Genomic DNA, 115,343 nt, shown 5'->3' on the forward strand with positions numbered 1-115,343 from the left:
CTTCATGTCGATGATATTTCTCGTTTGCTCGTTGTGTTGCAGCGCTTAGTTGAAAATGGCGACACGGTCCTTGTGATTGAGCATAACCTTGACGTGATTAAGGCAGCTGATTATCTTGTTGACCTTGGGCCGGAAGGCGGAGACAAAGGGGGGACAATCGTCGCAACTGGAACACCAGAAAAAGTGGCGGAAGTCCCTGAATCATACACCGGTAAATACTTAAAGCCTATCCTTGATCGTGACCGTCAGCGAATGAAAAAGGAAATTGAAGATAAGAGTGCTATAAAAGCATAAGAAGTGTAGGAGAGCTGAAATTCATGTGAATTTCGGCTCTTTTTTATGGGGATTTTACAATCCAACAGGGGTTGTTAGAGCCAGTTTGGCGGAATTCTTGGGTGAAACGGCGGAATACACTCAGCATTTGGCGGAATAAATTCAAAGTTTGGCGGAATTCCGTTTCCTATAGGCGGAATTCAAGCTCAAACGGGCGGAATCCAGTTCAAAAGTAAATTCCGCCTCCAATGCTTAGAATTCCAGCCAACCTTTCCGGATATAATTTATAAAAAATACGAAACTTTCCAGATTCCTTTTTCGTAAATAAGGGTATAAAGGAGTTGAGCGCAAAAATGGAAACGAGAAAAGTTCTTTCAAGTTTGTGCTATTTTAGTATTTTTTTCGCGGGCTTCCTATTTCCACTGATTGTTTATTTTGCAACGGGGGATGAAGTTACAAAAAGACATGCCAAAAAGTCATTACTGTCGCATTTAATTCCACTAATTCCAACAGCATTAATGGTTTTTACAATTTTAAATGATATTTTTACGATGCATGATAGAATCTCCGCTATAACGATTATTAGTATGATCGTTTTATTACTCACATGGGGCTTTGTTGTCATCTGGAACATAATCAAAGGCGTAAAGATATTAATTTCTGAATAAGCATGAAGTGAGACAAATTTATGACTCTGGGGTGGATAACGATGAAAGAAGAAAAAAAGCGGATTTTAAAAATGGTTGAAGAAGGTAAGTTGACCGTAGACGAGGCTGTGACATTACTCGATGAACTGGAACAGGCAAAACAAACGATGGAGCAGAAGCAGGAAGAGATTGTTCATGAACTCTCAACGGCAGTAAACTTTGAAGAGGCCAAGAAGGGAGATCCCTTCCAAGCGAAGTTTCAATCAACAAAAGAAAAGATTTTCGATTTTGTCGATTCTGCATTGAAAAAAATCAAAGATTTTGATTTTGATTTGAATTTTGGTCAATCGGTTGAAATCTCCCATATCTTCCACCATGGTGATGCGGACCTGAAAGAGGTCGATATTGATGTGGCAAATGGTTCCGTTAAAATTGCGGTATGGGAACAACCGGATGTGAGGATTGAGTGTCAGGCGAAGGTATTTCGGGTGGAAAACTCAGACCAAGCAAGGCAGAACTTTTTAAGAGACACGGTATTTTCAGTTGATAATCAAAAATTGCGATTTATGACCCAACAAAAATGGATGAAGGTTGATTCCATCATTTATGTGCCAAAAGCTCAATATGACCGTATGCGCATCCGAATTTTTAATGGAGCTGTTACTGGAGAAGACATGAATGTGAATGATCTAAGAGTGAAAACGGCTAATGGAAAAATAAACCTTGATCGTGTCCAGGGTAAAAAAGCTGAGATTGAAACGGCTAACGGAAAAATTAACATAATCAGCAGTTTGATTGATGATCTTGAAGCGGAGACTATTAACGGGACAATTAAACTCGATGGCGATTTCAAAAGGGTCGAAACACAGTCTTTTAATGGTAATATCAGCTATCATCTCAGCGGAAATCGCGCGGAGTTGGTCCATGTCAAAGCGACAACTGGTGGAATCGACCTCTACATCCCAGATGGGCTGCCAGTAAATGGGGAACTTAAGACGAATCTGGGCGGATTTAATGTGGAACTTGTTGGTGTTCAAGTGCTTGAGGAGAAAAGTGAAATGATTCAAAAATCGCTTCGCTTTAAATCCATTAATCACCCCGATAAAATGATGAAAATCTATGCAGATACAAAGACGGGTTCAATCGCGATTCATAAATCACAAGAAATTTAACTAGGAGATGCCGAAAATGAGATGGCTGATTGGGTGTTTGATTAATGCGGTGTTGTTTATGGCACTAGCGGGTTATTTTCACGAAAGTTTTCAACTTACAGGATTTATGGCGGCACTTCAGGCAAGCATTTTATTGTCCATCTTAAATCTTTTGGTACGCCCGCTTTTGATTCTGTTCACATTGCCAGTAACAGTTTTAACGCTGGGGCTGTTCCTATTAGTCATTAATGCGATTACGCTAGAATTGACGGATTATTTGATGGGGGAAGCTTTTGAAATTTCCGGTTTTGGGATGGCTCTTTTCTTTGCCATAATTATGTCGCTTGTAAACTTGATTATTCAAAAGACGCTGCTCCAGCCATCCGGAAGATCCAAGGATTAAGAGAGGAAGGGTGTACATTTAAAAAAGTGTACACCCTATTTTTTGTGAGTCTGGAAGAAATACCCATGAGTACTATTCTAATTTTTTCGACATGAAAGTATGGTTATTCATTAAAAAATGCTAAAATAAGTGGAAATGGAATTTTTAGAATAAACTAATCCGATTGAGGGGGATTTCCTTGCCAAAAGTACGTACTAAAGATATAGTCGAGAAATTTAATCTTGAATTAATTAGCGGCGAAGAGGGAATTAACCGTCCCATCACCATGAGTGATATTTCACGTCCAGGTATTGAAATGGCCGGATATTTTGAATTTTATCCAGCTGAGCGTATTCAGTTGCTTGGTAAAACAGAACTTTCTTTTTTTGAAATGCTGTCCGAAAGTGAACGAGAATCAAGAATGGACCGTTTATGCACAGATATTACCCCGGCTATTATTGTTACTCGGGATATCGAAGTACCAATTGAGCTAATTGAAGCGTCTGAACGTGAATCAGTTCCAGTTTTACGAGTGGGTATGAAGACAACACGTTTTTCTAGTCGCCTTACGAATTACTTAGAGAGTATGCTAGCACCAACCACTGCTGTTCATGGGGTATTGGTTGACGTGTACGGGATTGGGGTATTAATTACCGGAAAAAGCGGAGTAGGTAAAAGTGAAACCGCCTTAGAACTGGTCAAGCGCGGCCACAGACTAGTGGCGGACGATTGCGTTGAAATCCGCCAAGAAGACCAGGATACATTAGTCGGAACATCCCCTGATTTAATCGAACATTTACTCGAAATCCGCGGTTTAGGGATTATCAATGTGATGACTCTGTTCGGAGCAGGAGCCGTCCGCAGTAATAAACGGATTACCCTTGTTATGAATCTAGAAATTTGGGATGCAAAAAAGCAATATGACCGCCTTGGTTTAGATGAAGAAAAAATGAGAATTATTGACACAGATGTTCCAAAGCTGACGATTCCAGTTCGTCCAGGACGAAATCTCGCAGTTATTATTGAAGTGGCAGCTATGAATTTCCGTTTGAAAAAAATGGGTGTGAATGCGGCGCAGCAATTTACAGAGCGCCTGTCTGATGTCATTGAAGACGGGGATCATGACGAGATATAAGGGGAAGAGGAGATAGAGTAATGAACGAAACTATTCAACCGCTGAATCCGATTGCCTTTACACTCGGACCAGTCTCGGTGCATTGGTATGGGATTATTATTGGCTCAGGTCTAGCCCTTGCTTTGTACCTTGCCATAAGAGAAGGAAATCGAAGAGGACTGGAGAAAGACACGTTTGCTGACTTAATGTTATGGGCCATTCCAATTGCGATTATTTCTGCTCGAATTTATTATGTAATTTTTGAATGGAAGTATTATGTTAATCATCCGGCCGATATTCCACTAATCTGGAATGGCGGCATTGCAATCCATGGTGCCCTGATTGGCTCCGTCCTGACCACCTATGTGTTTGCCAAAAAGCGCGGAATCTCTTTCTGGAAAATTGTTGATATAGCAGCTCCAAGTATTATTCTTGGGCAAGCGATTGGCCGTTGGGGAAATTTCATGAACCAGGAAGCACATGGTGGGGAAGTAACAAGATCTTTCCTTGAAAACTTGCATTTGCCTGAATTTATTATTAATCAAATGTATATTAATGGAGCGTATTATCATCCAACATTTCTTTATGAATCGCTCTGGGATTTTGCTGGCTTTTTCTTATTACTATTCCTTCGCCGGGTTAATTTCCGTCGCGGGGAATTGTTCCTAACTTATGTGATTTGGTATTCAATCGGACGCTTTTTCATCGAGGGCTTACGAACGGATAGTTTAATGCTTGGCAGCCTTCGGATGGCGCAAACCATTTCGATTGCATTAGTGGTGGTTGCAATGGGCATTCTTATCTATCGCCGCACTAAACAAATGACAGACAGGCGTTATTTAGATCAAGAAAATAGTTAATTGTCATGTTTAAAAGGAAAGTCTCCGGGCAAATGCTGTTTTGCTCATATAAAAATAGTGCTTTGATGGAACCTTTTGAACATGCTTAAGACTCATAGAAAGGAAGCAACCTATGACTAACAAAATAACGACCATCCTTTTTGATTTAGATGGGACTTTAATTGATACAAATGAATTAATTATTACAACCTATTTGCATACGCTTGAAAAGTATTTTCCAAGCAAGTACAAGCGTGAAGATGTCCTGCCGTTTCTCGGACCGACGCTGCACGAAGCGTTTGGCAGCATCGACCCTGATCTTGTTGAGGAATTGATTTTAGAATATCGAACCTTTAACATTGCCAACCATGATAAATTGGTGCGTGAATTTGTTGGGGTCTTTGAAACCGTACAGACCTTAAAAGAAAAGGGCTATAAGCTTGGTGTCGTCACTACTAAACGTCATGATGTGACTCTGAAGGGTCTCCGTCTCATGAACCTTGAAGCCCTTTTTGAAGTAGTTGTGACCTATGATCATGTCAGCAAGACAAAGCCGGATCCTGAGCCAATTTTTAAAGCGTTGGAACAACTGGATTCTACTCCTGAAGAGACAATGATGGTCGGTGATAATTACCATGATATTTTAGCAGGAAAGAATGCCGGGACGGTAACAGCCGGCTGTGCCTGGTCGATTAAAGGCAGAGAGTATATTGCAAAATATGAACCAGAATATATTCTTGAGAACATGGCTGATTTATTAGCTATACTCGGAGAGTGAAAAGATGAGGAATACGACCCGCTACCCTGTTGAAGGGGCGAACTCTTTATGGCACGTCTATAAGACCGTGCCTTTTTGGAAAGTTGTCAAAAATTTCATTGTGATTCAGCTGGCACGCTACACGCCATTTTTGGGGATGAAAAATTGGTTGTATCGAGTGTTTCTGGGGCTTAAGGTTGGCGAGCACACCTCCTTCGCCTTAATGGTCATGCTGGATGTGATGTTTCCAGAAAAAATCAGTGTCGGCCGCAATACAGTCATTGGATACAACACGACCATCCTTGCCCATGAATATTTAATCAAAGAATACCGACTCGGTCCGGTTACAATTGGCAGTGAAGTGATGATTGGTGCGAACTCCACCATCCTACCAGGGATTACGATTGGGGATGGGGCTATCGTCTCAGCTGGGACCCTTGTTCATAAGGATGTTCCTCCAGGTGCGTTCGTTGGTGGCAACCCGATGCGGGTCATTTATACAAAGGAAGAATTGGCCGAACGCTGGGCCGATGATCCGATATATAGAAAAAATAACTAGTCTGGTCCATTTCGACCAGACTTTTTTTATTCCATCAAAAAATAAGCACAAAAATAGTAAATAAGGCACATTTTCGTTCTTCATTCAGAACGATATAATAATAAGCAAATATACTATAAGATTCAAACAAATCCAAGTATTGTTATAGGCAGGTTTTTAATAGGTAAGGTTTCTATTAAAAATTTGCCTTTTTTTGTCTGAATCTATTTTAAAGGGGAGGATTACTTTTACATAATCTCATGGCCTGGGTTCTTAGTTTAAAGAATATAAACCAAAGGGATAGGTGAAAGTTTTATGAAGAAAAGAAAGAATACTAGTAAATTAAGCAAAATGGCTGCCGCAGCTTTGATACTAAGCACGGTTGTATCTCCGTCAATACCTTATAATGTAAAGGCTGCTTCACAAAATACAGCTACTCTTCGAATCTTGGAAACTACAGACCTGCATTCAAATGTGTTACCGTATGATTATTTCAAAGATGCACCAGTTACGAATTATGGTTTAGCAAAGACTGCTACATTAATCAAACAAGCTAGATCTGAAGTTGACAACTCCATGCTATTTGATGCTGGTGATACGATTCAAGGAAATCCACTTGCAAGTTATGTAGCGAAAGTAAATAAACTTGGACCAAATGACACCCATCCTATTTACAAGGCGATGAATTATTTAAAATATGATGCAGGTATTGTTGGTAACCATGAATTTAATTATGGTTTAGACTACTTAAAAGATGTTCAGCAAGAAGTAGATTTTCCAATCGTGAACGCTAATATTTATACAGACGATCATGATTCTAACGCTGATAATGATGTAAATTATTTTACACCTTACCGAATTATTAATAAAACAATTAAAGATTCAGCAGGTAATGAATCTACCATTAAGGTAGGGGTAATCGGTTTTGCGCCACCGCAAATTATGCAGTGGGATAAAGATAACCTAACTGGTAAAGTCATTACCAAAGATATTGTTGCCCAAGCAAATAAGTTTATTCCAAAAATGAAGGCTGATGGAGCAGATGTCATTGTAGCAGTTGCACACTCTGGCTGTGATATCGCTGAAGAAGGTCAAGAAGCAGCAGAGAATGCCGTTTACGATTTAACGAAAGTACCTGGCATTGATGCCATGCTTTTCGGACATGCTCACTTAAACTTCCCTGGTGACACGTCATTTAATGGCAAGACTGGAATCGATAATACTAATGGTAAAATCAATGGTGTTCAAGCGGTTGAAGCAGGCTTCTGGGGAAATAACCTTGGTGTGCTTGATTTAGCACTTGTTCAGGATGCCAATGGAAAGTGGTCTGTTGATAAGGCCAATTCAAAATCTGTAAACCGAGCAGTGAGTGCATCTACAGCCTCAGACGAGACAATCGTTAGTGATGCGCAAGCTATTCATGATCAAACACTTGCCTATGTACGTGGGAAAATCGGTACAACAGAGATTCCAATGCACAGTTTCTTCACACGTGTCATGGATGACGCTTCCACACAAATTGTAAACAATGCGCAAATGGATTACGTGAAAAAAGCAATCGCTAATACCGAATATAAGGATTATCCAGTCCTTTCGGCTGCTGCGCCGTTTAAGGGCGGCCGCGGCGGTGTAGCTGACTACACGAATATTGCTAAAGGCGATGTAACAATCAAGAGTGCTGCTGATTTATACTTGTTTGATAACACATTAAAAGCGGTTGAAGTAACAGGTGATCAAGTTAAGAGATGGATCGAAGAATCCGCGAAACAATTTAATACGATTGATCCCAATAAAGTTGAAAATCAAGATTTACTTGATTATGATTTCCGTCCATATAATTATGATGTCCTTGATGGTGTTAAATACGAAATTGATGTTACGAAGCCAAAAGGTGAGCGCGTTGTTAACTTAAGGATGATGGATGGAACTCCTGTAAAAATGGACCAGAAATTCATCGTAGCAACAAATAACTACCGTGCTGGCGGAAGTGGCGGCCTTGCTGAATTAAAATCTGCAAAAGTTGTTGTAGATTCTCCATTCGAAAACCGTCAAATCCTAATGGATTACATCAGTGCAAAAGGTACAATCAATCCTGTAGCAGATAACAACTGGAAAATCGCTCCTATTAAAGGCGCTGCAAAGATTGTCTTCCACTCTGCTCCAGAAGCATTACCATACCTTAGTCAGCAACCAGAAGTAAAAGACCTTGGTGCATCAACAACTAAGGCAGGCTATGAACTATATGAATTAGACCAAAACGTACATGTTCAATTATTAGGAATCAATGACTTCCACGGTCAATTAGATTATACAACAAAGGTTTCTAACCGTGAGGTCGGTGGTATTGAATACTTAGCTGCTTATTTAAAACAAAGAGAAGCAACTAACCCAGCTAATACCTTAATGGTACAAGCGGGAGACTTAGTAGGTGCAAGCCGTCCGGTTTCTGCGCTTTTACAAGATGAGCCAACCATCCGTTTCATGAACGAAATTGGTATGGACGTTGGTACGATCGGTAACCATGAATTTGATGAAGGCGTAGCAGAAATGAAACGTTTAATCAATGGTGGTGCACATCCAAAAACAGTTGAAAAGTATGGTGAATTTGAAGGTGCCGATTTCCAATATGTTGTTGCTAACGTTGAGGATGAAAAAACGGGCGAATTAATTTTACCTCCATATGCAATAAAAGAAGTTGATGGTGTTAAGATTGGTTTTATTGGTGTTGTTACAACGGAAACACCAAGTATTGTTACGGCAAGTGGAGTGGCAGGCGTTAAATTTACTGATGAGGTTGAAGCAGTCAACAAGTATGCTGCTGAATTAAAAGGAAAAGGTGTAGAAGCAATCGTGGTTCTTGCCCATGATCCTGGTACTTCAGCATCAAATGGAGACAATCCAACAGGTAAAGTTGTCGACATGGCTAAAGCAATTGACGATGAAGTTGACGTTATCTATGGTGCACATGATCACAAGTATTTGAACTCGACAGTTGATGGTAAATTGTTAGTTCAATCTTATTCCTACGGTACTGCTTTTTCTGATGTTGATTTGACCATTGACCCAGTCACACAGGATATCGTGACAAAAAAAGCGGAGGTTACATCCACCTTTAAAGATGCCATTACTCCTGATGCAAAAATCAAAGCAGAACTAAAACAATATCAGGCAAGTATTGCCCCAATCACAGATGAAGTAGTTGGAGAAGCAGTGGCTCCTATTTCTCGCACAGCAAATGAAGATGGAGAAACTGCACTTGGCAACCTGATTGCTGATGGTATGAAAGCAGCAACCAAAACCGACTTTGCTTTTATGAACGTTGGCGGTATCCGTGATGAAATTAAAGATGCTGGCCCAATCACTTGGGGCGAACTATTTGCAATCCAGCCTTTCGGAAATGATATTGTTACAATGAAGCTTACTGGTGAGCAAGTAAGAATCCTTTTAAACCAGCAGTTTGCAGCTGATAGGAACCGTATCATGCAAATTTCAGGCTTAAAATATACCTGGACCAATAATTTACCAATTGGACAAAAGGTGCTTGATATTTACCTTCCAAATGGTTTGAAAATTGATCCTAAAGGAGTTTATTCTGTTGCGGTCAATAACTTCATGGCGGATGGCGGTGATGGGTTCGTTGTTCTAAAACAGGGAGCAGAGCGCACTACAAGGATGACTGATTTAGATGCGTTTATCGATTACGTAAAATCCTTTAAAGAACCAATTTCAGCACAAATTGAAGGTAGAATTTTAATTGACAAAGTCGCACCTAATGCTCCAACTGTTAACCAAGTTACAGATCAATCTAAAGAAATAACTGGAAAAACAGAAGAAGGCGCAAAAGTTGAGGCAAAAGCAAATGGTCAAGCTATCGGAACTGCTACGGCAAAAGCTGACGGATCCTATGCAATCACCATTTCTTCTTTAAAGGCAGGAACTGAAGTTGTGGTTACAGCAACAGATGCTGCTGGTAACAAAAGTGCGGAAACTAAAGTGGTTGTGGAAGATGTAACGGCTCCAAATGCTCCAGAGGTTGGAAGAATTATTGCCCCTGCTAAGAGCGTTACAGGAAAAGCAGAAGCTGGCTCAACCGTAAAAGTTTTTGAAGGAAAAACACTCCTTGGAAGTGTTGTTGTTGATAAAGACGGAGTATTCACTATTCCATTTAAATCAGCACAAACACATGGAACAGTATTAACCTTCACATCTACGGATGCAGTTGGCAATACAAGCCAAGCAACATCAGTTACGCTTGTTAAAAGCAATTCAAAGTTATGGTAAAAAACTAGCTAGTTTCCTGAAGGATCCTTGAAGCTTTTTCAAGGGTCCTTCTAGATATTTCCTAATTTATCGTCTGGAAAATAAAATATGTAACATATTTTAAGTCTGGTTTTCGCAACCAGGCTTTTTTTGTAGTAAACTTACAGTAAAAATTGTCGTTTCGCGGGAAAATTCAGAAATTTGGCGGAATCCCTTATTTGGTTGGCGGAATTACACTAAGGGTTGGCGAAAATTGTATCGGGTTTAGCGGAATCCAAGGTATATTCAAGTGATTTAACAAAAATTTTCTGAGTTTTGGCGGAATTCAATCAAGGATTGGCGGACTCCCATCCCGAAAGTTTTATATTTTTTCGTTGACGAATAATACCTCTAGGGGTAAACTAAAACTACTTTAATTCATTATCACATTAGCAGACTAAAGGATTTAGAAAATAATCATTATAATAATAAAGTAAACTAACAATAAAGGATGAGCATGATGAGTCGCTTGTTTATGTTTGAAAAGCCTTTGGGCATGAGAGACACGCTCCCAGAGTTATATGAAAAAAAACACCGTGTTCGGTCCTTAATGGAGGACACCATTAAACGTTGGGGCTGCCAATTTATTGAAACCCCCACACTTGAATATTATGAAACAGTTGGATCGGCATCGGCCATTCAAGATGCCCAGTTGTTTCGATTACTCGACAAACAAGGGCATACGTTGGTATTAAGACCTGACATGACAGCACCGATCGCCCGTGTCGCAGCATCAAAACTTTTGCAGGACGATATGCCGCTTCGGTTAGCATACTCCGCCAACGTTTTTCGTGCACAGCAGCGTGAAGGAGGCAGGCCAGCTGAATTTGAACAAATCGGCGTGGAATGCTTGAATGATGAAACCGTATCGTGCGATGGCGAGGTCATTTCCTTGCTCATTTCTTCCTTGAAAAAAGCGGGATTATCGGAGTTCCAAGTATCGATTGGCCATATTGGCTTTGCCCAGGAATTATTCTTACAAATCCTCGGGACAGATGAACGGGCTAATTCGTTAAGAAGATTTTTATATGAGAAAAATTATGTTGGCTACCGCGAGCATGTGAACTCATTATCCCTATCATCAATTGATAAACAAAGACTCCTTCAATTCCTCGATTTAAGGGGAGGAGTCGAGGTAATCGGTAAGGCATTCGATTTGATTGAAAATGAACAAGGCAAGTTAGCTCTTCTGCAGCTAAAGGAATTATGGGATTGTCTAAATGACTATGGGGTAGAGGATCAAGTGAAATTTGATTTTACGATCGTCAGCCATATGAGCTACTATTCAGGGATTTTATTTGAAGTATATGCAGGGAATGTCGGCTTTCCGATCGGAAATGGCGGTCGGTACAGCTTAATTGAGAAGTTTGGAAAAAATGCAAGTGCCACCGGGTTTGGGGTGCATCTCGATCGACTTCTAGAGGCCCTCGGCAACTACGAACTCGAAAATGAGGTTACCTGTATCTTTTTCAGCCAAGAGCGCCGGAAGGAAGCCTTTCAATTAGCTGAAAAGATGCATGAACAAGGGAAGCGGACCGTGCTTCAGGATATTAATGGTGTCAAAAATCTCGATGCCTATACAAAGAAATTTGCGGATACTACCTACTTACTCGGAGGGCGTGCCGATGAATAATATACTAACGATTGCTATGCCAAAGGGGCGGATTTTTGAAGAAGCGGTTGAATTGCTCAGAAAAGCCGGTTATCAGCTTCCGCCGGAATTTGATGATTCTCGGAAATTAATTATTGAGGTTGAAAATGAGGGTCTCCGCTTTATTTTAGCAAAGCCGACAGACGTTCCGACCTATGTTGAGCATGGGGTTGCCGACATCGGGATTGCAGGAAAAGATGTCATGCTCGAGGAGGAGCGTGATGTTTATGAACTCCTCGATTTACGAATTAGCGCTTGTTATCTAGCGGTAGCTGGACTTCCTGGAACAAAAATGAATGATGTGGCACCTCGAGTGGCAACGAAATATCCAAATGTGGCGGAAGCCTATTTTCGGGAACAGGGAGAACAAGTTGAAATTATCAAATTAAACGGTTCGATTGAACTGGCCCCAATCATCGGTCTATCGGACCGAATTGTCGATATTGTCTCGACCGGTCGGACGATGAGGGAAAATGGCCTCGTCGAGTACGAAAGAATTGTGGATGTCACTTCCCGTCTCATTGTGAATCCTGTTAGTTACCGAATCAAGGACAATAAGATTGATGAACTGGTCACGCGGCTGAGTAAAGTCGTCTCTCTGGAGGTTAATTAAGATGAAGATAGTAAAAGTAAATGACCTGGTTTCGATAAAGCGATCAATTGAGTCAGGTACCTCTGAGCAGGTAGAGGTGGTCAAAGAAATTATTGGAGCGATCCGCACACGTGGCGACGGGGCATTACGTGAATATACGGAGAAATTCGACCGCGTTCACTTAGCTTCATTTTCCGTCACCGAAAATGAAATAGAGGCTGCCTACGAGCAGGTAGATGAGCGTTTTATATCCATTGTTCGGGAAGCAGCGGAAAATATTCGCTCGTTCCATGAAAAGCAGCTGCGGCCGTCATGGATGACGACCGACGAGAATGGAACGGTTTTAGGTCAAAAGATTACACCGCTCGATTCAGTCGGGGTATATGTGCCGGGTGGAACAGCCGCCTACCCATCCTCTGTTCTGATGAACGTCCTTCCAGCCAAAGTAGCCGGGGTGAAGCGGATTGTAATGGTGTCTCCACCGGACGACCAAGGCCAGTTACCGGCTACTGTCCTTGTCGCTGCGAAAGAAGCAGGCGTTAAAGAAATTTATAAGGTCGGCGGGGCCCAAGCGATCGCGGCACTTGCTTATGGAACCGAATCAATTAACTCCGTTGATAAAATTACTGGTCCCGGAAATATTTTTGTGGCGTTGGCAAAACGAGAGGTTTTCGGGGATGTCGACATTGATATGATTGCTGGTCCAAGCGAGATTGCGATTTTAGCAGATGAAACGGCAAGAGCAGATGAGGTAGCAGCAGACCTATTATCACAGGCTGAGCACGATCCGCGCGCCTGCAGTGTCCTAGTCACACCATCGAGTGTCTTGGCGGAAGCAGTTGCTGATGAAGTCGCAAAGCAGCTAGAACTGCTGCCACGAAAAGACATCGCCTCCCGCTCGATTGTGGATTATGGTGCCATTTACATAACGGAAACCATCGAAGAGGCCATCGAAACCGTTAACCAATTAGCTCCAGAGCATTTAGAAATAATCACCGAAAATGCGATTGAACTCCTTGGGAAAATTCGACACGCAGGAGCCATTTTTGTCGGCCGTTATAGCTCAGAGCCGGTTGGTGACTATTTTGCTGGTCCTAACCACGTTCTTCCGACCAACGGGACGGCCCGTTTTTCAAGCCCGCTGAATGTGGACGATTTTCAGAAAAAATCAAGTGTGATTATTTACAGCCAAAAGGCGATGGAGGAAAATGGAGCGAAGATTGCTGAGTTTGCCCGGAAGGAAGGACTAGAGGCCCATGCACGGGCAGTTGAATGCCGATTAAAGAACGACGGGAAATTATCGTACTGACAATATATAGGGGGACCCTTTCATGGAAAGAATCGCAAGTATTGAACGGAACACAAATGAAACACAAATTCAATTAACCTTAGATGTAGATGGAGACGGTCAGTCTAAGCTAGAAACGGGTGTACCGTTTATGACCCATATGCTTGATTTATTTACAAAACATGGACAATTCAATCTGACAGTGAATGCGAACGGGGATACAGAGGTCGACGATCACCATACAACGGAAGATATCGGTATTTGTCTTGGACAGGCGTTGCGTGAAGCATTGGGTGACAAACGGGGGATTAAGCGCTATGGGAATGCTTTTGTACCGATGGATGAAGCGTTGGCACAGGTTGTGGTTGACCTTAGTAATCGTCCGCATCTGGAAATGCGTGCTGAGTTCCCAGGACAAAAGGTGGGCACATTTGATACCGAGCTGGTGCATGAATTTTTATGGAAACTTGCGCTAGAGGCACGGATGAATCTCCATGTCATCGTCCATTATGGAAAAAATACACACCATATGATCGAAGCCGTCTTTAAAGCACTCGGACGTGCCTTAGATGAAGCCACAACCATCGACCCGCGCATCAAAGGCGTTCCATCAACAAAAGGAATGCTATAGAAGGAGTAATGGTGTCAGGCACCATGTGAAAAACATAACGAATGGGTGTCAGGCACCATAAAAGGCACCGTGAAAGGATGTTAGAAATGATTGGCATTGTTGACTATGGAATGGGAAATCTGTTTAGTGTTAGCAAGGCGTTGGAACGGCTGGGCGCAGAGTATTTTATTTCCGCGGACAAAGGGCAGCTGCTAGCTGCGGATGCATTGCTTCTTCCTGGTGTCGGCTCCTTTCGTGATGCGATGGAACGGTTGCCAGTGGAGACGATCAAGGAATTTGTGGCATCAGGCAAACCGCTTCTTGGCATCTGCCTTGGCATGCAGCTGTTGTTTGAAAATAGTGAGGAAAATGGACCGACCAAAGGTTTAGGATTGTTACCAGGCAGTGTTCGCCGTTTTCCAGGAAAAACACCTGAAGGGCAGACTTACAAAGTTCCACACATGGGCTGGAATCGGCTTGAATTTGTTCAAGCATCGCCGTTGTTGAATAATTTGGAAGAGGATTATGTCTATTTCGTGCATTCCTATTATGTGAATGCGGAGAACTCAGACGTGTTATTGGCCAAGGCTAATTATAACGAACAAGTATCTGCTGTTGTGGGCAGAAATAATATTTTTGGGATGCAGTTTCATCCGGAAAAAAGCAGCAAGCTGGGCATGGCCCTTTTAGCGAATTTTTTACAAATGGTGGAGGAAAGGAAGGCAATCCGATGAGTTTAACGATTTATCCGGCAATTGATATGCGCGGCGGCAAGTGCGTCCGACTTCTCCAAGGGGATTACGACCAAGAAACCATTTACGGGAACTCGCCGTTTGATATGGCTAAGAGTTTTGCTGAAGATGGTGCCGAATGGATCCACATGGTGGACCTTGACGGGGCGAAGGATGGCATGCGGGTGAACAATCGCTTTGTGATCGAGGCAGCGCAAAAGTTACAGGTGAAAATTCAGATTGGCGGCGGCATTCGATCAGAGGAGGATATCCTCCATTATCTTGAGAATGGTGTTAACCGCGTGATTATTGGCAGTATTGCTGTTTCCAACCCTGAATTTGCCATCGAGATGATCAAAAAATACGGCGGTAAAATTGCGGTGGGCATTGATGCCAAAAACGGCTATGTCGCGACACACGGATGGTTGGATACTTCAGAACTAAAGGCGGTCGATCTAGGCAAGCGCTTTGCAGAAGCTGGAGCAGAGACATTTATTTTCACTGATATTGCTACAGATGGGACGCTGGCTGGTCCGAATATTGACGCTGTTTGTGAAATGGCCGAAGTGACTGGGAAAAATGTAATTGCCTCCGGAGGAGTAAGCAGTTTAGCAGACTTAAAAGCAATTGCGTCTAAAGGGATCCAAGGAGCTATTGTTGGAAAAGCCCTTTATGAAAACAGGTTCACGTTAAAAGAAGCCCTGAAAGAGGGTGGGACCCAATGACATTAACAAAACGAATCATCCCATGCCTTGATGTGAAGGACGGACGGGTCGTCAAAGGGATCCAATTTGTGCAACTTCGCGATGCCGGCGATCCCGTCGAATTAGCCCGTTTTTATGATGAGCAGGGAGCCGACGAGCTTGTATTTCTAGATATCTCTGCCTCGGTGGAAGGTAGAAAAACAATGGTTGAAGTTGTAAAGGCAGTCGCTTCGGAGTTGGCGATTCCGTTTACTGTAGGTGGAGGCATTAATGCTTTGGAAGATATGAAAAGAATCCTCCGCGCCGGGGCAGATAAAGTGTCATTGAACACGGCGGCTGTCCTTCATCCGGAACTAATCAAGGAAGGTACCGATTACTTTGGATCGCAATGCATCGTTGTCGCGATTGATGCGAAATTTGATGAGGAAGTAGGAACATGGCGAGTATTTACGCACGGCGGCAGGACACCTACAGACAAACTGGTGATTGAATGGGCAGTAGAAGCAGCCCGGTTAGGTGCCGGTGAAATTTTACTGACTAGTATGGATAGTGACGGTGAGAAAAATGGCTTCGACCTCAAGCTGACGAAGGCAGTAAGTGAAGCGGTAACCATTCCAGTGATTGCCTCGGGTGGGGCCGGTAATTCGGAACATTTTGAGGAGGCATTTGTAGCCGGAAAAGCAGATGCTGCTTTGGCTGCGTCTATCTTCCACTATAAAGAGACTTCGGTTCATTTGGTAAAAAGTTATTTACGGGAAAAAGGAGTGACGGTTCGATGAATGTTCGGTTTGATGAAAAAGGGTTAGTGCCGGCAATTATCCAAGACGCTGGGACGAAAGAAGTATTAACGCTCGCTTATATGAACGAGGAGTCACTCTCCAAAACGATTGAAACGGGGGAAACATGGTTTTACAGCCGTTCTCGTCAGGAACTATGGCATAAAGGAGCAACGAGCGGTAATACCCAGACCGTTGTCAGCATCAATTATGATTGTGATCAGGATGCATTACTGGTCCTTGTTTATCCGAAAGGTCCTGCCTGCCATACCGGTGCGGTGAGCTGTTTTTCAGAACGGGGCCATTCCGGAACACCAAGTTTGGCTGATTATCAGATTTTACAATCGCTTGAAAAAGTAATCGTCGATCGTGAACGAGAGCGTCCAGAAGGGGCATACACAACCTATCTTTTTGAAAAAGGCGTCGATAAGATTTTGAAAAAGGTCGGTGAAGAAGCGGCTGAAGTGATTATTGCGGCAAAAAACCGTGACCCGGTGGAATTAAGGTGGGAGGCAGCTGATTTGCTTTATCACTTGCAGGTATTGCTTGTTGAACAAGGGCTTCCATTTATAGAAGTGTTGAAAACATTAGAAGAAAGACACAAGGACCGGTCATAAAAAAACCGGTTTTTTTAGGCTTTTTTTCAGGTACCTTCTCGAATAACTCCTAGGTGTGGTATACTACCTTAGTTATGTTAAAAAATGTGGAGGACTTCATGGGTAAAGACGCGAAAGCAAGAATGCATATGGGAAAATTATTTACATTTGTTCCTACGGGGGAATATTATTTCACGAAGGGTTTAAAGGCATTCCATCGACGTGATTTTATAAAAGCAAAAAAATATCTTGGGCGAGCGATGCAGCTTGAGCCGGGTGAACCGATGATTATATGCCAGTTGGCGATTGTGTCAACAGAACTTGGCGAGTTTGAAAATTCCAACCGACTCTTGCACCTCATCCTTGAAGAACTAGATCAAGAAATGGTGGAATGCCATTACTTTTTGGCCAATAACTATGCCCATTTGGGATTTTTTAAAGATGCTTATCACCATGCAAAACTATATTTACAGCTGGATCCAGATGGTGACTTTAGCGACGATACAGAGGAATTACTAGATGTACTTACCTTTGAGGCAGAAGATCTTGAGGACGAGTTGTATCAGCAGGATGACTTAATTGTCAAACAAGAAAAAGCTCGTGACCTGCTCGAGTCAGGATATTTTCCAAAGGCAATTGAACTATTAAAAGATGTCGTCAAGGATTATCCCGAGTACTGGTCTGCTTACAATAACTTGGCGCTTGCTTATTTTTATCTAGGAAAGACCGAAAAGGCGGAATCCATTATAGCCGATGTTTTAGAGCGGAATCCAGGGAATCTCCATGCTTTATGTAATAGGCTTGTCTTTGCATATTATCAAGGGCAAGCGAAAAATGTTGCTGGGATGATTGACACCTTAAAGAAGATTCAACCGCTTCTTAGTGAACAGCAATTTAAACTGGGTGCCTCGTTTGCTTTGGTAGGAGAATATGGCCTAGCTTATTTATGGCTGAAAAAATTATATAAGCATGGCTTTGATGGAGATGGTCCGTTTTACTACTGGCTTTCTCATTCTGCCTATTTCACAGGCAATGAAAATTTTGCGAAAAGCATCTGGAAAAAAGTGCTGGAACTTAATCCTGATAAAGAAGGCTCCGAACCATGGAATAAAGAAAATGCGTCAGCTAACGGTTTTGAAGACCTTTCAGGGTCCATTTTTCAAAAACTGGACAGCGACTATGTGGAGGAGCGCTTATTCGCTCTTTTCCTAACGACCGTTTCGAGTAAAAAAGAAGAAATCATCACCTCCAAGCGGCTGTTTCAAAATCAAAAATTTACCGCGTTGGAAAAGGAATATATCTCGTTGATTCGCTCAGGTAAACCTTCGAAGACAGCCGATGCACAGGAAGTTGCCGAGCTTTTTTATGAAACCCATCAACCGATTGGAACAATCGAGGCCGGTTTATATCTTATGTGGTTTTCTGTGTTTGTCGAGGTTTCTAAAGACAGAAATCATTTGAAAAATAAACGTGCCTGGGCGGGAGCCGTCGAGTATATGTGGCACAAACTACGCAGTGAAAAAGTATCCCAGCAAGAAGTAGCCACTCGCTATGGGATTTCCCCAGCAACCATTGGTAAATATGTAAAAATAGTGAATAACTATTTGAACTAAGCAAATTGGTGGACGATAAATCATTTGTTATATACGATTAAGTAAGGGAACAATAATCTTACTTAATCGTATTTTTTTTATATAGGGAGTGTTTTATATCATGTCTGAAGAAAAAATTTATGACGTTATTATTGCCGGTGCTGGCCCTGCGGGGATGACAGCGGCTGTTTATACATCACGAGCGAACCTTTCCACTCTTATGATTGAGCGCGGGATGCCGGGCGGACAAATGGCCAATACGGAAGACGTTGAAAACTATCCAGGCTTTGAAAGTATCTTAGGTCCGGATTTATCAACGAAGATGTTCGAGCATGCCAAAAAATTTGGTGCAGAATACGCGTATGGCGATATCAAAGAAATCATTGATCAGGGCGACCATAAAATCGTTGTTGCAGGGTCAAAACAATATAAAGCATATGCTGTCATCATCACAACAGGTGCAGAGTATAAGAAAATTGGCGTCCCAGGGGAAAAAGAACTTGGCGGCCGAGGCGTTTCCTATTGTGCGGTTTGTGATGGGGCATTCTTTAAAGAAAAAGAATTATTTGTTATTGGTGGAGGGGACTCAGCTGTGGAAGAGGGTGTCTACTTAACCCGTTTTGCTTCCAAAGTAACCATCGTCCATCGCAGAAATGAACTTCGTGCCCAAAAGATTCTTCAAGATCGTGCTTTTGCCAATGAAAAAGTTGATTTTATTTGGAATCACACGATCAAGGCAATCAATGATAAAGATGGCAAAGTGGGAAGTGTAACGCTCGTTTCTACCGAAAATGGTGAAGAGCAAGTATTACCGGCTGACGGCGTCTTTATCTATATCGGAATGGTCCCTCTTTCTAAACCATTTATGAATCTTGGAATTACCAATGAAAATGGGTATATCGAAACCAATGACCGGATGGAGACAAAGGTTCGGGGAATTTATGCAGCTGGTGATATTCGTGAAAAAACATTGCGCCAGATTGTCACTGCCACTGGAGATGGCAGTATTGCTGCCCAAAGTGCCCAGCATTATATTGAAGAACTTAAAGAAGGCTTAAAACAAAAAAGATAAAGATTGCCGTTGGAAACTGTTTTTTGAAAACGTAACTCTGTTTTAATTCTTCTGTAACAATCGTGCAATATAGTTGCGGTATGATATAAATAGTAATTGACCCCCTTTAAAAATATATTTGTTTTATGCACAGGCCCGTAGCCTGTGCTATTTTTTTGGTTCAGCCTGATCGTTCCTGATTTTGTTAAAAAGTATGTTAGCTATAGTAACAAGGTGAAATAATTAACACAAATATCAAATTTGTATTCATTGTGACTGTATCCCAAAAATAGTATAATGATAAGAATGAATGTAAAGGTATTGTAGGATATATAGCCATGCCTCAAAAAGACCTTGTTCTAAAAACCGCAAGATCCTAAGGCGAGCTGTTACATTACATATGCTTGATAAGAGGGTGAATGTTGTGCAACGAGTCACCAATTGTGTATTGATAAGAGACGAAAAAATATTGTTACTGCAAAAGCCACGCCGTGGCTGGTGGGTTGCTCCTGGTGGGAAAATGGAGCCGGGCGAATCGGTTCGAGACTCTTGCATCAGAGAGTACCGTGAGGAAACGGGCATTTATTTGAAAAATCCACAATTAAAAGGGATTTTTACAATGATTATGAAAGAAAATGACCAGCTCCTTTCGGAATGGATGATGTTTACTTTTGTAGCAAACGATTCAGACGGTATTGATTTAGACGAATCTGAAGAAGGTAAGCTGGAGTGGCAAAAGATTGACCAATTAAAAAAATTGCCAATGGCTGCTGGAGATTATCATATTCTTGATTATATGATTCACGGAAAAGGAATCATTTACGGTACTTTTACTTATACAAAAGACTTTCAACTAATCAGTTACCGATTAGATCCAAGCTAACTATAGGGGGAATTAAAAATGAGTACCGGTGCGGTAAATGACGTACAAATGGTAATTATTACAGGAATGTCTGGTGCGGGTAAAACTGTAGCCATTCAAAGTTTTGAAGATTTAGGGTTCTTCTGTGTCGATAATTTGCCTCCAACCTTACTTCCAAAATTCCTTGAACTAATGAAGGAATCGGGGAATAAGATGAATAAAGTCGCCCTCGTGATGGACCTGCGCGGCAGAGAATTCTTTGATCATCTCTTTAAAGCATTAGATGAACTGGCAGAAACATCTTGGGTGACACCGCAAATCTTATTTTTAGATGCGGATGATTCCACATTAGTACGTAGATATAAAGAAACAAGGCGGTCGCATCCGCTTGCACAAACAGGTCTGCCGTTAGAAGGAATAACGCTAGAGCGTGAGCTTCTTGAAGAACTAAAAGGCAGGGCTCAACTGATATACAATACTTCCCAGATGAAACCACGGGAGCTTCGTGAGAAAATATTAACGGAATTTACGGCGAATAAACAATCAATCTTCACTGTCAATGTCATGTCATTCGGCTTTAAATATGGAATTCCTATTGATGCAGATTTAGTGTTTGATGTACGCTTCTTGCCAAATCCTCATTATATCGATCATATGAGACCTAAAACAGGACTTGATGAAGATGTTTCTAGCTATGTATTAAAATGGAATGAAACGCATAAGTTCTTGGAAAAGGTAACCGACCTGCTATCCTTCATGCTTCCGCATTATAAACGAGAAGGTAAAGCGCAGCTGGTTATTGCGATTGGCTGTACAGGTGGACAGCATCGTTCGGTAACACTAGCTGAGTATCTTGGTGAATTTTTTCAAAAGGACTACAAGACATGTATTTCTCATCGTGACATTGAGAGGAGAAAGGAAAAAACAACATGAGCATTTACGGACAGCCACGAATTGTCGTCATTGGCGGGGGAACAGGATTGCCAGTTTTATTGCGTGGATTAAAGCAGTTTCCTGTGGATATTACCGCCATTGTGACAGTCGCGGATGACGGCGGCAGCTCAGGACGTTTGCGTGAGGATTTGCATATTCCTCCTCCTGGTGACATCCGCAATGTGTTAGCATCATTATCGGATGTAGAACCGCTCGTTGAGGAAATGTTTCAGCATCGATTTAAAACATCGAATGAACTTTCCGGACATTCGCTTGGAAATTTAATTTTGGCAGCTATGACCTCGATCACGGGGAATTTTGTTCACGCCATTCAGGAAATGAGTAAGATTTTAAATGTTCACGGCAAAGTCCTTCCAGCAGCAAATCAAAGTGTTGTTCTCCATGCTGAAATGGAAGACGGGACGATTGTCTCAGGGGAATCAAAAATTCCTTACTCCGGTAAAAGAATTAAAAAGGTGTTTATGACACCGGAAAAAATTCGTCCATTACCAGAGACCCTTCAAGCCATCCGTCAGGCTGATTTAATCATCATCGGGCCAGGAAGCTTATATACAAGCATTTTGCCTAATCTGCTGGTTCCAAAAATCGGGGATGAACTGTGCCGATCACATGCCAAAAAGGTCTATATCTGTAATTTAATGACTCAGGCTGGAGAAACACATGGTTTTTCAGCAAGCGATCATGTAAAAGCGCTCTATGATCATATGAGCTGTGCTTTTATCAATACAATCCTTGTTAACAATGAAGAAATCCCACAGGACATCCAGCTTCGCTATAATGAAGAGTTGGCAGACCCTGTTGTCTACGATTTGCAGCGGCTGTTTGAATTAGGGCTTGAAGTGGTTCATGCGGATATTGCTTATCAAGAAAATGGGGCATTAAGGCATGACCCGAAAAAAGTCGCAAAAATTTTATATAATTTGCTTTTAGATGAAACCAAAAAGCGTTATGAAACGTAAATATAGTACTTATTAAAAAAACACATTGTTTTTTTAGGGGGTGAAGGGATGTCTTTCGCTTCGGAAACGAAAAAGGAATTAACTAACTTAGAAGTGAAAACGTGCTGCATTCAAGCAGAGCTGTCGGCTCTCATTCGGATGAATGGTTCCCTTTCATTCTCAAATCGTAAGTTAGTTGTTGATATTCAAACCGAAAATGCTGCGATTGCCAGAAGAATTTATACATTAATAAAAAAGAGTTACGACGTCCAAGTAGAGTTGCTTGTGCGGAAAAAGATGCGTTTGAAAAAAAACAACGTCTATATTGTCCGCTTATCCCAGCAGGCTAAGGAAATTCTCGAGGATACAAAAATTATCGGTGAGGGTTTTACCATCATTCATGATATTTCGCAGGAACTTGTGAAAAAGAAATGTTGTAAGCGTTCTTATCTGCGCGGTGCATTTCTAGCGGGTGGATCCGTCAATAATCCTGAAACATCTTCTTATCATTTAGAAATTTTTTCGCTCTATAAAGAACACAATGATTCTTTATGCGAATTAATGAATACATTTGGACTGAATAGTAAAACACTTGAACGCAAAAAAGGCTATATTACCTATTTAAAAGAAGCGGAGAAAATCACCGAGTTCTTAAATATCGTCGGTGCTCATAACGCCTTGCTCCGCTTCGAAGATGTTCGAATTGTTCGTGATATGCGCAATTCAGTTAATCGGCTTGTAAACTGTGAAACCGCCAATCTTAATAAAACGATTGGTGCTTCGATTAGGCAGGTCGAGAATATTCGCTACATCAATCAAACGGTTGGTCTGCAAATTTTACCTGAAAAATTAAGAGAAATTGCAGAACTCCGCTTAAATTATACAGATGTGACCCTTAAAGAATTGGGCGAAATGGTTTCTGGTGGTGCCATCAGTAAATCTGGAATTAATCATCGTTTAAGAAAAATTGATGCAATCGCAGAAAAGCTTCGTGCAGGGGATATAGTTATAAAAGAATAAAACAATTCTCAAGCAGCTAAACATGTGAAAGCCATAACATGTGCTCGCAACCAAATATTGTGAACAAAAACTAATAAAAATAGAGAATAAACATGAGGAGGAATTGTGTAATGTTAGTGAAACAAGTAGAAGTAAAATTAAAAACTGGCCTTCAAGCACGGCCTGCCGCTCTTTTTGTCCAAGAAGCCAACCGGTTTACAGCGGATATTTTCCTTGAAAAGGACGGAAAGAAAGTGAATGCGAAAAGCATTATGGGCTTAATGAGTCTTGCAGTTGGCTCGGGTGTCATGATTGATATCGTTGCAGATGGCGAGGATGAAGCTTCTGCCATTGAAGCATTAGCTGATTTTATCCAGAAAGAACATTAATTATTTACGACCGGCTCCAATTTGGAACCGGTCGTTTCGATTTTAAATGGCTCTTTTCTAAAAGATTGTTGCTTCAGATTATGTTCAAATTGTAATTGCCAGTATTACGGACATTTCGTGATGTGACTTAGCGAGTTTTGTCCGTAAGAACCGGTATTACGGACATTTCGTGATGTGGCATAGCGAGTTTTGTCCGTAAGAACTGAAGCAGCACAAAACGTTCACTCAGAATTAAGTTTGATTACGAAAACAGCCATTAAAAAAAGCAACCGGTCAATGCCGATTGCTTTTACTGTTATTTACTTATTTATTTTTCTTCTCATCATCAATTAGATTACGTGTGATGATATGGTCGATTAGACCATATTCTTTTGCACGGTCAGCCGTCATGAAATTATCGCGGTCAGTATCTTTAGCGATTACTTCAAGGGACTGTCCAGTACGTTCTGCAAGAATACCATTTAATTTTTCGCGAAGGAAGAGAATGCGTTTGGCAGCAATCTCGATTTCAGTTGCTTGTCCTTGGGCACCGCCTAGTGGTTGGTGAATCATAACCTCAGCATTTGGAAGGGCATAACGCTTGCCTTTTTCCCCAGCTGCAAGTAAGAATGCACCCATGGATGCAGCCATACCAATACAAATCGTTTGAACCTTTGGTTTGATGAATTGCATCGTATCATAAATCGCCATACCAGCTGTGATGCTGCCGCCTGGGCTGTTGATATATAAAGAAATATCTTTTTCTGGGTTATCCGCTTCAAGGAATAATAATTGTGCTACAATGCTGTTAGCCACATGATCATCGATGGCACTTCCCAACATAATAATCCGGTCTTTTAACAGACGGGAGTAAATGTCATACGCACGCTCGCCCCGGTTTGTTTGTTCAATTACTGTAGGGATTAAATTCATTTTTCTTCCTCCTTTGATTGTAAAGGTAATAGTAATATGTATTGTTATCATACACTGATGGTCAATAAAGGTCAAACCATTTGGCTTTAAAAATGTTCGACAACTTTCCCTAATCCATCATATCCAATCTTGACGATTTTAAACCAAATCACATGCTTGCAAAGTTAAAGAAACTGGCATATAATATGTAAGTCGCTAATATTTGCGCTCGTGGTGCAACGGATAGCACGCAAGCCTCCGAAGCTTGAAATGCAGGTTCGATTCCTGCCGAGCGCATCTTCAAAGCCTCCTGTTTATTGTAACAGGAGGCTTTTTATTTGATAAAACAGCCTCCTATGGTGTCACATAACTCACAGTTTATCATTTTCCATTCCCGAATTTCCTTCCATCGTGTAAAATAGACTACAGGGGGGATACGAATGAACTTAAAGGCCGGTTTATGGCAACAACAGACATTAAAATTGGCGATGACTCAGGAGTTATCGCAGGCCATTGCATTATTGCAGTACTCTGCTCATGAGTTAACTGCTTTTTTAGAAGATAAGGCACTTGAAAATCCCCTATTGCAGATTGAAAATAGCAATATTAAACCAATGAATCCATTGATTGACCGCAATCGTCGGAAACATCAAAAGGCGGAAAAGGACTGGATTGAGCAAATTGCTGATAAACCTTTTTCACTTGAAGATTATCTACTTTCTCAATTAAAAATTACAAATTTATCGGTGGAGCAGTTGAATGTCATTCGCCACCTTATCCAAAATTTAGATGAAAACGGTTACTTTGGTGGAGACCTTAATGAAATTGCTGATAAGCTAAGAGTAACAGAAGAGCTAGTTGAAGAATGCTTAGCGATTATCCAAACACTGGAGCCAGCGGGGATTGGTGCAAGAAATCTGCAAGAGTGCCTATTGATGCAAATCTATTATCTAGATCCAAATAATGAATTAGCACAAAAGATTGTCTCTGAATATTTCATTCCCTTCGCCGAAAAGAAGTGGAAGCCAATTGCAAAAGAACTGAAAATAACTCTTAAGGATATCCAAGATATTTTCGACCAAATTCAATCCTTAAACCCCAAGCCAGGAACTTTATTAGGGAAAGAAGCAACGACGTATATCATTCCGGATGCCATCGTCGAGCAATCAAGCGAGGGACTAACCGTCAGGATGTCTGATGAATCGCTGCCAAGGATTAGCCTTAATGAGCAGTATTATAATAAATTTAAAGATCAAGACCAACAGGTAAGCCGCTTCCTGCAGGATAAACTCCAGGATTACCAGTGGATTCAAAAAAGTATTGAACAACGTAAAGAAACTTTAACTAAGGTGATTGCAAAAATTATTGAAAAGCAGGCTGCATTTTTTCAAAAAGGGTCACAATATTTAGTACCGATGACCATGAAGGAAATTGCCGGAGAACTTGAAATCCATGAATCCACAGTCAGCCGGGCGGTTCGAGAAAAATATGTGCAAACACCAATTGGGACGTTTTCGTTAAAGTCTTTTTTTACAAGTACGATTCAAACCACTTCAGAGGATGAAAATACCTCATCCACACAAGTAAAGAAGAAAATTGCGACTTTAATAGAAAAAGAGAATAAACAAAAACCGCTTTCTGATCAAGAAATTGTCGAACATTTAAAAATAGAGGAAGGTATGGTGGTTTCAAGAAGGACGATTGCTAAGTACCGGGATCAATTGGGAATTCCCTCCTCTTCGAAAAGAAAAAGGTTTGAATGAAAGGAACAAAAACGATGGATCAAACAACAATCACATTATATACAAGGAAAAGCTGCCCGCTATGTGACAAGGCAAAGTCTACACTTCTGGAGCTAAACAAAGACTGGGAGTTTACCTTAGAAGAAATTGATATTGAATCCAGTGATGAATTAACCGAACAATATGGTTTGATGATCCCAGTTGTTTATATTGACGGAGTAGAAGCAGGATTCGGTGTAATTAACAAATTTGACATAAGTAACCGTTTGCATGAAAAAAAAGCCAATTTTAATAGTTGAAATAGATTTTCACTCCTGTTACAATGAAAAACGTAGCAGGGATGATTTTTTTTGAATGTAGCGGGACATAATATGTCTATGGTGGACATTTTTAGACCAACTACATATAATAAAGGAGCATGAGATTCATGCAGTCATTAATCGATATCCAAAAAAGATTATTACCCGACCTCCTGCAGGTCCTACAGAAGAGATATTCTATCCTAAGGTACATTGGTTTTATGCAGCCGGTAGGAAGACGGAGTTTAGCAGTCAGTCTCGGGTATACCGAAAGAGTCCTTCGCGGTGAAGTTGATTTCCTAAGGGAGCAAGATTTAATTTACACGAATAATGTGGGAATGAGTTTAACGCCTGAAGGGAAAAATTTGCTTGAAGACTTGGAAGGCTTTATGCGTGAGTTAAAGGGTATTGATGTGATGGAGTTGGAATTGAAGCACAAGCTGGGCATTAAAAAGGCCATCATTGTACCTGGCAATAGTGATGAATCGCCCATGGTAAAAGGTGAACTTGGCAAGGCAAGTGCTATTTGCATGAAAAAGCTTCTCAGCGGAAAAAATATCATTGCTGTAACTGGCGGTTCAACGATGGCTGCTGTCGCCGAAAGACTATCACCAGAGATTACCCAAAAGGAATTACTGTTTGTACCAGCAAGAGGCGGAGTAGGTGAGGATGTTCAAAATCAGGCAAATACGATTTGTTCGATTATGTCCAGAAACACCCAATCCAAACATCGAGTGTTCTATGTTCCTGATCAGGTCAGTACAGATATCTACGAATCGCTTATCAGAGAACCTGACATTCATGAAGTATTAAAACTAATTAAATCAGCTAGCATGGTTCTTCATGGAATTGGAGATGCTATCACAATGGCTGAACGGCGAAAAACCAACCCTGAGATTCTAAGTATGCTTGAAAGCAGCAAAGCTGTGGGTGAAGCTTTTGGCTATTATTTTAATGAACAAGGTGAAATTGTTCACAAGGTATTAACGATTGGCCTGCAGTTAGAAGATCTGGTTGGCATTCCTAATGTCATCGCGGTTGCAGGCGGGACTTCCAAGGCTAAGGCTATCAAGGCATACTTAAAACAAGCACCAGCATCGACGATTTTAATCACAGATGAAGGTGCAGCGAGAAAGTTATTAAAAGGGTAAATCCTTTTTAAAAATAAAAAACATCCTTACCCAATTAAAGGAGGAAATTTATCATGTCAGTAAAAGTTGGTATTAATGGATTTGGACGTATCGGTCGTAACGTTTTTCGTGCGGCTTTAGGAAATAGCACTGTGGAAATCGTTGCAATTAATGACTTAACTGATGCAAATATGCTTGCACATCTTCTAAAATATGATACTGTTCACGGGACTCTACAAGAAGATGTTACTGTTGATGGCGAATACCTAGTAGTTGGCGGACACAAAGTGAAAGTTCTTGCAGAACGCGATCCTGCACAATTAGGCTGGGGCGATCTTGGCGTGGACGTAGTTGTTGAATCTACAGGCCGTTTCACCAAACGTGAAGATGCTGCGAAACATCTTGAAGCAGGCGCTAAAAAAGTAATTATCTCTGCACCAGCATCTAACGAAGATATCACAATCGTAATGGGTGTTAACGAAGACAAATATGATGCAAATAACCACCATGTTATTTCAAACGCTTCTTGTACTACAAACTGTCTAGCTCCGTTTGCAAAAGTATTAAATGATACTTTTGGAATCAAACGCGGTATGATGACAACTATTCACTCATACACAAATGACCAACAAATTCTTGACTTGCCGCACAAAGACTACCGTCGTGCACGTGCAGCAGCTGAAAACATGATTCCAACTTCAACTGGTGCTGCAAAAGCAGTTGCGCTTGTTTTACCAGAACTTAAGGGTAAATTAAACGGTATGGCTATTCGCGTTCCAACACCGAACGTTTCTGTTGTTGACTTAGTAGCAGAATTAGACAGAGAAGTAACAGCTGATGAAGTTAACTCTGCATTAAAAGCAGCTGCAGAAGGCCCATTAAAAGGTATTCTAGCATACAGTGAACTTCCATTAGTTTCTACTGATTACAACGGAGCTAAAGTTTCTTCGACAATCGATGCATTATCAACAATGGTTCTTGAAGGCAACATGGTAAAAGTATTATCTTGGTACGATAACGAAGTTGGTTACTCTAACCGCGTTGTTGACCTTGTTGACTACCTTGCACAAAAAGGACTTTAATATATCGGAACGGACGATGATTGGTTTTCAATCATAAGAAGTTGAACATTACAAAGGTTTTCCAAAGGGGAGCGGGGAGTATATGCCCCCCTCCCCTTTTTTTACTGATTTTAGATAATTCATTTTCTTCATACCAAACTTTCGGAGGTCCTTTATGAATAAGAAAACTCTCAAAGATGTCGATGTAAAAGGTAAACGCGTATTTTGCCGAGTGGATTTTAACGTTCCTATGCAGGATGGTGAAATTACGGACGACACGCGGATTCGTGCGGCATTGCCAACGATTCAATACTTAGTGGAACAAGGTGCGAAGGTGATTTTAGCCAGCCACTTCGGCCGTCCAAAAGGAAAAGTAGTCGAAGAAATGCGCTTAACTCCAGCCGGTGTCAGACTATCTGAACTGCTTGGTAAAGACGTAAAGAAGGCAGATGAAGCCTATGGTGATTCTGTAAACGCGTTGATTGAAACAATGACGGAAGGCGATGTCCTGTTGCTTGAAAATGTCCGTTTCTATCCGGGCGAGGAAAAGAATGATCCTGAGTTGGCGAAATCATTTGCCGAGTTAGCTGATGTTTATGTAAATGATGCATTTGGTGCAGCACACCGTGCTCATGCTTCAACTGAAGGTATTGCTCATATTCTGCCAGCTGTTTCAGGTCTTTTAATGGAAAAAGAACTTGATGTACTTGGTAAAGCACTTTCTAATCCGGAACGCCCATTTACAGCGATCATCGGTGGAGCCAAAGTAAAGGACAAGATTGGTGTTATTGAAAATCTTTTAGAATTAGTCGATAACTTAATTATTGGCGGCGGTCTTGCTTATACATTTGTCAAAGCACAGGGCCATGAAGTGGGAAAATCACTTCTTGAAGCAGACAAAATTGATCTTGCAAAATCGTTTATTGAAAAAGCTAAGGCAAAGGGTGTTAATTTCTATATGCCTGTTGATGCCATCGTTGCAGATGATTTCTCTGCAGACGCTAATTCCAAAGTAGTTGCGATTGAGGAAATTCCTGCTGATTGGGAAGCACTTGATATTGGGCCGAAAACAGCTGAGATCTATCGTGACGTCATTCAAAAATCAAAACTAGTGATTTGGAATGGACCAATGGGTGTATTTGAAATTGATAAGTTTGCTAACGGCACTAAAGCGGTGGCCGAAGCACTTGCTGAAGCAGAAGGTACATATTCAGTTATTGGCGGTGGAGACTCAGCAGCAGCTGTTGAAAAATTCAATTTAGCAGACAAAATGAGCCACATCTCCACAGGAGGCGGCGCTTCCCTTGAATTTATGGAAGGTAAAGCCCTGCCAGGCGTAGTGGCCTTGAACGATAAATAATTTTTTAAATAATAGCCTGTATTAATGGTTATTCTTGATTTTACCACACTGTTGATTGGAGCGGAAGGCGCGAAGACTCCAGCGGGAGTACGGGGCAGGGGAGACCCCGCAGGCGCTAAAAGCGCCGAGGAGGCTCCCCGGCACGCCCGCGGAAAGCGAAGCGCCTGGAGCGGAAAGCAACAGGCAAGTTTAATAGAGCATGAACTATGAAAGGATGTGCCAGTATGCGTAAACCAATCATTGCAGGAAACTGGAAAATGAACAAAACACTTGCGGAAGCAAAAAGCTTTGCTGAAGAAGTGAAAGGGCTTGTACCTGCACCAGAAAAAATGGACTCTGTAATCTGTGCACCGGCATTATTTTTACAAAGTCTTGTAGAAGTGACAGAAGGAAGTAATGTGAAAATTGGTGCTCAAAATATGCACTTTGAAGAAAGCGGAGCATTCACAGGCGAAATCAGCCCGAAAGCACTTGCTGACCTTGCCGTACAATATGTAATCATCGGACACTCGGAACGCCGTGAAATGTTCAATGAAACAGATGAAGCGGTGAACAAGAAGGCTCTTGCTGCCTTTAAATACAACTTAACTCCGATTGTATGCTGCGGTGAAACATTAGAGCAACGTGAAAATGGTGAAACCAATCAATTAGTTGGTGATCAAGTGGCGAAAGCTCTTCAAGGTTTATCGGATGACCAAGTAAAACAAACAGTGATCGCGTACGAACCAATTTGGGCGATTGGAACTGGTAAATCTTCTACTTCAGCTGATGCGAATGAAGTTTGTGCCCATATCCGTCAGGTAGTTGCCCAACAATTCTCGCAAGACGTGGCCGATGCCGTAAGAATTCAGTATGGCGGCAGTGTGAAACCAGAAAATATTAAAGAATATATGGCACAACCAGATATTGATGGTGCATTAGTAGGCGGAGCAAGCCTTGAAGCACAATCCTTTTTACAACTACTGGAGGCAGGCAGCTATGAGTAAATCTCCCGTTGCTCTGATCATCCTTGACGGCTTTGGATGCAGGGGCGAAACAAAAGGGAATGCGGTTGCTCATTCAAAAAAACCTAACTTTGACCGTTTTTGGAGCGAGTATCCACATTCTCACTTAACTGCGTCTGGAGAGGCAGTTGGACTTCCTGAAGGACAAATGGGTAACTCAGAGGTTGGCCACTTAAACATTGGTGCAGGACGTATTGTGTACCAAAGCTTAACCCGCGTGAACATTGCGATTCGTGAAGGTGAATTTGAAAAAAATGAAACCTTTACAGGTGCGATGAAGCACGTGAAGAAAACTGGCACAGCCCTTCATTTATTCGGATTATTGTCAGATGGCGGAGTCCACAGCCATATTCAACATATGTTTGCCCTATTAAAGCTGGCAAAAGAAGAAGGCGTAGAAAAGGTATATGTGCACGCGTTCCTTGACGGCCGTGATGTCGGTCAGAAAACAGCGGCTAAATATATCCAAGAGACATTGGATAAAATGAAGGAATACGGCGTAGGTGAATTCGCAACAATTTCAGGGAGATACTACTCTATGGACCGTGATAAGCGCTGGGAGCGCGTCGAAAAATCGTACCGTTCTATGGTCTATGGCGAGGGTCCTGCCTACACGAATCCTTTAGAAGTGGTCGAAGATTCTTATTCTCATGGGATCTTTGACGAATTCGTTATTCCATCTGTCATAACAAAAGAAGATGGGCAGCCTGTTGCGACGATTCAGGATAATGATGCGGTTATTTTCTACAACTTCAGACCTGACCGTGCGATTCAGATTTCTAATACATTTACGAATGATGATTTTCGTTCCTTTGACCGCGGGCCAAAGCATCCGAAGGATCTTTTCTTCGTGTGCTTAACTCACTTCAGTGAATCGGTTGATGGATATGTTGCCTTTAAACCAACAAATTTAGATAACACCATTGGTGAAGTATTATCACAAAACAATATGAAGCAATTAAGAATTGCTGAAACAGAAAAATATCCACATGTTACGTTCTTTATGAGCGGCGGCCGTGAAGAAAAGTTCCCTGGTGAAGAGAGGATCTTAATCAACTCTCCGAAGGTGGCAACTTACGATCTTCAGCCTGAAATGAGTGCATACGAAGTTACTGACGCGCTTATCAAAGAAATTCAAGCAGATAAATTTGATGCGATTTTACTGAATTTCGCAAACCCCGACATGGTTGGGCATTCAGGTATGCTTGAGCCAACGATTAAAGCCATTGAGACAGTCGATGAATGTTTAGGGAAAATCGTCGATCTAATTCTCGAAAAAGGCGGTTCCGTCATTATTACCGCAGACCATGGGAATGCTGATGAAGTGATCACACTTGAAGGCGAACCAATGACAGCCCACACCACTAATCCGGTGCCGGTAATTGTGACAAAACAAGGAATTCAATTGCGTGACGGTGGAATCCTTGGGGATTTGGCACCAACTATGTTAGACTTATTGGGTCTTCAAAAACCAGCCGAAATGACTGGAACATCATTAATTAAGTAAACTAAGAAATCATTTAATTTAAGGAGAGATTTTATCATGCCATTTATTGCAGACGTATACGCTCGTGAAGTATTAGATTCCCGTGGTAACCCTACTATTGAAGTTGAAGTTTTTACTGAATCAGGTGCATTTGGCCGCGCTATGGTACCAAGTGGTGCTTCCACTGGTGAATATGAAGCTGTTGAACTACGTGACGGTGACAAAGAACGTTACCTTGGTAAAGGTGTTATAAAAGCAGTTGACAACGTAAACGAAATTATCGCGCCACATCTTATTGGCGAAGAATTCAGCGTATTAGACCAAGTTTCTGTTGACCAAGCTTTAATCGAGCTTGATGGAACAGAAAACAAAGGTAAATTAGGTGCAAACGCAATCCTAGGTGTGTCAATGGCCGTTGCTCATGCTGCAGCTAACTATCTAGATATTCCTTTATATCAATACCTTGGCGGTTTCAATTCAAAGCAACTTCCTGTCCCAATGATGAACATTGTTAACGGCGGGGAACATGCAGATAACAACGTTGATATTCAAGAATTCATGATTATGCCTGTTGGTGCTCCAAACTTTAAAGAAGCTCTTCGTATGGGTGCAGAAATTTTCCATACATTAAAATCTGTTCTTAAAGGCAAAGGCCTTAACACAGCAGTTGGCGATGAAGGCGGTTTTGCTCCAAACTTAGGATCAAACGAAGAAGCTCTTCAAACGATTGTTGAAGCAATCGAAAAAGCTGGTTACAAGCCAGGTGAAGAAGTAATGCTTGCTATGGATGCTGCATCTTCTGAATTCTACAATAAAGAAGATGGCAAATACCATCTTGCTGGCGAAGGTGTTGTGAAGACTTCTGCTGAAATGGTTGACTGGTACGAAGAACTTTCTTCTAAATACCCAATCATCTCAATCGAAGACGGTTTAGATGAAAATGACTGGGAAGGTCACAAACTTTTAACTGAACGCCTTGGCAAAAAAGTTCAATTAGTTGGTGATGATTTATTTGTTACCAATACACGTAAACTTGCTGAAGGTATTGAAAAAGGAATTGGTAACTCAATCCTTATTAAAGTGAACCAAATCGGTACGCTTACTGAAACATTTGATGCGATTGAAATGGCTAAGCGCGCTGGTTACACAGCCGTAATTTCTCACCGCTCTGGTGAAACAGAAGACAATACTATTGCTGACATTGCTGTTGCAACAAATGCAGGCCAAATCAAAACTGGTGCACCTTCTCGTACAGATCGTGTGGCAAAATACAACCAATTGCTTCGCATTGAAGATCAATTAGGTGAAACAGCTCAATATCTTGGGAAGAAAACATTCTATAACCTAAGCAAATAATTTTGTCATAATCAAAAGCACACATTTTCTGATGTGTGCTTTTTTGATTCAACGGGACTCGTGTTGTCACAATAACTACTATTGTCATGAGGGACAAAGTGTGATAAATTTAATATACTGTGAATTGTACGACTAACAGGAGGTGGCCTTTATGCATACATTTTTAGTAATTTTATTAGTAATCGTAAGTATCGGACTTATTGGTGTTGTTATCCTTCAATCAGGTAAAAGTGCCGGATTATCTGGTGCCATTTCTGGTGGTGCAGAATCTCTATTTGGTAAGCAAAAAGCTCGTGGACTGGACTTGATTCTACAACGTATTACGATTGTATTAGCAATATTGTTTATCCTGCTTGCTATTGCAGTGACTTACTTTAAAATCTAATCCTTCACACACAAACCTGGCCAGAGCGGTCAGGTTTTTTGTTTAACTTGTAAAATTATTCCCTGATGTGTAAGCCATTTTTCTGGAATGTTCACCAACGCTTTGCTAAAACTAAATTAAGTGAATTGAAATTAAGGAGTTTTTATCATGAAAGTTACTATACCTAAGCCATTTACTTTCAAAGGAGGAAAAAGGGCCGTTCTTCTCTTACACGGATTTACTGGAAACTCAGCAGATGTCAGGATGCTGGGGCGTTTTTTAGAAAAAAAAGGCTATACTTGTCATGCCCCACACTATAAAGGCCATGGAGTACCTCCTGAAGAGCTAGTTCATACAGGGCCTGAAGATTGGTGGCAGGATGTTATTAATGGCTATGAATTTTTAAAAAATAAAGGCCACTCAGAAATCGCCGTGGCAGGATTATCCCTTGGTGGCGTATTTTCTTTGAAATTGGGATACACTGTACCTATAAAAGCTATTATACCAATGTGCGCACCGATGCATATAAAAAGTGAAGAGGTCATGTACGAAGGAATTCTTGAATACGCTCGTGAATTTAAAAAACGTGAAGGAAAATCAAACGAGCAAATCGAAATGGAAATGAACGAGTTTAAGAAAACACCAATGAAAACGTTAAAGGCCTTACAGGCATTGATTGCAGATGTGCGTGAAAATGTGGATATGATTTATGCGCCCACATTTGTCGTTCAGGCGCGTCATGACAAAATGATTAACACCGAAAGTGCGAACATTATTTATAACGATATCGAATCAGTCGTTAAGGAATTAAAATGGTATGAAGAATCCAGTCACGTAATCACACTCGACAAAGAACGAGAGCAATTACATGAGGATGTTTATGCCTTTTTAGAAAAGTTAGACTGGCGCGATTAGCAAAGCAACTACAAAGGAGGATTAGTTTGGAAGATAATATACAAAAGCATATTGATAAGGTTTTACAATATATGAAGGATGAGGCTTATAAGCCATTAACTGTTCAAGAACTTGAAACAGCCTTCGGCATCCAAGACTCTAGTGACTTTAAGGAATTTGTCAAAGCACTGGTGCAAATGGAAGAAAAGGGCCTAGTGGTTAGAACGCGCAGTAACCGCTACGGACTTCCAGAGAAAATGAACTTAATTCGCGGAAAGCTGATCGGTCATGCCAAGGGGTTTGCCTTTGTCGCACCGGATGAACCTGGAATGGATGATATTTTTATCCCGCCAAATGAAACAAACACGGCGATGCATGGGGATATTGTCTTAGCACGTGTTTCCACGGAAAGCACTGGACAGCGCCGGGAAGGAAGTATTATCCGCATTATCGAACGCGGAGTCCAGCAAATTGTTGGAACGTATGTGGAAAGCAAAAGCTTTGGCTTTGTTATTCCTGATGATAAGAAGTTTGCTAGTGATATTTTTATTCCAAAGGTCGCTTCCAAAGGGGCAGTCGAGGGTCATAAGGTTGTAGTTAAACTGATCACCTATCCAGAAGGGCGTAAAAGTGCTGAGGGTGAAGTTATTACCATTCTTGGTCACAAAAACGACCCAGGCGTGGACATCCTCTCAGTTATACATAAGCATGGCCTGCCCATGTCCTTTCCGGATGAGGTGTTAAAACAGGCTAACGAGGTGCCTGACACCATAGCTGAGAGTGAATTGGCTAATCGCCGTGACTTAAGAAACGAAACGATTGTTACGATTGACGGTGCTGATGCCAAGGACCTTGATGATGCAGTTACCGTGTCAAAGCTTGCCAACGGCAATTATAAGCTTGGTGTCCATATCGCTGATGTTAGCTATTATGTAAAAGAAGGCACTCCGATTGACCTTGAAGCTGAAGAAAGGGCTACCAGTGTTTATTTAGTCGACCGGGTAATCCCGATGATTCCACATCGCTTATCAAATGGAATCTGTTCCCTAAACCCAAAGGTGGACCGTCTCGTTTTATCCTGTGAAATGGAAATTACCTCTGAAGGCGCCGTTGTTTCGCATGAAATTTTTCAAGCTGTGATTAAAACAACCGAGCGGATGACCTATTATGATGTGAATCTGATTCTTGCTGAAAATGATGAAGAAACTCGAGCACGATACGAACCGCTCGTACCAATGTTTGAAATGATGGAAGAGTTGGCGGCTATCTTACGGAACAAACGGATGAAGCGGGGCGCGATCGACTTTGATTTTAAGGAATCAAAGGTCTTAGTCGATGAAGATGGAAAGCCGACAGATGTGGTCCTTCGTGAGCGCTCGGTGGCAGAAAGGTTAATTGAAGAATTTATGCTTGCTGCCAATGAAACGGTGGCAGAGCATTTTCATTGGATGGAAGTTCCGTTTATTTACCGAATTCACGAGGATCCAAAGGAAGATAAGCTACGGAGATTTTTCGAGTTTATTACCAATTTCGGTTACATTGTAAAAGGGACAGCTAATGACGTCCATCCAAAGGCCCTTCAGGAAATTATTGAAGAGGTTCAAGGAAAACCAGAGGAAATGGTTGTCTCGAAGGTCATGCTGCGTTCGATGCAGCAGGCAAAATATGATCCAGAAAGCCTCGGACACTTTGGTTTATCTACAGAGTTCTATACCCATTTCACCTCGCCGATTCGCCGTTATCCGGATACAATTGTTCATCGGTTAATCCGGACCTACTTAGTCGAAGGAAAGCTGGATTCAGCCACACAGGAAAAATGGAATGCGCGCTTACCTGAAATTGCGGATCATTCTTCAAAAATGGAGCGCCGCTCGGTGGATGCCGAGCGAGAAACGGACGATTTGAAGAAAGCAGAGTACATGGAGGATAAGATTGGCGAGGAGTATGACGGCATTATCAGCTCTGTCACAAATTTTGGAATGTTTGTAGAGCTGCCAAATACGATTGAAGGCCTCGTCCATGTCAGCTATATGACCGATGATTATTATCGCTATGATGAGCGCCATCTCGCGATGATTGGTGAGCGGACCGGAAATGTCTTCCGGATCGGTGATGAAATTACCATTCGGGTAGTAAAAGTCAATAAAGAAGAGCGTGCGATTGATTTTGAAATTGTCGGCATGAAAGGTACACCTCGTCGCGAACGGTCGGAAACGCCAAAGGTTTTCAGTACGGGCAGCGATACCAAGAAGCCGCGGAGGAATAAACAGCAAGGCGGTGGCGGTCGTAGTCAAGGCGGCAATTCCAATGCCAAGTCTGAAGGCGGTAGCGGTCAAGGTAATAAAGCGAAGAAGAAACGAAAATTTTATGATAATGTGCCTAAAAACAAAAGTACAAAGCGGAAAAATAAATAATAGTTTAAAGGGAGCCTTCAATTTGGGGCTCTCTTTCAATTGTAGTGGCTTCTCTATTCTGCTAAAATAAATTTTAAGATGAGGTGAAGAAGATGCCAAAAGGTGAAGGAAAAGTTGTTGCGCAAAACAAAAAGGCTTACCATGACTATTTTATCGAAGAAACGTACGAAGCAGGAATTGTCTTGCAGGGAACAGAAATCAAATCAATACGTGCCGGAAAAGTAAACTTGAAGGATTCCTACGCAAGGATTCAAAATGGGCAAGCGATCCTGTTCGGGATGCATGTCAGCCCCTATGAGCAAGGAAATCGCTATAATCATGATCCATTAAGGACACGGGCGCTGCTTTTACATAAACGTGAAATTAATAAGTTAATTGGTGAAACGAAAGAAGCGGGTTATGCCTTAGTACCATTAAAGCTTTATTTGAAAAATGGTTTTTGCAAAGTGTTAATCGGACTTGCCAAAGGTAAGAAAAATTATGATAAGCGTGAATCCTTAAAGCAAAAAGAAGCGAAGCGTGAGATCGAACGTGCCTTCCGAGATCGTCAAAAGATGTAATCAGGTTCATTGAATGATGAACTGGAAATTATTTTACAAATAATTACAATTGAAAAATGCATCAAGTATGTTATAATAAGTTTGTCGCTAAGTTAGCGATGAGATACTTTGCTCAAGAACATTTGTTGAGCATCCTAACGTCTATAGCTTAAATCTTTCATTAGATTGCAGCTCCTTTTATTATGGGGACGCTACGGATTCGACAGGGGTAGTTTGAGCTTAGGTCGCGAGTCGAGGGGATCGGCCTCGTTAAAACGTCAAAGCCATAACTGGCAAAACTAACAACAACCTCGCTTTCGCAGCTTAATACTGCATAGCGGTTCCTCCCTCCATTGCCCATGTGGTAGGGTAAGGGACTCACTCTAAGTGGGCTACGCCGGATTCCACCGCCTGAGGATGAAGGAAGAGAACAACCAGGCTAGCTGACCGGACGCCGGTCGATAGGCAAAAGGCTCAGCGAAACACCAATATATCGACTACACTCGTAGAAGCTTAAGTGGCGATATCTTTGGACGTGGGTTCGATTAGTATTAGTCGCCTTGTGTGGTAACACACGAGTGAAAATCTGGCTTTATCGGTGAAACCTAAGTCACTTCATAGTGATAGGGCAATGCCGAGCGGTATGTGGAGTAATCCAACAGCCGTGTATCGACTTATAGGCTGCCATCGAAATGGGTAGTACTAGGATGCGAAATCCTGCCTTGAAGAGGCAAATTTATGATTCGCATAAGACGCCAGAGGACCTGTTTGAGACAGGTTCAAGATATAGTCAGTGCCATGACGAAAGCATGGAAGAGCACGTCCCACCGTCTCCACTACATAGTGGAAAAGAAAGGCCAGCAGAGATGCTGGTCTTTTTTTATATCTGAAAAAAAGCCTTTTCGAAGGCAATTTTCTTTTCTAATAATGCTTTGGTATATTTCCCATTTCTTGGTGTAACCATTTCATATTTTTCAAGTATCAATATGGCTCGATTCCTTTTTTTATCAACTCTTAAATAGGGTGTAACATGGTTTAATAAAAACAAAACAGTTTCTTTATTTTTAATACTGAGTGTAAATGAATCTTTATGTCGTTCAAGATTATAGTTTTTTTTATTAGTGATGGTTCCTTCTGTTAATGTCTGAAGATAAATTAATAATTCTTTATCAGTTGATGCAACGGTTATACATGGACGTCGATGTTCCTTTTCGTGCATTCTTGTTAATGTGATTGTACCTTCTCCATCAATAATACCTGCAATATAGGATGCTTCCCAGGATTCCATTTAAACGCCTTCTATGATTCTTTCTACATTTTTTGGAACGTATGTTCTTTTATAATCATATCATCTAAATAAGTGCTTTTCCAATTTTAAATAAAAAAACGAGCTATCCTATAAAAATTGGATAGCTCGTTATAACTTTTCTAGAAAATTTTTAATGACTCATATTAGTGTTCATATTCATATTCATATTCATATTGTTCGTTTGCGGCATTCCTTGGGCAGGAGCAAAGGCATTAAGCAGTTGAGTCATATCCTGCTGGGCAAGCTGCGGTACTTGATAGTAATGATGTTTATTTTGATAAATCGAGATTTCATAGGCCATTTCAATACAATTTGGAACAGAGTCAGCTAAGACACGACGGACAACTGGGTTGGTTACTTCTAACGCTGCCATTGTCTTCATCGATGCTCCCGATTTTACACATCCAAGCATCATGCTGGAAATGCACTCATCAGTAAGTTCAGAAACGGATTGGAGCGGCTTTTTCGGCTGACCTGCTTTCAATCCATAAACAAAGTCATTTCCTTGGTTCATTTTGTAGCTTTGTGTTCGTTTTGAAGGATCTTGTCCTGTTTTAAAACATTCTAAAGTAATGTTATATTCATCCTGCATAAATTGATATTGACGATCCAGAATATCAAGCAATTCTGGGTCTTTTACATGTTGGCGTAACATCATATATTGGTCTAATGTGCCGATTGCTCCGGATAGCACCTCATGGACATCGAATACTTCATGGCCTCCGTGATTTAATTGTTGAGGTATATTCCCTGTATGCATATTTTGGTGCATTTGTCCTTGTGGATTTTGCATCATTTTGTATCTCCTCCTAAAGGTATTGGCATAACCATATTTATTATGTTTCAAGCAAGAAGAGTTATGCTCTTAAATACTGTCAGTGAGCGCTTATTTGATTGTTAAAATACGGAAACTAATTACAACTAAATAGGTATTAAAAGCATATACTAGCGTCAATAATGACAGTAGTTGAGGAACTAGGGGTGCTTATGATGAAAGAGGAATTGACGATTTTTTATGAAATTTTTACGACAACCAAAGATGCCATTGAAAAATTTATGAATATGCTGGATCCGGTCATTCAAAATGCTACCGATGAACATGAACGGCTTTATTACCATCATATTTTTGAAGAAGAAGAGCAGCGGCTTTCCCGTTTAGTAGAGCTCATTCCGCTTATTAGTAGGTTTGAAAATGAAAAGGACGAGAAAGATTTTGCACCAACCAATAACGAATTTAATCGGCTCTTGCAGGAGTTGAATCTCGAAAAATTCGGGTTACATAATTTTGTTGAACACCTAGATTTAGCACTATTTCGGTTCACCGACGAGGAACGAAGCACCATGCTGAACCAATTACGGGAGGTATCCTACAAGGATTATCAGCAGGTAAAAGCGATGTTAATCGACATCAATAAAAGATTTGATAATGACTACATAGACCCGCATGCCCATCATGATCACGACCATGATCACTTAGACCGGTCAATTAACACAACAGCAGCTGCTCCAGTTGTGTCTTCTGCTATATATAAAAAGGGGTTTACTGTGGGGAGCTTAATTTAAGCATTCTTGATGTTTGGCGGAATAAGTGGTGAACTTGGCGGAATCCACCTCATGTTTGGCGGAATAACTCCCAGACTTGGCGGGATCCACGCCAACCCAGGCGGAATTACAACTGAAATCGGCGGAATTCAGCCTAGATTACCCCATCGGAGCTGCAGATGGCGGAATCTATCCCGAGTTTGGCGGAATAAGTCCCAGACTTGGCGGAATCCGCGTCAAACCAGGCGGAATTACAACTGAAATCGGCGGAATTCAGCCTAGTTTACCCCATCAGAGCTGCAGATGGCGGAATCTATCCCGAGTTTGGCGGAATAACTCCCAGACTTGGCGGAATCCACGCCAACCCAGGCGGAATTACAACTGAAATCGGCGGAATCCAGCCTAGTTTACCCCATCGGAGCTGCAGATGGCGGAATCTATCCCGAGTTTGGCAGAATAACTCCCAGACTTGGCGGAATCCACGCCAACCCAGGCGGAATTACAACTGAAATCGGCGGAATTCAGCCTAGTTTACCCCATCGGAGCTGCAGATGGCGGAATCTATCCCGAGTTTGGCGGAATAACTCCCAGACTTGGCGGAATCCACGCCAACCCAGGCGGAATTACAACTGAAATCGGCGGAATCCACCCGCCAAATGGCGGAATCAAACTCAATCGAATCACAAATCACCGCAATCCAACCAACAAACCCTAGCCGAAAAAAATAAACACGTAAACAGGAGAGGATAGAATAATGAACAAATCGCAATTATTTCCGGATTCACCTTTAACGGACCAAGAATTCGCCGAACTAGACAAAACAGTCATTGAATCTGCACGGAGACAGTTAGTCGGCAGACGGTTTATCGAACTATATGGCCCGCTTGGACGTGGGATGCAAAGCATTTCAAACGATATCTTTATCGAAAACCAGGAAGCAAAAATGGATATCCAAGGGTCCTTTGATACCACATTCGAAACGAGCAAGCGAGTAAACCATACCATTCCTTTGCTCTATAAGGATTTCATTCTCTATTGGCGTGATATCGAACAAACCAAGGTCCTCGATATACCAATCGATTTTTCTCCAGCAGCCAATGCCGCCCGAGACGTCGCTAATCTTGAAGATCAGATGATTTTTCATGGGGCTAAAGAATTTGATATCCCCGGCCTAATGAATGTTCAAGGCCGGCTGACGCACTTAATTGGAGAGTGGTATGAATCGGGAGCTGCCTTTCAGGATATTGTCGACGCAAGAAACAAACTGCTCGAAATGAACCAACATGGACCGTTCGCCCTTGTCCTATCACCAGAGCTATATTCCCTTATACACCGTGTCCATAAAGATACCAATGTGTTAGAAATCGAACATATCCGCGAACTTGTGACAGATGGCGTGTTCCAATCACCAGTTCTAAAAGGGAAGACTGGTGTTATTCTAAACACAGGACGGAATAACTTGGATCTTGCCGTATCAGAGGATTTTGATACAGCCTACATGGGTCAGGAAGGGATGAATCATCCTTTTCGTGTCTATGAAACCGTGGTATTAAGAATTAAGCGCCCAGGAGCCATTTGCACCCTTGAAGCAATCGAGGATTAGTCTATTGAACCATCGAGTTTTTACAGTCGGCTCGCTCATTCCTGGAAAAAGTGCGCCGGTTCGGAACTCTCCCATAAGTACTGTTTTTGAAAAAAGGAAATCAGAGGAAATCAAACCTGACCTAGAAAAAATAATCGTGGTACAAGGATCGAATAAATTTGAAATCACTCCTGTTAAAGGCAAATTACTTGATGCCGCTCTAAACCAAGGGAAGCCAATCAAATATAAATGCCAAAAAGGAACCTGCGGACAATGTACCGTACAGGTCCTGCAAGGTCCAGGATTATCAAAGCCCAATGAACAAGAGCATTTCAAGCTAGGGAATGAATTAAACAATAGCTACCGCTTGGCATGCCAGGCTGTCATTCTATAAACAAAAAAACGAGGTCCACAGCTAAGTGTGACCTCGTTTTTATTAGGCTAATAATTGAACTATTTTTTCTTCAACTGGAAATGGAAGCGAAATATTGTGGTTCTTCAATTCTTTTACACTGATATCACGGACAAGTTTCAACGCTTCTTTTTTAAATGAACTTGTTACAAAACCTGCATTCACTTCACATAACTTTTGCAAATATTTCAATGTATCATGCAACAAGTAATGTTTAATATAAGTATTATTCAGTTGACAAATTAATTTGTGCTCTAAGCCTTTAATAACAGCAATCTGATCAACATGGGCAATCACGTTTGCACCATCTTGGTCAATAAAACCAACAGAAACATAATGACCTTTTGAGATATCAACATTCGTAAACACGGGATTTAGATAGGTTTCACCCGATGATAACCGAATCGAATCAGCTTCAGCCGCACCGCCGATTTTACGTTGATTAGAAATAACCGTGTGAATATCCTTCAACCCATATAGCATGTTAAACATGTTCTATCCCCCTCCAATGTAATCTCTATATTTTTTATAATAAAGATAATGATAATCATTGTCAATGGGAATTAATAGCCTGATTATGAAAATTATTAGAATATTACGATTACCAAGTACGGTGGACCTACAAGAGGAAGCTTTTGGGAAGCGAAATCTTTATCAATGACAGACTCGATTCCAATTAATCCTTTGTCTGTTTCATCGACTGAAATACCGCTTATATCCTAATCATTTCTCCTTGTTTTAAACCTAACATTTTTACGGTTCCAGCTGGAAGCTCAATGACGGAGTATGCATTTTTGATAGGATTTATAAACCGCCAGGGTCTAAGTCCTTCCACCATTTTGACAATCCGTCCCTCTTTATTAAGAAACACAGCATCAATTTCAAAATTCATGAAGCACATATGAATAGAGTTACAAGGAATAATCCATAATCCCTCTTCCACCAATTGATCCTTCCGAAACATAAGCCCTTTTAATCTCTTGAAAAATGAATCTGCAACCTTAATAGAATAAGGAATTCTTTGTACTAATTGCTCCATTTTATTTACTCCTATCATGTTTTTTGTTCTATATATTGAATATACTAAAAAATGCATTTGTTCTCAATAGTGAAAATTGCAGAATGATGTCGTTTATTATTAAGAACATTTTTTTGAAAAATCTATTTACTTTTCGGACAAATGATACTACTATTATCTCAATGGTTGTTCACTAATGAGAACAAAAAGTAGATAATCGTAAAATATTTAGAACGATAATCTAGAAGGTAACGTTCGGTAAGATGAACAAATCTCAAAAAATATTAAATTAATTAGAGGAGGAAAAAAACATGTTACAAAAAATGAAGAATTTAGTAGTTGAAGAAGAAGGACAAGCTTTAACGGAGTATGGGTTGATTATTGCATTAGTATCAGTGCTACTAGCAGGAGTTCTAATTACGTTTAAGGGTGAATTAGCAAATGTGTTTACAAATATCGCTAATGCATTAAAGAAAACATCCTAATCTATTAAAATAAATTAAAAATAATGTGGGTTGGAGGAAATGAAGAATGTTAAAAAAAATGAAGAATCTAGTAGTGGAAGAAGAAGGTCAAGCATTAACTGAGTACGGTTTGATTATTGCATTAGTATCAGTTTTATTAGCTGGAGTCCTAATTACATTTAAAGGTGAATTAGCAAACGTATTTACAAAAATTAACAATTATTTAAATGGAACAACAACATCGTAAGAAATAAAAATATTACTCAATAATGTACATTAGAAGCCCTGCTTATATAAGTAGGGCTTAATTCTTAAAAAAACTGAGGTAGATCTCGATGATAATTATTATAGTCCTTGTAACAATTTTAATAACCTCATTTATCACAGATATAAGGAAAAGGAAAATCTTAAACAGTGTCACGATTCCTTCAATAATTTTTGCATTTCTTTATTATCTGAGTACCCAGGGGTTAGAAGGTTTTATTTTTAGTGGAAAGGGATTCCTCGTTGGATTATGTTTACTGATAATTCCTTATATGTTAGGTGGTATGGGTGCAGGGGATGTTAAGCTAATGGCTGCAATTGGGGCCTTAATGGGTACCAGTTTTGTTTTTTATTCTTTTATATATACTGCCTTGATTGGTGGATCCATTGCTTTTGGACTTATTTTAAAACAAAGAGGAATTGTCAATTCGATGAAATCATTTTTTTATACCATGGTGTTTTTTCGAAGTAATCTCGGTTCAATGCTACTGACTAAAGAAAAGGATTCAAGTATTTCATTCCCTTATGGGGTTGCCATTACCCTAGGAACATTATGTGCACTTGTCTGGGGGGGGTATTAATGAAATCAGAAAAAGGACAATCGCTCGTTGAGTTTGCGTTGATAGTACCTCTGTTAATTATTTTGTTATTTGGAATTATCGATTTTGGGAGAATTTTTCATGTGTATCTAACCATTGATCATGCAGGAAGAGAAGCTGCACGTGCAGCAAGCATAGGCAAAGATGACACAACAGTTATCAATACTGCTGTTAATGATGCAGCCAGTATAGGCTTAACAGCGGGTAGAGTAGGTGTCAGTCCAAGTGGGTCTAGAGCCTCTGGAACTAATGTTACTATTACAATCAACTATCCTATTGATTTTCTAACCCCGGTGATTGGAAACATTGTTGGGCCAATTACATTAACAGATACCACGGTGATGAGGGTGGAGTAAATGAGGAGAATTTTAAGATTATTAAATTTGCGTGACGAAAGCGGTGCAGTTCTTGTAATAGTGGCTATTTCAATGGTTGCTCTTCTAGGAGTCACTGCTTTAGCGATAGATGGAGGCAGGCTATACTCGGAAAAAAGCAAGCTGCAAAAAGCTTTAGATGCAGCTGTTCTTGCAGGAGCTCAGGGATTAACATCGGGTGAAGCACAAGCTATCGAGATTGCTCAAGAAGTATCACAAAAAAATGGCTTTCCGCTTACCGAAGACGATCTATCTTTAACAAGCGATTCAATTAGGGCGACTAAACAAATTAATGTTCCGCTTACTTTTGCAAGGGTATTAGGAATGAATAATACAGATGTTAATGCTAAAGCAAAGGCAATCATCGCCCCGTTAAAAAAGGGATACGGGATTGCTCCAATTGCGGTTGATTATAATTCAGTTCCTGACGTTACGGAATTAAATTGTGGTAATACAGGAGCCCACCATGGTAACTGCGGATTTCTTGATATTGATGGGAATGGAGCCGATGGTCTTGCGGATGGAATTAAGAATGGTACGACATTTGAAATAGGCACTGAAATTGCTGAAACAGAGCCAGGGGGGAAAGTTGGGCCAGTGCAAGACGCGATTCAATATTTAATAGATAGTGATAAAGATAAACCACAGTGTCAAAGCCTGAGTACTGCCGATAATTCCTGTGCAAGGCTCATAACAATTGTGGTCATTGATACATGGGAAAATGCTGATGGGAAAAGTACTGTGAAGGTCGTAGGATTGGCAGCTTATTGGATTGAAAAACTCGAAGGAAAAAGGATTATCGGACATTTTAAAGACTGGGTGGTTGCCTCAGGTGAAACTGGCAGCGGAACAGAAATCGGGGATTATAACCTATTTGGGGTCAAGCTTGTTGAATAAAACCGGATTGTCGATGAAATCGGGAGGACTGTATGAATACAAAAAAAATATGGATCATTTCATTAATATTGGGAATCGCGGTGGCAGGTATTGCTTATCTAACCGTATTCTCAAAAGGAACAGCTTCAACAACTTCAACATCTTCAGGGATTGAGGTTAGTCAGGAAAAAGAAAAGAAAAAAGCTGCAGATGAACAAGCTAAAAAAGAGAAAGAGCTGGAACGGGAATTCAATAATCCAATTGTTGAAATAAGTAAAGGAAAAAGGGCGATCTCGTTAAAAGTAAATCTGGAACAGGGTGTGTCAGGTTATATTGCTCAGAAATCTATGGTGGATGTCATTGCCTATGAATCAACAAAAGATGATAAAACCGGGAAAGAGTATAGATCTGCAGTACTTGTTCTTGAAAATGTGAAAGTTCTAACTTCTGGTAAATCAGCTGACAGCAAGGAAGAAGCCCTTCATTATGAAACCGTTACCTTAGAAGTCACTCCTGAAGAAGGAGTTATACTAGGTTTAGCATCCAAAGATAAGGATGGGTTTTATTTAATGCTTCGAAATACAGATGACACAGAAACCGGCAAAGCAGGACTAAAGCAAACAAGGGAAGTAATCAAAGAGGGGGCTAAAGAATCAAAATGAATATAAACTGGGTTTATTTTTCTGATACGAATACTCCTCCTGGTGAAATAAAAACACTTTTAGAAAAGAAGCAGTTTCATTTAACAGCGACCAATCAAATTGACAAGCTTCGTACCCTCTTAGTTGAGAATAATCAATTAGTATTATTTATTAAATCGCATACGTTTTTTAACGTATTTGACCTTTGCCAAGAAATATCTGTTCTTTACCCACATGTTTATATCATCTTAATTGTCCCAGATAACAGGGAGAACCTGAAAAAAGCAATGCATATGGGGGCATCGGATACTCTTCGTTCTTCGTACAACCATGAAGAACTTTGTGAAGCAATTGAACACGCGAAGAAATATATGCAGCATCGGGCAAAGAAGGATACTAGGTTTGTAAACTTATTAAAAGAAAAAAGTAAAGTAATTGCCGTCTCTAATCCAAAGGGCGGTATAGGTCGGACGATCGTAACTGTTAATCTAGCGGTTGCGCTTGCAAGAATGGGGAAAAAAGTCGCTGTTATTGATGGAAACCTCCAATTTGGTGAGGTGGCCACGTACTATAATGTGAAACCCAAAAGAACAATTTATGAATGGGTGAAGGAAGGATATGGCCGTGAAAATTATTCAATCAACCAATATATGACTAATGTGGAGGGCGATGTATCCATACTTGCTGCTCCGCCCCGTCCAGAGTTCTTTGAAGGAATTTTGGTGGAACACATAAAAGCGGCAATTGAAGAAGCAAAGAAACTATTCGATGTTGTCTTAATTGATATGCCAGTCCACTTATCAGAAATTCATTTGCAATGCCTTGATTTATCAGATGAAATATTACTATTAACAGTAAATGAAATTTCTGTTCTCAGGTTAAGTCAGCTTTATTTAGATACTTTAGAATCTATTAATTTAAAGGATCGAGTAAAACTAATTTTGAACCGTTATGTAAAGGGGCAGGGGCTCGAAATAAATAAAATTGAAGAAATCCTAGGGAGGGAGATTGTTTTTAGATTACCTGAACAAGCAAATGTCGCATCCTCTTCCATAAAAATAGGACAGCCGTTTATTCTGTCGAACTCACGAAGTCATCTTGGAAAAGCGGTTTTGAAGCTATCTGAAAAGCTATTTGAACAGAAATTGGTTGATACAAAGGAAATAAAAAAGGTAAAACGCTGGAGCCTATTAGGAAAGCGAGGAGAAAATGGAAATGTCTCTATTTAATCGGTATAAAGATAGGGCTAATACACCGAGTGCACCAAGCGAAGAGATCCAAGAGTTGCCGGTCCTAAAAAGGTCACAGGAATTTTGGGATCTTGAAGCTAGTTTACACAATTATTTATTAGAAGAGTTGAAAAAAAATCCTGGGCAGAATAAAGAACAGGAAAAAAAGTTAATAGAGGAATTAGGAGAAGCTTTTTTTATCGAAGAAGGTGTAAGGTTAACCTTTGAAGAAAAGCAAGAAATATTAAAATATGTAAAAGATGAATTGCTTGCATATGGTCCGATTACGCCATTATTAGAGAATCCACTTATTAGTGAGGTTATGGTGAATAGTCATGATGAAGTCTATTATGAAAAAGACGGTAAGATTGCAAGGAGTGAGGTAAGTTTTGTGGATCATCAGCATGTCATGCGCGTGATCGAGCGGATCGTTTCACCAATTGGCCGTCGTGTAGATGAAAGTTCTCCGATGGTTGATGCCCGCCTGCCTGATGGCTCGCGTGTAAATGCGATTATTCCTCCCCTTGCTATAAAAGGCCCGAGTCTGACCATTCGGAAATTCTCTGACACCCCTTTTTCTATAAATGATTTAACTCGCTTTGGAACCTTAAGTGTCGATATGGCGGAATTCCTAAATATTTGTGTTAAGTCTAGGCTCAATATTTTTATCAGCGGCGGCACAGGATCAGGGAAAACTTCAACTTTAAATGTTCTATCTTCATTTATTCCAAATAGAGAACGAATTGTAACGATTGAAGATGCGGCTGAGCTTAAGCTTCATCAGGAACACATTGTATCACTGGAATCCCGTCCAGCCAATATCGAGGGAAAAGGACAAATAACCATACGAGATTTAGTGCGAAACTCACTGCGTATGCGACCTGACCGAATTGTGGTCGGCGAGGTTCGTGGGGCAGAAGCTTTAGATATGCTCCAGGCAATGAATACGGGTCATGACGGCAGTTTAAGTACAGGGCATGCTAACTCACCTCGTGATATTCTTTCCCGCTTGGAAACAATGGTGTTGATGGCTGGCTATGAGCTCCCAGTAAGGGCAATCCGTGAGCAGATTGCTAATGCCATCGATTTAATTGTTCATCAATCAAGAATGAAGGATGGTACTAGAAAAATAACTCATATTACTGAAGTGTTAGGTATGGAAGGAGAAACAATCGTTCTCCAAGATCTATTTTTATTTAAAGAAAAGGGACATACAGATGATGGTCAGGTTCAAGGAAGCTTTACTAGTACAGGTATTCGTCCAAAGTTTACGGAGCAGCTGGAATTGAATGGATACTCATTGCCTGCTTCATGGTTTGTTGGGGAGTGGTTTAATTGAAATTAGCCATTGAATTGGTTTTTGTATTTTTGGTTGTTAGTATTTCGATGTACCTTTTCATAAGAGGATATTCAAATAAGAGGAGAATGGATAACCGAATCAAAGAATTATTATCAGCTTCTCAAGTAGAAGAGGCAATTACCAAGAAAGAAAAAAGGTCATCTATTTTTAAACATTTTTTTCTTTCCCTTGCCAATCTTTTTAAAAATGTTCAATTTAGTGAGAAAACAGCAAAAATGTTAGTAGAAGCTGGAAGTAAATTGAAACCAGAAGAGTTTTTTGCTTTGAGAATTGTAGCCTCTGCTGGTTTCGGACTGGTCACAGCCTTCCTAGGCCTCCAATGGTATCTTTCTGCCATTGCGGTAATTATTGGATTTATGATTCCTAACTTTATTATGAAACAAAAGAGGAAAAAACGGTTAACAAGATTATCCTATCAGTTAATCGAAGTCTTGGGGATGATAGCGAATTCAATGAGGGCAGGCTTCAGCTTTATGCAGGCAATGCAACTTGTTGGGAAAGAAATACCAGACCCGCTAGGACCCGAATTTGACCGAGTTGTCCGTCAGGCAGGATTAGGGTCCCCATTAGATGATATTTTTGAAGAATTAGTAGACCGATTGCCAAACAAAGAGCTGGAAGTAGTTGTACAGGCAATATTGGCACAAAGGAAAAGCGGCGGGAATCTTGCCGAGCTCCTTGAAACAATGGAAGAAACAATTAGAGGAAGAGTAAAAGTTCTGGAAGAATTAAACACTTTGACAGCACAGGGAAGGATGTCATCTTGGATCATTACCTTGCTGCCGGTGGGGCTTGGTTTATATTTATCACTGGTGAGCAGGGACTATTTCCGACCTATGCTTGAACATCCATTAGGGTGGACGTTGCTATCTGTAGGCAGTGTCTCTATTATTATTGGCTGGGTAGTTATCCAGAAAATCATCCGAATTGAGGTGTAGGTTTATGCTGGAAATCGTTTTCATTTTTCTATCAGCTGGGTTCGTGACATTCATGGTAGCAGGAATATTGTTAACCATTTTCAAAAAAGAACTTGCTTTCAATGAACGTGTTAGTAAGTACTTTGGGGAACCTGGTAAAAAACAAAAAAATGATTCTTTAAGGATAAAGAATGAAGAAAAATTAAGAGAGATTTTCGATCGGTATTGGAATAAGGGTACCGATATGTTAAATCAAAAGGTTTCAAAAGTAGAACGAAAAAAACTAGATTTGCTACTAAGGGACGCGGGTAATCCATTTAAGTCTGCCATTGATTTCAGGCTATTCCAATTTGTGTTAAGCATTGGTATTAGTATACCAATCGTACTCTTTATCTTGCCTGCTGCCGACAATAAAATGTCAGTGTGGATAATGGCTATAGCAATGGCATTTTTAGGTTTCCGACTCCCAGTGTTTTTTCTAGGGAAAAAGAAGACTGCGAGAATTAAGGAAATTAACAAATCAATGCCTGATTTTTTTGATACCGTCAACCTTTTGCTCGAAGCAGGAATGGGTTTGGATTTGGCACTAGCAGAGGTGTCTAAAAAATATAAGGGTCCTCTATCAGAAGAGTTTCTGCAAACCTTGGAAGATATGAAACTCGGTAAATCAAGAAGAGAGGCCTTTTATGATCTTCGGAAGCGTATACCTTCTGATTCGTTCCAAAGCATCATTACATCGTTAATTCAGGCTGATCAGCTTGGAATAGGCATGGCTAAGGTATTAGGCAATCTAACGGTACGTGTTCGGGAGCAACGTCGCGAGGCAGCCCGCGAGCAGGCGATGAAAGCACCGGTGAAGATGCTGTTTCCAATGGTATTTTTCATCTTTCCTTCGTTATTTATAGTTATATTAGGACCATTAGTTATTCAGTTGGTTACAAACGGACTTGGTGGCTAATTATTTTCAAGCTCATTTTATTGTGAGATAAGTATTGATGAACCTTGTTTTTGAAGGAGGGATTCGATGTTTGGCATTAAACTTAATAAATTGCGAAAAGAAAAAGGGTATTCAATAAATAAATTAAGTGAACTTACTGGAATTTCAAAATCTTATTTAAGCTTACTTGAAAGGGAAGTTCAGAATAACCCAAGTATTGATATTATCGAAAAAATAGCTAAAGCCCTTGAAGTCGATATAAATTATTTGATTAGGTCAACAGAGTACAAAGTGTCCCAGAGTACTATGATAAAATTTGAAATTAATCTGTTAGAAGACGGCCTGAATCAGGTAAAATTAGAGAAGATTAAGGAGTTATTCAGCTTACTCGGAAAAGATGAAGAAAACAGTTAATTCCTAAAAAAGCCACTTGGATGGCTTTTTTTTTATGGGTCTTTCTGCCCGTTATTTTATGTCGGAAAGTACCTAAGTATGTAATAGGGATAATATTGTAATATTTTCATAGTTTGGTAACACTTTGGTTAAAAATTCGTCTATAATGGAGGAAGAAAAATAATAAACACCAAAGAGGGAATGATCAATGGGGAATCTTAAAAGCAGTTGGTCGAAGGGGACGATAATTGCCGTCATTGTTGTTACTTTATTGTTTGGAGGAATATTTGTAAGTAATTATTTTCAAGCAAAAGCAGCAAGCAATGAATCTAAAAATCACCCAAAAAGTAAGTTTACTAATCAGCCTGATGAAAAAAATGTGAGCTCAAAAACCATTGTGCAAAACACTAACGATTTAAGGCTAGAAAAAGAAATCATGGAAAAACAGCAAAAGGAAGCTACACACTGGAGAAACGAGCAAGAACGAGAGATTAGTAATTTACCCAATAATCATACTACAGTTACTGCGGTGATCCCCACAGAAAAAGTTAAAACTACTTCTCAACCACCGTCAAAGGATTCTAATGCAGCTCCGACTAAACAAAAAAATACAAAACTAAGCAACAGTGGAAAGAAAATAGTTTATTTAACATTTGATGATGGGCCAGCTCCATTTTCCGATAAGATTATCAAACTTCTGGAAAAGTATCAATTTAAGGCTACATTCTTTATGATTGATGGGAATATTAAGAGATATCCTGAATCGGTAAAATTAATGACCAAGACAGGGGAAACAGTTGGACTACATAGTGTATCTCACAGTCAAAAGATATTTTATAAATCTAAAAAAACAGTGCTAAGTGAATTAACCCAAAATCGAAATACCTTAATGGAAGTATCAGGTGTTAATTCTTATATCATGAGAACGCCTTATGGCAGCGCCCCAAACATGACTGACGAGTATAAAAAGGCCGTTAAGGAAAAAGGGTATATTATGTGGGATTGGAATATAGATAGTAAGGATTGGTATTATAGGGATAAGCGATATGTTAATAATGCTATTAACCAAATAGAAAAGATGAAACACCATAATGGGCCGCTTGTCATTCTTTTACATGAGCGAAAGGAAACACTTGCCCATTTGCCAAAACTTCTAGACTATTTAAAGAAACATGGATATGTAGGCAAACCAATTGCAAATACAACGACGCCTGTCCAATTTTAAAAAAAAGACAAAATACTTGCGGGTTTGGTATAATCAACATATTGTTAAAATTCTTTCATGTGAATTATAGTGAAGATAATGGGGATCGATAATAGACTATGATCAATAAACTATTGCAGAGTACAGGTTTCAAGAGAATATCTATTTTTGTCTTAATTGCTATTGTTATTTATGGAATGAAGTCCATGATTAATTTAATCCTGCTGACGTTCATTTTTGCGTTTTTAATGGATCGCTTAGTGCAATTTATTGAAGGTAAAATACCGATTAATAGAAAGTTGATTGTTGTCATTTCGTATGCAAGCATTGTTGGTTTGCTTTCTTACGGTTTGGTCATGTACCTGCCAATGATTGCAGGTGAAATTACTGCCTTAATCAAGCAGTTAACCACTTTTTATACATCAAAACATAATAACTTTGTACTGAATTATATTGTAAGCCGGCTTGAAGAAATTAAAATCTCCAGTTACTTAGAGCAGGGCTTTACCTTTGTATTAAAGTACTTTACGGATATTAGTAAAATTGGATTGCAAATTTTATTAGCGCTGTTAATGAGTTTGTTCTTCTTATTAGAAAAACCGCGCTTAATTGAATTTACAAAGAAATTTAGAACAAGTAAGATTGCCCCTATTTACTCAGAAATTGAATTTTTTGCAAGAAAGTTTGTAGGTACATTTGGTAAAGTAATTGAAGCACAACTTATTATTGCGGTTGTGAACTGTATTTTGACCACAATCTCCTTATGGATATTGGATTTTCCACAGCTTGGCGGTTTATCGATTATGATTTTCGTTTTGGGACTAATTCCAGTTGCTGGTGTTATTATCTCAATAATACCGCTGGCAATCATTGCCTATAGTATTGGCGGTTTGGTTACTGTTCTTTACGTCGGCATTGCGATTCTGATTATTCATGGCATCGAAGCATATATATTAAATCCAAATTTAATGAGTTCTAAAACAAATCTTCCTGTCTTCTATACATTTATTGTATTGATTTTCTCCGAACACTTCTTTGGTGTGTGGGGGTTGATTGTTGGGATTCCAGTTTTTGTTTTCCTTTTGGATGTTTTAGAAGTGACCGAGAGTAAGAAGGTTAAATAAAAAGCCCAGTAAAGGGCTTTTTTGTTTATACTAGTAGTATTAATGCTAAGGGGGAAATCACATGAGCGAATGTAAACTAAATCATACCCATGAAGATGTAAAAAATAAATATGAATTACAAGCAGCTTTTCTTCCCGAGGAGATGAAGCCATTATTTCATCAATTCTTTGAAAAAGAACATACACAGGACATCTTAAACGAAGTGTTTCATTTGCTTAAAAAGTACGATTTAGCTACTGAGGAAGAGCAAGGAAACAGATATAACCGCTTAAATTTAGTGCTGAAGAACATTTAATTAGTTTGGGTCCTATAGAATGATAGGGCCCTGCTTATTTTTAGAGCCTGTTGGAAAGGTTTCCTTTTAAAAGTTATTTATAATGAAATAGCTTATTTTTGAAAATATTAAAAATAGCAAAGCTTACTGAAGAAAAGAGGATACGATGGGAGAAATACTACAATTAGTAAAACGGGGCAATAAATCGGCCCTTTTGGCGGCGATCATTAATACAATCATTTCGATTATTAAAGGTGTGGCCTTTATGTTTACGGGCAATGTGGCCATGTTTGCTGAAACGATGCACAGTCTTGGCGATGCTGCAAACCAGTTTTTTGTGTTTGTTGGTTCTGCCTTAAGTAAAAAGGCGCCAACTGAGAGGTATCCAAACGGGTTTGGGCGATTAGTGAATCTCGTTCTGTTAGGGGCTGTACTGATTGTCGGAATTATGGCATTTGAAACCATAAAAGAAGGCTACCACCATGTGGTTCATCCAACAGAGTCGGGTGGTTTTATCATTAATTTACTTGTTTTAGCAGTTGCGACACTTCTAGAAATGTTTGTCTTATTTAAAGCGATGAAAGAGATTTTACATGATATTGAGGTAAAAGCAAGCGGATTTCAAGTGTTTACACAAAGCTTTGCTAATTTGGGAAAAGCTAAACCTGCTACTAAGCTTGTTTTCATGGAGGATCTTGTGGCAACTATAGGCGGTTTGCTGGCTATCATGGCAGTTGTTATTTCTCACTTTACAGCATTCCACCAAATAGAAGGGCTCGCCTCCATGCTGATTGGAGCGATGATGCTCTTTGTTGTCGGCAAGGTCTTTTTGGATAATGCAGCAGGGGTCCTTGGTCAAGCAGATGAAGAAATGGAAAACAAAATCGGCACTCTTGTCATGGAAGATCCTGATGTAAAGGATATTCAAGGGATAACCGTCATTAAAGAGGGCGAAGATTTGCATGTGGAATTAGAAATCGAGGTCGATCCAAGATTAACGGTCGCCGCTGCCGATGATATTAAAGACCGTCTAGAGGAAAAAATCATGGCGGAAAAAGGCGTCGTCGATGTCACCATTGAGTTTGATGAGGAAGATGAAGTCATGTCTTGGCAAGGACGAACGGAACAGAAAGTGAAGTAAGAAAAAAGGTTCGCGGTATTCGCGAACCTTTTTGTGTTAAACGGGTACTTTCGTCCTTATTATTCCCAAGGTTTATGTATTGTCAGTATGCTTGCTAGATCTTTACTGCTTTTTCTGTGTTCTTTCCGTTTTTCTGCTCGTTCTTTTCCTGTTTCAAACAGCTTTTTTTCTTCTTCGGTTTCGGGGACGATACTCGGAACCTTTGTTGGCTTGCCTTTTTCGTCTAAGGCGACAAAGGTTAAAAAGGCGGTAGCGGCAATTTTTCTATCGCCAGACATTAAATTCTCCGCAATTACTTTAACGAAAATCTCCATCGAAGATGTTCCTGTCGATGAGACAAACGTTTCAATGCAAACAGAATCCTTCGGTGTAATCGGACTAAGAAAGTCGACCGAATCAATCGAAGCCGTAACACACTCCGCTCTAGAATGTCTGACGGCCGAGATGGAAGCGATCATATCGATATCGCTGATTAGCTTCCCGCCAAACAAGGTATTATGGTTGTTTACATCATTTGGAAAAATCCTGCTCGTTCTTACCACTCGAGATTCATTACATGTTTTTGCTTCCATCAAAATCCCTCCATATATTCTCTATGTTAATCTACCCAAATTACAATTTTATCTGCATTTTAGTGAAATCCAACCATTTGTGTTACATTATTTAATATAACGATTGTTTGTCAGGAGGTACAGTAAATGAATTTACAAGAGAAGATTATGAAAGAATTAAATGTCAATCCAACCATTCAACCGCAAGAGGAAATTAGGGAACGAATCGATTTTTTAAAAAATTATCTGTTAAAAACGAAGGCCAAGGGCTATGTGTTGGGAATAAGCGGCGGTCAGGACTCAACGCTTGCTGGACGACTTGCCCAATTAGCGGTCGAAGAATTGCGCAATGATGGGACCGATGCCTTGTTTATTGCTGTTCGTCTCCCTTATGGTGTCCAACAAGATGAGGAAGATGCGAAGCGTTCGTTAGCCTTTATTCGCGCGGATCGAGAGACAGTTTTTAACATCAAAATCCCAGTAGATGAAGTCCAAAAAGAATATGATGCCAGCTATCAAGGGGCACCGTTAAGCGATTATCAAAAAGGAAATGTAAAGGCAAGGATGAGAATGATTGCTCAATATGCTATTGGTGGTATGGAAGGTCTCCTTGTAATTGGGACAGACCATGCAGCAGAGGCTGTTACCGGTTTCTATACAAAGTATGGCGATGGAGGGGCTGATATCCTTCCGCTCAGCGGCTTATCGAAGCGGCAGGGGAAAGCTTTGTTAAAAGAACTGGGTGCCGATGAACGCCTCTATTTAAAAACACCTACGGCAGACCTTCTAGACCAAAAGCCTGGTCAGGCCGACGAAACAGAATTAGGTATTACCTATGATGAACTCGACGACTATCTGGAAGGGAAATCCGTTTCAAAAGAGGTTGCTGAAAAAATAGAACAGCGTTATCTGATGACAGAACATAAACGCCAGCTCCCAACTACGATGTTCGATGAGTGGTGGAAATAATGAGAAAAGAGATTGCTAAGCCAGCAGTCTCTTTTTTTCGTCAAAAAGATGGTCCCTCCAAAAAATGGACCACCTTCCATTAAACGAACTCCCTTCACCACCTTAATGCTTTATCAGGATAAAATTTCCCATTGACACAATTCGTATCGGGTCTTATATTTAATAAAGTATTTTAATATTTATTCAAGTGAATGACAAATAAATCATTATTTTAAAATAAATAATACAGATTAAAGAGAGGGATTTTACCATGGGGAACGCTAATAAATTAGGATTTTGGGTATTAACGGCCCTTGTTGTCGGAAACATGGTCGGGTCAGGGATTTTTATGCTGCCAAGCTCGCTTTCTGAAGCAGCAAGTCCTGCGGGTGTCATTTCAGCATGGCTTGTAACAGGTCTTGGTGTATTAATGACAGCTCTTGTATTTGGTAATCTTGCAATTCGAAAACCAAATATAACAGGTGGTCCACAAATTTATGCAAAGGAACTATTTAAATCAGGTTCACACGCATCAATCTTATCAGGGTTTATGTCTTCTTGGGGTTATTGGATTGGTAACCTTGCAGGGAATGTTGCGATGATCACAACCTTTGCTGGTTATTTATCAACTTTTTTCCCTATTTTAACAAGCCAGGCTGATTGGTTTACGATTGCCGGTTTTACGCTTAAGGTTGGAAATGGATTAACTTTTCTTGTCTGTTCCTTATTGCTTTGGGGAACTCACTTTATTATCTTACGTGGGATGGAAAGTGCCGGAAAGCTGAATTTTATCGCAACAGCTGCTAAAGTTGCCGGATTTATTCTGTTTATTATTGTTGGTTTATTTGCATTTGAAAAAAGTAATATGCTCCCGTTCATGGCCGAAAGAATGGACGAAGCCGGCCATGCCATGGGAATGATGAGTCAAGTGAACAGTGCCGCTGTAAATACATTATGGGCATTTATAGGGGTAGAATCTGCGGTCGTGTTTGCTTCTCGTGCTAGAAAACAAACGGATGTGAAACGTGCTACCATCCTTGGCTTATTTATTGCCCTTGGGATCTACATCGGGATTAGCACCTTAGTTATGGGGATGTTAGACCAAAACACGCTTATGCATTCTGATAAGCCGCTAATTGATGCAATTCAATCCGTTTTAGGACCAGTCGCAGGGAAAGTATTAGCAGGGATTGGCTTAATAAGTTTATTTGGTTCAACGATTGGCTGGTTAATGTTAAGTGCAGAAGTACCTTATCAAGCTGCAAAGCAGGGCTTATTCCTTCCAGCTTTCAAAAAAGAAAACAAAAAGGGATTGCCGTTGTTTTCAATGATTGTTTCTAATGGGCTAGGACAACTGTTTATTTTTTCAACAGTTTCAAAATCTATTTCTGATGCTTTTGGATTCGTCATCGTTATTGCAACGTTATCATACTTGGTACCTTACTTTATCTCTTCCGTATATCAGCTGAAATTAGTAGTAACGGGCGAAACCTATAAAGGGGATCGCTCAAGAATCACGGATGGGATTATTGCCCTGCTTTCAACTATTTATTCAGTATGGGTAATTATCGCAGGAACAGCAGATATCAAAACCTTTACCTACGGGATGATTTTGATCGCAAGCGGTGTGCTCTTTTATGGTCCACTGTGGAGAAGAAAAAAGGCAGCAGACATGGAACAAAAGGAAGCTTTATCAGCATAATAATTTTTAAACCTATCAGAATTCCTCTGATAGGTTTTTATTTTGTAAAAAAGGGTAAAATAATTTTAATTTCGTTCACATCATTTCCTTTGACAGAAATCAATCCGTGTAATATGATTAAATCCGATAAAAACTATAAGAATTAGGGGGTTTCATAAGTGAAAAAACTAACGGTTATTTTTGCACTATTATTAAGTTTTATGTTGGTACTGTCAGCATGCGGCCAGAATAATGCAAATAAAGATAATAACAAATCTGACAACAAGACTGCTGAAAAGGCAGATAATGATTTATTGAAAAAGGTAAAAGATGAGGGAACACTTTTAATTGGCACAGAAGGTACATATCCTCCGTTTACTTTCCATGATACAAGTGGCAATCTAACTGGATTTGACGTGGATCTTGCAACTGAGGTTGCCAAACGAATCGGGGTAAAACCTGAATTTAAAGAAACACAGTGGGATGCAATGTTTGCAGGATTAGATGCAAAGCGTTTTGATATGATTGCTAATCAGGTTGGGATTCGTCCAGATCGTCAAGAAAAGTATGATTTCTCAGACCCATATATTACCTCTGCAGGTGTCCTGATTGCCCATAAAGATAACGATAAAGTTAAAGCCTTTGAAGATATTAAGGGATTAAATGCGGCTCAATCCATGACAAGTAACTATGCAGATATGGCGAAGAAATATGGAGCGAAGATTGTTGGAGTGGAAGGTTTCCAGCAAGCTGTTGAGCTTCTTGCCCAAAAACGTGTCGATGTGACCATTAACGATAAACTTTCATTTTTAGACTATAAAAAGCAAAAGCCTGATGCACCAATTAAGGTTGTTGCAACAGCAAATGATGCTTCTTCAAGCGGCTTTATGTTTAGAAAGAATAGCGATACTCTTGTGGACGAAGTGAATAAAGCTCTAAAAGATATCGTCGATGATGGCACCTACAAAAAAATCTCTGAGAAATGGTTTGGTGAAGATGTACTTAAATAGTATTTTTGCTGACCCAGAACGAACAGAAAGATTAATTGAGATTGCAAAGACTTCCCTCCAGCCGTTGCTGGAGGGTGCTGTTATGAATACCATTCCATTAACAATCGTTTCGTTTATCATCGGGATTATACTGGCTGTGTTAACTGCGCTTGCCCGAATTTCTCAGGTGAAATTCTTTCAAGGGTTAGCCAGAGTTTATGTTTCAGCAATCCGTGGTACTCCATTGCTGGTTCAATTATTCATTATTTTTTATGGACTTCCTAATATAGGAGTAACCCTGGATCCATTTATATCCGCGGTCATTGGTTTTTCCCTAAGCGTCGGGGCTTATGCTTCAGAAATTATTCGCGCAGCGATTATCTCCATTCCGAAGGGGCAGTGGGAAGCTGGTTATTCGATTGGAATGACTTATACCCAGGCGTTAAAAAGAATTATTCTTCCGCAGGCAACAAGAGTATCGATACCGCCATTATCAAATACATTTATTAGTCTCGTAAAAGATACCTCACTTGCGTCACTTGTGCTTGTAACGGAGATGTTTCGCAGAGCCCAGGAAATTGCTTCCACCAATTATGAATTCTTATTAGTTTATTCTGAAGCAGCACTTGTCTATTGGGTACTTTGCTTTTTCCTTTCTGTTCTTCAAGGGTTCATGGAAAAGAGACTGGACCGTTACACGTCTTAATGAGGGAGTTTTACGATGATTTCAATTAAAGGATTATATAAGCAATTTGGTCAATTAGAGGTCTTAAAAGGGATTGACCTGGTCGTTGAAAAAGGAAAAGTGGTCGTTGTTATTGGTCCCTCGGGGTCTGGAAAGACCACGATGCTACGCTGTCTGAATGTGCTCGAAACCCCAAATAAAGGGATCATTTCCATCGAGGGACAAAGCTTAGATTTTTCTAAAAATGTACCAAAAAAACAAATCGCCTCGTTCCGGCGCTTAACCGGGATGGTTTTTCAAAGCTATAACCTCTTCCCGCACAAAACTGCACTTCAAAACGTCATGGAAGGTCCGATGATTGTTAAAGGAGAGAGTAAAGAAACTGCAAGGAAAAAAGCACAGGCGCTACTTGAAAAGGTAGGACTTGGTGATAAGCAAGATTACTTTCCAGCCCAGCTTTCCGGAGGTCAGCAGCAGCGTGTCGGTATTGCTCGGGCACTCGCAATGGAACCGGAAGTTATGCTCTTTGATGAGCCGACCTCTGCACTTGATCCCGAACTCGTTGGAGAGGTGTTAAAAGTGATGAAGGACCTTGCTGGGGAAGGGATGACGATGATCGTTGTTACCCATGAAATGCGCTTTGCCCGTGAAGCGGCTGATGAAGTTATTTTCATGGACCAAGGTGTGATTGTCGAGAGGAACAAGCCAGAAGAAATCTTTACTAATCCAAAAGAAGAACGAACGAAGAAGTTCTTGAATATGATTCAATAAGGTGCTGTAGCTAAATGCTATGGCACTTTTTTATTTTTAAGGGAAGAAAAGTTCATAGATTCTCCATATTAGCATAGCAGGATTTCGACAAGTTTTATCGAAATCTTGAATAGATTAGTAAATTTTTAGAAAAAAAGCGAAACTTTTTCCATAATTTAACCGTATTTAAGGTATATACATAGGAAGGGATTGAGCAAATGGATGAGGAGTGGTGGTTACGCAAAAAATGGATTTAAAATGAATAAGAAGGATGGATGCAAATGGAACCATTCAGCATTCCGTTAGAAACGATTTATTTATATGGGTTAATTATTTCCGGGATTCTAACTGTTTTATATGTGTTATTTGCCGATGTTTTTCATTTTCATGGATTTGGGGATGGACTTGATTTTCTTAATCCTGTCCTGATCTTTGCGTTCGTGACAATCCTGTCGGGGAGCGGTTATCTGTTTGAACGGCTTTCGTCACTCCATTATTTACTGATTTTAGGGATTGCTGCTGTTGCAGCCTTCATTGTTGTGACATTATTAAATGTCTTTGTACTTGTCCCGCTTTCGTCGGCGGAGGAATCGCTTGTTTATAAAGAATCAGATTTGCGGGGCCGGGTTGGAACTGTAATTACCACCATTCCAGTTGACGGGTTTGGTGAAGTGATGATTGACAGTACAAGTGGCAGAATTGCTAAGCCAGCATCAAGTTTTGATGGTGACCTGATCCAGAGTGGCACAAAAGTGCTGATTGTTCAAGTAGAAAATGGTGTCCTGCAAGTAACGGTTCATCATCAATTAGAGAGATTTGTATAGGGAGGTTTTAGGAGATGGAATTTAGTATTATTTGGGTGATCATTGGAATTGTTGCGCTTATTCTACTTGCTTTAATCGGAGTCTTTATTACAAAGTACAGAACAGCAGGCCCGGATGAAGCGTTGATTGTGACAGGAAGCTTCCTTGGCAATGGGAGTGTCCATGTAGATGAATCCGGAAACAAAATTAAAATTATCCGTGGCGGCGGTACGTTTATTTTGCCCGTCTTCCAACAAGCTAAGCCGTTAAGCTTACTATCTAGTAAACTGGAAGTAACGACTCCCGAGGTTTATACCGAGCAAGGTGTTCCTGTTATGGCTGATGGGGTAGCGATTATTAAAATCGGCGGCTCAATTAGTGAAATTGCGACTGCAGCTGAGCAGTATCTTGGAAAGCCGCGGGAAGATCGCGAAAGTGAGGCGAGAGAAGTCCTTGAAGGTCATTTACGGTCGATACTTGGATCAATGACTGTTGAAGAAATCTATAAAAACCGAGATAAATTTTCACAAGAGGTCCAAAGGGTTGCCTCCCAAGATCTGGCCAAAATGGGCTTAGTGATTGTGTCGTTTACGATTAAGGATGTCCGTGATAAAAATGGTTATCTTGAATCTCTTGGGAAACCGCGTATCGCGCAAGTAAAACGAGATGCCGATATTGCCACAGCAGAAGCGGATAAAGAAACCCGGATTAAAAAAGCAGAGGCTTCTAAGGAAGCTAAACGGAATGAATTAGAGCGGGCAACAGAAATTGCTGAGGCGGAAAAAATCAATCTGTTGAAAATTGCCGAGTACCGCCGTGAGCAAGATGTCGCCAAAGCACGCGCTGACCAAGCCTACGATCTTGAAAGTGCACGTTCCAAGCAAGAAGTAATGGAACAAGAAATGCAAATTAAAATTATTGAAAGACAAAAACAAATTGAATTAGAAGAAAAAGAAATTCAACGTCGCGAGCGTCAATACGATTCGGAAGTAAAGAAAAAAGCGGACGCCGACCGTTATTCTGTGGAACAATCCGCTGCAGCAAATAAAGCCAAGGAAATGGCTGAAGCTGAGGCAAATAAGTATCGTATCGAAGCAATGGCAAAAGCAGAGGCCGAGCGGATTCGTTTGGATGGTTTAGCAAAAGCCGACGCCCAAAAAGCGCAAGGTTCGACCGATGCAGAAATTATTCGCCTCAAAGGTTTAGCAGAAGCAGAAGCGAAAGAAAAAATTGCCGAAGCTTTTGAGCAATTCGGGCAAGCAGCGATCCTCGACATGATTATCAAAATGCTGCCAGAATATGCAAAACAAGTGGCAAGCCCATTATCCAATATCGATAAAATAACCGTCGTTGATACTGGAGGTGGCTCCGGAGAAAGCAGTGGTGCCAATAAAATCACCAGTTACGCAACCAACCTGATGGCGAGTCTGCAGGAGTCACTTAAGGCCTCGAGCGGAATTGATGTAAAGGAACTAATTGAAAACTATTCAGGCAAAGGGAATGTAAGAAGAAGTATTGAGGAATTAACCGAAGAGGTTAAAAAAGTCGAATAAAAAAGAAAATCCTTATCGCACTCGATAAGGATTTTCTTTTATTGCTTTTAAATTAATAAAAATAAAAGTTCTAGTACAATAACAATTGTTTTAGATACTTTACAACAAAGTTAGAGTTTAGCTTTAATACATTAATGCGTTGTTGGGAATGAGTAGGTTTTATTATTTATTAAAATAATAAAATCTATTAATTTGGGCTTAGAGAAAAATTTTTCACATTTTTTTATAGGTAAAAAGAATTAAATTTAGAAGCTCGAAATAATAGGATATTTGTAGAAAAAGAGAATTTTAGGTCAGTTGTTCCTATAAATGGGTTGATAACATCAGGTGAAATTCCTCTAAATAATGTTAAAAAATGGGTTTCGCTGATAGTTTATACCTGTTTTTCCGCTGTTTTTACAAAATATTTATAATATTTACAACATTGTCTCTCCTTGTTAAAATTCAAATCAGACTCTTCAGAAAATATCTAACAACATATTTATAATTAGGAGGCTACATATTTGAAGAAGAAAAGCGGATTAAAAGTATTTTCCAGCGTCGCAGCTACTACTCTAGTAGCAACGACATTATTTGCAGGCTCTTTTGCTGGGACAAAAGCATCACATGTTTCCGCGAAAACCGCTTATGCGGCAGAATCTGCACCAGTTGACTTAAATATAGTTGATCAAGACAGACTGGCAAAAGCGTTACAGAAAAGAGGACTAATTTCGAAGAATGCTAGTCAGGTAGAGGTAACAAAAGCTGTTAAAGACTATATTGCAAAGAAGCAAGGCGAAAAGCCTGGCAAAACAGACAAAGCTCTTACAAAAGAGCAAAAGGCTTTTGACAAGAAAACAAAAGACTTTTTGACAAAGCAGAAGGACAAGCTTGTAAAGCAGCTTGATAAAGAACATGAAAACTTTAAAAAAGGGAAGCCAACAGGAGAAGTTAAAGTTGATTCTGCGAAGCAGGCTGGCTACAACGGCGATGTTCGTGAAGATAAAGTACTTGTTTTGCTTGTAGATTATGCTGACTTTAAGCATAACAACATTGACCAAGAACCAGGATATATGTTTACCGACGATTTCAACAAAGATCATTACCAAAAAATGCTGTTTGGCAATGAAGATTTTACCCTTTTCAATGGCGATAAGGTAAAAACATTCAAACAATACTACGAAGAGCAATCTGGCGGCAGCTATACTGTTGACGGTACAGTAACTGATTGGTTAACAGTACCAGGTACTGCAAAAGAATATGGCGATGATAATCCAGAAGGCGGCCATGACAACCTAGCACCCAAGGGTCCTCGTAACCTTGTAGCAGATGCATTAAAAGCTGCAGTAGCATCCGGTCTTGATCTATCTAATTTTGACAAATTTGACCAATATGACATGGACGGAGACGGAGATCAAAACGAGCCTGACGGCTTGGTCGATCACTTGATGGTTCTTCATGCAGGTGTTGGCCAGGAAGCTGGCGGCGGCAAGATCGGGGATGATGCGATCTGGTCTCATCGTTGGAATTTAGGTGGAGTATTCGAGGTTCCTAATACTACTGCAAAGGTAGATTACTGGCACGGCAAGATGGGTGCATTTGACTACACCATCGAACCAGAAGATGGGGCTACTGGCGTATTTGCACACGAGTTTGGTCATGACTTAGGTCTGCCAGATGAGTATGATACTGGGTATACTGGTAACGGAGAGCCAGTTGAACAATGGTCTATCATGAGCGGCGGCAGCTGGAGCGGTCATATTGCTGGTACCCAACCACCAAGCTTCTCACCGCAAAACAAAGCATTCTTCCAAAAAACAATCGGCGGAAACTGGGCGAATATTACGGAAGTAAACTACGAAGATATTGATAAAAATGGTATAGCAGCAGTAATTGACCAGAGTGTAACGAAATCAAAGAATCCAGGTATCGTCAAGGTAAACCTTCCGAAAAAGGAAGTCAAGGGAATCCAAACTACTTTTGGCAGCAAATATTACTACAGCCAAAAAGGTGATGACCTACATACCACACTTGAAACTCCAAAATTCGATCTTACTAAGGGTACAAATGCAAAATTTGCGTACAAGGCTAATTTTGAAGTGGAATATGATTATGACTATGTTTATGTAAATGCTGTTGTTGATGGTGAAGAACCAGTCGAATTAGATGTAATTGGCGATGAAAACACCGCCGATGGTATGGATACAACAAATAATAAATGGGTTGATAAAGAATACGATTTAAGTCAATTTGCAGGTAAAAAGGTAAAACTTACATTTGATTATGTTACTGATGGCGGTTTGGCTCCTAATGGTTTTGCAATGGATGATTTAAAGTTAACAGTTGACGGACAAGTGGTCTTCACTGATGGTGCAGAAGCCGCTCCTGTCGTTACACTTGATGGCTTTATCCAAACCAATGGAATCTTCCTAAAAGACCACTATTACTACTTAGAGTGGAGAAACTATTCAGGTTCCGACACAGCACTGCAATTCTCTCGAGGTGTTAAATATAATACTGGTTTAGTAGTTTGGTATGCAGATGATTCTTTTACTGATAACTGGGTAGGTATTCACCCGGGAGAAGGATTCCTTGGTGTTGTTGATTCACATCCGGAAGCAATTATTGGTACTCTAAATGGCAAGCCTTCTGTAAGCCAAAGTACACGTTATCAAGTTGCAGATGCTGCCTTCTCATTAGACAAGTCACCAGAATGGTATATTGATTCTCCTTCTCGTGGAATTTTTGATTACAAAGGACTTCCAGGCGTGACATCATTCGATGACTCTAAAATGTACTATAATGATTTGATTCAAGATGCTGGACGCAAAGTGCCAGACTTGGGACTTAAGTTCCAAGTTATCGGCGAAGCGAAAGACAACTCTGCTGGTGCAGTTTGGATCCATAAATAAAAAGGTAAAAAGACACCGGGTGCGCCTGGTGTCTTTTTACGTTTTATAAGATAATCTCAAAGGTAGTCCCAATATTCGGGTGGCTTGTTACCTTGATTGTCCCTCCATGTGACTCCACTAATTGTTTGACGATCGCCAGTCCCAGCCCTGTTCCACCGAGAGCACGGGTCCTAGATTTATCAACGCGATAGAAGCGTTCAAAAATTCGCGGCAAATCCTCTTCAGGGATTCCCTTTCCTTCATCTTGAATCTTAATATGAACTTTACCACTAATATTCCTAGCTTCGACACGGACTTTAGTATTTGCTTCCGAATATTTACGTGCATTATCAATCAGATTGAGAATAACCTGTTCGAAACGGATTGGATCAAGAAACAGATAAAGATCATCTGAGCATTCCAAAACAAGGTCCATCTGATTTTCTTTGAGGGCAGGGGTAATTTTTCCGATGATCGATTGAAAATATGGCCGTAAATGAACCTTTTCTTTTTCAATAGAAAATGTATTTTCATCTATTTTTGCGAGATTGAATAAATCCTTGACGAGTTTCGATAGCTTGCCAGTCTCTTCAAAAATAATTCCTAAGTATTTATCTCTGTCCTCACCTTTCGTTTCTTGACGGCGGGCAATGTCTGCATAGCCCTTAATATAAGTTAGCGGCGTACGGAGTTCGTGCGAGATGCTGGCGAGAAATTCATTCCGTTCGTTTTTTAGGATTTCTAAATCGCTTGCTAACACCTTAATCGATTCCCCAAGGTCACCAATTTCATCCTTGCCAAGCTTCGGCAAGGATACGGAGAATTCTCCTTTGCTGATTCGTTTGGTTGCTTCACTTATTTGAATCAGCGGTTGAGTGACATACCGTGTCAACGTAAAAATGATAATAATCATAAACAATAGGGAAAGTAGCCCAGCAATCAGGAAATGCTGGTTTAATCCAGAAATCAACTCTTTAATTTTTTGGGTGTTTTGAAACATATAGACATACCCAGTAATTTTTTGATCAACCAAAACTGGACTGATTGAAGCGATATAAGCCTCGTTTTTCCAATCATCTTCTAAAATTAATCCCTCGTGCGGAACATGTTTTGGCACAGTTTTCATGATCTTTTTCATATCTTCTGTCACTCGGTTAGAAGACATATAAATGGTTCCATCAGGTCTTGTTAATATCACTTGGATATCCGTTCGTGCCTCCATCATGGCGATGTGCCGAATCGTTTCATCATGGAAAGAAGCCTCGAGAATCTCACGGTGATTATTTCCTCGTGTCTGGAGTGAAGTTAACTCTTCATGGACCCGGGAATGAAGGATATTATTGTGCAAAAAAACCATTGAAATGCATTCTAATAAAAAAATCGCCAGAAAAAAAAGAACGCCAATCTTAATTGATATTTTATTCATAGATTTAAGCACCTCACTCCCAAGCATACTATATAACTTGCCGTATTAGATCTTCATATTGTAGCTAATTTATTAAAATAAAAAAAGGGACGCCCCACCGATAGGACGTCCGAACTATATAAAAAAGAGAGGTTAAATTTGGGATGAGTAAGATGGCTTTGGACCATATACTTCATCAAAGAGGTGACACTACAAACTTGGGAGTCCTTCTAGTGAGCGCCTCTTCCTTACTACACCCCCATCTTACCGAGAAAGATTGAAGATGTTATGAAGAACTTGTGGTGAATTTGTGAAGTTACAAACATCACAGACTTGAGATGATATATTTAATATATGGGGAGTGGTAGAAATGAAAATATTATTAGTAGACGATGAACGTAGAATCATAGAAGTTCTTGAAGCCTATCTAGTAAGGGAAGGCTATGAAATTCATTGTGCAGATAATGGAATTGATGCTTTGAAAAAGGTAAAAACACTAAACCCAGATTTAATTATATTAGATTTAATGCTGCCGGATATTTCAGGTGAAGAAGTCTGCCGATTGGTACGAAAAGACTCGGATGTCCCAATTCTGATGTTGACAGCTAAATCCGCAGAGGATGACCGTATCAACGGAATCGTAATGGGCGCGGATGATTATTTAACCAAACCGTTTAGTCCACGCGAAGTCGTCGTGCGTGTTCAAGCGATATTAAGACGGGTAAAAAAGACGGAGAAAGTGGAACGACTTGAATTCAATGGTCAAAAGCTGGTCATCGACTTGATTAAAAAAGAAGTAACCGCGAACGGAGATAACATTACCTTAACACCAATTGAATATAAACTATTAACCAATATGGCGGTGAATCCAGGCCGAGTGTACAGCCGGATGGATTTGCTCGAAAAGATCCAGGATGAAGGCATGTATTATGAAGGCTATGAACGTAGTGTTGATACCCATATTAAAAATCTCCGTAAAAAAATCGAACAGGATTCACGGCAGCCAGATTTTATTGTGACTGTTTTCGGGATGGGCTATAAATTTGGAGGGGTATTAGATGCAGCAAACGCTCCGGTCTAAGATACTTTTTTATTTAATACTCATCTCGATGATCGCGATCATCATTGTTAGCTTTTTTATCCAGTATGGTTTTGAAGAGAGTTTCAACAGTTATTTGGATCGAAACCGCGAAAAGAAAATTGATCGGATTATTACGGAAATTGAGAAGGATTATAAAAAAAATAGCCATTTTACCAGCGACCCGGTGTTTGGCCTTTTGCACGAGCATGCCATGACCGATCAGCTATATTTCCAACTATATGATCGGTTAGGGCAATTGCAAATGGATTCTTCCAACATCCGTGGCATGTTAAATAGCTTTGGTCTAACGGAACCTGCTCCAAATGGTGAAGAGTGGCATTCTCAGACCTATACCTTGAAGGTAGATAATAATATCATTGGAAAACTTGTCGCTATCTATCCAAAGGGTTTAATTGATGATGAATATACGTTTATCCAAACGATTCAATTATACATTTATGCAGCGGTTTGTTTGACAATTGTTTTGGCGATTATTTTTAGTATGCTTTTTTCCAAAAAGCTGACCTCAGGTTTACAGAAGCTATCGTTTGCGGCAAATGAACTGCAGAATCATAATCTGGATATTCGGATTCCATTGCCGGGATTGCCAACAGAGGTAAAGGATATTGCGATTTCCTTTAATAATCTGGCGATGTCATTAGCAAAGGAAGAGAATCTCCGTAAGCATTTTACCGGTGATTTGGCCCATGAACTCCGTACACCTCTGGCTACATTGCGAAGTCAAATTGAGGCTTTTCAGGACGGTATTTGGGAACCTACACCGCAGCGATTGCAGACAACCCATGAAGAGTTAATGCGGCTAGTCAGGCTCGTTAATGAATTGGAAAAGCTGCTTGCGGCTGAAAATCCGCAGATCAGATTGGAAAAAATCGAATTAGATGCAGGAAGTGTACTGGCGGCGTTATATGAGATGTTCTTGCCGTTGTTTACAGAAAAGGGCGTCCATCTCCAGATTGAAGAACCTGCCGAGGACGAATTATTTGCAGCAGACAAGGATCGTTTAATGCAAATCCTGTCAAACATTCTCAATAATGCGCTAAAGTATACACCAGCAGGAAAAAGTGTGACCATTTCTGTGCAAACAGAAATGGACGGCTATGTAGGCTTCAAGATTCAGGATGAAGGTTCAGGGATGGCTGAGGATGATATTCCACATATATTTGAACGGTTCTATCGCGGTGATAAATCGCGTGATCGTAAAACTGGCGGAGTCGGAATTGGTCTCTCGATCGTAAAAGCTTTAATGGATGCACATAAGGGCGTCATTAAAGTAAAAAGCAGGCTGAATAAGGGAACGAGTGTGACCTTGTGGTTTCCAAAGGAAGACTAACTAATTTTTTTGAAGGCCTCTGCTAGGTGTGCAAAGGCCTTCTGTCTAATTCCTATTTGAAAAAGAAAAAAGCAGTTCCGAACAGGAACGGCCAATTAACGGGCAACGGGGTAAAACTTTTTCCATTCGTTTAGGAAAGATGCAGTGGAGGAATTCGGTTGTTCAAGGACACGTGGGGTTGATCCTACTTGTTTCACTTCACCATTTACGACGATTACAAGCTGTGATGTGAGATAATTAATTTCCATCAAATCATGGCTGACAAAGACCGCCGTTGTTTTGGCCTCTTCTATAATTTGCTTGAAATCTTCCATTAACCTTATTTTTGTGGGGAAGTCTAGTGCAGAAAAAGGTTCATCGAGAAATAGAATCTCTGGTTCAACAATCATCGCCCGTGCTAAGTTGACCCGTTGTGCCTCGCCGCCGGATAAATATAGGGCGTTTTTTTTCGCAAGATGACTGACGCCAAACACTTCCATCCATTGCTCCACTTTCTCCTTAATCACAGATTTAGGTACCTTTCGTAAGGTTAAGCCAATCGCAATGTTATGAAAAACGGTTCCATCTAATAGTAAGGACTGTTGGAGAGCAATCGAGAATTTCCTTCGTAATTCAAGCGGAGCATTTCCTTTAGGAATGACCTGTCCTCGGTAAAGAATTTCGCCACTCGTTTGTTGATCAAGAAAGGCCAGCACCTTTAGCAGCGTACTTTTCCCAGCACCATTGGGTCCCATTATGCCGAGAAACTCGCCAGTCTGAATCTGGAATTTAGGAATATCAAGAATCGTTTTGTTCTCCGTTTGAAAGGTTACCTTTTTCAACTCTAGTAAAGGGCTCATGAAATTCGCTTCCTTTGCTGTAAGTATGTTAATGCTGCCGTAATCAACAGGGCAACCGATAATAAAATAAATGATAGAGCTAACGCAATATCAAAGTTCCCCTTTGAAACCTCCATCACAATCGTTGTTGTTAAGATGCGCGTGTCACCTTGGATATTACCGCCGACCATCATTGCGGCGCCAACCTCAGCAATGACCCGGCCAAAGCCAGCCATAATTGCCGCCAATATCGCGATTTTCAATTGCTTGATCAGAATCATTAGTGTCTGCAGCTTTGTTGCGCCAAGTGCTTTAATCTGGAGAAGCATTTTATCACTGATTTGTTGAAAGGCGGAACAGGTCAAGCTCGTGACGATCGGCAAACTAACAAGTATTTGTGCCATGATAATCGCTGTTGGAGAATAGAGCAGGGTTAGGTCACCTAACGGGCCTGAGCGCCATAACAGCATGGTAATCCACAGTCCCGCAACGACAGGTGGCAGACCTAAACCAATATTGATAAACAACAATAGAATCCTGCGCCCTCTGAATCTAGTTAATCCAAGAAAAATACCTAGTGGCAATCCTATCAGGGTACTAATCAGAATGGAAATCAGACAAACTTTAAGAGTGAGCCAGGTAATTGCAAATACCTCAGGATCACCAGAAAGAATCATTTCAATTGCTTTTTTTAGTCCATCAATGAGTAATTCCATCTAAACTGCCTCCAGGATTTTCTGACGCTGCATAAACAGAAGGACCCTTAAAAAAGGGCCTCCATGTCAACTATTCTGTATATTTTTTGAATAAGGATTGACCAAATTCTTTCTTACCGAATTCTTCAATCACATCTTGTGTTTTCGGATCTACCATAAATTCTACAAATTTTTCAGCATCTTTGCTATTAATTTTGTCGTGTTTTTCAGGATTTACTTGCATAACATGATAGATATTCATTAAATCCTTGCCGCCTTCAACTACGATTTGAAGGGTGTCTAAATTTTTCTCTTGGGCCAGCCAAGTAGCACGGTCAGTTAAGACATAACCTTTTTTCTCAGCGGCCACTTGTAATGTTTGACCCATGCCTTGGCCTGTTGATACATACCATTCACCTGCTGGTTTAATGGCATTTGCATCCCATATCCCAAGTTCCTTTTTGTGTGTGCCAGAGTCATCACCGCGAGAAACAAACGTAGCTTTAGCTTCAGCTAATTTTTTGAAAGCCGCGTTAATGTCGTCACCGCTGACACCAGCTGGATTTTCCTTTGGTCCTACTAAAATAAAATCATTGTACATTACTCGCTTGTAGTTAATCGCATCACCTGCATCGACAACTGCTTTTTCAGCTGCTGGAGCATGTACAAGAAGGGCGTCTGCTTCACCTTTTGTACCCATTTCTAAGGCTTGGCCAGTACCTACGGCAATGGGTTTAACTTTTACATTGTATTGTTTTTCAAACATTGGTAATAGTACATCTAATAAGCCGCTGTCCTGTGTACTTGTCGTTGTAGCCAGGATCATTTCAGTGGGTGCTGCTTTAGGTTCTTCTTTTTTCACTTTTTCTGCTGAATCTTTGGTGTCAGTATTTCCGCAGGCTGCTAAAACTAATAGCAACATTGCGAATAGGAAGGCAAGATAACGATTCTTTACCATGTGGTTGTTTCCTCCGTTTGACTAGTTTGATAGGTGATTTTACCTAATTCAGAAATATCGTATCCTTCTAGATCCGTTAAACTTTCTATGAAACTAGCAGATTGTAAATACTGAACGAGGTATGTTAAGCTTTGTTTATTTTCAGCGTTAAAGCGGAAAACCAGGTCAAAATGTTCTTTTGCTACAGGGATGAAGTCAAGTCCTAAATGGCTGGCTGCCGACTGAATACCAAAGGCCACATCAGCCATGCCTCTGCTTATGTAGGAAGCGGCAGATAAATGGTTCCATTCTTCATTGCTATATCCATTAATTTTATTAGGAGTTATTCCGTAACTGGAAAGCTTTGAATCTAGTAAAAATCGTGTTCCTGCCCCTTTTTGGCGATTAACAAATTGAACATCATTTCTCACCAGATCAGGAAAATTGAGAATGTTCTTCGGATTGCCTTTCGCGACAATAAAGCCTTGTTGTCTTGCGGCCAATCGTAGCACCAAAATCGATTCATAAACAAACAGTTGATGAATGAAGGGCAGATTATATTCCTGTGAGTTTGGGTCCAATAGATGAATGGCTGCAATATCACATTGGCCTCGGTATAACATCATTAATCCTTCCAAGCTGCCAATGTATGAAGGCTGCATTTGCAAGTTTAGGGCAGTTGCTGCATGTTTCGCGAAATGTTCGACGAGAAAGTCGTGACTGCCAGATAATCTGATTGATTGGGCAGGATTACTAGGAATCCCTGTTGGTTCAGTGGGACTTTTTTTCGCAGGAGCTTTGGTATTCTCTTTAAATCGCTCCAGCTCCTCATGTTCAATTCTCATTTTGTTACCAATCTTAAATGCTTGCAGCTCACCTCTTTTAATCAGCTCATAAACGGTATGTTTTGAGATTTGAAAGAGTTGGGCCACTTCATCGGGAGTATATGCCTTTTCTTCCATAAGTCATCCTCCGTTTTTCCATCTTTTATTTTAAAAAAAGAATAGCACACTAAATGTGACTTTTGTTAAGTTTTGTTAAGTTTCGTTAAGGTTTGTTTGGAATTGTCATGAATTGTTCAAAACCAAATAGTAGTTTTCACAGTTCTTTCACAAACTTCACGGATTGTTCATTCGTGAACAATGAGGTTTAATGTACTATAGGGATAGAAGAGAAAATGTGAAGTAAAGAAAGGGGATCTATATGTCAAAGCTTCTATATATTACGGCAAATCCAAAGAATGATATAAAACTTTCAAAAGGGATGCAAATCGGGGAAGTATTTTTAGAAGAGTTCAAAAAGGAACAGCCAGATGTGGAGATTGAGCGCCTGCACTTATACGACATGGAAATCCCTGAGATCGATATGGACCTTTTATATGCTCGGGCAAAATTATCGTTTATGGGTTATACGAAAGAGCAGCTATCTGAAGCAGAACTAACAAAATTAGAAAAAATGCATGCGCTAGCTGATAATTTTATTGCGGCAGATTATTATGTGTTTGTGACACCAGTTTGGAATCTCGGTGCACCATCGATTTTAAAGAAGTATATTGATAACTTATTTATTGTTGAAAAAACGTTTACCAACACACCAGAAGGTCCTAAAGGACTTCTTTCTGGCAGAAAAGCGATTCATATTCAAACACGCGGCGGAATTTATTCAACAGGTCCAATGATGGAATTCGAAATGGGCGACCGTTACTTACAGAAAGTATTTGAATTCCTTGGTTTTGAGAGATTAGAAACCGTTGTTGCAGAAGGAATGGACCATTTTCCAAAACAGATTCCAGAAATTATGGCAAAAGCGAAGGAACAAGCCGCAGAAGCAGCAAGAATAATGGCAAAACTGCCTGTTACATTATAAAAAGGAGCGACTCGAGTGCTGTCGAGTCGCTTTTTAGTTGTTTTTTTATAAATATCGCATGAGTTCTCATCCTATTTGTGGAAAACCCATTTTTGTTTGCGAAACGAGGTCCTTTGTTTGCGAAACCAGCACTTTTGTTTGCGAAACCGGTACTTTTGTTTGCGAAACCGGTACTTTTGTTTGCGAAACCGGTACTTTTGTTTGCGAAACTATTTTTCTGAACCTTACCTAACTAAAATTTACCTGTAAATTGGAAAACTAACACTAGCACTCCAAGTGCCCAAACATAAATTGCAAATGGTTTTAAGGAGTGATTTTTTAAATAGCCGATCATCCATTTAACAGCAACATACCCAAAGATGGCAGAAGCAACAATACCAACGAGCAGTGCCGACAAGGAGATTTCTTCCCCTTGACCGCCGAGTAAATCCTTGGTTTGCAAGACAATCGCGCCTACAATCGCCGGGGTAGATAATAAGAAGGAAAAATACGCTGCCGTTTCACGGTCTAATTTTCGCCAAAGTGCCGCAACGATTGTCATCCCGGAACGAGAAATCGCCGGCATAATCGCGACAGCCTGAAAAGTACCGATGATGAGGGCATCCTTATAGCTAATCTCATCCATTTTTTTATAGCCATTTTTCACGGAATCAGCAACCCACAAGAAAATTCCCGTAATCAAAAACTCCCAGCCAATCGTCACTCCTGTTTTCGAAATTTCATCAATATAATCCTTAAACGCAAGTCCAAAGACTACCGCTGGGATCGTCCCAACCACCAACAAAAAAGTTAACTTACTAAACGGATTTTTGATAATTTTTATAAATTCATCCTTATAAAATACAAAAACAGCCAACAATGTGCCAACATGAAGCATGGTATCGAGCAAGAGCCCAGCTTCCTGCAAACCGAATAAATTCCTTCCTAAATATAGATGGCCTGTACTGCTAATTGGTAAGAACTCCGTTAAACCTTGAATAATCCCAAGAATAAATGCCTCTAATTTTGTTAACATAATTACCCTCACAATCTCAAGAAATGATATGCCTGTACAATTAATAGATATGCTAAAATTATCTATTTAATGAAATTCCCCTCTAATTTAGGATTCTGTTACCAAATTGGTCAATGAAAATATATTTGTGGAGTAAACAAAATAAGTGCAATTGGGAGGCATTCTCCCATAAAATAGAAGTATACTCGTTCGAGAGGAGAAACGTAATTGGAAAATTCACATCTACATTTTAATACGTCTATTGGTGTTCAAAAGCCAGAGAATATACGAAATAAAGACCAAGCCTGTCCATTTTGCGAAAGAGAACAACTGACCAACCTCATCGCTGTGGACGAACCGATTATTCTTTTGAAAAATAAATATCCAGTTTTAGAACATACCTTTCAAACGGTGTTAATCGAAACAGATGATTGTCATGGTGAATTATCAACCTACCCAAAAGAGCATTTACATAAATTGATGAGGTTTGGCATCAAGCATTGGTTAGCCATGGAGGAAACAGGCCGATATCAATCGGTGATTTTCTTCAAAAACCATGGACCATTATCCGGAGGTACGCTCTCTCATCCCCATATGCAAATCATTGGACTAGATGATATTGATTATAGAGAAAAGGTAACCCATGAGATGTTTGAGGGGATTGTGATTGCCGAAGAGGAAGGGGTTCGTTTTACGTTGTCGACAAAGCCGCGTGTTGGTTTTTATGAGTTTAATATTGAAATGGATGATTCCAGTTACCAGGAAAAGTTTTCAGATTACCTTCAAATAGCTGTTCATTATATCCTGAACAACTTTCCATTCAAAGCAACGAGCTACAATCTGTTTTTCCATCATATTGAAAATAAAATCTATGCCAAAGTAGTATCTCGCTTTGTGACCACTCCTCTTTATATTGGCTACGGAATTCCTCAGGTGCCAAGTAATTTAGAGCGGATGGCAGGAGAGTTGAAGCGAATTTATTTTATTGAGTAGGACTTTCTAGGTAAATCAAACCATTCATGGTTTAGAAGTTGTGATTTGTCGATAATAAAAATATAATGAAGGATGTAGCATTTCTTAGTAAGGTGGAACCTATATGACTTCAAATAATAAAACTTCAAAACTTGATTATAATCTTGTTTTTATATTGATTTTACTGTTTCTTGCAAGCTGTTTAGCGATCTATAGTGCACAGGCGAGCGGACAATACAAGGAGAACTTCCTAATCAAGCAGATTTTTTGGTATGCGGTGGGCAGTGGGATTATTACTGGTGTTATGACCCTTGATTCGGACCAATTACGAAAGCTAACCTGGTATGCTTATGGGTTTGGAATTCTTATGCTTGGATTTTTAATTGTAGCGCCGGAGAGTATTGCACCTGTCATTAATGGAGCGAAGAACTGGTTTAAAATACCTGGAGTGGGAACAATCCAGCCATCCGAGTTTGTTAAAATCTTCATTATTCTGGGTCTTGCACGCGTAATTGAAGATCATCATCAAAAGAACCAGATCAAAACGATGCAAACCGATTTCTGGCTGTTAGTTAAGATGGGGATTGTCACGATGGCCCCGCTAGCTCTTATCATTAAGCAGGACTTAGGGACAGCGCTTGTATTCCTAGCTATTATGATTGGTATGATTTTTATTTCAGGGATATCATGGAAACTTCTGACCCCACTATTTTCCGCGGGGATTGCACTTGTTGGGACGATTTTTTATTTTGTATTATGGAATCCAGATTTACTTGAAAAGTACCTTGGAGTTGGCGAGTATCAGCTCCGTCGGATCTACTCATGGCTCGATCCCTATAGCTACCAAGGCTCGGATGCCTATCAGTTGACCAAATCCCTGCTGGCGATTGGATCAGGGCAGACGGGTGGTAAAGGATTTGGAAACCGCGAAGTCTACTTGCCGGAAAGCCAAACAGACTTTATTTTTAGTGTCGTCGGCGAAGAATATGGCTTCATTGGTGCAAGTGTATTAATCAGTTTGTTCTTCTTATTGGTTTACCATATAACCAAGGTTGGAATGGAGACAAAGAATAATTTTTATACCTATATTTGCGTCGGGGTCATCAGTATGATTACCTTCCACGTCTTCCAAAATGTCGGGATGACCATTGGCGTGCTGCCGATTACAGGTATTCCATTACCATTTATCAGTTACGGCGGGAGTGCGTTGATGGGGAACATGTTAGGGCTCGGCTTAATTTTTTCAATCCGTTATCATTATAAAAAATACATGTTCTCAACAACAGCATAATATAGAGGAAAAAGAGCGACGAGCGGTATCGCTCTTTTTTTTGTGTGAGTTTGAAATTTGGGGAGATTGCGGTAATTGGGTGGTTTGGCGGAATAATTATTAGAGTCGGCGGAATCCTGGGTAAGTTTGGCGGAAAAAATTGAAGAAACGGCGGAAATCCGGTTTTGCTTGGCGGGAAAACCGGTTCAGTCGGCGGAATCCCATCTAGAACTCCCACCCAGACCTGAGTATTGAATCGTTCCAAATCCAGTTTGGCGGAAAAAATTGAAGAAATGGCGGAATTCCGGTTTTGCTTGGCGGGAAAACCGGTTCAGTCGGCGGAATCCCATCTAGAGCTCCCACCCAGACCTGAGTATTGAATCGCTCCAAATCCAGTTTGGCGGAATAATTATTAGAGTAGGCGGAATCCTGGAAAAGTTTGGCGGAATAAATTGAGAAAACGGCGGAATCCCGATTAAGTTTAGCGGAATAAACCAGAAAGTCGGCGGAATCCCACAACTCAAAACGATAAACTAAACAAAAAGAGCGAGGCCATGGCAAGCCTCGCTCTTTTCGACTATATACTGGAAAGTATTTTTACAAAAAGTACTTATTTCTTAAGTAAGATTTTTTCTAGGTCATCGAGCATGATATTTGCTGCCATAACGCCGCCGGCAGTATTCCATGTTGCATCGCTTACCTCATATACATGGCCGTTCTTAACCGCATTTAAATTTTTCCAAAGTGGATCGTTTGTCCACTCTTTGGCAGTATCTAAGGCAGCTTGATCACCTTGTGGCGCATAAGTGAAGTAGAAGAGAAGATCTCCATCCATTTTAGGAATGACTTCTTTGCCAACCTCTACAGCAAGTAAACCAAGCTTATTATCAGGAGTAAATAGTGCTTCCTGCTGGGCTGCACGCTTGAAGCCTAATTTATCGAAAATAACACCAGAAAAAGAATCTGTGTAATAAATACGAGATTTACCAGCCATAAAACGAACAACAGAAACTTGTTGATTTACTTTATCACCGAGTTTTCCTTTTAAATCTGCTACGTGTTGATCAAAATCACTTAAAACTTGGTTGCCTTTTTCTTCAAGATTTAACGCTTTTGCATATAATTTAAAGTTATCTTGCCAATCGCCTCTAAGTGTTTCGGAAAAAACGGTCGGAGCGATTGCACTTAATTGGTCATACACCTTTTCATGACGCAGCTTGTTTCCAATAATTAAATCAGGTTTTAATGAAGCAATTTTCTCTACGTTTACTTCACTTTCAACTCCAACAACTTCAACGCCGTCCATTTCCTTTTTAATATGATTGTACCATGGATCGCCAAGCCAAGATTGGACAGCACCCACTGGTTTCACACCTAAAGCTAGCAACGCTTCAGTTCCTTCGTTTGTAAGAATAACGACTTTTTTAGGTGTACCTTTAATGGTGGTAGAACCCATCGCATGTTCTACTGTATAAGATTTTTCTTCAGTAGTTTTCGTTTCTTTACTCGATTTTTCTTCAGTGCTGCCGCACGCAGCTAACAAGAAAATCGTCATGACAGAAAACAGAGTAAGTATGGTATTGATTGCCTTCATTGTTTATGTTGCCCCCTTAGATAGTTGTTAATGATAATCATTTTCAATGACAACCTAATCATAAAATGAGTAGAACCGATATGTCAACGCTTTAATTGAAAATGATTTTCAAAGTCATTGACACTAATTATCAATTAGAGATAGACTTAAATTAATAAAAACTATTAAGAAGTTAGAAAGGTTTCCATCATATGCTTCTAAAAAGTACATCTTTAAAATGGATGGGTTTACTAATTGCCATCTTGGTGATGGTGTTATCCATGTGCGCCAGTGTCATTTATGGTTATACCGATACCAGCTGGCAAACAGCCATAGATGCCTTTACTAAAAATAACGGATCTAATGAACATATTATTATTCAAACCGTAAGGCTGCCGAGAGCGTTAATCGCTTCAGCCGTCGGGGCTAGCCTGGCTATTGCCGGTGTCCTTATGCAAACATTAACGAAAAATCCACTCGCGTCACCAGGAATATTTGGAATCAATGCCGGTGGAGGGTTTGCCGTTGTCGTAGCGATGACAGTGTTTTCTGTAAATAGCTTACAAGCGTTTAGCGTTCTAGCATTTATAGGAGCAGCAGTTGCAGCCATAAGTGTTTACACGATCGGATCTTTTGGACGTGAGGGTTTAACACCTATGAAACTAACATTGGCAGGGGCTGCGATGTCAGCGATGTTTTCCTCCTTTACTCAGGGCTTGCTGGTGTTAGATGAGGTCATGCTTGATCAGGTATTGTTTTGGCTGGCAGGCTCTTTCCAAGGCCGAAAATTAGAGACACTAGTTTCTGTTTTACCTTATATTGGAATAGGTTGGATTGGTGCCGTGCTAATTGCTGGCAAAATGAATATCTTGTCCATGGGGGAAGATGTTGCGAAGGGGCTTGGTTTAAACACCGGTCTTATCAAAATCGCGATTGGCGTAATTGTAATTTTATTGGCGGGCGGTTCGGTCGCTGTTGCCGGTCCAATTGGTTTTGTCGGAATTGTTGTCCCGCATATTACCAGGTCGATTGTAGGGATTGACCATCGATGGGTCATCCCATTTTCGGGTGTGTTTGGGGCGATCCTATTAATCGCCGCTGATATCGCTGCAAGGTACATTTTTATGCCGTCTGAGGTGCCTGTTGGTGTCATGACAGCCATCATTGGAACTCCATTCTTTATTTACATTGCAAGAAGGGGGTTCAATGGACGATGAGTAAATATAAAAATTTCCGTTTATTTAATGGTAGATTGTCCTTTTTATTGGATCGAAAAGCCACTTTAACTTTCACCATTCTACTAGTAGTTGCTTTCCTTGTTTTTGTAATTAGCACGGGAAGCGGTGAAATGAAAATAAACCCACTTACCGTGGTAAAAGTTTTATTCGGCGGCGGTCCTGAGCTGGAAAAGCTGATTATTACCTCTTTTCGTCTCCCGAGAATTATTGTTGCCTTAATGGTTGGTATTTCTTTAGCGATTGCTGGCGGCATTTTACAAGGCATGATCCGCAATCCGCTTGCTTCTCCAGATGTATTAGGGATTACCGGCGGAGCGGCCGCTGCCGTGGTTAGTTTTTTAGCCATTTTTAGTGATAAGAATCATTCCTTAACCGTTAGTATCGCTTGGCTGCCCTTAGCTGCATTTATAGGTGCGACAGTGATCGGATTTTTAGTGTATTTCCTTGCTTGGAAAAATGGTGTATCACCGATCAGGCTGGTATTGATCGGGATTGGGATCTCCACCTTAATGCAAGCAATCACCACTTTAACAATGGTAATGGGCCCGATTTATCAGGCGAGCCAAGCCAATATTTGGATTACTGGAACCGTATACGGATCCAATTGGAGTAATGTGGCCATTCTTGTCCCGTGGACTGTAATCTTCGTGATTATTGCGTTGGCAGTAGCTAGGACGATTAATATTCAAGAGCTCGGTGATGAGGTAGCTACTGGTTTAGGCGGCAAAGTACAAAAACAACGGTTTCTCTTATTAATGATTAGCACGGCATTGATTGGCGGTTCGGTTGCTTTTGCTGGGGGGATCGGATTTGTTGGCTTAATGGCACCGCATATGGCGAGAAGGTTAGTGGGTTCATCGTTTGGAGCATTGCTTCCAGCAAGTGCCTTGATTGGCGGGATTCTTGTCATGATCGCTGATTTAATTGGCAGAACAATGTTTTCCCCGTTAGAGGTTCCAGCAGGTGTGTTCACCGCTGGCATCGGTGCACCGTACTTTATTTACTTGCTTTTTAAAACGAGAAATTCATAAAAGGAGCTGTCAGATGATGAATGCGATTGAAACGAAGAATCTATCACTTTCCTATGGAGAAACTCTCATTATTGATGAATTAGATTTGAAGATTCCAAAGGGTGAAATTACCGTGTTTATTGGCGGGAATGGCTGCGGAAAATCCACTCTGCTTCGTTCAATTGCTCGTCTCTTAAAGCCAAAGTCTGGCGCTGTATTGCTCGAAGGGAAAGCAATTGCCAAGCTGTCCACGAAGGACATTGCGAAAAAAATGGCGATTTTACCACAATCACCTTCTGCCCCTGAGGGTTTAACCGTTCTTCAGCTTGTTAAACAAGGGCGCTATCCACATCAAACATGGTTAAAACAATGGTCGGAGGAAGATGAAAAAAAGGTCAATGATGCGCTTAAGGCTACACGATTAGAGGACCTAAAAGAAAGAACGGTCGATTCACTTTCAGGCGGGCAAAGACAGCGTGCCTGGATTGCGATGACACTGGCTCAGGATACAGATGTTATCCTCCTTGACGAACCAACCACTTACCTGGATATGACTCATCAAATCGAGATTCTCGATTTACTATTTGAACTGAATGAAAAGAAAAAGCGGACAGTTGTTATGGTGCTTCACGATCTCAATCTGGCATGCCGCTATGCTCATAATATCGTTGCTATCAAGGATCAGAAGGTATATGACCAAGGGAAACCAGAACATGTCATCAATTGCAGTCTGGTAAAAAATGTGTTTGGTATGGATTGTGAGGTAATGATGGACCCGTTGTTTGGGACACCGCTCTGCATTCCTTATGGAAAAGGGAGATGTATCCTTAACAAGGCGGTAGCGGTGAATGGATAAATTGGCAGCGGATAAGCAATTAGAAAAATACAGATTCAATCCCAGCTTAAAGCATTCATTCCATGTTGCAGATCTCTTAGATGAGGCATTACTAAAGGAATTTATGAAAAATTTATCCCATACTCTTGGGGCCCCTTCTGAAAAGGTCGCTGCTTCAATTTTTATTAAACGCTATGCCTTTTTAGCCGTGATGTCGCTCTATGCCATGACGGCTTTGAATAAAAAGCTAAATGTATCGTTGGATAATGTAAAAATGGAATCAGCTGAACAGGGGAAAGATTGGCTGCCAGGGATTTCTTTAAAGGACGTTACCGTACAGGACTGGGATGGCAACGACCGCTCGGAATGGCGGGCTAATGTTTTTAAAGATCTATTTGCGAATAATATTTATCCGCTGATCTCACAACTGGAAAAAACATTCGGGATTTCAAAGTTAATCCTGTGGGAAAATATTGCTGTCTACTTATTTTGGCTCTATGAAAGCGAACTAACAGAGAATGAGCAGGTTGCTGAGGATTTCCGCTACTTAATTTCAGAAGCAGAAGGGCAGTTGTTTGGCCGCTACAACTTAAATCCACTGCAAAAGTACTTTGCTGAAAAGACGTATTTGGAAGAATGGGATAGTGAGATAAGCCTAAGAAAAACGTGTTGTTTTACCTATCAATTGCCAGCAGGTAAACGCTGCAAAACCTGCCCATGTACCCAAATTGCTAAGGATAGAAGGTGTCATGATGGAGAAAACATTTGTGAAGCAGTTCGAAGCTTTGCTTGAAAAGTATAGTGAACTATTGGTCGGTGAATCCACCGCGGAAACGAAGGAGAAGGTGAAGATGTGGGCATTGTACACTCATATCGCCAAATCAATGCCTGCTTTAGCCAAGCATTGGAATGGACTTTACCCGGAGGCAAAGGAAGAAATGAAGCAGATTATAAATGAAATTAAAGTCATGAATGAACAGCACCGCTCTTCTCAAAAATAAACTACATATAAAAACCGGAAGCATGGATGCCTCCGGTTTTTACTATTATTGCAGGGTACCGCCAGTTGGAAGCTGGTTCGTATATCCTTGAAACTGCTGATACGATTGCTGCAGCTTTTGCTGATCGGCTGCTTCAATGGAATACCAGCCTTTTTTAAACATCAAATCATAAAGGTCGCGCTGGCAGTTTTGAGTTTCAGAAAAGATTTTCATAATGTCCTGATACAAACCTTCGTGACTTGCCTCATGTAGGGCCATGCTGTAAGAAGTGGTCATATATTTTTCTGTTGTTAATAAATCATTGATAAAATCACGGTCATTCATTTGCGGGGTTTTTGGAACTTGGGTTTCAGGATTTTGAATCTTCTGCTGTTGATTCATTGATAAGAATCCTCCTTTTTTGTCGTTTCTTTATTGCATATTATTTAAGGGCTGTTGTTGGTTAGCGTGTTGTCCTAAGTGACCTAGCAGTTGTTGATAGTGGCGCTGATGCATTTGGCAGACTTTTTCTGCTTCTGCTTTTATTTCAGGGTCCTGACACTGCCCGGCAAAAAAGTTTGCTTTCTTAGCAGACAGCAAGTTCCAAGACATCATATCTGTTAAATAAAGAGCATCCTTTGTTGACACGACTCCGGGAGGCTGTTGCATGGTTGATTGTTGATTTTGCATGTTCATATTGGGCATATTTATATTTTGTTGCTGCATAGTAACCCTCCTAATTCATGTAATCTATACGACTATATGGTCTCTCAAACAGGAACTTTTATGCAAAAATAGAAAACAGGCTGAACGAATCAGCCTGTTTTTTCTTATCGCTTATATTGATTGTTCTGGCTGTTTTTTTTATCAAGATGAGCCTCTTCATTGCCAGGCCCGCCATTCCCCTTCACACTTGCCGCACTTACCCCTGCTTTAGAAGGTTCCTTTTTCATTTTTGCCATCGTTATCACCTCAGATAATAGGATACCCTTTTATGTAAAAATATTTAAAAATTTATTTTTCGAAAAAATTTCAAAATTCCGCGTTTAATGATTGCACAAATTTTCGAAATATTTTATAGTAAGTAGTAACAAGACTCATTCAATTGTGAATTTTTTTTGGCTAAAAAATGAATGAGTGTTCATTCAAAGCTTGAAGGGGGAGACAATGTTGAACCAATTAATTAAAAAAGCAGCTGTCCTAGGATCTGGAGTAATGGGGTCAGGAATTGCTGCCCATCTCGCAAATATCGGCATTCCAACACTATTATTAGATATCGTGCCACGTGAACTAACGAAAGATGAAGAAGCTAAGGGACTAACGTTAGCGGATAAACAAGTGCGCAATCGAATCAGTACAACTTCTATCCAAAAATTATTGAAGCAAAAACCTGCCCCACTCGCAGTGAAAAAGAATTTGGCCCTGATTGAAGCAGGCAATCTTGAAGACGATTTAGTCAAATTGAAAGATGTAGACTGGGTTATTGAAGTGGTGGTTGAAAACCTTAGCGTTAAGAAACAGGTATTTGAAAAGGTTGATCAATACCGGAAACCGGGCAGCATAATTAGTTCCAATACCTCAGGAATTTCAGTAGAAGCGATGGTCGAAGGCCGTTCCGAAGATTTCCAAAAACATTTCCTTGGCACGCACTTCTTTAACCCGCCGCGCTATCTGAAATTGCTTGAAGTGATTCCTACTCAATATACTGCTCCAGAAGTACTTTCATTCATGAAAACTTTCGGTGAGGATGTATTAGGAAAAGGTGTAGTTGTGGCTAAGGATACGCCAAACTTTATCGCGAACAGGATTGGCACTTACGGTCTGCTTATTACTGTTCAGGAAATGCTGAAGGCGGGCTTAAGTGTCGGCGAAGTTGATTCCATCACCGGTCCACTCATTGGCCGCGCAAAAAGTGCCACCTTCCGTACACTTGATGTAGTTGGATTGGATACTTTTTATCATGTCGCTAATAACGTTTATGAAAAAGTTGAAGGCAAAGAAAAGGAAGTTTTTGAAATCCCTGCCTTCTTAAAAGCAATGGTGGAAAAAGGCTGGCTTGGAAGCAAATCGGGTCAAGGCTTCTTTTTGAAAAAAGGAAAAGACATTCTTGAACTAGATCCTGTGACGTTAGAATATGGTCCGCGTAAAAAGCTCTCCACACCTGGAGTTGAACTAGCGAAGCAAGAAAAAGGCACCGTCAATAAATTGAAAGCGCTTGTATACGCGAATGATCGTGCAGGTCAATTCTTATGGAATACGATGACACAGTCGCTTGTATACTCTGCTCAGCTATTAGGCGAAATTGCCGACGATATCGTTTCCATCGACCGCGCTATGAAGTGGGGCTTCGGCTGGGAAACAGGCCCATTTGAAACATGGGATGCGATCGGTGTTGAAAAATCCGTTCAAAAAATGAAGGAAGCCGGTCTTGAAGTTCCAGCATGGGTAGCGGAAATGCTGGAAAAAGGACATTCATCCTTCTATATAGAAGAAAACGGCGAACGGTTCTTCTATGATAATGGTCAATATCGATTAGTGGAATTTAATCCGAAGGCCCTTGACCTTAAGCAAATAAAGAAACAAAAAGGTGTTATTAAAAAGAATAGCGGGGCCAGCCTGATTGATATTGGAGATGGGGTTGCCCTTTTAGAGTTCCATTCACCAAATAATGCGATTGGTCTCGATATCGTTCAAATGATAAATTATGCCGTGGAGGAAGTCGAGAAGAATTATAAGGGACTTGTCATCGGCAACCAAGGAAAGAACTTCTGTGTCGGTGCGAACTTGGCGATGATGCTCATGGAAGTCCAGGATGACAATATTTATGAACTTGATATGATTGTCCGCCACCTCCATAGTGCCTTGCTGAAAGTCAAATACAGCTCTAAACCAATCGTCGCTGCTCCATTTGGGATGACACTAGGCGGCGGAGCAGAAGTTTGCTTGCCGGCTACGCACATTCAAGCTTCCGCTGAAACGTACATGGGTCTTGTGGAGGTCGGTGTCGGTCTTCTTCCAGGCGGCGGCGGAAACAAAGAGCTTTATATGAAACACTTAGATAACCTTCCAAACGGAGTGCCGTTTGACCTGCAAACGATCGCCAATAAAGTGTTTGAAACGATTGCCACCGCAAAAGTTTCTACATCCGCGGAAGAAGCTAGGGAAAATAATTTCTTAAGTAAGTCTGATGGAATTAGTTTCAATAATGATCATCTACTCTATGATGCGAAGCAGGCTGTCCTAGCTTTACATGAAAAAGGTTACATGCCAAAGGTTCGCCGTAAAGTTCCAGTCGTCGGTGAAACGGGTTATGCGACCTTGTTACTTGGTGCAGAAGCCATGCGCCTATCTGGTTATATTTCAGAGCATGATCTAAAAATTGCTAAGAAGGTCGCCTATGTGATTGCAGGTGGAAAAGTGCCATTCGGGACAGAAGTAGATGAGCAATATTTATTGGATCTTGAAAGGCAAGCGTTCTTAAGCCTAATTGCAGAGCCAAAATCTCAGCAGCGCATGCAGCATATGCTTGTGAAGGGTAAACCGTTAAGAAACTAACATTCTAGGGCTCAGCCCCCTGAGCCCGTACGAAAAAATAGATTAATAATTTGACAGAAAGCGAGGGAACTAACATGAGAGAAGCGGTTATCGTTGCCGGAGCAAGGACCCCGGTAGGGAAAGCGAAGAAGGGTACGCTTGCCCATGTTCGCCCGGATGATTTGGGAGCATTGGTGGTAAGGGAAACATTAAAGCGTGCTGGGAACTATGAAGGAAATATTGATGATTTAATCATTGGCTGTGCCATGCCTGAGGCAGAGCAAGGCAACAATATGGCCCGCAATATTGGGGCCTTAGCTGGACTTCCATATACAGTGCCTGCCATCACAGTCAATCGTTTCTGTTCTTCAGGATTACAGGCAATTGCTTATGCTGCACAGGGAATCATGCTTGGCCACACCGATACAGCTATCGCTGGAGGGGCGGAATCGATGAGTATGATCCCGATGATGGGTCATGTCGTCCGTCCCAATCTTAAACTAGCAGAAACGGCTCCGCAATATTATATGGGTATGGGTCACACAGCCGAGCAAGTGGCGCTGAAATATGGCATTTCCCGTGAGGACCAAGACGCCTTTGCGGTAAGAAGCCATCAGAAAGCGGCGAAGGCGATTGCCGAAGGGAAATTCGTCGATGAAATCGTCCCTGTAGATGTGACTATTCGAACTGTCGGCAATGACAATAGACTTGTTGAAAAAACGCTTCAATTTTCACAGGATGAAGGTGTTCGTCCTGATACTAACCTAGAAACCTTGGGTAAACTCCGCCCTGCCTTCTCTGTGACAGGATCGGTAACGGCTGGTAATGCCTCACAAACAAGTGATGGGGCGGCTGCTTTGATGGTGATGGACCGGGAAAAGGCTGAATCACTTGGCCTTAAGCCGTTAGCAAAATTCCGTTCTTTTGCTGTTGGCGGTGTTCCACCTGAAATCATGGGTGTCGGCCCGGTTGTCGCGATTCCAAAGGCGGTCAAACTAGCTGGACTAGAATTATCCGATATTAATTTGTTTGAATTGAATGAAGCCTTTGCGTCCCAATCACTTCAAGTCATTCGTGAATTAGGTCTAAACGAAGAAATCGTCAACGTCAATGGCGGCGCTATCGCCCTAGGACATCCACTTGGGTGTACTGGTGCTAAATTAACACTCACGCTTATTCACGAATTAAAACGCCGCAACCAACAATTTGGTGTTGTAACAATGTGTATCGGCGGAGGAATGGGAGCGGCAGGAGTATTTGAATTACTCTAACTGTCCCAAGCATTTAACTTTTAGAAAGGGGCTGCTATCTGCCCCTTTCTAATCAACGATTAGGAGGAATAAATAATGACAAATCAGACAGAAAAAATCATTAAAGGCGGAAGCTTTTTAATTGAAGATATCTCTTATGAGCAACTATTTACACCGGAGGATTTTACAGAAGAACATTTAATGATTGCGAAAACAGCAGAAGACTTTGTTGAAAAAGAAGTGGTCCCACAGCTCGAACATTTAGAAAACCATGAGTTCGATCGTACGGTAAAACTGCTTAAAAAAGCAGGCGAACTTGGTCTTTTAGCGGTTGACGTACCAGAGGAATATGAAGGCCTAGCCTTAGATAAGATTACCTCATCACTACTTACCGAGAAAATGGCGGGAGGCGGCGGATTCTCACTTTCACACGGGGCTCACGTAGGGATTGGCTCGCTACCAATTGTATTATTCGGGAACGAGGATCAAAAGCGAAGATATTTACCTACCCTAGCATCTGGTGAGAAACTAGCGGCCTATGCCTTAACTGAACCAGGTTCGGGTTCTGATGCACTAGGTGCCAGAACTACGGCTAGATTAAATGCTGCAGGTACACATTATATCTTAAATGGAGAAAAGCAATGGATTACCAATGCAGGATTTGCAGATGTTTTTGTTGTCTATGCCAAGATTGATGGCGAGCAATTTACCGCATTTATCGTTGACAGGGATTTTGCAGGAGTTTCTACTGGGGCTGAGGAGAAGAAAATGGGAATTAAGAGTTCTTCTACTCGAACACTCATTTTAGAAGATGTTCCCGTTCCTGTTGAAAATTTATTAGGTGAAATTGGAAAAGGTCATGTGATTGCCTTTAACATCCTGAATATTGGGCGTTATAAGCTAGCGGTTGGAAGTGTCGGTGGTTCCAAGAAAGCCTTCGAATTAACCGTTAAATATGCAAATGGCCGTCAGCAATTTAAAACACCAATTTCACAATTCAATTTAACAAAAGAAAAGTTCGGTACACTTGCCTCGAAGATTTATGCAGCCGAAAGCTCTGTCTACCGGACCATTGGTCTGTACGAAGAGAACCAGGGTAAGCTAACAACTGAGCAAGAAAAGGACATTAAATTAGTGGCGAATTCGATTGCCGAATATGCAATTGAATGTTCACTTAATAAATTCTTTGCCAGTGAAGTATTGGCTTATGTAACAGATGAAGGCGTTCAAATTCATGGTGGATATGGCTTCATGCAGGAGTATCCAATTGAAAGAGCGTATCGTGATGCACGTATTCAACGTATTTTTGAAGGAACCAATGAAATTAACCGCCTGTTAGTGCCAGGCACCTTATTGAAAAAAGCCTTCAAGGGCGAGCTTCCAATATTCCAAAAGGCAATGGCCCTGCAAGAGGAATTAATGATGTTAATGCCAGAAGAGCCTGGTGACGAGCCGCTTGCACAGGAAAAATATCTTGTCAAAAATGCAAAAAAGATCGCCTTATTAGCAGCTGGTTTAGCCGCCCAAAAATTTGGCAAAGCGCTTGATAAAGAGCAAGAAGTTTTAGCCAATATCGCTGACCTTATTTCAAACGTGTATGCAATGGAATCCGTTGTGTTACGTACTGAAAAAGGGATTGCGAAAACTGGTTTAGATAAGAACAAGCAAAAGCTTCTTTATACACAAATCTACTGCCAAGAAGCCTTCAATGAGCTTGAAGCCATAGCAAAAGAAACGTTAGTGGCCGTGGAACAAGGCGATACACTCCGCATGATGTTGTCGTCGCTTCGCAAATTTACCCGCCACACCCCAATTAATGTCATTGCGAAAAAACGTGAAGCCGCAGATGTTATCATCGACGCCGAGCGCTATATCGTTTAATTATCAGGGCTCTCTTTCTACTAGGAAGGGAGCTTAAATTTTATATTAGAAAAGGAAGGAATTTTAAAAAATTAGTCGAATTTTTTTAAGTGGAACATATTTTTTGCATTAGGATTTTAAAAAACGTTATGATAATATTCAAGTGACGAAAGACAAGTCATTGATTTTTAACGGGAAAGGGCGGTGAAATTAATGTCACTGACTTTTTATTGGTATCCGAAATGCGGCACATGTCGAAACGCGAAGAAATGGCTGGATTCCCATCATCTTTCCTATGAAGAAGTACATATTGTTGAACATCCTCCAAGTCGTGAGGAGCTGCAGGATCTTTATCAAAAAAGCGGGCTAGAGTTAAAGAAATTCTTTAATACAAGTGGTATGAAATACCGTGAATTAGGTATAAAGGATAAAATGAAGTCTGCAACAGATGAAGAACTGCTAGAATTACTTGCTTCCGATGGCATGCTAATCAAGCGGCCGATTTTAACGGATGGTGAACGTGTTACCGTGGGCTTTAAAGAAGAAGAGTTTGAAAAAATGTGGCGATAAGCCAGATCTTCATCATTACTATGGAAATCGATTTATTTCGATGATAGATTTTTTAGAAAAAACAATGGAGGGATTTAGCAATGAGTACACCAAAAGAATTACGTTATTCAGAAGAACATGAGTGGGTAAAGGTTGAAGGAGAAAAAGTCCGTGTTGGGATTACTGCTTTTGCGCAGCATGAACTAGGAGATATCGTTTTTGTTGAGCTTCCAGAAGTCGGCGATGAAGTATCTGCTGACGAGCCATTTGGAAGTGTTGAATCTGTAAAAACTGTTTCTGAGCTTTATGCACCTGTAAGCGGTAAAGTCGTGGAAGTAAATGAAGATTTAAGTGACAGCCCTGAGTTTGTCAACGAATCACCATATGAAAAGGCATGGATGATTGTGATTGAACTATCCGACAGCAGCGAGCTAGATAAGCTTATGACGGCTGAGCAATATGAAGAAATGATTAAAGAAGACTAAATTAATCCGGAAGGGCACCTTGTCGAGGTGCTTTTTCTCTTAAATTCCCACTTTTTCTTCTACTATTTTAGGGAACCTTATAATAAATATAATGAAGAGGGTGGGAGCATGACGTTAAAGCAACAAAGAGTAGATGTTACCGACCGAGTCATTGGAAAAATGAAGAATGGCGAAATGGAACTGTTACTTGATCGCATGCCAATTGGAAAAATGAAACTTTCAGATCATATGCAAGTGGAATTAGATCATCATTTTCAAGTGGAACAGCAAAAGATTTATCAGCATGTCACGAAGACTGAAATACCAGATGCTAAGCATGCCGATTGAGGTGATGGTGGTTGGTGCTAATGGATTAGAGTCAGGGTATCCTCGTAGGCAGATCCCTATTTTTTAAAAAGACAATAATGATAAGGTTAACATAGTCAGAAGAAGGCACACGTAATCAATATTTTAGAATATGTTAACATAAAACAACTTCTAATACAGGTGATGGATGATGAATGATTCGTATGTTGACAAAGTTCTTATTGTCGAAGGAAAATCAGATAAAAACAAGGTAAAAAAAATTGTGAAGGAACCAGTTGAAATTATTTGCACCAATGGGACCATCAGTATTACAAAATTAGATGAATTGATTGAATTCCTTGAAGATAAGGATGTCTATATTTTAGTTGATGCTGACTTCTCAGGTGAGAAGCTTCGTAAGCAGTTAAAGCGCGAATTGCCACAAGCGGAACATTTATATATTGACCGGATGTATCGTGAGGTAGCCACCGCACCAGTTCACCACTTGGCCACCGTCCTTTTAGGTGCAAATATCGATGTTCATACTGAATTTTTAGAAATGGGTTAATAGTTTAATGAACGAATGGAATCGAAACAAATTATCTGCCTTTCTTGATGGAAAGGCAACAGGATTAGTTTATTTTTATACACCAATGTGCGGGACCTGTCAGGTAGCATCAAAAATGCTCCAGGTCATCGAGGAACTGGTAGAGTTAAATATAGGAAAAATGAACCTAAACTTCTACCCAGACCTTGCTAGAGAATTTGAAATTGAAAGTGTCCCCTGCCTAGTATTTGTTAAATCTGGAGAGGTAATAGAAACACTCTACGCCTTTCACTCCGTACCATTTTTACTTGAAAAAATAAAACAGCATTTATTATGAAAGCAGATGCGACTTGCATCTGTTTTTAATTGCTTTTAACCCACAAATACTCACTGTGAAGCGTGCAGAGTGCCCATCAAGGTAAAAAAAGATCAGCAATGGTTACTGTAAGGCGTGCAGAGTGCCCATCGAGGTGAAAAAAGATCAGCAACGGTCACTGTGAAGCGCGCAGAGTGCCCATCGAGGTGAAAAAAGATCAGCAACGGTCACTGTGAGTCGTGCAGAGTGCCCATCGAGGTGAAAAAAGATCAGCAACGGTCTCTGTAAGGCGTGCAGAGTGCCCATCGAGGTGAAAAAAGATCAGCAACGGTCACTGTGAAGTGTTCAGAGTGCCCATCAAAGTGAAAAAAGATCAGCAACGGTCTCTGTAAGGCGTGCAGAGTGCCCATCGAGGTGAAAAAAGATCAGCAATGGTCACTGTGATGCGTGTTACTAGTGTTAAAAAAGTCCTTAGTCATGTAAATTAATGAAACCAAATTCCTTCTTACCCTCAAAACTATAATTTTGTTTTAAAATTCTTCTAATTGTTTTTTTAGACTCAATTACATTACACCATTCTTTAACTAAAATAGTGGTAATTTTTTTTTCAGGAAACAGCAGTGTAATTTCTTGCACCCCTCTTAGAACTGCGGAATCAACCAACTCCTCGCAACCACAAACATCACAAATCACCTTATTTCCTTGAACAGTTATCGAAAAAGAATTACATAATTTGCAGGTACCCCCCTTTCTTATCTGACCAAATTCATATGAAGGTAACCTATCATATGGTAATTCAATCTGATGCATTGAAACCAATTTTTCTGCTAGCCTCATATGCCGAGTATTAAGGTTTGAGGAAAGCATGTTCAGTTTTTTTATAAAGCGATTGAGTTGATTTGGATAAATAATAGGTTCATTAAGAGGAGCTTGATAACAGGTAAACTGGGGATTGATAAAGATTACATAAGCCTCAATAGGGATTCGGTACCCAAGGTTTTCTAAAAGCTGGCGGAGTAAGGATTCACTTCGTTGTAATTGGAGCAGGGGGTTTTTGTATTCTTTTTTGGGGAGGGCGTAAAATCGGTCACCTTCAAAGTAAAAATCCCCTTCGTAATTTTTCACCTCAAATAGGTATATCCTTTCTTGGAAAATAATCGTAGAATCAAGTTGGAATTTACTATTGTTAGCTTCAAGTAACAGGTCGTTTAGAATCAAACTTGGACACTGAAGTTTCTCAGTCAATGCATCAAACATAACCTCACCCTCAAACCCCTTCACAAGGTTATGATAGCGCTGTTTATCATTCTCCGCTAATTTCATTCGCAAGTTTAGATACCTTAAAATTTTTATTTCATCTGATTCAATACGAGGTTTAAAACTCATAATTCACATCCTTTTCATCTAGAATAAATTAATTTTACAAAATTCTGCACCCTCCAATAGCTAATAGTTATGACTAATTTCCGACTCTTTTCAAAAAATTCTCTCAATCCGACATATTTCTCAGGAAATCTTCCCTCCCCTCCTCCCAAAGTAGATAATTGTCGACCACTTTAAAGAGGATTTCAGGCCCGTCTCCTGTATATTTAAGATAAGAGAGTAGACCGGAGTGGTGGAAATGATAGAAGTGTTGAAAACCTTTCAAATAGCCATTAAACAGCAAGGGCATGTTCTGCCGTTACTTGAGCATATCAATTTACGAGCGAATTTGGTTTGTGAACAAAAAGCCATTCAAATTATCATCAAGGATGGAGAATTTTTCATCCTTCATGATCGCGAAGAGAACCAAACGATACCAGAGATTCGTGGGGACTTGAAAGCCATGAAGCAACTATTAGAAGGGAAAGAAAGGTTACGAGCTCTTGAACGAAACGGCCAACTAAGTATTTCCGCCCCATTACGCACAACGCTATTGCTTGAATCTATCTTTTATTTGACAAAGGCACAGGAAGACTTTGCAAAAATTATTTAAACCGAGGAGGAAACAGTATGAGTGAAAATCAAAAAAAGTATCGTTTCGAAACGTTAAGTGTTCATGGTGGATTAACTCCAGATCCGGTAACTGGGGCCCGGGCCGTTCCAATCTACCAAAACAATGCCTACCAATTTAAGAATACCGAGCATGCCGCAAATCTTTTTAGCCTAGCAGAACCGGGATACATATACACGCGGATTCATAATCCAACGACAACTGTATTTGAAGAAAGAGTTGCCCTATTAGAAGGTGGTGTTGGTGCCCTAGCGGTTGCGAGCGGAATGGCAGCCATTACTCTCGCCATTTTAAACATTGCTGAGGCTGGCGATGAAATCGTTTCGGCAGCAAATCTTTATGGCGGAACCTATAATTTATTTGCGGTGACGCTGCCGAAATATGGGATAAACGTGAAATTTGTTGACCCTGAAAATCCGGACAATTTCCGCGCCGCTATCACTGACAAAACCAAGGCTGTTTTTGCTGAAACGATTGGTAATCCAAGCCTACGCATCCTCGATATTGAAAAAGTTGCTGAAATTGCTCATGAAGCAGGTGTCCCATTAATTATTGATAATACCTTTGCCACTCCATACCTATGCCGGCCAATTGAACATGGAGCCGATATTGTCATCCATTCTGCGACAAAGTGGTTATTAGGAAATGGAACGACCACGGGCGGAATCATTGTAGATGGTGGCAAGTTTGACTGGAATTCACATAAATTTCCTGGCTTCACCACCCCAGATGCAAGTTACCATGATCTTGTTTATGCAGAAGCGCTCGGAGCAGTGGCTTATATTATTAAAGCACGTGTCCAATTACTTCGTGATCTAGGACCTGCATTAAGTCCGCAAAACTCCTTCCAATTTGTCCTTGGTCTTGAAACACTTCATGTTCGCATGAAAGAGCATGTGGCCAATACACAAAAAGTGGTTGCTTATTTAGTAAACCATCCTGCAGTGGAGTGGGTTTCTTATCCTGGTCATCCATCGCATCCTGATTATGAATTAGCCAAAAAGTACTTACCAAAAGGCGCGGGTTCGATGGTCGTTTTCGGAATTAAAGGTGGGAAAGAAGCCGGTGCTAAATTAATTGATGCGGTTACACTCTGGGCGCATGTGGCCAACGTTGGCGATGCGAAAAGTTTAATTATTCATCCTGCTAGCACCACACACCAGCAATTAGATGCCGAAGGCCTGAAAGCTGCAGGTGTAACTGAAGATTTAATTCGCCTTTCCATTGGTATCGAGAATGTGGAAGACTTAATTGAAGACCTAGAATCAGCAATGGTTTTAGCAACTGGTTTAACCTCACTAAATGTAAATGCCTAAAAGTGACCCAAACGTATTTTCCGAATATGAAGTTTTTTTCGTTGACACCCCTTTTTATCCGTGATACGATAACTTTTGTAATATAATTACTTAAATAAATGAACTTTTTAATTGAATATAGTACTTGATGCTCTTATCAAGAGAGGTGGAGGGATGTGCCCGATGAAGCCCGGCAACCGTCAATATTTATTATTGAAATGGTGCCAATTCACACAAAGCGATTGCTTTGGGAGATGGGAGAAAGGATTATTATTTATGATGCCTTTCTGCCTGCGCAGAAAGGCTTTTATTTTGTTAAAATTGAATCTTTTTGTTCAAAACGTCAAACCCTATATTATATTTAAGCGGTATATTACAAGAAAAATCTTTCAGAATCTTAGGTAAATTGAATAAGAAGCAGGTGATTCAATGATTTCTATAAAAAATGTTCAGAAGATCTTCCCTTCTAAACAAGGGCAGCTAAGAGCCGTTGATGATGTAAACCTTGAAATTCAAGAGGGTGAAATTTTCGGGGTAATTGGATACAGTGGTGCTGGTAAAAGTACCTTAATCAGAATGTTAAATGGACTGGAACTGCCAACTAACGGAACGGTTACAGTCGCAGGCCGAGTGGTCTCAAAGATAAAGGGTGCGGAACTCCGAAAAGCACGTCAAGAGATCAGTATGATCTTCCAGCATTTTAACTTACTGTGGTCGAGAACAGTTAGTGAGAATATCGCTTTTCCATTAGAAATAGCAGGTATCAAAGGTCCTGAGCGCCAAAAAAGAGTAAGAGAATTAATAAAATTAGTCGGCCTGGAAGGAAGAGAAAATGCTTATCCGTCCCAGCTAAGCGGTGGACAAAAGCAGCGTGTCGGAATTGCCAGAGCGCTCGCAAACAACCCGAAAGTCCTTTTATGTGATGAAGCTACTTCCGCATTAGACCCACAGACTACCGATTCTATTTTAGAATTGTTAGTTGATATTAATAAAAGGCTGGGTTTGACAATTGTGTTGATTACACATGAAATGCATGTCATTCGGAAAATTTGTCATAGGGTGGCCGTCATGGAAAGTGGAAAAGTGGTCGAACTAGGTCCGGTGCTTGATGTGTTTAAAAACCCGAAGCAGCCAATTACAAAACGTTTTGTCCAACAGGTAACAGAACCAGAGGAAACGAAAGAAACAACCGATCATCTACTCGAACGTTATCCCGAGGGGCAAGTGGTTCAGCTAACGTTTGTTGGAGAGGCGACAGAACAGCCATTAATCACAAATATAATCAGGGATTTCGACGTTGTTGTAAATATTCTTCAAGGGAAAATTTCTCACACGCAAAACGGATCATATGGGACATTATTTATTCATTTGGATGGACAAGCCAGCGAAATACAGAAAGCCATCGATTATATTCATTCACAGCAAGTCGGCGTGGAGGTGATCAGTAATGGCTAACTTTATGGAAATGGTAAAGTGGGATGAATTAATTGAAGCAACACGTGAAACCATTTATATGACTTCCATTTCAGTGTTAGCTACATTTATCTTAGGATTATTTCTCGGTCTGCTGTTATTTTTAACAGATAAAGGAAATTTGTGGGCAAATCGGACAATTAATGTTATTATTGCTGGGTTTGTTAATATTTTCAGATCGATTCCCTTTATCATCTTAATTGTCTTATTAATTCCATTTACAAAATTATTGCTTGGGACTATGCTCGGAGCAAATGCGGCACTGCCAGCTCTAATTATTGGAGCAGCTCCTTTTTATGCACGAATGGTGGAAATTGCCCTTAGGGAAATCGATAAAGGTGTCATTGAGGCATCGCAATCGATGGGAGCAACACATAATCATATTATTTTTAAAGTTTTAATACCGGAATCTTTGCCAGCATTAATTTCAGGGATTACAGTCACAACTATTTCACTAGTCGGCTTTACAGCAATGGCGGGTGTCATTGGAGCAGGCGGACTTGGACATTTTGCCTACCTTGAAGGTTTTCAGCGCAATCGACCGTTTGTTACGTTAGTTGCAACGATTGCGATATTAATTTTAGTTTTTATCATCCAATTTGTTGGGGATTATTTTACAAAGAAAACAGATAAACGATAACAGGAGGAGTTAGAAAATGAAAAAAGTATTTAGTTTCATTGCGATTACGTTAGTTGTATTTGCCTTATCAGCGTGTGCTGGTACAAAAAACGGAACAGAAGAAAAAGATGGTAACAAGAAATTAGTCGTTGGTGCATCTGCTGTACCGCATGCGGAAATATTAGAAGCGGCTAAACCATTATTAAAGAAAAAAGGCATTGATCTAGAAGTACAAGTTTTTCAAGATTATATCCTTCCAAATGTGGCGTTAAGGGATAAAGAACTCGATGCAAACTATTTTCAAACACCAGGGTATTTAGAATTGCAAATGAAAGAAAATAAGGATTATGATTTTGTAAGTGTTGGTGGTATTCATAAGGAACCAATCGGAATTTATTCTAAAAAATATAAAAGCTTAAAGGACCTTCCAAAAGGTGCGAAAATTATTATGAGTGATTCATTTAGTGACCATGGACGGATTTTACCAATTTTTGAAAAAGCTGGCCTAATTAAGTTAAAAGAGGGCGTTGGCGTGAATGCAAGAGTAGAGGATATTGTTGAAAATCCAAAGAATCTTGATTTCTCAACGTTAGTTGAAGCGAAGTTATTAGCTACTTCTTTCGAAAGCGGTGAGGGTGATGCGGTTGTTATTAATACAAACTACGCATTAGAAGGCGATATTGACATTAAAAAGTATGGAATCGCATTTGAAGGCAACGACGTTGTTCCAGCAAACCTTGTTGTCGTTCGTTCTGAGGACAAAAATAACAAAGAAATCAAAGCCCTTGTAGAAGTACTTCATTCTAAAGAAATTCAAGATTTCATTCATAAACAATACAAAGGTGCCGTTGTACCGGTTTCTGAGTAATTTGTATATAGGAAGAAAGTCAGTGTGAAAACACTGGCTTTTTGTATGCCGTTGCCAAAAAGCGCTGTACATTTATAAAGGTACGTTGGGAAAAATAGAATGAAGATAAAACTGAATTCACTTGGCAAATAGTAAAAAAATGAGGTATGATTTTAATCGAATGTTTTTTCTGAAATAGTATTAATCAGAATTTTCTTAAGAAATTGATTTTCATTCTCAATTGGTACTAGCTTAATGAAAATGGTTGCTATGTTTTTACTGTTTAAGAGTTGCTAATACATTTCATTTGTTATAAGATTGGAATGAGAATAAAATGAGAATAGGGTTATCGAATTAGCCCTAATACATGATACAACACTTTCTCTTTGGAGGTATAGATATGGCTGGATCAACATTAACGATCAAAGATTTACATGTAGCAATTGATGGAAAAGAAATTTTAAAAGGTGTGAACCTTGAAATAAAGGGTGGAGAAATTCACGCAATCATGGGTCCAAATGGTACAGGTAAATCCACTTTATCTTCTGCAATTATGGGTCATCCAAAATATGAAGTGACAAGTGGGTCAATTACATTAGATGGACAAAATGTTCTTGAAATGGAAGTAGATGAGCGTGCAAGAGCTGGACTATTCCTTGCTATGCAATATCCAAGTGAAATTAACGGCGTTACAAATGCCGATTTTTTACGTTCAGCACTCAATAGCCGTCTTGGTGAAGGAAATGAAATTTCATTAATGAAATTCATTCGTAAAATGGATAAGCAAATGGAATTCCTTGAAATGGATCTTGATATGGCACAACGTTATTTAAACGAAGGCTTCTCCGGCGGTGAGAAAAAACGTAACGAAATCCTGCAATTAATGATGTTAGAACCAAAAATTGCAATCTTAGATGAAATTGACTCCGGACTAGATATCGATGCCCTAAAGGTAGTATCAAAAGGAATCAATCAAATGCGCGGCAAAGATTTCGGCTGCTTAGTGATAACACACTATCAACGTCTTTTAAACTATATCACTCCAGACCATGTGCATGTAATGATGCAGGGCCGTGTTGTAAAATCCGGCGGAGCCGAACTAGCACAACGCTTAGAAGCTGAAGGATATGACTGGATCAAACAAGAGCTTGGAATTGAAGATGAAACAGTTGGGCAAGAAGCGTAAGAGAGGGTTAGGAGGATTACAATGACAACAGAAATCAAATTACCATTTGATCAGGAAAATGTACGCTCCTTTTCAAAAGAAACAAGCGAGCCTGCTTGGTTTGAAGAGCTTCGTCTTAAGGCATTAACCGATTTCGAGCAACTTCCAATGCCTAGACCTGATAAAACAAAGATTGATAAATGGAACTTCACCCAGTTTACTCAACATACAGTAACAAGTGCTCCGATAACTTCTCTGACTGAATTACCAGAAGAAGTGAAAGAATTAATAGACATGGAAGCCGAAAATAAAAATTTATATATTCAACGAAATCAAACTCCTGCTTTTTTATCTTTATCAGAAGAACTAAAAAGCAAAGGTGTAATTTTTACGGATATTTTTACAGCTGCAAAAGAACATGGTGACGTACTGAAAAAGTATTATTTAACTCAGGCGATCAATGCCGATGAACATCGTTTAACGGCACTAAATGCGGCCCTCGTAAATGGAGGAGTATTCTTATACGTTCCAAAAAATGTAGAAGTCTCTGAACCAATTCAAGCAGTGTTTGTCCAAGACAATGCTGAGGCCAATTTGTTTAACCATGTAATTGTTGTGGCGGAAGATAATAGTGCAGTAACATATGTAGAAAACTACATTTCCACTGTGGAAACATCTAATGCAGTGGTTAATATCTTGACTGAAGTAGTTGCGAATGTAAATGCAAGCGTACGATATGGTGCAGTTGATACCTTAGCTAAAGGTATTACTACTTATGTGAATCGTCGCGGCGTTGCTGGCAGAGATTCTAAAATTGAATGGGCCCTAGGTTTAATGAATGAGGGGAATACCATTTCTGAAAATACCACCAACCTTCTTGGTGATGGTTCATATGGCGATACAAAAACTGTAGTTGTTGGACGTGGTGATCAAACGCAGAACTTTACCACTGCGGTTGTTCATTTCGGAAAACATACGGTTGGAAACATTTTAAATCATGGTGTTGTTAAAGATAGTGCGACATCGATTTTTAATGGAATTGGTAAAATTGAGCACGGTGCATCTAAATCGGATGCTGAACAAACATCACGTGTACTTATGCTAAGCGAAAAAGCTCGTGGTGACGCCAATCCGATTCTTTTAATTGATGAAGATGATGTCGTGGCTGGTCACGCAGCCTCTGTAGGACGTGTGGACCCAATTCAACTGTACTACTTGATGAGCCGCGGGATTCGTAAAGAAGAAGCAGAGCGCTTAGTCATTCACGGATTCTTGGCCCCAGTTGTCAATCAGCTTCCAATCGAAGGAGTAAAGAAACAGTTAACTGAAGTAATTGAAAGGAAAGTACGCTAATGAATATCAAAGATATTCGAGCGCAGTTTCCAATCTTAGATCAAGAGGTCAATGGGAAGCCATTGGTATACTTGGATAGTTCTGCAACATCTCAAAAGCCGCTCCAAGTAATCGAGGCAGTTGAAAGATATTATCGTGAAATCAATTCCAATGTCCATCGCGGTGTGCATACACTAGGAACAAGAGCAACTGATGCTTACGAAGGTGCAAGAGAAAAGGTTCGTAAGTTTATCAATGCCAAGTCTATTCAAGAAGTGATTTTCACCCGAGGAACGACAACATCGCTTAATACAGTGGCAGCAAGTTACGCCGCAGCAAACCTAAAAGAAGGCGATGAAATCGTCATTACGTATATGGAACACCACAGTAATATTATTCCGTGGCAGCAAGTGGCTAGACGGACAGGTGCCCAGTTGAAATACATTCCACTTCAAGAAGATGGAACGATTTCACTCGATGATGTCCGTACTACCATTACTGCAAACACAAAAGTTGTTTCTGTTATGCAAGTATCCAACGTTCTTGGTGTTATCAATCCAGTTAAGGAGATTGCCCAAATTGCTCATGAAAATGGGGCAATTATGGTAGTCGACGGTGCACAAAGTGCTCCCCATATGAAGATTGATGTACAGGATTTAGATTGCGATTTTCTAGCCTTTTCAGGACATAAAATGTGCGGTCCAACCGGCATTGGTGTGCTTTATGGAAAGAAACATCTCCTTGAGAATATGGAACCAATTGAATTTGGCGGCGAAATGATTGATTTTGTTCAATTGTACGAATCAACTTGGAAAGAACTTCCCTGGAAATTCGAAGCCGGTACACCGATTATTGCTGGAGCCATTGGTCTTGGCGCCGCCATCGACTTTTTAAATGAGGTGGGCTTAGACCAGATTGCTGAGCATGAACATAAACTTGCTGCTTATGCTTTAGAAAAAATGGCAACGGTTGAAGGAATGACCATTTATGGTCCCCTTGACGCTGCGAAGCGGGCTGGACTTGTCACTTTTAATATAAGTGATGTTCATCCACATGATGTGGCAACCGTTCTTGATGCGGATGGTATTGCGGTTCGTGCCGGACATCATTGTGCCCAGCCCTTAATGAGATGGCTAAAAGCCTCCGCAACCGCACGTGCCAGCTTTTACCTGTATAATTCAGAAGATGATATAGATAAACTTGTTGAAGGACTTGTTAAAACAAAGGAGTATTTCAGCGATGTCTTCTAATAATTTAGATAATCTTTACCGTCGGGTGATTATGGACCATTATAAAAACCCACGCAATCGTGGTGTTTTAGATGATGGCAGTCTGACTATTAATATGAATAACCCTACTTGTGGTGACCGGATTCAATTGACACTTAAGGTGGTTGATGGAATCGTGGTTGACGCAAAGCAAGAAGGCGAAGGCTGTTCTATTTCCATGTCATCAGCATCAATGATGACCCAGGCGATTAAAGGGAAAACGATTGAAGAAGCCTTAAAGCTATCAACAATCTTTTCTGACATGATGCAAGGAAAAGAGTATGACGAAGATATCGATTTAGGCGATATCGAGGCACTTCAAGGTGTTGCCAAATTCCCAGCCCGCATCAAATGTGCGACATTAGCGTGGAAAGCAATGGAAAAGGGTTTGAAAGAAGAAGAAAAAGAATAAAAATAAGAAAAAGCGGGTGTGAGAGGGCGACGTCCAGATCCAGTGCCTGAGCAAGGCACTTCCGCTTTTCTATGAATGGAGGAACACGACGATGGCGAAAAAAATGCCGGAAATCGGTGATTATAAATATGGTTTTGCCGATAAAGACGTTTCCATATTCCGATCTAAGCGCGGTTTAACAGCTGATATAGTAAAAGAAATTTCCAAGTTGAAGAACGAACCACAATGGATGTTAGACTTCCGATTGAAGTCGCTTGAACATTTTTACAAAATGCCAATGCCGCAATGGGGCGGGGATATGACTTCTTTAAATTTCGATGAAATTACTTATTATGTAAAACCATCTGAAAAATCAGAGAAATCATGGGATGAAGTACCTGAAGAAATCAAGGCAACTTTTGATAAGCTTGGAATTCCTGAAGCTGAGCAAAAGTACCTTGCAGGGGTTTCTGCTCAGTATGAGTCTGAAGTAGTTTACCACAACATGAAGGTTGAACTTGAGGATTTAGGGATCGTCTTTAAAGATACGGATTCTGCTTTAAGGGAAAATGAAGATATTTTCCGCGAACACTTTGGAAAAACAATTCCACCAACAGACAACAAGTTTTCTGCACTTAACTCTGCAGTTTGGTCAGGCGGCTCATTTATCTATGTTCCACCAGGTGTAAAGGTGGATACTCCGTTACAAGCTTATTTCCGAATCAACTCTGAAAACATGGGTCAATTTGAACGAACATTAATCGTTGTTGATGAAGGCGCGCACGTGCATTACGTTGAGGGTTGTACAGCACCAGTATATACAACAAACTCTCTGCACAGTGCCGTTGTTGAGATTGTTATTAAAAAGGATGCTTACTGCCGTTATACAACAATCCAAAACTGGGCAAATAACGTCTTTAACCTTGTAACCAAGCGTGCGGTTTGTGAAGCAAACGCAACAATGGAATGGATTGATGGCAACATCGGTTCTAAATTAACGATGAAGTATCCAGCCGTTATTTTAAAAGGCGAAGGTGCTCGTGGTATGACGTTATCGATTGCCATTGCTGGTAAAGGACAACACCAGGATGCTGGTGCAAAAATGATTCATTTAGCACCAAATACATCTTCCACAATCGTTTCTAAATCCATTTCTAAGCATGGCGGTAAAGTAACCTACCGCGGTCAAGTTCACTTCGGACGTAAAGCAGATGGTGCTCGTTCTAATATCGAATGTGATACTTTAATTATGGATAACAAGTCGACATCAGATACGATTCCTTATAATGAGATTCTAAATGATAACATTTCACTTGAGCATGAAGCGAAGGTTTCTAAGGTTTCTGAAGAGCAGCTTTTCTACTTGATGAGCCGTGGTATTTCAGAACAAGAAGCAACTGAAATGATCGTAATGGGCTTTATCGAGCCGTTTACAAAAGAACTGCCAATGGAATACGCTGTTGAAATGAACCGTCTCATCAAGTTTGAGATGGAAGGCTCCATCGGTTAATATTTTTTAAAAAATTACCCGCTTGCCACAGATGGCAGGCGGGTTTTTATGTGGCCAAACTCCCTTTTCCTTTATTCAAAATTACCACCATCGAAAAATGGTTATGCTATTATTAATAGTTGGAGGTGAGTTTTTTGATCTATATCGGCGTAACAGGCTGGGGCGATCATGACAGCTTATATCCCGGCCCCATTTCCTCACGGGACAAACTAAAGGCGTATGCAGGCCATTTTCCAATTGTAGAAGTAGATTCGGCCTTTTATGCCATTCAGCCTAGGAGAAATGCTGAAAAGTGGGTCAATGAAACACCGGACAGCTTTCAGTTTATCGTTAAAGCCTATCAAGGAATGACCGGACATATGCGCGGAGAAATTCCGTTTGAAAATAAACAGACGATGTTCAGAGTTTTCAAAGAGTCACTCGAACCATACATAGAAATGAATAAATTAGCAATGACCCTCTTTCAATTTCCCCCATGGTTTACGTGTACGAAAGAAAATGTCCAGTATCTAAGATGGTGCAAGCATGAGATGGGGGATCTCCCGTGTGCATTAGAGTTCAGACACCAGTCTTGGTTCGCCCCACAGTATCGTCAAAAAACAATAGAGTTTATGAGCAAAGAAGAATGGATCCACAGTATTTGTGATGAACCACAATCTGGAGAAGGTTCCGTCCCAACCGTTTTACAGTCGACTTTCCCTGAGAAGGTCCTCGTCCGTTTTCACGGCCGCAATTTTCATGGCTGGCAAAAACGAGTGGGAGTGGATTGGCGTGAGGTTCGTTACCTATACCGCTATAACCAGCAGGAGCTAGAAGAATGGGCAGATTCGATTCAGTTATTAGCCAAGGATACAAAAGATGTCTATCTCCTCTTTAACAATAACTCAGGCGGAGATGCGGCAGCGAATGCCAAGGAAATGATTAATCTTTTACACATTGAATATAAAGACCTTGCTCCACGGCAGCTAGATTTATTATAAACAGCATTCATAACAGACAGAGGGAAGGAGAAGGAAAACCATGGAATGGATTTTAATCGTTTTTATTGGCTTAATTGCAAGCTCATTAGGCTCGCTCATTGGGTTAGGAGGAGGCATTGTCATTGTCCCCTCGTTGCTTTATTTATCCACCCTACCCGCTTTTGGGCATATCACACCACAGGTTGCGGTGGGGACATCTTTGTTTACGATGATTTTTACAGGTTTGTCGTCCACTTTAGCTTATTTGAAACACAAAACCGTTGATTATAAAAGCGGCTTGATTTTTCTGATTGGAAGCGGTCCGGGGAGTATCCTGGGTGCGTGGGTAACGGAAGGTTTACATTTGAAGACGTTTAATATCTTTTTTGGGCTATTTATTATTTTTATTTCGGTTATTTTATTACTTAAGGATAAATTAAAGCCATTGCCTTATCAGAAGGATCGGGGAATCATCCGTACGTATACAGATAAAAGGGGAAATAATTTTGAATACGGATATAACCCGCTAATTGGCATCTTGATTGCCTTTATTGTTGGTTTTTTATCGGGGGTATTTGGTGTCGGCGGCGGCTCCTTAATGGTTCCGACGATGATTTTGGTATTCTTTTTTCCACCACATGTAGCGGTAGCTACATCGATGTTTATGATTTTACCCACCTCATTGCTGAGCTCTATTACGCATATTACCTTAGGAAATGTTAACTGGATGTATGCTCTTGCATTGGTTCCTGGGGCTTGGATTGGCGCCAAATTAGGTGTGTATTTCAATACAAAGCTTAAGAGTAAAACGATTGTCTTCATATTACGAACGATTCTTATCATTGTTGGGATTCGATTAATTTATCAAGGAATTTTTGGGTAGGGATAGGATGGAAACGATAAATATTTATCATACAAATGATGTCCACAGTCACTTAGAAAACTGGCCGCGAATTAAACAGTTCCTAGCTGGTAAACAAGAAATGCATCAGCAAATAGAAGAGGAGACGTTTCTATTTGATATTGGCGATTTTATTGATCTCTGGCATCCTTTCACAGAGGCAACCAAGGGAAAGGGAAACATTGACCTTCTAAATGAATGTCAATATACAGCTGTAACGATCGGAAACAATGAAGGGGTTAACCTCCCATATGAAGATTTAAATCAACTTTATGACCATGCCCAGTTTGATGTTCTACTAGCAAACCTTTACCAGCCCAACGGAGGATATCCTCACTGGGTTAAGCCATACAAGGTTTACCGAACAAAGAAGGGCACAAGGGTGGGTGTCATCGGTCTAACCGCTCCCTTTGTACATCTGTATGGATTATTAGGCTGGAGGGTAACTGAACCGATACAAGAGTTAAAGAAATGGATGGGACCATTAAAAGCGGAATCAGATATCATCATTTTACTTTCCCATCTCGGTCTTGAAGAGGATGAATCGATAGCAGTTGAATGCCCGGACATTGATGTCATTCTCGGCTCACATACCCATCACTTTCTTGAAAAAGGAAAGTTCGTAGGAGATACTCTCCTTGGCGCTGCCGGAAAGTTTGGACATTTTGTAGGGCACGTGACTCTCAACCTGAACGATTCGAAAACCATTATTGATAAGTATGCTGTTTTATACGATAGCAAAGACCTACCTAAGGTTCAGAATGAGCAGGAACAAATTGATGGTTATTTTTCAAAAGGGAAATCTCTGTTAAATCAAAAGGTAACCACCTTAACAACGCCGCTGGAAACTAACCTATTTCAGGAAACCGAGTTCTCACGAATGCTTTGCAGAGCGTTAAGAGAATGGTGTAACTCTGATTGTGCAATGATTAACTCTGGTCTTCTCTTAGGGTCTTTAAAAGGGGATGTGACGGTTTTCGATTTGCTCACTATCTGTCCGCATCCAATTAATCCTTGTGTAGTAGAACTAACTGGAAAAGAATTAGAAAAGGTTGTGAAGCAAACAAAAAATGAAGACTTAGTCCATCGGCATATTAAAGGTCTTGGGTTCAGAGGAACACTTTTAGGGGCATTTGTCTATGACCGAATTAGTATGGATGGTGAAAGTATTCTCGTAGATGGGAAGGAAGTGGACTATGAACGAAGTTACACTTTAGCCCTTCCGGATATGTTCACGTTTGGTCACTTTTTCAAGGATGTTCTCCCTCATAAGGAAAAGAATTATTTCTTACCGGAATTCCTTCGGGATATATTAAAATGGAAATTACAAAAGCAATCATAGCACATAACACGCTTTTTCGTTTCTAATCATAATGTGTTAGAGAGGAAAGGAGTGTGGGGAATCTGTGGTTGATCTTTCACCCATTAATATAAATGGTCATACGTTTATCGCTGTATCCGTATTACTTCCTAAAACAACCTTGCTATCTGTCTCTAATGATAAAGGATATATCATGTGCGGCGCTTTAGATATAGGATTATTAAACGAAAAACTAAAAGACCGTAACATTATTGCCGGTCGTGCCGTAGGAGTAAGGACAATAGAACAGCTTCTGAATGCCCCGTTAGAGTCGGTTACCTATCAGGCTGAGGAATTAGGCATTCATCCTGGAATGATTGGCAAGGACGCATTAATGAAAATGATTTAAAAAGCTTGCTATAGAAAGCAGGCTTTTTTCTATGGATGTATGAATGAGATTTGCCAATAGGGTTATGTGCATAGAAGATAATTTTTAGCCAAGTTTTTAGGCTAGTTCCCCTTTTTAAAGCATACATATAGCTTGAAGGGGTGATTTTTTTGGTGAAGTTTCGCATTCGGCGACCTAAGAAGGGACCGTTGCCTTTCCGTTATGTCATGTTATTGACGGTTGTCTTTTTTCTCTTTTCTACTGCAACAGGATTATGGCTTGTTAATAAGGGGATTGAACCAACTTTAATGAGAATTGCTACCTCTGAAACCCGAAATATTGCTTCGTTAGTCATCAATAAGGCGATTACAAAACGGACGACAGATACTGGGGAAGACAATGATGTCATTGTGATTCTGCCAAGTGAAAATGGAAAGGCATCAAACGTCAAGCTCAATACTGTTTATATAAACCGGGTCTTAGCGGAAACAACCGCACAAATTCAAAAGAATCTGAAGGCAGCGAAAAAAGGCGATCTTGCTTCGCTTGAGCAGTTAACAGATGTAGAAATTGAAACACACAACTCAGAGAAGGAAGACGGGATTATTTGGTACGTCCCGCTTGGTCAAGCAACCAATATTACTTTATTAGGAAATTTAGGACCGAAAATTCCAGTCAAGTTTCATGCTATTGGTGAAGTGGAGCCAGATGTAAAAATAGAAACAAAAGAAGTAGGGATAAATAATACCTGGGTCGATGTTTCCATTCATATCGAAGTATCTGTGCAAATCATAACTCCGTTTGCTACTAAGATCACCAAGTTGACGCAAAGTATTCCTGTCGACGGTTCGCTAATCCAAGGGGATGTTCCGCAATTCTATAATGGAGGCGGCGGGATTACTCCATCGATCCAACTTCCTGAGAAACAGACTGACACCAAAAAGTCGGATACGAAAAAATAGGACGATCCACGATGGGAAGTCCTATTTTTTACGAGCATTCATCCGTTCTAATCGCTTCCATTTGGCTAAATGAGGGTATGGATCAAAAGACCATTCGGTCACCCCATTGTCTTTGTACATCCCATAATGTAAATGAGGCGGAAATTTACCTGAGGTTCCCGGAGGGCCATAACCAGAACTTCCTACACCGCCAATAATCATTCCAGGCTCAACCACTTGACCAATTTTTAAGTCTTTAGCAAAACCGCTTAAGTGGGCGAAGTAATGATACGTATTATTTACATCGCGAATGCCGATTCTCCAACCGCCAAACTTGTTCCAGCCTTTCATTTCAATAATGCCATAGTTTGTCGCTCGAACCGGTACGCCGTAACCTGCAAAAATATCGGTACCTTCATGAATTCTCCTGCCTCCCCAGCCGCGGGCAGACCCCCAGGTACTTCGGTAGCTGTGATTGCTGCGGATTGGGACTGGGAATACTTGTGTATCTAAATCAATTCGACCAAAATGTTTATAGAGTTTTGCTTTTCCAGCAATAATACTAACCGTCTTATCACGATGATAGTAATTCCATAAGCCGATTTTTATATTATCATGATCGACACCGTATGATAGGAGATAATTAGCAAACGTATAGAGGACATCCTCATCATTTTTTTGACTTGCTTTCCCATCTCCATCCCCATCCACACCCTTTCCATCAAAAAACTGGATGATAGCTGGGTTTTCTTCCAATGGATTTGGATTCGTTAAACCTGCCCATTCTTCCGGACGAAAATAGATGCCAATGACGCTATCTGGTTTAGGTAAGTCTCTGCGGACCTGACGGATGCTTCTTTCGTATTGATCAATGGCCGCTAAATAGTACCAAGGAATTTGTGTAACTGTTTCAACTTTCTTATACAGCTTCATTCGTTCTTGGTATGGATTAGTTTCATTTGTCTCAGCAGCATGAACATCCGTAACAGACCATGAAGTGGTAAAGAATAAAAGAAAAGTTCCCAATAATAGAACAGCCCGCACAAGAATCCTCCTTCCAATTAATGTACAAGGTTAGTTTATGTTTTCTAAACCATTTCATTATGGTTAATAAATGGTAAACAAGATTTTTGTTGATTTCAGACTGTTCGTCCTGATAATATGAACCGATTTGCTTGTCGATATTTTTTCAGTATGTTAAAGTGACAAAGAAGATCCATTTCTAGCTTCAAGGGGTGTAGCAATAGATGAGTAAGAAAGAAGATATTTTAAGAAAACCGGATTGGTTAAAAATAAAACTTAACACCAATGAGTCCTATACAGGCTTAAAGAAAATGATGCGTGAAAAAAATCTCCACACGGTTTGTGAAGAAGCACGTTGTCCTAATATTCATGAATGCTGGGCAGAAAGACGTACGGCTACTTTTATGATCCTTGGAGATACATGTACCCGTGCCTGCCGTTTTTGCGCGGTTAAAACAGGCTTGCCTACCGAGTTGGATTTGCAAGAACCAGAAAGAGTGGCCGACTCTGTTCAATTGATGAACTTAAAACATGTCGTTGTCACTGCGGTAGCCCGTGATGATCTAAGGGACGGCGGGGCAGCTGTCTTTGCTGAAACAGTCCGAGCGATTCGCCGTAAAAATCCGTTCACAAGCATTGAAGTTCTTCCTTCAGATATGGGTGGAAAAGAAGAAAATCTACGTTTGCTAATGGACGCAAAACCCGATATTTTAAATCATAACATCGAGACAGTTAAACGGTTGACCCCTAGAGTAAGGGCTCGGGCTAAATACGATCGTTCCCTTGAGTTCCTTCGTCGTGCCAAAGAAATGCAGCCCAATATCCCAACAAAGTCGAGCTTAATGGTTGGAATTGGGGAAACAAAGGAAGAAATTATCGAAGTAATGGAAGATTTAAGAGCTAATCATGTGGATATTATGACGATTGGTCAATATTTACAGCCTACAAAAAGTCATCTAAAGGTTGAAAAATATTATAGTCCAGATGAATTCAAAGAATTACAGCAAATTGCGCTAAGTAAAGGCTTTAGTCATTGTGAAGCAGGCCCGCTCGTTCGGTCCTCTTATCATGCCGATGAGCAAGTTAACGCAGCCGCGAAACACATGCAAATGCTTGGGGAAGAAAAGGCACAAGAAGCATAAAACAAGAGTTCAGTCAAAGTGACTGAACTCTTTGTTTTATTGATTATTTCTGCCCATATTATCATCCGCTGTTCGTCCATTTTCGTCTTCACTGGCATTGATTCGCTGCCCTTGTGGTGATTTTTTCATCTGTGTTATTAGCCCATTGACCAAATTACGGGCGTTTCGGCTTGTCGAATCAAGGTTTGCAAGATTTTCTACATCCCTCATTAACACTTTATTGTCCGAAACGTAAACATGATAATATCTTGGGACTACGGACATCGCTGTTTTCTTCACTTGATCCGCTGTTAAATTGCGATCCTTTGAATCGGTCGTATAGGCTATTAATACTTCTTGGTCTGTGACAAGTGTTGCCAAGTCATTTACATTGGGAATATTGGTACTTAATTTACTAATGATATTTGCCGCCTGTTCACGGTCTAATGCCGTATAATGGTCATTAGCTGTATTGTCGTTCATCAGCGGACTCTTTTGATGACGGACAAAGCCATAATTGTTACTTACATTACGGACACCCCGGCTAGCCCCTTCATTGTAAAGGTCATGCCTTTTATTGTTTACATTAATCGTATTACCGCTTTCTTCATAAACATCTCGATTGCCCATATCCTTAGTGCATCCTGTTAAAGCTGTTATTGTACATAATCCCAAGATTATGACTAATTTTTTCAACTTAAACACCTCCTTTACTTAGAATAGCCATTAAGAGGATTTTTTTTCTTAGTAATTGATGGGGAATCGGTTATAATGGGTATTAGGAATTAGCTGGCAAAAGAGGTGAAATATCATGATAATAATGAACAACGCCGTTTATGAAATTGTCCAAGAACATCGTAACGGATTTAATGAAGAAGCCCTTAAAGCAAGGTTTAGTGATATTTTAACAAGATATGATTATGTGGTTGGTGATTGGGGATATGGGCAACTCCGATTAAAGGGATTTTTCGACGACCAAAACCAAAAAGCAACCTTCGATACAAAAATTAGCACGCTGAGCGAATATCTTTATGAATACTGTAATTTTGGCTGTGCTTATTTTGTTTTGAAAAAAGTCAAAAAATAAAAGAAGGGTCAGCGAACTGGCCCTTCTTTTATGTGTTTTCTGTATAAGGCGGCTGTTGGTCTTTTTCGGGATCATCATGGGTTGGATGTGCCCCGTCCATTTGCCGAGGAAGTTCCTGATGAAGGGTTTTATTTTCATAATTAAAGGCACTGTATGGCCGTTGCCCTTCTTCCCAAGGAGTACTTTTGTTCTGAACCGGTTCGTCTTGACGAAGAGGAGAACCAAATGGACCTTCTGGAAATTCCTCTGACGTAAGAAAATTCCTTTGTTTTTCAACATTGGATAATTCCGTATATTTTTCTGTCATAGTAACGCCCCCTTTAGCACTATTATTTTCAAAGGGAGTGAAATTCATGACTAACCATTATAATAATTCCATCAAAAAGGATCTTAATTCCTCAGCATCTTCCTCATTTAATTGAAAAGCATACTCTAAATAACCTTCCTCTTGCAGGTCATCTAAGCCGATAATCGCAAACCGGTTTCCTTGCATATCTAAAACAAGATGCTTCCCGTAATGGCGGTCACTTTGAACAATCGCTAAATCAAAGCGTTGATTTTCCCCAACAAAGCTGACAAATCTAGTTTTTGTATCTACTGTATCATCGTATAAGAAAAAACGTTCTGTCATTAAATGGTCTCCTTTAATTAAAAATAGATAAGTTTCTACATCTTCTCTATAGTAACAAATAAAGCCAATCTAGGGGAGTCCAGAATTTTACACAAATTTCATAAGTTTTTATGAATCGAAAAACGCGAAGGATGTCAAATTATGCTACAATTAACCTAAATTCTAAATTCTCGAAAGTTGACACCGAGAGGAATGATTGAATGATCCGTCGTTACATGGAAAAGGTCAAAAATGTAATGCAATGGGGAAAGATTTTGTTGCCTCTTTCGTCAATTCGTTTTTATCCTCCTCAATTTATATTGCGAAATCCTGTATCGGAAGGCGTAACAGCGGCCATTAACAATGGGCATGAAGTGGCAGTGATTGTCTTCAATTTAAAGGATATGAACGAAATAACAGAGCAATTGGGTCCATACCAGTATGGACAATTACATAAGCAAATAAAAAAATCCTTTCGTAAGACGATCGAACAGCAAATTTCCAAGCAAGATATCATCACCCTGCATGATTATTACTATGAGGGACTGACCCTAATCATTAAAGTGGATTATCTTCACCATTCTCTCTCTGAAATAAATATGATCATGGGTAATATAATTTACAACGCGGAAAAAAGTCTTCATCAACTTTATCCGTCCCTTCAGCCTGAGTTTGAATCAGGTTATATGTTTGTTGAAAAAAAGAATTATTCCATTATTCATTCGGTTGAAAGTGCCCGACTGCAGGCGATTGCGATGGCGGAAAAAAGAGTCAAATCGGAATGGACGGAAATGGTTTATTCTATCAAACAAATTATCTCTAAGAAGGACATTAAAATATTAGCTCAACCAATTATAGATGTAGCAACAAAAGAAGTTTGGGCTTTAGAAATGCTTACCCGCGGGCCATTTGGAACTGTATTAGAGAGCCCATTATCACTTTTTTCGGTTGCGAGACAAACAGGAATGCTTTATGAACTTGAAATGCTCGTCCTTGAGAAAGTCCTAAGACAAATAAAGGAAACGAGGTGCTGGAAAAATATCTTTGTTAATTGTACCCCTTTAACACTTGGAAATATTCGATTTACGCGTGATATAAAAAAACTAATGCAGCAATATGCAAGTATTTCTCCCCAGCAGATTACGATTGAAATAACGGAAAATGATTCAATTGATGGTTTAAAGAATTTTATCTATAACATTAAGATGCTTCGTTTAATGGGGTATAAAATTGCCATGGACGATACAGGATCAGGGTACTCTAGTTTGAGTATTATTAGTGACATCATGCCGGATATTATTAAAATCGACCGTTCTGTTATTTCAAATATTGATAAAAATACGGTGAAGGAATCTATGTTACAGGGGTTAATGCTGATTGCAAGAGAAGCGGGTTCCCTCGTGGTTGCAGAAGGCATCGAAAATGAGGATGAGGCATCTGTGCTCAGGAGAAATAATGTTGACTTAGCTCAAGGATTCTTCTATGCACGACCATCTGCTTTTATAAAAATATAACATCCTAGAAAAATCGAGAAAGGTGATTATATGTATTTTGTTGATAGGGAAAAAATTGAAGAGATACTGAAATATTTAGAAAGGCAAATTCAACTCTTTTTAAGTCAAAAAGAGTGGTCCACCCCACTTGAAAAGGCAGCATTAGAAAGATTAAACCATATGATGATTGAGTCCGTTTTGGACGTGGGGAATGCGATGATTGATGGGTTTATTATGCGTGACCCAGGGAGTTATGAAGACATCATTGATATTTTAATGGATGAAAAAGTAATCTCAACTGAAACGGGTAATGGATTAAAAATCGTAATCCTCTATCGAAAAAAGCTTGTTCAACTGTATACAGATGTGGACCATCATGAACTTCAGGAGACTTTTTCAAAGCATGTACATGAGTTGGTGAAATTTGCGACTAATGTCCGTGAGTATCTCGCAACGGAGTTAGGACCAGTGTCGGCGTTTAAAAATTGATCATAAGACCGTTTGTGCGGTCTTTTTGCTTTATTTGGAAAGAATATTTTTAGGAGTGATATTTATGAAAAAATACAAAGGTTATTTAATTGATTTGGACGGGACGATGTATAAAGGATCAGAACGAATTGAAGCCGCATCAGACTTCGTGAAGAAACTCCAGGATAACCAGATACCCTATCTTTTTGTAACAAATAATTCGTCAAGGACACCTGCACAGGTTGCTGAAAAACTGACCCAGTTTGATATCCCCGCGGAAGAAAAGCAAGTTTTTACAACCAGCCAAGCGACTGCTAATTACATCTATGAACGAAAGAATGATGCGGCAGTTTATGTGATTGGGGAAGAGGGGCTTCGGACGGCAATTGAAGAAAAGGGACTTAGATTTGGCGGAGAAGATGCTGAGTTTGTCGCCATAGGAATAGACCGGGACATCAGTTATGAAAAATTGACGGTTGCCTGTTTGGCCATTCGCAACGGCGCAACGTTCATTTCAACAAATGGCGATATCGCCATTCCTACAG

The 115,343-nt window shown here is 40.3% G+C and carries 123 protein-coding genes, 1 tRNA gene, 1 other RNA gene and 1 riboswitch (2 of these 126 running past the window's edge); of the genes, 104 read left to right on the plus strand and 21 right to left on the minus strand.

Annotated features, from left to right (window positions below):
* From uvrA to ACJ004_RS09985, 24 genes are all read left to right on the plus strand, one after another.
* Nucleotides 1-294: the 3' end of an excinuclease ABC subunit UvrA gene (gene uvrA, locus ACJ004_RS09870; protein ID WP_410892748.1), read on the plus strand. 2,580 nt of this gene lie to the left of the window's left edge; 294 of the gene's 2,874 nt are visible here — the last part of the coding sequence; the start codon falls outside the window, past its left edge; it ends in the stop codon at nt 292-294.
* Nucleotides 295-626: 332 nt separating this feature from the next.
* Entirely contained in the window at nt 627-941 is a 315-nt protein-coding gene (locus ACJ004_RS09875; RefSeq protein WP_410892749.1) for a magnetosome magnetite crystal formation protein family, read from the plus strand.
* 41 nt (nt 942-982) lie between these two features.
* Complete coding sequence (locus ACJ004_RS09880) at nt 983-2,092, plus strand: DUF4097 family beta strand repeat-containing protein (protein WP_410892750.1); 1,110 nt, start codon at nt 983-985, stop codon at nt 2,090-2,092.
* Between the two features lie 16 nt (nt 2,093-2,108).
* On the plus strand, nt 2,109-2,474 hold the full coding sequence (locus ACJ004_RS09885) for a phage holin family protein (protein ID WP_410892751.1): 366 nt from the start codon (nt 2,109-2,111) through the stop codon (nt 2,472-2,474).
* Nucleotides 2,475-2,652: 178 nt separating this feature from the next.
* Entirely contained in the window at nt 2,653-3,588 is a 936-nt protein-coding gene (gene hprK / locus ACJ004_RS09890) for an HPr(Ser) kinase/phosphatase (RefSeq protein ID WP_410892752.1), read from the plus strand.
* Nucleotides 3,589-3,608: 20 nt separating this feature from the next.
* A complete protein-coding gene (gene lgt / locus ACJ004_RS09895) occupies nt 3,609-4,427 on the plus strand; it encodes a prolipoprotein diacylglyceryl transferase (RefSeq protein WP_410892753.1) in 819 nt (272 codons plus the stop codon).
* Between the two features lie 112 nt (nt 4,428-4,539).
* A complete protein-coding gene (ppaX, locus tag ACJ004_RS09900; protein ID WP_410892754.1) occupies nt 4,540-5,184 on the plus strand; it encodes a pyrophosphatase PpaX in 645 nt (214 codons plus the stop codon).
* 4 nt (nt 5,185-5,188) lie between these two features.
* Nucleotides 5,189-5,722 carry an acyltransferase gene (locus ACJ004_RS09905; RefSeq protein WP_410892755.1) on the plus strand — a complete coding sequence of 178 codons (534 nt, stop codon included), beginning with the start codon at nt 5,189-5,191 and terminating at the stop codon, nt 5,720-5,722.
* Nucleotides 5,723-6,016: 294 nt separating this feature from the next.
* Nucleotides 6,017-9,982 (plus strand): bifunctional 2',3'-cyclic-nucleotide 2'-phosphodiesterase/3'-nucleotidase, encoded by a 3,966-nt coding sequence (locus ACJ004_RS09910; RefSeq protein WP_410892756.1) that lies wholly within the window; start codon nt 6,017-6,019, stop codon nt 9,980-9,982.
* Nucleotides 9,983-10,460: 478 nt separating this feature from the next.
* A complete protein-coding gene (locus tag ACJ004_RS09915; RefSeq protein ID WP_410892757.1) occupies nt 10,461-11,633 on the plus strand; it encodes an ATP phosphoribosyltransferase regulatory subunit in 1,173 nt (390 codons plus the stop codon).
* Nucleotides 11,626-12,264 (plus strand): ATP phosphoribosyltransferase, encoded by a 639-nt coding sequence (hisG, locus tag ACJ004_RS09920; RefSeq protein WP_410892758.1) that lies wholly within the window; start codon nt 11,626-11,628, stop codon nt 12,262-12,264. The genes ACJ004_RS09915 and hisG overlap by 8 nt, the downstream gene beginning before the upstream one ends.
* A gap of 1 nt (nt 12,265) precedes the next feature.
* Nucleotides 12,266-13,552: a histidinol dehydrogenase gene (gene hisD / locus ACJ004_RS09925; RefSeq protein WP_410892759.1), complete on the plus strand. Its 1,287-nt coding sequence runs from the start codon at nt 12,266-12,268 to the stop codon at nt 13,550-13,552.
* A 22-nt stretch (nt 13,553-13,574) separates the two neighbouring features.
* Nucleotides 13,575-14,162 (plus strand): imidazoleglycerol-phosphate dehydratase HisB, encoded by a 588-nt coding sequence (gene hisB, locus ACJ004_RS09930; RefSeq protein ID WP_410892760.1) that lies wholly within the window; start codon nt 13,575-13,577, stop codon nt 14,160-14,162.
* Nucleotides 14,163-14,248: 86 nt separating this feature from the next.
* The gene (hisH, locus tag ACJ004_RS09935) at nt 14,249-14,875 is read left to right on the plus strand and encodes an imidazole glycerol phosphate synthase subunit HisH (protein ID WP_410893072.1); all 627 of its coding nucleotides are present in this window, start codon (nt 14,249-14,251) and stop codon (nt 14,873-14,875) included.
* Nucleotides 14,872-15,597 (plus strand): 1-(5-phosphoribosyl)-5-[(5-phosphoribosylamino)methylideneamino]imidazole-4-carboxamide isomerase, encoded by a 726-nt coding sequence (gene hisA, locus ACJ004_RS09940; RefSeq protein WP_410892761.1) that lies wholly within the window; start codon nt 14,872-14,874, stop codon nt 15,595-15,597. The genes hisH and hisA overlap by 4 nt, the downstream gene beginning before the upstream one ends.
* Nucleotides 15,594-16,355 (plus strand): imidazole glycerol phosphate synthase subunit HisF, encoded by a 762-nt coding sequence (gene hisF, locus ACJ004_RS09945; protein ID WP_410892762.1) that lies wholly within the window; start codon nt 15,594-15,596, stop codon nt 16,353-16,355. Before hisA ends, hisF begins: the two co-directional genes overlap by 4 nt.
* Complete coding sequence (gene hisIE, locus ACJ004_RS09950) at nt 16,352-16,969, plus strand: bifunctional phosphoribosyl-AMP cyclohydrolase/phosphoribosyl-ATP diphosphatase HisIE (protein WP_410892763.1); 618 nt, start codon at nt 16,352-16,354, stop codon at nt 16,967-16,969. Before hisF ends, hisIE begins: the two co-directional genes overlap by 4 nt.
* Nucleotides 16,970-17,067: 98 nt before the next feature.
* The gene (locus ACJ004_RS09955; RefSeq protein WP_410892764.1) at nt 17,068-18,561 is read left to right on the plus strand and encodes a tetratricopeptide repeat protein; all 1,494 of its coding nucleotides are present in this window, start codon (nt 17,068-17,070) and stop codon (nt 18,559-18,561) included.
* A gap of 100 nt (nt 18,562-18,661) precedes the next feature.
* Nucleotides 18,662-19,612 carry a thioredoxin-disulfide reductase gene (gene trxB / locus ACJ004_RS09960; RefSeq protein WP_410892765.1) on the plus strand — a complete coding sequence of 317 codons (951 nt, stop codon included), beginning with the start codon at nt 18,662-18,664 and terminating at the stop codon, nt 19,610-19,612.
* 403 nt (nt 19,613-20,015) lie between these two features.
* Nucleotides 20,016-20,474 carry an 8-oxo-dGTP diphosphatase gene (locus ACJ004_RS09965; protein WP_410892766.1) on the plus strand — a complete coding sequence of 153 codons (459 nt, stop codon included), beginning with the start codon at nt 20,016-20,018 and terminating at the stop codon, nt 20,472-20,474.
* A gap of 18 nt (nt 20,475-20,492) precedes the next feature.
* Entirely contained in the window at nt 20,493-21,386 is an 894-nt protein-coding gene (gene rapZ, locus ACJ004_RS09970; protein WP_410892767.1) for an RNase adapter RapZ, read from the plus strand.
* Nucleotides 21,383-22,366, plus strand: coding sequence for a gluconeogenesis factor YvcK family protein (locus tag ACJ004_RS09975; protein WP_410892768.1), 984 nt, complete (start codon nt 21,383-21,385; stop codon nt 22,364-22,366). The genes rapZ and ACJ004_RS09975 overlap by 4 nt, the downstream gene beginning before the upstream one ends.
* A gap of 48 nt (nt 22,367-22,414) precedes the next feature.
* Nucleotides 22,415-23,365, plus strand: coding sequence for a DNA-binding protein WhiA (whiA, locus tag ACJ004_RS09980; RefSeq protein ID WP_410892769.1), 951 nt, complete (start codon nt 22,415-22,417; stop codon nt 23,363-23,365).
* A gap of 110 nt (nt 23,366-23,475) precedes the next feature.
* Nucleotides 23,476-23,733: an HPr family phosphocarrier protein gene (locus ACJ004_RS09985; protein WP_410892770.1), complete on the plus strand. Its 258-nt coding sequence runs from the start codon at nt 23,476-23,478 to the stop codon at nt 23,731-23,733.
* Between the two features lie 303 nt (nt 23,734-24,036).
* On the opposite strand, the gene clpP is transcribed toward ACJ004_RS09985, so the two are convergent.
* Entirely contained in the window at nt 24,037-24,645 is a 609-nt protein-coding gene (clpP, locus tag ACJ004_RS09990; protein WP_410892771.1) for an ATP-dependent Clp endopeptidase proteolytic subunit ClpP, read from the minus strand.
* A gap of 204 nt (nt 24,646-24,849) precedes the next feature.
* On the opposite strand from clpP, the gene ACJ004_RS09995 reads away from it, so the two are divergent.
* The 14 genes from ACJ004_RS09995 to ssrA all read left to right on the plus strand — a co-directional run bounded on the left by ACJ004_RS09995 (nt 24,850) and on the right by ssrA (nt 38,821).
* Nucleotides 24,850-24,921: transfer RNA gene (locus ACJ004_RS09995), tRNA-Arg, on the plus strand.
* 143 nt (nt 24,922-25,064) lie between these two features.
* Nucleotides 25,065-26,387 carry an RNA polymerase factor sigma-54 gene (gene rpoN / locus ACJ004_RS10000; RefSeq protein WP_410892772.1) on the plus strand — a complete coding sequence of 441 codons (1,323 nt, stop codon included), beginning with the start codon at nt 25,065-25,067 and terminating at the stop codon, nt 26,385-26,387.
* Nucleotides 26,384-26,665 (plus strand): glutaredoxin family protein, encoded by a 282-nt coding sequence (locus tag ACJ004_RS10005; RefSeq protein ID WP_410892773.1) that lies wholly within the window; start codon nt 26,384-26,386, stop codon nt 26,663-26,665. Before rpoN ends, ACJ004_RS10005 begins: the two co-directional genes overlap by 4 nt.
* A 128-nt stretch (nt 26,666-26,793) precedes the next feature.
* Entirely contained in the window at nt 26,794-27,816 is a 1,023-nt protein-coding gene (locus ACJ004_RS10010) for a sugar-binding transcriptional regulator (protein ID WP_410892774.1), read from the plus strand.
* Between the two features lie 53 nt (nt 27,817-27,869).
* Nucleotides 27,870-28,877 (plus strand): type I glyceraldehyde-3-phosphate dehydrogenase, encoded by a 1,008-nt coding sequence (gap, locus tag ACJ004_RS10015; protein ID WP_410892775.1) that lies wholly within the window; start codon nt 27,870-27,872, stop codon nt 28,875-28,877.
* 154 nt (nt 28,878-29,031) lie between these two features.
* Nucleotides 29,032-30,216: a phosphoglycerate kinase gene (locus ACJ004_RS10020; protein ID WP_088089552.1), complete on the plus strand. Its 1,185-nt coding sequence runs from the start codon at nt 29,032-29,034 to the stop codon at nt 30,214-30,216.
* 224 nt (nt 30,217-30,440) lie between these two features.
* Nucleotides 30,441-31,202, plus strand: a complete 762-nt coding sequence (tpiA, locus tag ACJ004_RS10025) for a triose-phosphate isomerase (RefSeq protein WP_410892776.1) — start codon at nt 30,441-30,443, stop codon at nt 31,200-31,202.
* Nucleotides 31,195-32,727 carry a 2,3-bisphosphoglycerate-independent phosphoglycerate mutase gene (gpmI, locus tag ACJ004_RS10030; RefSeq protein WP_410892777.1) on the plus strand — a complete coding sequence of 511 codons (1,533 nt, stop codon included), beginning with the start codon at nt 31,195-31,197 and terminating at the stop codon, nt 32,725-32,727. The genes tpiA and gpmI overlap by 8 nt, the downstream gene beginning before the upstream one ends.
* Nucleotides 32,728-32,763: 36 nt before the next feature.
* Complete coding sequence (gene eno, locus ACJ004_RS10035) at nt 32,764-34,062, plus strand: phosphopyruvate hydratase (RefSeq protein WP_410892778.1); 1,299 nt, start codon at nt 32,764-32,766, stop codon at nt 34,060-34,062.
* A 151-nt stretch (nt 34,063-34,213) separates the two neighbouring features.
* A complete protein-coding gene (gene secG, locus ACJ004_RS10040; protein WP_410892779.1) occupies nt 34,214-34,447 on the plus strand; it encodes a preprotein translocase subunit SecG in 234 nt (77 codons plus the stop codon).
* Between the two features lie 147 nt (nt 34,448-34,594).
* Entirely contained in the window at nt 34,595-35,341 is a 747-nt protein-coding gene (locus ACJ004_RS10045) for an alpha/beta hydrolase (protein WP_410892780.1), read from the plus strand.
* Nucleotides 35,342-35,367: 26 nt separating this feature from the next.
* Entirely contained in the window at nt 35,368-37,734 is a 2,367-nt protein-coding gene (gene rnr, locus ACJ004_RS10050) for a ribonuclease R (protein ID WP_410892781.1), read from the plus strand.
* Between the two features lie 92 nt (nt 37,735-37,826).
* Complete coding sequence (gene smpB, locus ACJ004_RS10055) at nt 37,827-38,294, plus strand: SsrA-binding protein SmpB (RefSeq protein ID WP_410892782.1); 468 nt, start codon at nt 37,827-37,829, stop codon at nt 38,292-38,294.
* Between the two features lie 192 nt (nt 38,295-38,486).
* Nucleotides 38,487-38,821: a transfer-messenger RNA gene (gene ssrA / locus ACJ004_RS10060) on the plus strand.
* A 332-nt stretch (nt 38,822-39,153) separates the two neighbouring features.
* Here the strand turns inward: ssrA and ACJ004_RS10065 are convergent.
* Both ACJ004_RS10065 and ACJ004_RS10070 read right to left on the minus strand, forming a co-directional pair.
* A complete protein-coding gene (locus tag ACJ004_RS10065) occupies nt 39,154-39,561 on the minus strand; it encodes an LAGLIDADG family homing endonuclease (RefSeq protein WP_410892783.1) in 408 nt (135 codons plus the stop codon).
* 151 nt (nt 39,562-39,712) lie between these two features.
* Nucleotides 39,713-40,375, minus strand: a complete 663-nt coding sequence (locus ACJ004_RS10070) for a spore coat protein (protein ID WP_410893073.1) — start codon at nt 40,373-40,375, stop codon at nt 39,713-39,715.
* A 197-nt stretch (nt 40,376-40,572) separates the two neighbouring features.
* On the opposite strand from ACJ004_RS10070, the gene ACJ004_RS10075 reads away from it, so the two are divergent.
* The 5 genes from ACJ004_RS10075 to ACJ004_RS10095 all read left to right on the plus strand — a co-directional run bounded on the left by ACJ004_RS10075 (nt 40,573) and on the right by ACJ004_RS10095 (nt 43,100).
* Nucleotides 40,573-41,145 (plus strand): IMEF encapsulin system ferritin-like cargo protein, encoded by a 573-nt coding sequence (locus ACJ004_RS10075; protein ID WP_410892784.1) that lies wholly within the window; start codon nt 40,573-40,575, stop codon nt 41,143-41,145.
* Nucleotides 41,146-41,221: 76 nt separating this feature from the next.
* Complete coding sequence (locus ACJ004_RS10080; RefSeq protein WP_410892785.1) at nt 41,222-41,509, plus strand: hypothetical protein; 288 nt, start codon at nt 41,222-41,224, stop codon at nt 41,507-41,509.
* An 84-nt stretch (nt 41,510-41,593) separates the two neighbouring features.
* Nucleotides 41,594-41,839 (plus strand): hypothetical protein, encoded by a 246-nt coding sequence (locus ACJ004_RS10085; RefSeq protein WP_410892786.1) that lies wholly within the window; start codon nt 41,594-41,596, stop codon nt 41,837-41,839.
* 39 nt (nt 41,840-41,878) lie between these two features.
* On the plus strand, nt 41,879-42,727 hold the full coding sequence (locus tag ACJ004_RS10090) for a family 1 encapsulin nanocompartment shell protein (protein ID WP_410892787.1): 849 nt from the start codon (nt 41,879-41,881) through the stop codon (nt 42,725-42,727).
* Between the two features lie 4 nt (nt 42,728-42,731).
* The gene (locus ACJ004_RS10095) at nt 42,732-43,100 is read left to right on the plus strand and encodes a 2Fe-2S iron-sulfur cluster-binding protein (RefSeq protein ID WP_410892788.1); all 369 of its coding nucleotides are present in this window, start codon (nt 42,732-42,734) and stop codon (nt 43,098-43,100) included.
* A gap of 42 nt (nt 43,101-43,142) precedes the next feature.
* Here ACJ004_RS10095 and ACJ004_RS10100 read toward each other — a convergent pair whose 3' ends face one another.
* Together ACJ004_RS10100 and ACJ004_RS10105 are read right to left on the minus strand one after the other, a co-directional pair.
* The gene (locus ACJ004_RS10100; protein ID WP_410892789.1) at nt 43,143-43,610 is read right to left on the minus strand and encodes a hypothetical protein; all 468 of its coding nucleotides are present in this window, start codon (nt 43,608-43,610) and stop codon (nt 43,143-43,145) included.
* Nucleotides 43,611-43,830: 220 nt separating this feature from the next.
* On the minus strand, nt 43,831-44,157 hold the full coding sequence (locus ACJ004_RS10105) for a DUF192 domain-containing protein (RefSeq protein ID WP_410892790.1): 327 nt from the start codon (nt 44,155-44,157) through the stop codon (nt 43,831-43,833).
* A gap of 290 nt (nt 44,158-44,447) precedes the next feature.
* On the opposite strand from ACJ004_RS10105, the gene ACJ004_RS10110 reads away from it, so the two are divergent.
* The 15 genes from ACJ004_RS10110 to ACJ004_RS10180 all read left to right on the plus strand — a co-directional run bounded on the left by ACJ004_RS10110 (nt 44,448) and on the right by ACJ004_RS10180 (nt 55,933).
* Nucleotides 44,448-44,621, plus strand: a complete 174-nt coding sequence (locus tag ACJ004_RS10110) for a Flp family type IVb pilin (protein ID WP_410892791.1) — start codon at nt 44,448-44,450, stop codon at nt 44,619-44,621.
* Nucleotides 44,622-44,667: 46 nt separating this feature from the next.
* Nucleotides 44,668-44,847 carry a Flp family type IVb pilin gene (locus ACJ004_RS10115; protein ID WP_410892792.1) on the plus strand — a complete coding sequence of 60 codons (180 nt, stop codon included), beginning with the start codon at nt 44,668-44,670 and terminating at the stop codon, nt 44,845-44,847.
* A gap of 88 nt (nt 44,848-44,935) precedes the next feature.
* Nucleotides 44,936-45,445, plus strand: coding sequence for an A24 family peptidase (locus ACJ004_RS10120; protein WP_410892793.1), 510 nt, complete (start codon nt 44,936-44,938; stop codon nt 45,443-45,445).
* A complete protein-coding gene (locus ACJ004_RS10125; RefSeq protein ID WP_410892794.1) occupies nt 45,445-45,819 on the plus strand; it encodes a TadE/TadG family type IV pilus assembly protein in 375 nt (124 codons plus the stop codon). The genes ACJ004_RS10120 and ACJ004_RS10125 overlap by 1 nt, the downstream gene beginning before the upstream one ends.
* Entirely contained in the window at nt 45,820-46,734 is a 915-nt protein-coding gene (locus ACJ004_RS10130) for a pilus assembly protein TadG-related protein (RefSeq protein ID WP_410892795.1), read from the plus strand.
* Nucleotides 46,735-46,766: 32 nt separating this feature from the next.
* Entirely contained in the window at nt 46,767-47,375 is a 609-nt protein-coding gene (gene cpaB / locus ACJ004_RS10135; RefSeq protein ID WP_410892796.1) for a Flp pilus assembly protein CpaB, read from the plus strand.
* Complete coding sequence (locus ACJ004_RS10140) at nt 47,372-48,583, plus strand: CpaE/TadZ family protein (protein WP_410892797.1); 1,212 nt, start codon at nt 47,372-47,374, stop codon at nt 48,581-48,583. Before cpaB ends, ACJ004_RS10140 begins: the two co-directional genes overlap by 4 nt.
* Nucleotides 48,570-49,922, plus strand: coding sequence for a TadA family conjugal transfer-associated ATPase (locus tag ACJ004_RS10145; protein ID WP_410892798.1), 1,353 nt, complete (start codon nt 48,570-48,572; stop codon nt 49,920-49,922). The genes ACJ004_RS10140 and ACJ004_RS10145 overlap by 14 nt, the downstream gene beginning before the upstream one ends.
* Entirely contained in the window at nt 49,919-50,881 is a 963-nt protein-coding gene (locus ACJ004_RS10150; protein ID WP_410892799.1) for a type II secretion system F family protein, read from the plus strand. Before ACJ004_RS10145 ends, ACJ004_RS10150 begins: the two co-directional genes overlap by 4 nt.
* Before the next feature lie 4 nt (nt 50,882-50,885).
* Nucleotides 50,886-51,818 (plus strand): type II secretion system F family protein, encoded by a 933-nt coding sequence (locus ACJ004_RS10155; RefSeq protein WP_410892800.1) that lies wholly within the window; start codon nt 50,886-50,888, stop codon nt 51,816-51,818.
* Nucleotides 51,819-51,884: 66 nt separating this feature from the next.
* Nucleotides 51,885-52,211 carry a helix-turn-helix domain-containing protein gene (locus tag ACJ004_RS10160; RefSeq protein ID WP_410892801.1) on the plus strand — a complete coding sequence of 109 codons (327 nt, stop codon included), beginning with the start codon at nt 51,885-51,887 and terminating at the stop codon, nt 52,209-52,211.
* 187 nt (nt 52,212-52,398) lie between these two features.
* Complete coding sequence (locus ACJ004_RS10165) at nt 52,399-53,415, plus strand: polysaccharide deacetylase family protein (protein WP_410892802.1); 1,017 nt, start codon at nt 52,399-52,401, stop codon at nt 53,413-53,415.
* Between the two features lie 98 nt (nt 53,416-53,513).
* Complete coding sequence (locus ACJ004_RS10170) at nt 53,514-54,518, plus strand: AI-2E family transporter (protein ID WP_410892803.1); 1,005 nt, start codon at nt 53,514-53,516, stop codon at nt 54,516-54,518.
* Between the two features lie 61 nt (nt 54,519-54,579).
* Complete coding sequence (locus ACJ004_RS10175) at nt 54,580-54,813, plus strand: hypothetical protein (RefSeq protein WP_410892804.1); 234 nt, start codon at nt 54,580-54,582, stop codon at nt 54,811-54,813.
* A gap of 145 nt (nt 54,814-54,958) precedes the next feature.
* Nucleotides 54,959-55,933, plus strand: coding sequence for a cation diffusion facilitator family transporter (locus ACJ004_RS10180; RefSeq protein WP_410892805.1), 975 nt, complete (start codon nt 54,959-54,961; stop codon nt 55,931-55,933).
* A gap of 59 nt (nt 55,934-55,992) precedes the next feature.
* Here ACJ004_RS10180 and ACJ004_RS10185 read toward each other — a convergent pair whose 3' ends face one another.
* Nucleotides 55,993-56,505, minus strand: coding sequence for an acyl-CoA thioesterase (locus ACJ004_RS10185; RefSeq protein WP_410892806.1), 513 nt, complete (start codon nt 56,503-56,505; stop codon nt 55,993-55,995).
* A 126-nt stretch (nt 56,506-56,631) separates the two neighbouring features.
* Between ACJ004_RS10185 and nadE the strand changes: the two genes are divergently transcribed.
* The 8 genes from nadE (at nt 56,632) to ACJ004_RS10225 (ending at nt 66,784) form a co-directional block, all read left to right on the plus strand.
* Nucleotides 56,632-57,453: an ammonia-dependent NAD(+) synthetase gene (gene nadE / locus ACJ004_RS10190; RefSeq protein ID WP_410892807.1), complete on the plus strand. Its 822-nt coding sequence runs from the start codon at nt 56,632-56,634 to the stop codon at nt 57,451-57,453.
* A 250-nt stretch (nt 57,454-57,703) separates the two neighbouring features.
* Complete coding sequence (locus ACJ004_RS10195; protein ID WP_410892808.1) at nt 57,704-59,134, plus strand: amino acid permease; 1,431 nt, start codon at nt 57,704-57,706, stop codon at nt 59,132-59,134.
* Nucleotides 59,135-59,292: 158 nt separating this feature from the next.
* The gene (locus ACJ004_RS10200; RefSeq protein WP_410892810.1) at nt 59,293-60,123 is read left to right on the plus strand and encodes an amino acid ABC transporter substrate-binding protein; all 831 of its coding nucleotides are present in this window, start codon (nt 59,293-59,295) and stop codon (nt 60,121-60,123) included.
* Complete coding sequence (locus ACJ004_RS10205; RefSeq protein WP_410893075.1) at nt 60,110-60,808, plus strand: amino acid ABC transporter permease; 699 nt, start codon at nt 60,110-60,112, stop codon at nt 60,806-60,808. The genes ACJ004_RS10200 and ACJ004_RS10205 overlap by 14 nt, the downstream gene beginning before the upstream one ends.
* A gap of 15 nt (nt 60,809-60,823) precedes the next feature.
* A complete protein-coding gene (locus ACJ004_RS10210; protein WP_410892811.1) occupies nt 60,824-61,558 on the plus strand; it encodes an amino acid ABC transporter ATP-binding protein in 735 nt (244 codons plus the stop codon).
* Between the two features lie 260 nt (nt 61,559-61,818).
* Nucleotides 61,819-62,361, plus strand: coding sequence for an NfeD family protein (locus ACJ004_RS10215; RefSeq protein ID WP_410892812.1), 543 nt, complete (start codon nt 61,819-61,821; stop codon nt 62,359-62,361).
* A gap of 14 nt (nt 62,362-62,375) precedes the next feature.
* Nucleotides 62,376-63,893, plus strand: a complete 1,518-nt coding sequence (gene floT / locus ACJ004_RS10220) for a flotillin lipid rafts scaffold protein FloT (RefSeq protein WP_410892813.1) — start codon at nt 62,376-62,378, stop codon at nt 63,891-63,893.
* 503 nt (nt 63,894-64,396) lie between these two features.
* A complete protein-coding gene (locus ACJ004_RS10225; RefSeq protein ID WP_410892814.1) occupies nt 64,397-66,784 on the plus strand; it encodes an immune inhibitor A domain-containing protein in 2,388 nt (795 codons plus the stop codon).
* Nucleotides 66,785-66,827: 43 nt separating this feature from the next.
* Here the strand turns inward: ACJ004_RS10225 and ACJ004_RS10230 are convergent, their stop codons facing one another.
* Nucleotides 66,828-68,189, minus strand: coding sequence for a sensor histidine kinase (locus tag ACJ004_RS10230; RefSeq protein ID WP_410892816.1), 1,362 nt, complete (start codon nt 68,187-68,189; stop codon nt 66,828-66,830).
* Nucleotides 68,190-68,538: 349 nt separating this feature from the next.
* Between ACJ004_RS10230 and ACJ004_RS10235 the strand changes: the two genes are divergently transcribed.
* Nucleotides 68,539-69,249, plus strand: coding sequence for a response regulator transcription factor (locus ACJ004_RS10235; RefSeq protein WP_410892817.1), 711 nt, complete (start codon nt 68,539-68,541; stop codon nt 69,247-69,249).
* Entirely contained in the window at nt 69,227-70,600 is a 1,374-nt protein-coding gene (locus tag ACJ004_RS10240; protein ID WP_410892818.1) for a sensor histidine kinase, read from the plus strand. The genes ACJ004_RS10235 and ACJ004_RS10240 overlap by 23 nt, the downstream gene beginning before the upstream one ends.
* Before the next feature lie 95 nt (nt 70,601-70,695).
* Here the strand turns inward: ACJ004_RS10240 and ACJ004_RS10245 are convergent, their stop codons facing one another.
* From ACJ004_RS10245 to ACJ004_RS10260, 4 genes are all read right to left on the minus strand, one after another.
* The gene (locus ACJ004_RS10245; protein WP_410892819.1) at nt 70,696-71,439 is read right to left on the minus strand and encodes an ABC transporter ATP-binding protein; all 744 of its coding nucleotides are present in this window, start codon (nt 71,437-71,439) and stop codon (nt 70,696-70,698) included.
* The gene (locus tag ACJ004_RS10250; RefSeq protein ID WP_410892820.1) at nt 71,436-72,134 is read right to left on the minus strand and encodes an ABC transporter permease; all 699 of its coding nucleotides are present in this window, start codon (nt 72,132-72,134) and stop codon (nt 71,436-71,438) included. The genes ACJ004_RS10245 and ACJ004_RS10250 overlap by 4 nt, the downstream gene beginning before the upstream one ends.
* Nucleotides 72,135-72,204: 70 nt before the next feature.
* Nucleotides 72,205-73,071, minus strand: a complete 867-nt coding sequence (locus ACJ004_RS10255; RefSeq protein WP_410892821.1) for an ABC transporter substrate-binding protein — start codon at nt 73,069-73,071, stop codon at nt 72,205-72,207.
* Nucleotides 73,065-74,012 carry a substrate-binding domain-containing protein gene (locus ACJ004_RS10260; protein WP_410892822.1) on the minus strand — a complete coding sequence of 316 codons (948 nt, stop codon included), beginning with the start codon at nt 74,010-74,012 and terminating at the stop codon, nt 73,065-73,067. Before ACJ004_RS10260 ends, ACJ004_RS10255 begins: the two co-directional genes overlap by 7 nt.
* A gap of 241 nt (nt 74,013-74,253) precedes the next feature.
* Here ACJ004_RS10260 and ACJ004_RS10265 point away from each other — a divergent pair, with 241 nt between their 5' ends.
* Nucleotides 74,254-74,916: an FMN-dependent NADH-azoreductase gene (locus tag ACJ004_RS10265; protein ID WP_410892823.1), complete on the plus strand. Its 663-nt coding sequence runs from the start codon at nt 74,254-74,256 to the stop codon at nt 74,914-74,916.
* Between the two features lie 232 nt (nt 74,917-75,148).
* Here ACJ004_RS10265 and ACJ004_RS10270 read toward each other — a convergent pair whose 3' ends face one another.
* Nucleotides 75,149-75,931 (minus strand): undecaprenyl-diphosphate phosphatase, encoded by a 783-nt coding sequence (locus ACJ004_RS10270; protein ID WP_410892824.1) that lies wholly within the window; start codon nt 75,929-75,931, stop codon nt 75,149-75,151.
* A 207-nt stretch (nt 75,932-76,138) separates the two neighbouring features.
* Between ACJ004_RS10270 and ACJ004_RS10275 the strand changes: the two genes are divergently transcribed.
* The gene (locus ACJ004_RS10275) at nt 76,139-76,903 is read left to right on the plus strand and encodes a DUF4931 domain-containing protein (protein WP_410892825.1); all 765 of its coding nucleotides are present in this window, start codon (nt 76,139-76,141) and stop codon (nt 76,901-76,903) included.
* A 103-nt stretch (nt 76,904-77,006) separates the two neighbouring features.
* Complete coding sequence (locus tag ACJ004_RS10280; RefSeq protein ID WP_410892826.1) at nt 77,007-78,173, plus strand: FtsW/RodA/SpoVE family cell cycle protein; 1,167 nt, start codon at nt 77,007-77,009, stop codon at nt 78,171-78,173.
* Between the two features lie 589 nt (nt 78,174-78,762).
* On the opposite strand, the gene ACJ004_RS10285 is transcribed toward ACJ004_RS10280, so the two are convergent.
* Complete coding sequence (locus ACJ004_RS10285; RefSeq protein ID WP_410892827.1) at nt 78,763-79,746, minus strand: ABC transporter substrate-binding protein; 984 nt, start codon at nt 79,744-79,746, stop codon at nt 78,763-78,765.
* Between the two features lie 191 nt (nt 79,747-79,937).
* Here ACJ004_RS10285 and ACJ004_RS10290 point away from each other — a divergent pair, with 191 nt between their 5' ends.
* Genes ACJ004_RS10290 through ACJ004_RS10310 form a run of 5 tightly spaced genes read left to right on the plus strand, consistent with a single transcriptional unit; the run spans nt 79,938 to nt 83,809 of the window.
* Nucleotides 79,938-80,942, plus strand: a complete 1,005-nt coding sequence (locus tag ACJ004_RS10290; RefSeq protein WP_410892828.1) for a FecCD family ABC transporter permease — start codon at nt 79,938-79,940, stop codon at nt 80,940-80,942.
* Complete coding sequence (locus tag ACJ004_RS10295) at nt 80,939-81,994, plus strand: FecCD family ABC transporter permease (protein ID WP_410892829.1); 1,056 nt, start codon at nt 80,939-80,941, stop codon at nt 81,992-81,994. The genes ACJ004_RS10290 and ACJ004_RS10295 overlap by 4 nt, the downstream gene beginning before the upstream one ends.
* Nucleotides 81,995-82,010: 16 nt before the next feature.
* Nucleotides 82,011-82,829 carry an ABC transporter ATP-binding protein gene (locus ACJ004_RS10300; protein ID WP_410892830.1) on the plus strand — a complete coding sequence of 273 codons (819 nt, stop codon included), beginning with the start codon at nt 82,011-82,013 and terminating at the stop codon, nt 82,827-82,829.
* A complete protein-coding gene (gene fhuF, locus ACJ004_RS10305) occupies nt 82,822-83,601 on the plus strand; it encodes a siderophore-iron reductase FhuF (RefSeq protein ID WP_410892831.1) in 780 nt (259 codons plus the stop codon). Before ACJ004_RS10300 ends, fhuF begins: the two co-directional genes overlap by 8 nt.
* A complete protein-coding gene (locus ACJ004_RS10310) occupies nt 83,561-83,809 on the plus strand; it encodes a DUF2573 family protein (RefSeq protein ID WP_410892832.1) in 249 nt (82 codons plus the stop codon). The genes fhuF and ACJ004_RS10310 overlap by 41 nt, the downstream gene beginning before the upstream one ends.
* Before the next feature lie 45 nt (nt 83,810-83,854).
* Here the strand turns inward: ACJ004_RS10310 and ACJ004_RS10315 are convergent, their stop codons facing one another.
* The 3 genes from ACJ004_RS10315 to ACJ004_RS10325 form a co-directional block, all read right to left on the minus strand.
* A complete protein-coding gene (locus ACJ004_RS10315) occupies nt 83,855-84,190 on the minus strand; it encodes a spore coat protein (RefSeq protein ID WP_410892833.1) in 336 nt (111 codons plus the stop codon).
* A 30-nt stretch (nt 84,191-84,220) separates the two neighbouring features.
* Nucleotides 84,221-84,514, minus strand: a complete 294-nt coding sequence (locus ACJ004_RS10320; protein WP_410892834.1) for a hypothetical protein — start codon at nt 84,512-84,514, stop codon at nt 84,221-84,223.
* Nucleotides 84,515-84,618: 104 nt separating this feature from the next.
* Nucleotides 84,619-84,750, minus strand: coding sequence for a YuzL family protein (locus tag ACJ004_RS10325; protein WP_081825604.1), 132 nt, complete (start codon nt 84,748-84,750; stop codon nt 84,619-84,621).
* A gap of 205 nt (nt 84,751-84,955) precedes the next feature.
* Between ACJ004_RS10325 and ACJ004_RS10330 the strand changes: the two genes are divergently transcribed.
* From ACJ004_RS10330 to ACJ004_RS10365, 8 genes are all read left to right on the plus strand, one after another.
* Nucleotides 84,956-87,343, plus strand: a complete 2,388-nt coding sequence (locus tag ACJ004_RS10330; RefSeq protein ID WP_410892835.1) for a 3-hydroxyacyl-CoA dehydrogenase/enoyl-CoA hydratase family protein — start codon at nt 84,956-84,958, stop codon at nt 87,341-87,343.
* 74 nt (nt 87,344-87,417) lie between these two features.
* Nucleotides 87,418-88,593, plus strand: a complete 1,176-nt coding sequence (locus tag ACJ004_RS10335; protein ID WP_410892836.1) for an acetyl-CoA C-acetyltransferase — start codon at nt 87,418-87,420, stop codon at nt 88,591-88,593.
* 75 nt (nt 88,594-88,668) lie between these two features.
* On the plus strand, nt 88,669-90,453 hold the full coding sequence (locus ACJ004_RS10340) for an acyl-CoA dehydrogenase family protein (RefSeq protein WP_410892837.1): 1,785 nt from the start codon (nt 88,669-88,671) through the stop codon (nt 90,451-90,453).
* A 192-nt stretch (nt 90,454-90,645) separates the two neighbouring features.
* Nucleotides 90,646-91,002, plus strand: coding sequence for an arsenate reductase family protein (locus tag ACJ004_RS10345; RefSeq protein WP_410892838.1), 357 nt, complete (start codon nt 90,646-90,648; stop codon nt 91,000-91,002).
* An 80-nt stretch (nt 91,003-91,082) separates the two neighbouring features.
* Nucleotides 91,083-91,466 (plus strand): glycine cleavage system protein GcvH, encoded by a 384-nt coding sequence (gene gcvH / locus ACJ004_RS10350; protein WP_218347696.1) that lies wholly within the window; start codon nt 91,083-91,085, stop codon nt 91,464-91,466.
* Nucleotides 91,467-91,574: 108 nt separating this feature from the next.
* On the plus strand, nt 91,575-91,793 hold the full coding sequence (locus ACJ004_RS10355) for a YusG family protein (RefSeq protein WP_410892839.1): 219 nt from the start codon (nt 91,575-91,577) through the stop codon (nt 91,791-91,793).
* A gap of 169 nt (nt 91,794-91,962) precedes the next feature.
* On the plus strand, nt 91,963-92,319 hold the full coding sequence (locus ACJ004_RS10360; protein WP_410892840.1) for a toprim domain-containing protein: 357 nt from the start codon (nt 91,963-91,965) through the stop codon (nt 92,317-92,319).
* A gap of 7 nt (nt 92,320-92,326) precedes the next feature.
* Nucleotides 92,327-92,635: a thioredoxin family protein gene (locus ACJ004_RS10365; protein WP_410892841.1), complete on the plus strand. Its 309-nt coding sequence runs from the start codon at nt 92,327-92,329 to the stop codon at nt 92,633-92,635.
* Nucleotides 92,636-93,085: 450 nt separating this feature from the next.
* Here ACJ004_RS10365 and ACJ004_RS10370 read toward each other — a convergent pair whose 3' ends face one another.
* Nucleotides 93,086-94,000: a nuclease-related domain-containing protein gene (locus ACJ004_RS10370; protein ID WP_410892842.1), complete on the minus strand. Its 915-nt coding sequence runs from the start codon at nt 93,998-94,000 to the stop codon at nt 93,086-93,088.
* A gap of 235 nt (nt 94,001-94,235) precedes the next feature.
* Between ACJ004_RS10370 and ACJ004_RS10375 the strand changes: the two genes are divergently transcribed.
* The 15 genes from ACJ004_RS10375 (at nt 94,236) to yunB (ending at nt 109,017) form a co-directional block, all read left to right on the plus strand.
* Entirely contained in the window at nt 94,236-94,589 is a 354-nt protein-coding gene (locus ACJ004_RS10375; protein WP_410892843.1) for a hypothetical protein, read from the plus strand.
* 17 nt (nt 94,590-94,606) lie between these two features.
* Complete coding sequence (locus ACJ004_RS10380) at nt 94,607-95,923, plus strand: O-acetylhomoserine aminocarboxypropyltransferase/cysteine synthase family protein (protein ID WP_410892844.1); 1,317 nt, start codon at nt 94,607-94,609, stop codon at nt 95,921-95,923.
* Between the two features lie 130 nt (nt 95,924-96,053).
* Nucleotides 96,054-96,163: riboswitch (SAM riboswitch) on the plus strand.
* Nucleotides 96,164-96,331: 168 nt separating this feature from the next.
* On the plus strand, nt 96,332-97,357 hold the full coding sequence (locus ACJ004_RS10385) for a methionine ABC transporter ATP-binding protein (RefSeq protein WP_410892845.1): 1,026 nt from the start codon (nt 96,332-96,334) through the stop codon (nt 97,355-97,357).
* On the plus strand, nt 97,350-98,015 hold the full coding sequence (locus ACJ004_RS10390; RefSeq protein WP_410892846.1) for a methionine ABC transporter permease: 666 nt from the start codon (nt 97,350-97,352) through the stop codon (nt 98,013-98,015). The genes ACJ004_RS10385 and ACJ004_RS10390 overlap by 8 nt, the downstream gene beginning before the upstream one ends.
* Before the next feature lie 16 nt (nt 98,016-98,031).
* On the plus strand, nt 98,032-98,862 hold the full coding sequence (locus ACJ004_RS10395; protein WP_410892847.1) for a MetQ/NlpA family ABC transporter substrate-binding protein: 831 nt from the start codon (nt 98,032-98,034) through the stop codon (nt 98,860-98,862).
* Between the two features lie 379 nt (nt 98,863-99,241).
* A complete protein-coding gene (sufC, locus tag ACJ004_RS10400) occupies nt 99,242-100,027 on the plus strand; it encodes a Fe-S cluster assembly ATPase SufC (RefSeq protein WP_410892848.1) in 786 nt (261 codons plus the stop codon).
* A 21-nt stretch (nt 100,028-100,048) separates the two neighbouring features.
* Complete coding sequence (gene sufD, locus ACJ004_RS10405) at nt 100,049-101,359, plus strand: Fe-S cluster assembly protein SufD (RefSeq protein ID WP_410892849.1); 1,311 nt, start codon at nt 100,049-100,051, stop codon at nt 101,357-101,359.
* Nucleotides 101,359-102,588 (plus strand): cysteine desulfurase, encoded by a 1,230-nt coding sequence (locus tag ACJ004_RS10410; protein ID WP_410892850.1) that lies wholly within the window; start codon nt 101,359-101,361, stop codon nt 102,586-102,588. The genes sufD and ACJ004_RS10410 overlap by 1 nt, the downstream gene beginning before the upstream one ends.
* Entirely contained in the window at nt 102,578-103,018 is a 441-nt protein-coding gene (gene sufU / locus ACJ004_RS10415; RefSeq protein ID WP_410892851.1) for a Fe-S cluster assembly sulfur transfer protein SufU, read from the plus strand. Before ACJ004_RS10410 ends, sufU begins: the two co-directional genes overlap by 11 nt.
* Nucleotides 103,019-103,109: 91 nt before the next feature.
* On the plus strand, nt 103,110-104,507 hold the full coding sequence (gene sufB / locus ACJ004_RS10420) for a Fe-S cluster assembly protein SufB (RefSeq protein WP_410892852.1): 1,398 nt from the start codon (nt 103,110-103,112) through the stop codon (nt 104,505-104,507).
* Nucleotides 104,508-104,641: 134 nt separating this feature from the next.
* Complete coding sequence (locus ACJ004_RS10425; protein WP_410892854.1) at nt 104,642-105,487, plus strand: DUF72 domain-containing protein; 846 nt, start codon at nt 104,642-104,644, stop codon at nt 105,485-105,487.
* Nucleotides 105,488-105,527: 40 nt separating this feature from the next.
* Nucleotides 105,528-106,349 carry a sulfite exporter TauE/SafE family protein gene (locus ACJ004_RS10430; protein WP_410892855.1) on the plus strand — a complete coding sequence of 274 codons (822 nt, stop codon included), beginning with the start codon at nt 105,528-105,530 and terminating at the stop codon, nt 106,347-106,349.
* Between the two features lie 7 nt (nt 106,350-106,356).
* A complete protein-coding gene (locus ACJ004_RS10435; RefSeq protein WP_410892857.1) occupies nt 106,357-107,709 on the plus strand; it encodes a bifunctional metallophosphatase/5'-nucleotidase in 1,353 nt (450 codons plus the stop codon).
* Nucleotides 107,710-107,773: 64 nt separating this feature from the next.
* The gene (locus ACJ004_RS10440; protein WP_410892859.1) at nt 107,774-108,076 is read left to right on the plus strand and encodes a YunC family protein; all 303 of its coding nucleotides are present in this window, start codon (nt 107,774-107,776) and stop codon (nt 108,074-108,076) included.
* Between the two features lie 149 nt (nt 108,077-108,225).
* On the plus strand, nt 108,226-109,017 hold the full coding sequence (gene yunB, locus ACJ004_RS10445; protein ID WP_410892860.1) for a sporulation protein YunB: 792 nt from the start codon (nt 108,226-108,228) through the stop codon (nt 109,015-109,017).
* 21 nt (nt 109,018-109,038) lie between these two features.
* On the opposite strand, the gene ACJ004_RS10450 is transcribed toward yunB, so the two are convergent.
* Nucleotides 109,039-110,040 carry a M23 family metallopeptidase gene (locus ACJ004_RS10450; protein ID WP_410892861.1) on the minus strand — a complete coding sequence of 334 codons (1,002 nt, stop codon included), beginning with the start codon at nt 110,038-110,040 and terminating at the stop codon, nt 109,039-109,041.
* 203 nt (nt 110,041-110,243) lie between these two features.
* Here ACJ004_RS10450 and lipA point away from each other — a divergent pair, with 203 nt between their 5' ends.
* Nucleotides 110,244-111,161, plus strand: a complete 918-nt coding sequence (gene lipA / locus ACJ004_RS10455) for a lipoyl synthase (protein WP_410892862.1) — start codon at nt 110,244-110,246, stop codon at nt 111,159-111,161.
* A gap of 36 nt (nt 111,162-111,197) precedes the next feature.
* On the opposite strand, the gene ACJ004_RS10460 is transcribed toward lipA, so the two are convergent.
* Nucleotides 111,198-111,845, minus strand: coding sequence for a YhcN/YlaJ family sporulation lipoprotein (locus ACJ004_RS10460; RefSeq protein ID WP_410892863.1), 648 nt, complete (start codon nt 111,843-111,845; stop codon nt 111,198-111,200).
* A gap of 106 nt (nt 111,846-111,951) precedes the next feature.
* On the opposite strand from ACJ004_RS10460, the gene ACJ004_RS10465 reads away from it, so the two are divergent.
* On the plus strand, nt 111,952-112,227 hold the full coding sequence (locus ACJ004_RS10465) for a YutD family protein (RefSeq protein WP_144554665.1): 276 nt from the start codon (nt 111,952-111,954) through the stop codon (nt 112,225-112,227).
* A 28-nt stretch (nt 112,228-112,255) separates the two neighbouring features.
* Here ACJ004_RS10465 and ACJ004_RS10470 read toward each other — a convergent pair whose 3' ends face one another.
* Nucleotides 112,256-112,534: a cytosolic protein gene (locus ACJ004_RS10470; RefSeq protein ID WP_410892864.1), complete on the minus strand. Its 279-nt coding sequence runs from the start codon at nt 112,532-112,534 to the stop codon at nt 112,256-112,258.
* A gap of 57 nt (nt 112,535-112,591) precedes the next feature.
* Entirely contained in the window at nt 112,592-112,858 is a 267-nt protein-coding gene (locus tag ACJ004_RS10475; RefSeq protein ID WP_410892865.1) for a DUF3055 domain-containing protein, read from the minus strand.
* A gap of 200 nt (nt 112,859-113,058) precedes the next feature.
* On the opposite strand from ACJ004_RS10475, the gene ACJ004_RS10480 reads away from it, so the two are divergent.
* The 3 genes from ACJ004_RS10480 to ACJ004_RS10490 all read left to right on the plus strand — a co-directional run.
* On the plus strand, nt 113,059-114,351 hold the full coding sequence (locus ACJ004_RS10480; protein ID WP_410892866.1) for an EAL domain-containing protein: 1,293 nt from the start codon (nt 113,059-113,061) through the stop codon (nt 114,349-114,351).
* 30 nt (nt 114,352-114,381) lie between these two features.
* Nucleotides 114,382-114,819 (plus strand): DUF86 domain-containing protein, encoded by a 438-nt coding sequence (locus ACJ004_RS10485; RefSeq protein ID WP_410892867.1) that lies wholly within the window; start codon nt 114,382-114,384, stop codon nt 114,817-114,819.
* 64 nt (nt 114,820-114,883) lie between these two features.
* Nucleotides 114,884-115,343 carry the 5' portion of a TIGR01457 family HAD-type hydrolase gene (locus ACJ004_RS10490; RefSeq protein ID WP_410892868.1) on the plus strand. 305 nt of this gene lie beyond the right edge of the window, so only the first 460 of its 765 coding nucleotides appear in the window; it begins with the start codon at nt 114,884-114,886; the stop codon falls past the right edge of the window.

The sequence above is a fragment of the Neobacillus sp. 204 genome, assembly GCF_046562815.1.
In the GTDB taxonomy this organism is placed as follows: Bacteria; Bacillota; Bacilli; order Bacillales; family Cytobacillaceae; genus Neobacillus.

Coding starts and splice junctions, on each gene's coding strand:
- ACJ004_RS10475 (WP_410892865.1), bottom strand. CDS start 112,858: ATGACAGAACGTTTTTTCTTATACGATGATACAGTAGATACAAAAACT.
- smpB (WP_410892782.1), top strand. CDS start 37,827: ATGCCAAAAGGTGAAGGAAAAGTTGTTGCGCAAAACAAAAAGGCTTAC.
- ACJ004_RS09905 (WP_410892755.1), top strand. CDS start 5,189: ATGAGGAATACGACCCGCTACCCTGTTGAAGGGGCGAACTCTTTATGG.
- ACJ004_RS10090 (WP_410892787.1), top strand. CDS start 41,879: ATGAACAAATCGCAATTATTTCCGGATTCACCTTTAACGGACCAAGAA.
- ACJ004_RS10320 (WP_410892834.1), bottom strand. CDS start 84,514: ATGCAGCAACAAAATATAAATATGCCCAATATGAACATGCAAAATCAA.
- ACJ004_RS10145 (WP_410892798.1), top strand. CDS start 48,570: ATGTCTCTATTTAATCGGTATAAAGATAGGGCTAATACACCGAGTGCA.
- ACJ004_RS10430 (WP_410892855.1), top strand. CDS start 105,528: ATGGAATGGATTTTAATCGTTTTTATTGGCTTAATTGCAAGCTCATTA.
- hisB (WP_410892760.1), top strand. CDS start 13,575: ATGGAAAGAATCGCAAGTATTGAACGGAACACAAATGAAACACAAATT.
- whiA (WP_410892769.1), top strand. CDS start 22,415: ATGTCTTTCGCTTCGGAAACGAAAAAGGAATTAACTAACTTAGAAGTG.
- ACJ004_RS10355 (WP_410892839.1), top strand. CDS start 91,575: ATGACGTTAAAGCAACAAAGAGTAGATGTTACCGACCGAGTCATTGGA.
- ACJ004_RS10390 (WP_410892846.1), top strand. CDS start 97,350: ATGGCTAACTTTATGGAAATGGTAAAGTGGGATGAATTAATTGAAGCA.
- ACJ004_RS10375 (WP_410892843.1), top strand. CDS start 94,236: ATGATAGAAGTGTTGAAAACCTTTCAAATAGCCATTAAACAGCAAGGG.
- sufB (WP_410892852.1), top strand. CDS start 103,110: ATGGCGAAAAAAATGCCGGAAATCGGTGATTATAAATATGGTTTTGCC.
- ppaX (WP_410892754.1), top strand. CDS start 4,540: ATGACTAACAAAATAACGACCATCCTTTTTGATTTAGATGGGACTTTA.
- ACJ004_RS10100 (WP_410892789.1), bottom strand. CDS start 43,610: ATGTTTAACATGCTATATGGGTTGAAGGATATTCACACGGTTATTTCT.
- gap (WP_410892775.1), top strand. CDS start 27,870: ATGTCAGTAAAAGTTGGTATTAATGGATTTGGACGTATCGGTCGTAAC.
- ACJ004_RS10130 (WP_410892795.1), top strand. CDS start 45,820: ATGAGGAGAATTTTAAGATTATTAAATTTGCGTGACGAAAGCGGTGCA.
- ACJ004_RS10385 (WP_410892845.1), top strand. CDS start 96,332: ATGATTTCTATAAAAAATGTTCAGAAGATCTTCCCTTCTAAACAAGGG.
- floT (WP_410892813.1), top strand. CDS start 62,376: ATGGAATTTAGTATTATTTGGGTGATCATTGGAATTGTTGCGCTTATT.
- ACJ004_RS10105 (WP_410892790.1), bottom strand. CDS start 44,157: ATGGAGCAATTAGTACAAAGAATTCCTTATTCTATTAAGGTTGCAGAT.
- ACJ004_RS10010 (WP_410892774.1), top strand. CDS start 26,794: ATGCAGTCATTAATCGATATCCAAAAAAGATTATTACCCGACCTCCTG.
- ACJ004_RS10395 (WP_410892847.1), top strand. CDS start 98,032: ATGAAAAAAGTATTTAGTTTCATTGCGATTACGTTAGTTGTATTTGCC.
- ACJ004_RS10215 (WP_410892812.1), top strand. CDS start 61,819: ATGGAACCATTCAGCATTCCGTTAGAAACGATTTATTTATATGGGTTA.
- ACJ004_RS10410 (WP_410892850.1), top strand. CDS start 101,359: ATGAATATCAAAGATATTCGAGCGCAGTTTCCAATCTTAGATCAAGAG.
- ACJ004_RS10360 (WP_410892840.1), top strand. CDS start 91,963: ATGAATGATTCGTATGTTGACAAAGTTCTTATTGTCGAAGGAAAATCA.
- ACJ004_RS10065 (WP_410892783.1), bottom strand. CDS start 39,561: ATGGAATCCTGGGAAGCATCCTATATTGCAGGTATTATTGATGGAGAA.
- sufU (WP_410892851.1), top strand. CDS start 102,578: ATGTCTTCTAATAATTTAGATAATCTTTACCGTCGGGTGATTATGGAC.
- ACJ004_RS10160 (WP_410892801.1), top strand. CDS start 51,885: ATGTTTGGCATTAAACTTAATAAATTGCGAAAAGAAAAAGGGTATTCA.
- ACJ004_RS10240 (WP_410892818.1), top strand. CDS start 69,227: ATGCAGCAAACGCTCCGGTCTAAGATACTTTTTTATTTAATACTCATC.
- eno (WP_410892778.1), top strand. CDS start 32,764: ATGCCATTTATTGCAGACGTATACGCTCGTGAAGTATTAGATTCCCGT.
- ACJ004_RS10345 (WP_410892838.1), top strand. CDS start 90,646: ATGTCACTGACTTTTTATTGGTATCCGAAATGCGGCACATGTCGAAAC.
- ACJ004_RS10195 (WP_410892808.1), top strand. CDS start 57,704: ATGGGGAACGCTAATAAATTAGGATTTTGGGTATTAACGGCCCTTGTT.
- ACJ004_RS10170 (WP_410892803.1), top strand. CDS start 53,514: ATGATCAATAAACTATTGCAGAGTACAGGTTTCAAGAGAATATCTATT.
- ACJ004_RS10480 (WP_410892866.1), top strand. CDS start 113,059: ATGATCCGTCGTTACATGGAAAAGGTCAAAAATGTAATGCAATGGGGA.
- ACJ004_RS10265 (WP_410892823.1), top strand. CDS start 74,254: ATGTCAAAGCTTCTATATATTACGGCAAATCCAAAGAATGATATAAAA.
- ACJ004_RS10465 (WP_144554665.1), top strand. CDS start 111,952: ATGATAATAATGAACAACGCCGTTTATGAAATTGTCCAAGAACATCGT.
- ACJ004_RS10325 (WP_081825604.1), bottom strand. CDS start 84,750: ATGGCAAAAATGAAAAAGGAACCTTCTAAAGCAGGGGTAAGTGCGGCA.
- ACJ004_RS10315 (WP_410892833.1), bottom strand. CDS start 84,190: ATGAATCAACAGCAGAAGATTCAAAATCCTGAAACCCAAGTTCCAAAA.
- ACJ004_RS10165 (WP_410892802.1), top strand. CDS start 52,399: ATGGGGAATCTTAAAAGCAGTTGGTCGAAGGGGACGATAATTGCCGTC.
- ACJ004_RS10485 (WP_410892867.1), top strand. CDS start 114,382: ATGTATTTTGTTGATAGGGAAAAAATTGAAGAGATACTGAAATATTTA.
- ACJ004_RS10070 (WP_410893073.1), bottom strand. CDS start 40,375: ATGCAAAATCCACAAGGACAAATGCACCAAAATATGCATACAGGGAAT.
- ACJ004_RS10075 (WP_410892784.1), top strand. CDS start 40,573: ATGAAAGAGGAATTGACGATTTTTTATGAAATTTTTACGACAACCAAA.
- ACJ004_RS10120 (WP_410892793.1), top strand. CDS start 44,936: ATGATAATTATTATAGTCCTTGTAACAATTTTAATAACCTCATTTATC.
- ACJ004_RS10175 (WP_410892804.1), top strand. CDS start 54,580: ATGAGCGAATGTAAACTAAATCATACCCATGAAGATGTAAAAAATAAA.
- fhuF (WP_410892831.1), top strand. CDS start 82,822: ATGGATAAATTGGCAGCGGATAAGCAATTAGAAAAATACAGATTCAAT.
- sufC (WP_410892848.1), top strand. CDS start 99,242: ATGGCTGGATCAACATTAACGATCAAAGATTTACATGTAGCAATTGAT.
- ACJ004_RS10340 (WP_410892837.1), top strand. CDS start 88,669: ATGACAAATCAGACAGAAAAAATCATTAAAGGCGGAAGCTTTTTAATT.
- ACJ004_RS09880 (WP_410892750.1), top strand. CDS start 983: ATGAAAGAAGAAAAAAAGCGGATTTTAAAAATGGTTGAAGAAGGTAAG.
- ACJ004_RS10295 (WP_410892829.1), top strand. CDS start 80,939: ATGAGTAAATATAAAAATTTCCGTTTATTTAATGGTAGATTGTCCTTT.
- ACJ004_RS10310 (WP_410892832.1), top strand. CDS start 83,561: ATGGAGAAAACATTTGTGAAGCAGTTCGAAGCTTTGCTTGAAAAGTAT.
- ACJ004_RS10020 (WP_088089552.1), top strand. CDS start 29,032: ATGAATAAGAAAACTCTCAAAGATGTCGATGTAAAAGGTAAACGCGTA.
- hisH (WP_410893072.1), top strand. CDS start 14,249: ATGATTGGCATTGTTGACTATGGAATGGGAAATCTGTTTAGTGTTAGC.
- ACJ004_RS10250 (WP_410892820.1), bottom strand. CDS start 72,134: ATGGAATTACTCATTGATGGACTAAAAAAAGCAATTGAAATGATTCTT.
- ACJ004_RS10290 (WP_410892828.1), top strand. CDS start 79,938: ATGCTTCTAAAAAGTACATCTTTAAAATGGATGGGTTTACTAATTGCC.
- ACJ004_RS10140 (WP_410892797.1), top strand. CDS start 47,372: ATGAATATAAACTGGGTTTATTTTTCTGATACGAATACTCCTCCTGGT.
- ACJ004_RS10365 (WP_410892841.1), top strand. CDS start 92,327: ATGAACGAATGGAATCGAAACAAATTATCTGCCTTTCTTGATGGAAAG.
- clpP (WP_410892771.1), bottom strand. CDS start 24,645: ATGAATTTAATCCCTACAGTAATTGAACAAACAAACCGGGGCGAGCGT.
- lgt (WP_410892753.1), top strand. CDS start 3,609: ATGAACGAAACTATTCAACCGCTGAATCCGATTGCCTTTACACTCGGA.
- hisIE (WP_410892763.1), top strand. CDS start 16,352: ATGAATGTTCGGTTTGATGAAAAAGGGTTAGTGCCGGCAATTATCCAA.
- ACJ004_RS09885 (WP_410892751.1), top strand. CDS start 2,109: ATGAGATGGCTGATTGGGTGTTTGATTAATGCGGTGTTGTTTATGGCA.
- ACJ004_RS10045 (WP_410892780.1), top strand. CDS start 34,595: ATGAAAGTTACTATACCTAAGCCATTTACTTTCAAAGGAGGAAAAAGG.
- ACJ004_RS10285 (WP_410892827.1), bottom strand. CDS start 79,746: ATGAAGGCAATCAATACCATACTTACTCTGTTTTCTGTCATGACGATT.
- rapZ (WP_410892767.1), top strand. CDS start 20,493: ATGAGTACCGGTGCGGTAAATGACGTACAAATGGTAATTATTACAGGA.
- ACJ004_RS10335 (WP_410892836.1), top strand. CDS start 87,418: ATGAGAGAAGCGGTTATCGTTGCCGGAGCAAGGACCCCGGTAGGGAAA.
- ACJ004_RS09915 (WP_410892757.1), top strand. CDS start 10,461: ATGAGTCGCTTGTTTATGTTTGAAAAGCCTTTGGGCATGAGAGACACG.
- gpmI (WP_410892777.1), top strand. CDS start 31,195: ATGAGTAAATCTCCCGTTGCTCTGATCATCCTTGACGGCTTTGGATGC.
- ACJ004_RS09910 (WP_410892756.1), top strand. CDS start 6,017: ATGAAGAAAAGAAAGAATACTAGTAAATTAAGCAAAATGGCTGCCGCA.
- ACJ004_RS10300 (WP_410892830.1), top strand. CDS start 82,011: ATGAATGCGATTGAAACGAAGAATCTATCACTTTCCTATGGAGAAACT.
- hisG (WP_410892758.1), top strand. CDS start 11,626: ATGAATAATATACTAACGATTGCTATGCCAAAGGGGCGGATTTTTGAA.
- ACJ004_RS10205 (WP_410893075.1), top strand. CDS start 60,110: ATGTACTTAAATAGTATTTTTGCTGACCCAGAACGAACAGAAAGATTA.
- secG (WP_410892779.1), top strand. CDS start 34,214: ATGCATACATTTTTAGTAATTTTATTAGTAATCGTAAGTATCGGACTT.
- lipA (WP_410892862.1), top strand. CDS start 110,244: ATGAGTAAGAAAGAAGATATTTTAAGAAAACCGGATTGGTTAAAAATA.
- ACJ004_RS10380 (WP_410892844.1), top strand. CDS start 94,607: ATGAGTGAAAATCAAAAAAAGTATCGTTTCGAAACGTTAAGTGTTCAT.
- ACJ004_RS10235 (WP_410892817.1), top strand. CDS start 68,539: ATGAAAATATTATTAGTAGACGATGAACGTAGAATCATAGAAGTTCTT.
- sufD (WP_410892849.1), top strand. CDS start 100,049: ATGACAACAGAAATCAAATTACCATTTGATCAGGAAAATGTACGCTCC.
- ACJ004_RS09955 (WP_410892764.1), top strand. CDS start 17,068: ATGGGTAAAGACGCGAAAGCAAGAATGCATATGGGAAAATTATTTACA.
- ACJ004_RS10005 (WP_410892773.1), top strand. CDS start 26,384: ATGAAAGGAACAAAAACGATGGATCAAACAACAATCACATTATATACA.
- ACJ004_RS10260 (WP_410892822.1), bottom strand. CDS start 74,012: ATGGAAGAAAAGGCATATACTCCCGATGAAGTGGCCCAACTCTTTCAA.
- ACJ004_RS10435 (WP_410892857.1), top strand. CDS start 106,357: ATGGAAACGATAAATATTTATCATACAAATGATGTCCACAGTCACTTA.
- ACJ004_RS10210 (WP_410892811.1), top strand. CDS start 60,824: ATGATTTCAATTAAAGGATTATATAAGCAATTTGGTCAATTAGAGGTC.
- ACJ004_RS10180 (WP_410892805.1), top strand. CDS start 54,959: ATGGGAGAAATACTACAATTAGTAAAACGGGGCAATAAATCGGCCCTT.
- tpiA (WP_410892776.1), top strand. CDS start 30,441: ATGCGTAAACCAATCATTGCAGGAAACTGGAAAATGAACAAAACACTT.
- ACJ004_RS10280 (WP_410892826.1), top strand. CDS start 77,007: ATGACTTCAAATAATAAAACTTCAAAACTTGATTATAATCTTGTTTTT.
- ACJ004_RS10270 (WP_410892824.1), bottom strand. CDS start 75,931: ATGTTAACAAAATTAGAGGCATTTATTCTTGGGATTATTCAAGGTTTA.
- ACJ004_RS10470 (WP_410892864.1), bottom strand. CDS start 112,534: ATGACAGAAAAATATACGGAATTATCCAATGTTGAAAAACAAAGGAAT.
- gcvH (WP_218347696.1), top strand. CDS start 91,083: ATGAGTACACCAAAAGAATTACGTTATTCAGAAGAACATGAGTGGGTA.
- ACJ004_RS09875 (WP_410892749.1), top strand. CDS start 627: ATGGAAACGAGAAAAGTTCTTTCAAGTTTGTGCTATTTTAGTATTTTT.
- hisA (WP_410892761.1), top strand. CDS start 14,872: ATGAGTTTAACGATTTATCCGGCAATTGATATGCGCGGCGGCAAGTGC.
- nadE (WP_410892807.1), top strand. CDS start 56,632: ATGAATTTACAAGAGAAGATTATGAAAGAATTAAATGTCAATCCAACC.
- ACJ004_RS10115 (WP_410892792.1), top strand. CDS start 44,668: ATGTTAAAAAAAATGAAGAATCTAGTAGTGGAAGAAGAAGGTCAAGCA.
- ACJ004_RS10155 (WP_410892800.1), top strand. CDS start 50,886: ATGCTGGAAATCGTTTTCATTTTTCTATCAGCTGGGTTCGTGACATTC.
- ACJ004_RS10330 (WP_410892835.1), top strand. CDS start 84,956: ATGTTGAACCAATTAATTAAAAAAGCAGCTGTCCTAGGATCTGGAGTA.
- ACJ004_RS10185 (WP_410892806.1), bottom strand. CDS start 56,505: ATGGAAGCAAAAACATGTAATGAATCTCGAGTGGTAAGAACGAGCAGG.
- ACJ004_RS10245 (WP_410892819.1), bottom strand. CDS start 71,439: ATGAGCCCTTTACTAGAGTTGAAAAAGGTAACCTTTCAAACGGAGAAC.
- ACJ004_RS09975 (WP_410892768.1), top strand. CDS start 21,383: ATGAGCATTTACGGACAGCCACGAATTGTCGTCATTGGCGGGGGAACA.
- hisD (WP_410892759.1), top strand. CDS start 12,266: ATGAAGATAGTAAAAGTAAATGACCTGGTTTCGATAAAGCGATCAATT.
- ACJ004_RS09985 (WP_410892770.1), top strand. CDS start 23,476: ATGTTAGTGAAACAAGTAGAAGTAAAATTAAAAACTGGCCTTCAAGCA.
- rpoN (WP_410892772.1), top strand. CDS start 25,065: ATGAACTTAAAGGCCGGTTTATGGCAACAACAGACATTAAAATTGGCG.
- ACJ004_RS10110 (WP_410892791.1), top strand. CDS start 44,448: ATGTTACAAAAAATGAAGAATTTAGTAGTTGAAGAAGAAGGACAAGCT.
- ACJ004_RS10255 (WP_410892821.1), bottom strand. CDS start 73,071: ATGGTAAAGAATCGTTATCTTGCCTTCCTATTCGCAATGTTGCTATTA.
- ACJ004_RS10370 (WP_410892842.1), bottom strand. CDS start 94,000: ATGAGTTTTAAACCTCGTATTGAATCAGATGAAATAAAAATTTTAAGG.
- hisF (WP_410892762.1), top strand. CDS start 15,594: ATGACATTAACAAAACGAATCATCCCATGCCTTGATGTGAAGGACGGA.
- trxB (WP_410892765.1), top strand. CDS start 18,662: ATGTCTGAAGAAAAAATTTATGACGTTATTATTGCCGGTGCTGGCCCT.
- ACJ004_RS10125 (WP_410892794.1), top strand. CDS start 45,445: ATGAAATCAGAAAAAGGACAATCGCTCGTTGAGTTTGCGTTGATAGTA.
- cpaB (WP_410892796.1), top strand. CDS start 46,767: ATGAATACAAAAAAAATATGGATCATTTCATTAATATTGGGAATCGCG.
- ACJ004_RS10230 (WP_410892816.1), bottom strand. CDS start 68,189: ATGAATAAAATATCAATTAAGATTGGCGTTCTTTTTTTTCTGGCGATT.